Below are 108,454 nucleotides of genomic sequence, written 5' to 3'. Positions count from 1 at the left end.
CAGATCAGGAATTAAAAAAATACTATCAAAGAAAACTAGACGAAGGCAAACACAAAATGATAGCTTTAAACAACGTTAGAAATAAAATTTTAGCACGCAGTTTTGCAGTAATTAAAAGAGGTACACCCTTTGTAAATATAGCCACAACAAATTATTGAATTAAGGCTTGTTTTTTACCTTGGAATACGTATAACCGTCAGTTACGGGATTAAAGTTAATAATTTTCGGTTAAGCACTGACGTTAGCAATTCCGAGTGGATTCGGACGCAGTCGAATCCGCCGTAATTGCGGTTATACATTGTTGTGCATAGTTTTTTTATTTTCTAAAACTTTATTTGAAATCAAGGTTATAGATAATAAAATAATTGATGTTGTCCAAAGCCAATAACCTAATAGGTATTCAGTTATTTGTCCAGAAGATCCGCCTTCATTTTTTATTATCTCATCAATTCGCAAAAAAGAAAAAGCCAAAAAGGAAGCAATTAAGCTTGAAACTAAAGCTAAATTCAGTTTTTTTGAAAAAAAGAATTGAAATAAGCTTATTAAAAATAAAGGATTCGCCAACCAAATCAAACCAATTTGGTCAAAATTTAACCAACCTAATAGAAATGCAATTAATCCAAATGAGCCAATTGAAGCTACTCCGTCAACAAGGTAACATTCCATTGTAAGAGATGATAAAAACATTAAAGTGATTCCGATTCCAACTATTTTTTTGAATTTTTTATTCATTTAATTTTCAATTCTAATTAAGGCTGATAAATCAATTCGCTTAAAGGGTTTAGCGTAATTCTGTTAAATTATGCACAACATGTGGATAAACACACTAGTGTGTTTATTTTTATTATATATACACCTACAAATCTAACAGATTTTTTATAAAACAAAGCCACTTTTTGTCATATAAACATAAAATTTATACCTCCGTACCTCACACAAAAACAAACAATTAAAAATAACATAGTAAAGTAGGAGCGTGCAATCAATCTCTCACTACTCATATACAGTTATTGACCATGTTCTTTCAGTTATTGACCATGTTCTTTCAGTTATTGACCATGTTCTTTCAGTTATTGACCATGTTCTTTTAGTTATTGACCATGTTCTTTCAGTTATTGACCATGTTCTTTCAGTTATTGACCATGTTCTTTCAGTTATTGACCATGTTCTTTTAGTTATTGACCATGTTCTTTCAGTTATTGACCATGTTCTTTTAGTTATTGACCATGTTCTTTCAGTTATTGACCATGTTCTTTCAGTTATTGACCATGTTCTTTTAGTTATTGACCATGCTCTTTTAGTTATTGACCATGTTCTTTTAGTTATTGACCATGTTCTTTTAGTTATTGACCATGCACTCTCAATAATCAGACCTCTATGGTTAATAAACAATAGTATATAACAAAAAAAGCTACAAAGTATAAACCCTGTAGCCTTGATAAGTAAAGCATTACTGCTTGCAACTTAAAGCAGTTACTCCTTTATAAACTTAAATGTAGTGTTGTAATCAAGTTTTAATAAGTAAATACCATTATTCAAGTTTTGAATATTTAGTTTGTCATTATTAGCAATAACGCCGCTTTTAAGCTTAACACCAATAACGCTATATATACTATAATTGGTTGGTTTTAATAACCCAGATATTTCTATATGCGTATGAGAAGGGTTAGGGAATAAGCGTATTGTATCTTGCTTCTCAAAAGGTAGTGTGTTTAATGTATTTCCTGATAACGTTATAATACTATCAGGACAAACACCTTCATCACCTACCCATGTACCTGTACTTAAATCTGGAGGAAATGGCGCTGTAGCTGTAGTATTGTAGTATAATACATAATCATAGTTAGGTGCGTTCATTGGGCCATCATTGTCTAATTTAATTTCCCATCTGCTTAAAGTAATGTTCCAAATTATTTGAACCTCACATACACCAGCAGGACAACTTTGTGAAAAATCACTAGGAGTACTCTCAAAAGTTTGTCTTATTACACCGCCATCATCAGTAGTACCTGTGATGTTTAACACGTAATCTTGCGGTCCTAAAGCGTTTGAAGTACAACCTCTAAAGGTTATTTGACCATAGTTTACACTGTATATTAATACAGCAATAAGGAATAATAGGTAATGTTTTTTCATAAATAAGTAGTTTTAGGTTAGGGCTTTACTCATAAAAGTAAAGGCCGAAATTACAGTTTTATATTTTAAAACAAAATCTTTTATTCTTATTTTATATTAATAAAATAGAAGCCGTAATCTTTTTATTACATTTATAGTTCTTAATAAAACACATGGAAAAACTTAATCAACTTATAGCAGATTTTGCCTCAATGGCTTGGGGATTACCATTGCTTATCCTTTTAGTAGGTGGTGGCTTGTACTTGTTAGTACTGTCAAGATTTTTACCCTTTCGGTTTTTTGGGCATGCCATTCAGGTATTGCGTGGTAAGTATGACAATTCTGATGATCCTGGAGAGATAAGTCATTTTCAAGCTTTAACAACAGCACTCTCATCTACCATTGGTATGGGTAATATTGCTGGTGTTGCTGTTGCTATTGCTATTGGTGGACCTGGTGCTGTTTTCTGGATGTGGGTGAGTGCCATAATTGGTATGAGTACAAAATTCTTTACCTCTGCTTTAGCAATTATGTATCGCGGTAAAGACTCTAATGGTGAACTCCAAGGCGGCCCTATGTATTTCATTACCGAAGGATTAGGTAAATCATGGAAACCACTTGCTGCTTTTTTTAGTGTCTGTGGCCTTGTTGGTGCCTTACCAGTGTTTAATGTTAACCAGTTAACACAAGCTATTAATGATATTTTGTTGGTACCTAATGGTGTTACAGTTGGTTTTACTACAAACTTAACCATTGGCATTAGTTTAGTTATTATTACCAGCATTGTCATTTTGGGTGGTTTAAACCGAATTAGTAAAACGGCCTCAAAACTCGTTCCTAGTATGGTGCTTTTATACTTCGTTTTAGTAGTTATCATTCTTTTAGTAAACATACAGGAAGTGCCAAAATATTTTACACTTATTTTTACCGATGCTTTTGCTGCAAAAAACTATACTGGTGATGCATTTCTTGGGGGCATGGTTGGCGGATTAATATTATTAGGAATTCGTCGTGGAGCGTTTTCAAACGAAGCAGGCATTGGTACAGCGCCTATGGCACATGGTGCTGCAAAAACAACCGAGCCCGTTCGCGAAGGTCTCGTTGCTATGTTAGGACCTTTTATTGATACCATAGTTATTTGTACATTAACAGCTCTAGCTATTTTGGTTACAGGTGTTTGGCAAACTACAGACGCCAATGGCGTATCACTTACTGCATCGGCATTTGGTAGTGCTATGCCTGGATTTGGTAAGTATCTGTTACTTATTTGTATTGCGGTGTTTAGTATTTCTTCCTTATTCTCTTATTCCTACTACGGATCAAAATGTATGGCATTTCTCTTCGGTGTAAAAAATAAGGGCTATTATAATTATATATACATCATTAGTATCATACTAGGTGCTACAACCTCATTAAGTATGATGATTAATTTAATAGATGGCTTTTTTGCTTTTATGGCAATACCTACTATGGTAACAACTCTCCTTCTAGCGCCTAAAGTGGTAAAAGAAATAAAAGCATATAAAAATCGATGGCATCAAAATGAATTATAATAGTGATTCAAAAAATCAAAGAGTGTCTATATAATCAATGTATTACTTATTTTATTTACTTAAAATAAATAGCTAATTTTAGTCAGTCTTATACTAGGATGTATTTAGATTAAAAAACCAATAAAACTATGAGTAACTACCATATAAAACATTTAGAAGAATATTATCAGGTTTACAGAAAATCAATACGAGAACCAGAAAATTTTTGGGAAGAAATAGCAGGAGAACATTTTCTTTGGAGAAAAAAATGGGATAATGTTTTAAGTTGGGATTTTAAAAAACCAGAAGTAAAGTGGTTTGAAGGTGCCAAGCTTAATATTACTGAAAACTGTTTAGATAGACATTTAGCCACAAGAGGAGATAAAACAGCCATTATTTTTGAACCTAATAATCCAAACGAACCAGCAGAGCATATTACGTATTGGCAGTTGTATAAGCGTGTAAATAAGTTTGCAAACGTTCTTAAAAGTCAAGGAATAGAAAAAGGAGACCGTGTTTGTATTTACTTACCAATGATTCCTGAATTAGCAGTAGCTGTTTTAGCGTGTGCACGTATAGGTGCTATTCATTCTGTTGTTTTTGCAGGATTTTCTTCAACGGCATTAGCAACAAGAATTAATGATTCTAACTGTAAAATGGTGGTTACAAGTGATGGATCTTACCGTGGTGCTAAAACAATAGATTTAAAAGGTATTGTAGACGAAGCATTAGAGCAATGTGATTCGGTAAAAACGGTATTAGTTGCAAAGCGAATAAACTCTGAAATATCTATGAAATCAGGAAGAGATTATTGGTTGCAACCATTATTAGATGAAGCTTCAGATGAAGGAAAGGCAGAAGTCATGAATGCTGAAGATCCTTTATTTATACTTTATACTTCTGGTTCAACCGGTAAACCTAAAGGTATGGTGCATACAACCGGAGGTTATATGGTTTATTCGGCTTATACGTTTAAGAATGCATTTCAATACCGTGATGGTGATGTTTATTGGTGTACAGCTGATATAGGTTGGATAACGGGACATAGTTATATTGTTTACGGACCATTGGCAAATGGTGCTACAACCGTTATGTTTGAAGGTGTTCCAAGTTATCCGGATTTTGGACGTTTTTGGGAAATTATTCAAAAGCATAAAGTAACTCAATTTTATACAGCACCAACAGCAATAAGGGCTTTAGCTAAACATGGTGCTGAACTAATAGAGTCCTTTGATTTATCATCATTAAAAGTTTTAGGTAGTGTTGGAGAACCAATTAATGAGGAAGCATGGCATTGGTATAATGATAACGTAGGTAAACGAAAAAGTCCCATAGTAGATACATGGTGGCAAACAGAAACTGGAGGCATTATGATAACACCAATTCCGTATGTAACACCAACAAAACCAACATATGCAACCTTACCATTTATAGGAATTCAACCAGCATTAATGGATGAAAAAGGAGAAGAACTAAAAGGAAATCAAGTAGAAGGTAGGCTTTGCATAAAATTCCCATGGCCTGGAATGGCAAGAACTATTTGGGGTAATCATGACCGCTATAGAGACACTTATTTTTCTGCTTACGAAGACAAATATTTTACAGGAGATGGCGCTTTACGAGATGAGGTAGGTTATTATCGTATAACAGGAAGAGTAGATGATGTGATTATTGTTTCTGGACATAATTTAGGAACAGCACCAATAGAAGATGCTATTAACGAACATCCTGCGGTTGCTGAAAGTGCCATTGTAGGATTTCCTCATGATGTAAAAGGAAATGCACTTTATGGTTACATTACATTAAAAGATGAAGGTGAAAGCCGTGACCAAAATAACTTGCGTAAAGAAATAAATCATCTTATTTCAGAGCGTATAGGACCAATAGCAAAACTAGATAAAATTCAATTTACAACAGGTTTACCTAAAACACGAAGCGGAAAAATAATGCGTCGTATTTTAAGAAAAATTGCTGAAAAAAACACAGATAGTTTAGGCGATACCAGTACATTGTTAAATCCTGATTGTGTTCAGGAAATTATTGATAATGCACTTTAATTGTAACACAATTCATTTTTAGACGCCTAATAATTAGATTTAATAAATAAACACATGAAAAAAATCACATTATTGTTTGTTGCGCTTTTAGCATGCTTACAAGTAGTTTCACAATCCGAAAAAATTTCTGAAGAAGTAAAAACACATGCCCAAGCGCTTGTTGATACAGAGCACAATGTAGGTATTGTTATAGCATTTATTAATGGAGATACTGTAGATTTTTTCAGTGTTGGTACAACTGATTTGCAGAATAATATACCTGTAAATGAACAATCTGTTTTTGAAATTGGCTCCATATCAAAAGTGTTTACTACTACTTTGCTAGCCAATGAGATTGTAAATGGAACCATGAAACTAACAGATCCTATTTCTAAATATTTACCAAAAGAAGTTTCAATACCTTCCAGAAACGGAAGAGAAATCACCTTGTTAGATTTAGCAACTCATACATCTGGATTACCAAGAATGCCAAATAATTTCGAACCTAAAAACCCGAACAATCCCTATGTAGATTATACGCAAGAATTAATGTATGCCTTTTTATCAAGCTATGAATTGCCTAGAGATATTGGTTCAGAATATGAATATTCTAATTATGGCATGGGATTATTAGGACATATTTTAGAACGCCATACAGGTAAAAGCTATGAAGATTTAGTAATAGAAAAGATTGCCTTGCCATGCGAAATGCCCAATACAAAGTTGGTTTTTAATGATTATATGAAAAGCCACCTAGCAAAACCGCACGCACAAGGTGTTGAAGTGTCTAATTGGGATTTAACAAGCTTGGCAGGTGCTGGAGGAATTCGCGCTACTACTAAAGATATGGTACAGTTTATAAAGGCTAATATGGGTGTTTTTAAACCATCTATCTATGATGCAATGGCATTTAGTCAAAAGGTTGCCTATGAAAATAACGGAATGAAAATGGGGTTAGGTTGGAACTTTGCCCAAAACGGAAAAGATACAGTTGTTTGGCACAATGGTGCTACGGCTGGTTACAGGTCATTTACTGGGTTCATAAAAGGAACCCAAAAGGGCGTTGTTGTTTTAGGAAATTCTGATGGAGATATTGGGCGTTTAGGTATGAAGTTATTAGGCGATCCAAGACCTTTTTCAGCACCTAAAGTCTCAATTCAAACAGTTATAAATAAAGAGATTGAAACCAACGGAATCCAATCTGCGATAAAACTTTATAAAAAACTAAATGCTGAATCTTCAAATGATTACACCTTTAGTGAAGATGCGTTAAATACATTAGGCTATAAATATGCAGCCGAAAACAAAGATGAAATTGCATTAGAACTTTTTAAGCTTAATGTAGAAAGTTATCCTAATGCTTCAAACCCTTATGATTCTTTAGGAGAAATGTATTTAAAACTAGAAGACACAACCAATGCTATAAGCAATTATACAAAATCATTACAACTAAATCCTGCTAATGACAACGCACAAAGTGTGCTTACACAATTAGGTGTAGATACATCAAAACTTAAAGTTGATGTTACCATTCCAGAGGCAACATTAGAGTCTTATTGCGGTAAATATGAATTACAACCTGGGTTTGTAATAACGATAACCCGAAAGGACAAGCAGCTTTTTGCACAAGCAACCGGACAACCACAGTTTGAATTGTTTGCTTCAGATATAAATAAGTTTTACCTAAAAGTAGTTGAGGCTCAAGTGACTTTTAATACTAATGATAATGATGAAATTGGGAGTTTAACCTTACATCAAAACGGACAAAATATGCCCGCAAAAAGAATAAAATAGACAAAAATAACAACGCTTATTTTATTATTTTTGGCATACAATTACCAAAAACAGTAAATCATTCAACCGCTATTAAATTATATTGAGCAATATATTGAATTGACTTCAGAGGAAATCAATATACTATCTGCTAACGTAACCGAAAGGAAATACCTAAAAGGTCAATACATTCTTCAACAAGGTGATGTTTGTAAACACAGCAGCTTTATTTTAAAAGGATGTACTAAAATGTTTTATGTTGACCAAGCAGGCAATGAGCACATTATAATGTTAGGTGTAGAAGATTGGTGGGTTTCTGATATTGGTAGCTTTATAAATCAAACACCAGCCGAGTTTAATATACAATGCTTGGAGGATACAACATTAGCACAGTTTCATCACGCTACTATAGAAGATGTTTTTAAGCGTGTACCAAAATTAGAGCGGTTTTTTAGAAAAGTTACTGAACGCGGTTTGTCAGCAGCTTTAAATCGTATAATTAGAAACTTTAGCATGACAGCCAAAGAGCGTTATATTTTCTTTAAAGAAACTTATCCCAAGATAGAACAGCGTATTCCACAGTATTTGGTAGCATCTTATTTAGGCATAACCAAAGAGTTTTTAAGCAAAATAAAAAAGCAACTTTCCCAAGAAAGTTAAACTAGTTTAATATCATTTTATAAACTACTTCATTTTTATTCATCTAGTGTCTTAACATCTTTGCATTGTAATTAGTTATAACTATAAACAATATAAAAATGAAAAGAATAACATTAGCAATCATTGCATTTGCAACATTCACAACAACTATGAACGCACAAGAAAAAAATGTAAGTACAACAGAAAGTAAGATTAACTGGAAAGGTTATAAAGTAGGAGGTTCTCACGAAGGAACAATAGCTCTTAAATCGGGAGTATTAACGTTTGATAATGACGTACTAACAGGAGGAACTTTTACAATTGATATGACATCTATTAATACAACAGATTTAACAGGAGAATATAAAGACAAATTAGATGGTCACTTAAAATCTGATGATTTCTTTGGTGTAGCAACATATCCTTCTGCAAAAATTGTTTTTACTAGTGTAAAACCTACAGACAAAACCACTTATAAAGTTACAGGAGATTTAACAATAAAAGGTAATACAAACCCTGTTACTTTTGATTTATCTTTAGAAGGAGATAATGCAAAGGCAACGTTAAAAATAGACCGTAGTAAGTATAATGTAAGATATGGTTCTAAAAGCTTTTTTGATAATCTAAAAGACAACGTTATTTATGACGAGTTTGATATTATAGCAGATTTAAAACTTTAAGAAAAACTTTTAGATTTTAAGCCATCTTGATCAAGATGGCTTTTTTTATTTTCTTTTTTTACGTCTATTAAAGTTTTTGTCGCCTCTTGTTTTAGGCTTTTTATATTTTTTAGCGATTTCTCTTCTATAAGAACCACCTAGGTTTTCTTTTTTGTTTTTTTCTTTCTTCTCATGAAAGGCTGGTCCAGGAGCATCTTCGTCACGACGTTTTAAAGGATTGTTGCGCTCCTTTATTACTGGACGTTCTTCTTCAATAAGTTCAGTGGAAATAACCACATCATCAGGAATTGAAGCTTCGGTAATCTGCATTTGCATTAAATCTTCAATACATTTCAAAGCATCTTGCTCTTTGTCTGTACTGAAAATAAGAGCGTGTCCTTCACGTTCAGCACGTCCTGTTCTTCCTATACGATGCATATAGTTTTCAGGAAAGTTTGGTGTGTCAAAGTTTATAACATGAGAGACGTTATCAATATCTAAACCACGAGCCATAACGTCGGTTGCAATAAGAATACGGTTTTCACCAGCTCTAAACTGCTCAATACTTCGTAATCTATAATTTTGGGTTTTATTAGAGTGTATTACACAAACTTCATCATAAAACGTACTATTTAAGGCGTCATAAAGTCTATCAGCCATTTTTTTAAAAGCCACAAAAATTAATACCTTATTATAAGTGTCTTTATCTTCTAATAAATGTGTTGTTAAATTAAGCTTGGTGTAATAATTAGGTACTTGATATTTTACTTGAGATATGTTTTCTAAAGGCGTACCAGACACAGCAATAGAAACACGTTCAGGAGCTATAAAAAAGTCGGTAATTAAAGCGTCAACATCTTCGGTCATGGTTGCAGAAAACATAATGTTTTGTCTGCGTTCAGGAAGAATATCAAATAAATTAAGCAATTGATGTCTAAACCCTAAATCTAGCATCACATCAACTTCATCTATAACTATTTTTTGAATAGATTTTAATTGTAAAGCTCTACTTAATGCTAAATCATATAAACGTCCAGGTGTTGCTACAATTATATCAAGACCTTCTGCAACAGCACGTTTTTGAGTGTTGATGTTTGTACCTCCATAAACCCCTAAAACACGCACATTGATGTACTTTGCTAGTTTTTCTATTTCTTCAACAACCTGTACAACAAGTTCTCTTGTAGGCACTAGTACAAGAACTCTTGGGTTTAATTGTTCAGAATACTTTAAATGACGTAAAATAGGTAGCATATAGGCAAAGGTTTTTCCTGTACCTGTTTGTGCTATACCAACCAAATCCTTTCCAGAAGCAACCTTATTAAAGGCTTGTTCTTGAATTGGTGTTGGAGTTACAAAACCTAAGTCATCTAAAGCATTGTAAAGCGGTGTGTTTAAATTTAAATCTTGAAAAGTCACAATGTGTATTTTGATGCAAAGCTACTACTATTATTCTATTTATTCTAAATGCTTTTTGTTAATCTCTATGCCATATGAAGCCTGAAACTCATTGTTAGGTGCAAGTTTTATGATGCCTTCTTTCTCTGTAATGTTTTGATTACTATCTATATTATCAGCAATACCAAGCCATGGCTCTATACAAATGTAATTTGCTTGAGGTTTTGCCCAAAGGCCTAAATAAGGAAAATCTTGAAAATTCACTGTTAGTATTGGTCCTTTGTTTTTACTTGTAAGGGTAACACTTTTTGATGCTAAATCTTTAAAAATTAACGCATCATTATTAAACATTTGTTTATGTAGCTGTAGCGTTTTTGAGTTTTCTAAAATTGCTTGTGTTTCTAGGTTTAATAATCCAGAGTTATCTAATAAATGCGTTTTTGATGTTTCAGAATGCTCAAATTCTAAAATATAATCTTCATACGTTTCTCCGTCAAAAACAGGGCATTTAAATGCAGGATGTTCACCAAGTGAAAAATACATGGTTTTCGTATCTACGTTTTTAACTTTGTGAGTAATTAAAATATGATGTTCTTTAAGCTGATATGTGGTGTAAAACTCAAATACAAACGGATATATTTGATACAATTCATCGTTTGACTCAAGTTTAAAAGTAAGACTGTCAGCGCCTTGTTTATAGAGTTTAATGTCTTTGTTACGTCTATAAAAGCCATGTCTAGGCAACTTGTAGGCTTTGTCATTAAAATAATATGTGTCTTGTTTTAAACCACCAACAATAGGAAACAAGATAGGAGCAAAGCCACTCCAAATATCAGGGTTGCCGTCCCACATAAATTGCGTGTTATGCTTAACTGAAGTTATACGTTGTAGTTCAGATCCAGTAGGATTTATAGTAATTTGAAGTAATGAGTTTTCTAATGTATACATAGAAGCGATATTTAAAGACCTTTACAAAAATTGCAATATTTTATGGATTCTAATTAACTTTACCATCTAATTTTTTTGATTGAGAGCAATACAGCAACATACGTTTTCTAATATAGAAATTTTTAAAGAAAAACTTTTAACTTGGAGCACACAGTTTCATGAAGTTATTTGGTTAGATTCTAATTATTATACAGAGAAGCACTCTAGTTTTGATGCCGTTTTGGCCGTTGATGCTTTAACAAGTATTCAAACAGATTTTAAAGACGCTTTTAATAAACTAAAAGAATATCAAACAGCAACAAACGATTGGTTGTTTGGTTATCTAACCTACGATTTAAAAAATGATGTAGAGCAGCTAGAGTCTCAAAATTTTGATGGTTTAGCGTTTCCGGATTTATACTTTTTTCAACCTAAAAAACTGTTTTTTATCAATGGCAATAAGGTAACTATAAGTTACTTAAATATGGTTGATGATGAGTTTGAAGAAGATTTGGAAGCTATAAACAAACAAAGTGTTAGTGAGGCAGATACAAGTGTGTCAGAGGCTCCAGTAAAAATTAAATTACGAACACATAAAGATGCTTATTTAGAAAAAGTAGAAGCTGTTTTGGCACATATTCATCGTGGAGATATTTACGAAGCCAATTTTTGTCAAGAGTTTTATGCCGAAAACACACAAATAAATCCATTGGCAACTTATCAAAAACTTGACGCCATTTCAAAACCTCCTTTTGCTACCTTTCTAAAACTTCAGGATACATACTTGTTGTCAGCATCACCTGAACGGTATCTAAAAAAAGTAGGAACAACTGTAATTTCTCAACCTATAAAAGGAACTGCAAAACGCTCTGAAAATAACACAGAAGATCATGAACTAAAAACCCGTTTAGCAAGCGATGAAAAGGAACGTAGTGAGAATATTATGATTGTAGATTTGGTTCGTAATGACTTGTCAAAAACAGCCACAAAAGGCTCTGTAAAAGTAGAAGAGCTTTGTAAGGTTTACACATTTCCGCAAGTGCATCAAATGATTTCTACGGTAACATCAAAAGTAAAAGAAGATACACACCCAATAGATATTATTGCTTCCACATTTCCTATGGGAAGCATGACAGGCGCACCAAAAGTTTCAGCAATGAAAATTATTGAAAAGTTAGAAGACGCCAAACGAGGCTTGTATTCTGGTGCTGTTGGCTATTTTTCTCCCGAAGGAGATTTTGATTTTAACGTCATTATTAGAAGCATTTTATACAATCATACCAATAAGTATGTGTCTTACTCTGTTGGAGGAGCAATCACAGCAAAGAGTGACCCAATGAAAGAATATGAAGAATGTTTGGTAAAAGCTAAAGCGATGCGTCAGGTTTTAGAGAATTAACCTTATTTTTGAACATGCTCAAAGCCTTTAAAACACATATTAATAACAACCTTTCTTTTTTAAATAAAAGCAAACTTCTTATTACCGTTTCTGGAGGAATAGATAGTGTTGTGCTAACATATTTATGTCATAGCTTACAGCTTGATGTGAGTTTAGCGCATTGTAATTTTCATTTACGAGAAGAGGAAAGTGATGCTGATGAGACTTTTGTGATGCAACTAGCAGATAATTTACAACTAGAAGCATTTGTAGAGCATTTTAATACGAATGTCTATGCTAAAACCCAAAAGCTTTCAACACAAATGGCAGCAAGAGAATTGCGTTATGCTTGGTTTCAAGAATTAGCAGCACAATTAGGTTTTGATTATATTTTAACAGCGCATCATGCTGATGATAATTTAGAAACCTTTTTAATAAACCTTACGCGCGGAACCGGATTAGAAGGCTTAACAGGAATTCCAGAAATAAATAAAAATATTGTTCGTCCGTTATTACCGTTTTCTAGAACAGAAATAGAGGCGTATGCTCAAGAAAATAAAATTACTTGGCGTGATGATAGTAGCAATGCATCAACCAAATATTTGCGTAATAAATTACGTCATGATGTAATTCCTACGTTAAAAACAATCAATCCACAGTTATTAGAAAATTTTAGTAAAACCCAACAATATTTATCAGCATCAAAAACTATTATTCATGATGCTTTAAAACAGGTTTATAAACGTGTTGTTACTGAAAAAGAAGGCATGTTGATGTTTGATATTTTAGCATTAAAAAAATTATCTAATCCTAAAGCGTACTTATATGAGTTGCTTAATGACTACGGATTTACAGCTTGGGATGATATTACGAATTTACTAGATGCACAATCTGGAAAATCTGTTAGTTCGCAAACACATGTTTTACTTAAAGACCGAGATTTTTTAATACTTTCTGAAAATCTTAATTCAGAATCAACACCAATTTTGGTAAACCATTTAGAGCCTGTTAAAATTACTTCAGGTGTTTTATCATTTCAAAAGGTTAACGATTTTGTAGATAACGATTTAAATAATATTTACGTTGATAAAGATTTGTTAAAATTCCCATTAACTGTAAGAACGTGGAAAAAAGGCGACTATTTTTGTCCTTTTGGTATGAAAGGCTCAAAAAAAATTAGCAAATATTTTAAAGACGAAAAACTGTCACTTTTTGCTAAAGAGCAAGTCAGACTTTTGTGTTCAGAAGAACAAATTGTTTGGGTAATTGGCTACAGAATGGATAGCCGGTTTAAGATTACCAATAGCACAACAAATATTTTAAAAATAACACTAACTAAATGAAACTCAAACTAACATTATTTCTAACGGTATTCATACTTGCATTTGTATCTCATGCACAAATGTTAAATCCTGTAACATGGACAACCAAGGTAGAAAAACTATCAGACACAGAATATAATCTTGTTTTTGAAGCCGATATAGAAACACATTGGCATTTATACTCACAACATTTACCTGATGTAGGCGATAAAATAACACCAAACCCAACAGAGTTTCTTTTTGATTCTATTGATACAGTTGATAATATTAAACTTATAGGCGATGTTAAGGAGAGTCCATACATTACATCTTATGATAAAGTTTTTGAAGTAGATTTAAATTACTTTGATGAAGAAGCTACATTTATTCAAAAAGTAGAGCTTTTAAATCCAGATCTGAAAACTATTTCTGTAGAAATTTTGTATCAAGCATGTGATGATGCACGTTGTATTTATCCACAAAAAGTTGTTGAGTTTAATTTTGAAAACACCCAAGAAGCAACAACTTCTTTAGAGAATGCTTCAGATGATAAAACACAATCTACGACTGTTTCTGAAGACAATACAAATGAAACAACTTCTAAAAGTTTATTCTCTATCTTTTTCACATCATTCTTTTTAGGATTTTTGGTATTGCTAACACCTTGTGTATTCCCAATGATTCCTATGACGGTTAGTTTCTTTACCAAACAAAGTAAAACCAGAGCGTCAGGAATAAAAAATGCCTTATTATATGGCTTTTTCATTATTGTAATCTATACACTTCTAGGAACTGCTATTTCGGCTATTTTTGGTAGTAATGCCATGTATGAGTTTTCTACAGGTGTTGTTTTTAATGCGATTATGTTTGTTGCCTTGTTAATATTTGCATTTTCTTTTATGGGAGCTTTTGAAATAATGCTGCCAAACTCTTGGGTAAACAAAGTTGATAGTGGCGCAAATAAAGGTGGTATCATCGGAATTTTCTTTATGGCATTAGCGTTAGCAGTTGTTTCTTTTTCATGTACATTTCCTATAGCAGGAACCGCGTTGCTTGATGCTGCGACTAAAGGTGGTATTGCGCCTATAATTAGTATGTTAGGGTTCTCGTCAGCAATCGCGTTACCATTTGCATTGTTTGCATTTTTCCCAAGTTGGTTAAACTCATTACCTAAATCAGGAGGTTGGTTAAATACCGTGAAAGTAGTTTTAGGATTTTTAGAATTGGCGTTTGCATTCAAGTTTTTATCAATGATAGACTTGGTGTTAGAATGGCATTTTCTAGAGCGTGAAGTATTTTTAGCTATTTGGATTGCTATTTTCGGAACTTTAGGATTATATCTTTTAGGAAAAATAAAGCTTCCTCACGATTCTCCTTTAACGCATATTTCTGTAGGAAGACTATGTATGGCTTTAATTACATTAGCGTTTACAGTTTACATGATTCCAGGACTTTGGGGTGCACCATTAAAGCTTATCAGTGGATTTCCGCCGCCAATGAGTACAAATAGCGAGTCACCTTATGGTGTTGGTTATACAAAAAAACAAGTGAGTGCATCTGGAGGCATTGTTAAAAAAGATTTACCAGAGAACGCACATTATGGACCACATGATTTAATTGCATTTCATGACTATGATGAAGGTTTAGCGTATGCTAAAAAAGTAAATAAGCCAATTATGCTTGATTTTACAGGAATAACTTGTGTAAACTGTCGTAAAATGGAAGAACAAGTTTGGATTGAAGAACGAATTTTTCAACAGTTAAATGAAGAAGTTGTACTTATATCTTTATATGTTGATGATAGAAAAAAACTTCCTGAAAGTGAGCAATATGAATCTGAAATCACAGGGAATACTATAAAAACATATGGTCATAAATGGCTAGAATACCAGCAATTAAATTATAATACAAATGCACAGCCGCTATATGTTATTCAAAATACTGAAGGCGAAGATATCAGCGAGCCTGTTGGTTATACGCCAGATGTTAATGAATATCACGATTGGTTAGAAAAAGGTATCCAAGCCTTTAAAAAATAACAGACTTTTTGTTTACTTAAAAAGCGAGATTAGTTCTCGCTTTTTTTTATGTATTTATTGTAGCTTTACACAAATGAGATTATGAAAATTCAAGGACATATTGTAGATATTTTAAACAAACAAATTTTTAAAGGCGAGATAACTTTTAAGGACGGAAAAATTGCGTCTATAGCAGAAAAAGAACACCATGTAAATCAATACATTATTCCAGGTTTTGTTGATGCGCATATTCATATAGAAAGTTCTATGTTAGTCCCAAGTGAGTTTGCTAGGCTAGCAGTTTGTCATGGTACGGTTGCTACAGTTTCAGATCCGCATGAGATAGCTAATGTACTTGGTGTAGAAGGTGTTGAGTTTATGATTGAAAACGGCAAGCAAACGCCGTTTAAGTTTAATTTTGGTGCGCCATCATGTGTGCCTGCAACGCAATTTGAATCAGCAGGAGCTGTTATTGATTCAGAAGATATAAAGCAATTATTAGCAAATCCAGATATTGCATATTTGGCAGAAATGATGAATTATCCAGGTGTTATTCATAATGACCCTGAAGTGATAAAAAAGATAGCTTGGGCAAAACATTACAATAAGCCTGTAGACGGGCATGCACCTGGACTTCGAGGCGATGACTTATCTACCTATATTCAAGCGGGAATTTTTACGGATCATGAGTGTTTTACATATGACGAAGGATTAGAAAAGCTACAAAAAGGCATGAAAGTACTTATTAGAGAAGGTAGTGCAGCTAAAAATTTTGAAGCTTTAATTGATTTGTTACCAGAGCATTTTGAAAATATGATGTTTTGCAGTGATGATAAACATCCTGATGATTTACTAATTCATCATATTAATAAACTTTGCGCACGAGCTATTGCTAAAGGAATTGATATATTTAAAGTGTTGCAAGTTGCTTGCGTAAACCCAGTTAAGCATTACAATTTAGATGTAGGTTTACTTCAATTGGGCGATGCAGCTGATTGTGTAATAGTAGAAGACTTGAAAAACTTCAAAGCTTTACAAACATACATTAACGGTGAGTTGGTTTATGATCATGGCGAATCAAAAATTCAACAAACACCTTTCAGAATTCTTAATAATTTTAATACAGATAAAAAATCGTTATCAGATTTTAAAGTTGCTTCAAATGCATCTAAAATACGTGTTATAGAAGCGTTAGAAGGACAATTAGTAACCAATGAGTTAATTGAAGATGCCTTAATAGAAGAAGATAATATCATATCTAATGTTGAAAAGGATATTTTAAAAATGACCGTTGTCAATAGATATAATAACGATAAGCCAGCGATGGCTTTTATAAAGAATTTTGGATTAAATGAAGGCGCTATAGCGAGTTCAGTAGGCCATGATTCTCACAATATAATTGCAGTGGGAGCAAATGATGACATGATTTGTAAAGCTGTAAATTTAATTATAGAAAATAGAGGCGGTATTTGTGCCGTTTCAGAGACTGAGTCGCAAGTAGTGCCACTACCAGTAGCAGGAATTATGAGTGATCAAGATGGCAAAACTATTGGAAAACAATATGCTGAATTAGATAAGCTTGCCAAACAATTAGGTAGTACATTGCATGCACCATATATGACATTAAGTTTTATGGCGCTGTTGGTGATTCCTTCATTGAAATTAAGTGACAAAGGATTATTTAACGGTACAACATTTCAGTTTACAACATTACAAGTATAATATGCCCGTACTAGAGTCTACTTATAAAACACCGTATTTTTTTAGAAATGGTTTTGTGTCAACTGTGTATTCTGGATTGATAAGAAACGTAAGCGGATTGATACAAGAACGTGAACGTATCACGCTACCTGATGGCGATTTTTTAGATTTAGATTGGAGTCATTCCAAAACAAAGTCAAATAAGTTAATTATTCTATTACATGGGTTAGAAGGTAATGCACAACGTCCTTATATGACAGGAACAGCTAAACTTTTTAATCAAAACGGAATAGATGCTGTTTGTGTGAATTTTAGAGGTTGTAGCGGAGAAGATAATTTAAGTTTTAGATCATATCATTCAGGAGCAACCGAGGATTTAGATGCTGTTATTCAACATGTTTTAAATACAAAAGCTTACGATACCATTTTTTTGAAAGGGTTTAGTCTTGGAGGCAATCTTACATTAAAATATTTGGGCGAACGTGAACATTTACCAATCCAAATAAAAGCAGCTGTTGCCGTTTCTGTACCTTGTGATTTGTATGGTTCTTGTAAAGCACTTCATACGTTAAAAAACAAACCATATCATGATAAGTTTAAAACAGATTTAAAAAATAAATTACTAATAAAACAAAAAAATCATCCAGATAAGCTTTCGGTAAAGACAATAAAATCTATAAAAACTTTAAAAGACTTTGATGATGTTTACACCTCTAAAGCTCATGGATTTAATGACGCTTTAGATTATTATAAGCAGAGTAGTAGTTTGCAATTTCTTCCTCATATCAAAATACCTACACTTATTATAAACGCACTTAATGACTCATTTTTAGCACCAGAATGTTATCCTGTAAAAGAAGCGAAAAATAATGCTAATTTGCATTTAGAAATGCCTAAACATGGCGGTCATGTTGGTTTTCATTTATACAAAGGAGTTTATTATAATGAATCAAGAGCTTTTGCATTTATTCAAGATTTTTAATTTCACTTTTTTTACTATTTTTAAGCAAATCAATCACTTATGCTTAAAAAAGTTTTTGCCAGCGCTGTTTTTGGCGTTGAAGCCTCAACCGTTACTGTAGAAGTTAATGTAGATAAAGGTATCGGTTATCATCTTGTAGGCTTACCTGATAATGCTATAAAAGAAAGTAACTATCGTATTGCTGCGGCACTTCAAAATAATGGTTATAAAATACCAGGAAAGAAGCTTATAATAAATATGTCTCCTGCTGATTTACGAAAAGAAGGTAGCGCGTATGATTTAACGTTAGCTATTGGAATTCTTGCAGCTTCCAATCAAATTCAAGCAGATAATTTAGATCGCTATTTAATCATGGGTGAGTTATCTTTAGACGGCACATTACAGCCTATAAAAGGCGCTTTACCTATTGCTGTTAAAGCAAGAGAAGAAGGTTTTAAAGGCTTTATACTACCCAAACAGAATGCCAAAGAAGCAGCTATTGTCAATAACCTCGAAGTTTATGGCATAGAAACAATAGAACAGGTTATCAATTACTTTGATAAAAATGAACCATTAGAACAAACCATTATTAACACACGTCAAGAATTTGAAAAACAGTTAGATTTTCCAGAATTTGATTTTGCTGATGTAAAAGGTCAGGAAAGTATAAAACGATGTATGGAAATAGCGGCTGCTGGAGGACATAATATAATATTAATAGGCCCGCCGGGAGCAGGAAAAACAATGCTAGCAAAGCGCTTACCAAGTATTTTACCACCAATGACCTTAAGCGAGGCATTAGAAACAACAAAAATACATTCGGTTGTTGGTCGTGTAAAAGAACATACCGGATTAATGGCTCAACGCCCATTTAGAAGCCCGCATCATACTATTTCAAATGTAGCACTTGTTGGTGGTGGTAGTTATCCACAACCAGGTGAAATATCATTGTCACACAATGGTGTATTGTTTTTAGATGAATTACCAGAGTTTAAGCGAGAAGTTCTAGAAGTAATGAGGCAGCCGTTAGAAGATCGTGAGGTAACTATTTCTAGAGCAAAATTTACAGTAACTTATCCATCGTCATTTATGTTGGTAGCAAGTATGAATCCCAGTCCTAGTGGTTATTTTAACGATCCTGACGCGCCAGTAACATCAAGTCCAGCTGAAATGCAGCGTTATTTAAGTAAGGTTTCTGGGCCGTTATTAGATAGGATAGATATTCATATAGAAGTAACGCCTGTACCTTTTGAAAAACTTTCTGATGATAGAAAAGGGGAGTCTTCTGTAGATATTAGAAAGCGTGTAACTAAAGCAAGAATATATCAAACAACACGTTTTCAGTCGTATGAAAATATACACTACAACGCTCAAATGACCACAAAGCAAATAAGAAAATATTGTGCACTAGACGACGCATCAAAAGCTTTGTTAAAGAGTGCTATGGAGCGATTAAATTTATCTGCGCGTGCTTACGACAGAATTTTAAAAGTAGCAAGAACTATAGCAGATTTAGAAGGTTGTGATGATGTGCAAGGCAGCCATATTAGCGAAGCAATACAGTATAGAAGTTTAGATAGGGACGGTTGGTTAGGCTAATTTTTTTATTACCTTTAGCGGGTTATTAATCAACTTTTAATTAAAACTTATGAAAAATTTAGGAACACTTCTTTTGGGGATTATTTTGGGTGTTTTAGGGTATTACTTTTTTTGTGGTACTTGTTGTGGAGATGTTGGTTCTCCACCACCTATTACAAAACCGCAAGGACTCATTACATCAAGTCAAGCTCAAATATTGTCATCAGCATATAATATGCGTTATGAACTGGTAAGCGACTCTGTTTTTGGAGGTCCAAATTTAGATAACCGCTCATCTTGGTACTCTGTTGATGATATTAAAAACTATTTAATTTATGCTGATAGCCAGTCAACAGCTTTAGGGTATACTATGAATGGACTTCGTGTTTATTTAGGAGCTCAACAAGGAAGTAAAAAAATGCCAGGCTATACAACAATGTTTTTTGTGCCAACTGGTGAGTCTACTTCATCGTCTACAAAAGGAGGGAAAAATGATATTCCAGGAGGTGATGGTCTGGATTATGGAGGAGAAGGCCATCCACCAAGTGCAACATACCCACAATAAATTATTATGGAGGAATTTTTAAAACAGAATTATTTTGTTTTAACCTATTCCGTAGAAGGTTTAGCAGCCGTAATAGGATTATTTTGCTTAAAAAAATATAAACATACGGCTGTTAAATATTTTATATGTTTCTTGGTTTATAGTTTTTGTATTGATCTTTTAGGACGATACCCTACATATTTAAAGTCTTTTGGCTATTTTCAGTACATTGATGGTACCATTTTTGAAAAAAATTATTGGTGGTACGCATTGTTTGGAATCACGAGTATGTGCTTTTATTTTTATTACTTCTTTGCAATTTTGAATAATAAATTATTTAAAAAAGTATTTAGGTATGTTTCTATTTTTTTAATTGTATTATCAGTATTACATTTCATAATACATATAGATCAATTTTATAATAAAAACTCTTCTTTTATAAGAATAAATACATCAGTATTAATTATTTTCGGTGTTATTTTATATTTAGTTGAGGTTCTGCAAACAGAGAAAATACTCCTTTTTTTTAAATCTATTAATTTTTACATAAGCAGTGTATTGTTGATATGGTTATTAATTACTACACCACTTACATTTTATGAAATCTATTTTTCAACTGCCGATTGGAATTTTGTGTTCTTAAAAGGACATATTTACTTGTCAGCCAACATGTTTATGTATTTAATGTTTACTTTTGCTTTATTATGGTGCAATCCGGAGAACGATTAGTTAGTACAGCAGCAGAAAGATATCTATTAGTTTATATGATTGGCGTTTTGCTTATTGTATGTTCTCTTATTATCATAATCTTTATAGTTTTTCAAAAGCGAAAAAATAAATTATTATTAGATAAAATAAAGCAACAACAGGCTTTTGAAGAAGAACTTTCTAATACACAAATTGAGATTCAAGAGCAAACGCTCAAAAACATAGGGCAAGAACTACATGATAATATTGGTCAATTATTATCTGTTGCAAATATGCAGTTAAGCATTATGAGTATGCAGATTAATCAAGATATAAAAGACCAATTTACTGAAACAAAAAATGTGGTAAAAGATAGCTTGAGCGAGGTGAGAGCACTTTCAAAATCATTAAACAGTGACGTGATTGTTAATAGAGGTTTTCAACAATCTGTACAAAATGAAGTTGATCGTTTAAATAAATTAAACCTTTTAAAAACAGAGCTTCAAGTGTTAGGAGATAAAACTTTGTTTCCTAAAAATAAAGATAGTATCATTTTATTTAGAATTATACAAGAGTTTATTTCAAATACTATAAAATACGCAAAAGCAGGAACTTTAACTCTTGTTTTAAACTACAATGAAGATAGCTTACTTATTAAAGCTGTTGATGATGGCGTTGGTTTTGATATAAAAGCAGCTGAACTAGGTTCTGGATTGATTAATATGAAAAATAGGGCGAATTTAATAAACGCTACATTTCAAATTGATTCTGAAATAAATAAAGGAACAAAGCTAACGGTAAATTATCCTTATAAAAATTCAAGTATCTAGCTTTATAAACAAGCATCCCATACAGGATCATTTGGTAAAGGAGCAATTACCTTAATGGCTTCATTTTTAACAGGATGAGTGAACTCTAATTGTCTTGCATGTAGACTGATACTACCATCTTTGTTGCTTCTGTCAAAACCATATTTTAAATCACCTTTAATAGGACAACCTATGCTAGATAGTTGCACGCGTATTTGGTGATGTCTTCCTGTTTCAAGTGAAATTTCTAATAAATAATAATTGTCTAAAGCTTTGAGTGTTTTATAGTGTAGAATAGCTTTTTTACTATCAGAAGTTTCTTTTATATAAGCTGTAGATTTATTGTTTTTAGGGTTCTTTTTTAACCAATGTATTAGCGTGTCGTTTGCTTTTTTTGGTTTGTTTTTTACAAGTGCCCAATAGGTTTTTGTCGCCTTTTTTTCAGAAAATAATTTGTTTAGTCTAGGCAATGCTTTGCTTGTTTTTGCAAACATAACAATACCTGTTGTAGGTCTGTCAAGTCTATGCACAACACCTAGATATACGTTTCCGGGTTTTTTGTATTTTTCTTTAATATAACTTTTTACAACTTCAGATAGGGGTTTGTCTCCAGTTTTATCACCTTGAACAATATCACCAGCACGTTTGTTAACAATAATGATATGATTGTCTTCGTATAAAACTTGAAGATTATCTTTGTTAGAGCGTAGTTTCATTGTTTTTTTTAAGGGATTAAACTTTTTTAGAATGTCTTTTGATTCTAATTAGATAATCAAAAAAATATGAAATAATAATTTAATATTGTTCTGAATCACTAGGGAAATCAACAGCTTTAACATCATCAACGTATTGCGTGATAGCTGTAGTCATATCATCATATAAGTTCATGTAACGACGTAAAAATCTAGGTTGAAACTCATAAGTCATTCCTAGCATATCATGAACAACTAAAACTTGACCATCAACACCATTTCCAGCTCCAATGCCTATAACGGGAATACTCACGCTTTCTGCAACTTCTTTTGCTAATTTTGCAGGTATTTTTTCTAATACAATAGCAAAACATCCAGCTTTTTCAAGCATTAAAGCATCTTCTTTTAATTTTTTAGCTTCGGCTTCCTCTTTAGCTCTTACTGTGTAAGTTCCGAATTTATATATTGATTGCGGTGTTAAACCTAAATGTCCCATAACAGGAATTCCTGCATTCAGTATACGCTTTATAGATTCTTTAATCTCTTTACCTCCTTCTAATTTTACGGCATGACCTCCTGATTCTTTCATTATTCTAATAGCAGATCGCAACGCTTCTTTAGGATCACTTTGGTAACTACCAAAAGGTAAATCTACAACCACTAAAGCTCTATTTATAGCTCTAATAACTGAAGATGCATGATAAATCATTTGATCTAAAGTAATAGGTAATGTTGTTTCATGACCAGCCATAACATTACTAGCAGAATCACCAACCAAAATAACATCAACGCCAGCACCATCAACAATCTTTGCCATGGTATAATCATAAGCTGTAAGCATAGATATTTTCTCGCCTTTAGACTTCATGTCAACTAATGTCTTGACTGTGATTCTTTTATATTCTTTTTTTGCTACTGACATAATATATGTTTAAAATTGGTCTGTAAAATTAAGAAATTCAAAGCGTATAATGTTAAACTTTTCCTTATTTCAACTGAAAACAACTATTGATAATTTATTTTAGGTCTTCAAAAATTAAGATTATGACAAGAATAATACGTTTTATTGCTTTTTTGATAGTGACAACGGCTATTGGACAAAACTCTGTTGATGTTGAAACACAGGTAAAAAATTCCGTAGATACTTTTTTTGAAGGTTTTCATAAAGGCGATACACTACTTATGAAATCAGTATTAGCCAATAAGGTTGTTACTCAAACTGTTACCAAAAACAAAGAAGGAAAAACATTGTTAGGTACAGAAAGTATGCAAGATTTTTTGAAAGTAATAGGAGCTAGACCAGCAAATCAAAAATGGAAAGAAAAGTTATTGGATTATAAAATTCAGGTAGACGGCAATATGGCACATGTTTGGACGCCTTACGAGTTTTGGTTTAACGACAGTTTTAGTCATTGCGGTGTTAATTCGTTTCAACTATTTAATGATAACGGCACTTGGAAAATTATTTATTTAATAGACACACGAAGACGAGCAGGTTGTCAAGATTAATTTTAACAATCCACTAAATTTACACCAACAGCTAAACCGCCTTCACTGGTTTCTTTGTATTTGGAATTCATATCTTTTGCAGTTTCCCACATAGTATTTACCACTTTATCAAGCGGAACTTTTACATTATTAGGGTCAGTGTCTAAAGCTAATTCTGCAGCATTAATTGCTTTTATAGCTCCCATAGAGTTACGTTCTATGCATGGCACTTGTACCAAACCACCAATTGGGTCACAAGTTAGCCCTAAATGATGTTCCATAGCGATTTCGGCAGCAACTAGAACTTGTTCAGGAGTTCCTCCAAGTAATTCACACAAAGCTCCAGCAGCCATTGCAGATGATACTCCAATTTCAGCTTGACAACCGCCCATAGCCGCACTAATAGTAGCCCCTTTTTTAAAGATACTGCCAATTTCTCCAGCAACCATTAAAAAACGTTTTACATGTTCAAAATCAGCTTCATGGTTTTCAATAACCATATAGTACATTAATACCGAAGGTATCACACCAGCGCTACCATTAGTTGGAGCTGTAACAACACGACCTAATGAGGCATTTACCTCATTTACAGCAAGTGCAAAGCAGCTTACCCATTTTAATATTTGTCTAAACTTTACTTCTGTTTTCCTAATAACCTGCAACCACTCTTGAGGTGTTTCATAAGGTAAATCCCCTTTGAGCTTTTGGTGCATATCATAAGCGCGACGTCGCACATTTAATCCTCCAGGAAGATTTCCTTCTGTATGACAACCTACATACATGCATTCTAGCATGGTGTTCCAAATTCTTTCTAACTCAAAGTTTATAGAGTTTTCTTCTCTAATAGATTTTTCGTTTTCCCAAACAACACCAGATATTGGTAATTGCAGTTGGTTGCAGAAATCTAAAAGTTGAACACCATTTTCAGTAGGATAAGGAAATGTACAATAAAAGATGATTTTATTGGCTTTAGCAACTTTTCGTTCTTCTTGTACAACAAATCCGCCTCCAATGGAGTAGTATGTAGACTTATAATTTCTGCCATTTATGGTTGCTGTAAATGTTAAAGCATTGGCATGAAAAGGTAAAAACTTCTTATTGAAAGTTATATTTGTTTTTGTATCAAACGCTATAGGCTTTTCGTTATTAAATAAAAGCGTGTTTGTGTTTTTAATAGCTGCAATAATAACATCAATAGTATCAACAGGAATGCGTTCAGGATCAGCACCACTTAACCCTAGCATAACAGCATAATCTGTAGCATGACCTTTTCCTGTTAAGGATAAAGAACCATACAAGTCAACAGATATTTTTTCAACTTTATCAAATCTGTTTTTATCTTTTAATTCTTTAATCCAACGTTCAGCAGCGCGCCAAGGTCCTAATGTATGAGAACTAGAAGGCCCAACGCCTATTTTTAACATATCAAAAACGGAAATACACTCCATGTACGAAAACGTTTTAGGGTTTGCCGCAAATATACATTTTGTTCTTGAAGAATAGCAATAAAAAAGAGGTTTCTACCTTATGGTATAACATGTTTTTTTAGAGTTTTACAAACTCTTTGATGTCATAAGTGTTTATTACAGAGTTCAAATTGGATGTATTTGTTTTACTTAAAGCATCAGCAGGTAAAATAACAATTCTAAAAACTTGATTTTGTGTGTAAGATGCCGCTAATGTAGAAAGATCAAAGTTACCATCAATTAGTAATTGTACATCTGCGTAAGTGTGGTTAAATATATATTGAATTGTATCTGTATCACTTATAAAAAAGTTTTGAGGAAGTGGTGACCAAGTTTCAGTAGGTTGTCCATCAATATCAACAATACCTTCTAGTCTATAAACTAAAACTACATCACTATCTAATATATCATAAGGTAGTGGTATAATGGCTTCTTGTAAACCAGTATCATTAAAATATTCAAAATCAATATTATCAACCTCATAAGATAATGCAGCATATTCGTCAGCATTAATTCCAGGAAGTCCTTGTGGGCCTTGATCTCCTTCACAAGCAGTTAAGGTTACAGTCAGGCATAGTATTGCGATAAGTTTTTTCATGTGTAATCTGTTTTTTTAATTTTTTATAAAGTTACAAACCATACTTCTTTTATATGGTATAATTAGCGTTTTATTATGAAATATGACATCGTGTCATATTTTTTGTCATGGCACAATCATTGACTTATACAATCCGAATTAAAATTAGAACACAACATTTCTGCGAAAGCGGAAATCTTAAAAACAAATAAAAACAAATTATGAGTAAAATTATTGGAATCGATTTAGGTACAACAAACTCTTGTGTTTCTGTAATGGAAGGTAATGAGCCAGTTGTAATTCCTAACGCAGAAGGTAAGCGTACAACACCATCTGTAATCGCTTTCGTAGAAGGTGGTGAAATTAAAGTTGGTGACCCAGCAAAGCGTCAAGCAGTAACAAACCCAACAAAAACGGTTTATTCTATCAAGCGTTTTATGGGTAACAAATATTCTGAATCAAAAAATGAAGCAGAACGCGTACCTTATAAAGTAGTAAAAGGTGATAACGATACACCAAGAGTTGATATTGATGGTCGTTTATATACACCTCAAGAATTATCAGCAATGATTCTTCAAAAAATGAAGAAAACAGCTGAAGATTATTTAGGTCAAGATGTAAGTGAAGCTGTAATTACAGTTCCTGCATACTTTAATGACTCACAACGTCAAGCAACAAAAGAAGCTGGTGAAATCGCAGGATTAAAAGTTCGTAGAATTATAAACGAACCAACTGCAGCAGCTTTAGCTTACGGATTAGATAAAAAAGGACAAGACCAAAAAATTGTAGTATTTGACTTTGGTGGTGGTACACATGACGTGTCTATCCTAGAATTAGGAGATGGCGTTTTTGAAGTATTATCAACAGATGGAGATACGCATTTAGGTGGTGATGATGTTGATGAAAAAATCATTAACTGGTTAGCAGATGAGTTTCAGGCAGAAGAAAGTATGGACTTACGTAAAGACCCAATGGCTTTACAACGTCTTAAAGAAGCTGCTGAAAAAGCAAAGATTGAATTATCATCTTCTGCACAAACAGAAATCAACTTACCTTACGTAACAGCTACAGCTAGCGGACCAAAGCACTTGGTACGTACATTAACACGTTCTAAATTTGAGCAATTAATTGACGATTTAGTAAAACGTACTATTGAGCCATGTGAGTCTGCATTAAAATCAGCAGGTTTAAGTAAAAGTGATATTGACGAAGTTATTTTAGTTGGTGGTTCTACACGTATTCCTGCAGTACAAGAAGCTGTAGAAAAATTCTTTGGTAAAAAACCAAGTAAAGGTGTAAACCCAGACGAAGTTGTATCATTAGGAGCTGGAATCCAAGGTGGTGTATTAACAGGTGATGTAAAAGACGTACTTTTATTAGACGTAACACCATTATCTCTTGGTATTGAAACTATGGGTAACGTAATGACCAAGTTAATTGAAGCGAATACAACTATTCCAACAAAGAAAAGTCAAGTATTCTCAACAGCAGCAGACAATCAGCCATCAGTAGAAATTCACGTATTACAAGGTGAGCGTCCTATGGCAGCAGACAACAAAACAATTGGTCGTTTCCATTTAGATGGTATTCCACCAGCAAAACGTGGTACTCCACAAATTGAAGTAACGTTTGATATTGATGCTAATGGTATCATTAAAGTATCTGCGACTGATAAAGCAACTGGTAAATCTCAAGATATCAGAATTGAAGCGTCTTCAGGATTAACAGAAGATGAAATCCAAAAGATGAAGCAAGAAGCAGAAGCAAATGCTGAAGCTGATGCAAAAGCAAAAGAAACTGCTGATAAATTAAACAGTGCTGACGCTATGATTTTCCAAACTGAAAGTCAGCTAAAAGAATTTGGTGACAAATTATCTGATGATAAAAAGAAACCAATTGAAGAAGCACTTGAAGAATTGAAGAAAGCTTACGAAACAAAAGATATCGCAGTAATTGATCCAGCTTTAGAAAAAATAAATGAAGCTTGGAAAGTAGCTAGCGAAGAAATGTACAAAGCACAAGCTGAAGCACAACAAGGTGCAGCAGGAGCAGAGCAACCTCAAGGTGCAGCAGGAGCATCTAACGAAGGTAGCGATGTAGAAGATGTAGATTTCGAAGAAGTGAAATAAGCATAACTATCATAACATTTGAAAAAGCGCAATCAGTCATGGTTGCGCTTTTTTATCCCCAAAAAAATATGAAAAGACAAATTCCTTATTCTATATTAGAATTGGCTACTGTAGCAGAAAATACTACTATTCAAGATACTTTTGCTAACAGTTTAGATTTAGCTCAACAAGCTGAAAAAATGGGATATCATCGTTTTTGGCTTGCCGAACATCATAATATGAAAAGTATTGCAAGTTCAGCAACTTCAGTGTTAATTGGTCACATTGCTGGAGGTACAGAAAAAATACGTGTAGGTTCTGGTGGAATCATGTTGCCTAATCATTCGCCACTAATTGTTGCAGAACAGTTTGGTACTTTAGGTAACTTATATCCTAATCGAATTGATTTGGGTTTAGGTCGTGCTCCAGGAACCGATCAGGAAACAGCTCAAGCTATCAGGTCTGATAGAATGACAGCTGTATATCAATTTCCTGATGAAGTGAGTCGAATTCAGAATTTTTTCACAAGTTCTTACAGAGGTAAAGTTCGTTCATATGTTTCGGAAGGTGTACATGTGCCGTTATATATATTGGGTTCTAGTACAGATAGTGCTTATGTTGCTGCAAAAAAAGGACTGCCTTATGTGTTTGCTAGTCACTTTGCACCAGCACAGTTAAAAGAAGCTCTAAACATTTATCGTCAAAACTTTAAGCCTTCTGCATATTTAAAAACACCCTATACTATGGCAGGAATTGGTGTAATTGCAGCCGAAACTAATGAGATGGCAGATACGTTATCGTCATCAATGTATCAAATGATTTTGGGTGTACTTACAGGAAATATCGATTATGTAAAAGCTCCAAGTGTTATAACGCCAGAAATGCGAGATGTTATTAACCATCCTAAAGTACAGCAAATGACACATTATAGCTTTATAGGAGATAAGGCTACAGTAAAATCTAAAACAAAGCAATTTTTAGAAGATACCAAAGTAGATGAGTTAATTGCTGTTTCGCATATTTACGACCATCAAGATAGGGTTGCGTCATATCGTATTTTTTCTGAAATCATGCAGGAGTTATAAGGTTTTTATTTTCTGGGTTTATCTAGTGAATTTTACGAAACTCAACACATATTATGTAAAAAACAATCATCTGCTTGATTGTTTTTTTTATTTTCAAACACTTACTTTTATATAAAAATTATATATGCCATTTTCACCAAAAATTCAATCAACGTATCAACCTAAACGATTAGCTGTAAAACTCACGGCAAAAGGCGAGCAGTTTGTTTTAAACGTGCATCCTTGGGTCTTTTCTAACAGTATTGTTAAGATAAATGACGATGCAAAATCAGGTGATTTGGCAATTGTTTTCAATAAGAATAAAAATAAAGTTATAGGTTTAGGCTTATACGATGCGTCATCACCAATTCGTATTAAAATGCTACATAGTGGCATGGAAAAAGCTGAAATTAATACAGCGTTTTTTAAGCAAAAGATTGATACCGCTTTTGAAAAACGATTAGATTTATTACAAACCACAACCAATAGCTACCGTTTATTATTTGGAGAAAATGACGGTTTCCCAGGTTTGATTGCTGATGTGTATGCATCTGTTTTGGTCGTTAAGCTATATTCTGAAATTTGGTTACCCTATTTAGCAGCCATATTGCCAATGCTTCAAGAAACAGCACAAGCCAAAACGGTTGTCATTAGATTAAGTCGTGGATTACAAAACTCCAAAGCACATCAACTAAAAGATGGCGATGTAGTTTTTGGAACGTTAGAAAATGAAGTTGTTCAGTTTGTAGAGCATGGCGTAAATTTTTCGGCAAACGTTATTAAAGGTCATAAAACTGGTTATTTTTTAGATCATCGCGAAAACCGAAAACGCGTAGGAGCATTAAGTCAAGGTAAAACAGTGTTAGATGTATTTTCATATGCTGGCGGATTTTCGGTGCATGCTTTGGCTAATGATGCTACAGAAGTGACAAGTTTAGATATTAGTGAGCAAGCCCTAGAAATTGCTATTGAAAACGGCAAGCTAAACACCTATTCAGGGATTCATAAAACCATTGCTGGCGATGCTTTTGACGAAATGCAAAAACTGATTAATGTAGGTAAAACCTTTGATGTAGTAGTGATAGATCCTCCAAGTTTTGCCAAACAAGCATCTGAAATAGCATTAGCCAAGAAAAAGTATGCGCAATTAGCTGCTTTAGGAGAACAGTTAACAGCTAAAAAGGGTATGTTAGTATTGGCTTCGTGTTCGTCAAGAGTGCAATATCAAGCCTTTTTTGATATTAATTCGCAAGCTTTAAAACAAACTGGCAGACCATTTCAATTACAGTTAAAAACACAACACGATAGCGACCATCCAATTGGATTTCCAGAAGGTGCTTACTTAAAATGTGGTTACTATAAGCTTGGGTAGTTCATTATAGACTAACTAATTATTAGCATGTTTAAAATGTCAAATTGACAATATTTTTGTGTGTAAAGTTTTTTAAATCAGTTGGTTTAGCAAATGAAATGTTAAAATAAATGACAAATATTCATTTTGGTATTTTTTTTGAAATATAGCATCATGAAATCAGATTAGATTTCAAATTTGAAATAATGTTTAACTTAAATTTTTTAATTATGAGCAATTTAGTAACTGTTCCAAAAAATGGAAGTTTAGCAACTACAAATTCAAATTTAAACTTCCCAACATGGTCTAATTGGTTAGATGATTTATTTAATAGAGAATTACCTTCGGTTTTCACTTCCAACTTTAATACTGGAATTACCTTACCAAAGGTAAATATTAGAGAAACAGCAGACGCTTATTATGTTGAAATGGCTGTTCCTGGACTTAAAAAATCAGATTTCCAAATAGATTTAGACAATCAAGTTTTATCAATATCTACTGAAGTAAAGCAAGAAAATGAACAAAAAGAAGCGAATTACACGCGTAGAGAGTTTGGTTACTCATCATTTAAACGCACCTTCACATTACCTGAAACAGTAGATGAGGATAAAATCCAAGCAAGTTACACAGAAGGTATTTTAAATATTCTTTTACCTAAAAAAGAAGAAGCCAAACAAAAACCGGCTAGGACTATTAAAATATCTTAAGTGTTTTTTCTAGAGTTTTAATACTATATTCAAGAAGAGGTTCATAGACAATCTCTTCTTGAATTTAATACAGTTTTGTTTAACTTTTTAAGGCTTTTAGTTATGAAGAAGTATATGTTTTTACTCGTGTTATTTTCATGGTGTGTAAGTTGTAATGGACAAAATTCAGAAGAGAAAAAAGAGTTAAGCAACTTAAAAGAGCATGTTAATAATGATAAACCAAAAGGCAGCTGGAAGGTAGATAAAGAGTTTGATGAACACGGAAACTTAATTAAGTATGATAGCATTTATTCATGGTCTTCTAGTAGCCATTTAAATAATTTGTCTTCTTTAGACAGAGATAGTATAATAGAATCTTTTAAATCAAAATTTCATTCTAGCTTTTCAAAATTTAATGATGATAATTTTGGTGCTATTTTTTCTCAAGATTCACTTTTTAACCAACGTTTTTTCAACGATACTTTTTTTGATAGTAACTTTGGAAAGGATTTAATGGAGTTAGATAAGTTAAGGGAACAGATGATAGCTAGACAAAAAGAATTTCTTAAAAATTACTATCCACAGATTATCAGTCCAGAAAAATAAGAACTTAACCAATAGGGTGTTTTTTTTCTTTTGCTTGCTTTTAGATTTTACTTAAAATATTATGCATGCATAGTAAAAATATAGTATATTTGTTAGACAAAATATACAAATAATGAGCACAAAGCTAACAGAGTTATTAGATATAAAACACCCTATCATTATGGCGCCAATGTTTTTGGTGTCTAATGTAGCAATGGTTAAAGAAGCTATGAAATGTGGTATTGCAGGTTGCATTCCAGCATTAAACTACAGGACTTTAGAGGAGTTACGTGCTGCAATTAAAGAATTAAAAGCAGCAAAAGTAGAAGGCGGTTCGTTTGGGTTTAATTTGATAGTTAATAAATCTAATCCGAAAGCTAAAGACCAACTGCGTGTATTGTGCGAAGAAGGTTGCGATTTTATTTTAACCTCATTAGGAAGTCCTGAAGAAACCATCAATCAAGCACATGCTGTAGGAATTAAAGTTTTTTGTGATATAACCGATTTAAAATTCGGTCAAAAAGTGGAAAGTTTAGGTGCTGATGCTGTTGTGGCTGTAAATAATCAAGCAGGTGGACATCGCGGAAATATAGACCCACAAGTGCTTATAAAAACGCTAAACGATAATTTATCTATTCCTGTTATTTCAGCAGGTGGAGTAGGAACTAAAGCCGATGTTGATACTATGTTAGCTTATGGAGCTGCAGGTGTTTCAGTTGGTAGTCCGTTTATTGCTTCAGAAGAAGCAGGAGTTACTAATGAGTACAAACAAGCTTGTGTAGATTATGGTGCTGATGATATTGTTATGACCGAACGTATTTCAGGAACACCTTGTACAGTAATCAATACACCTTATGTAAAAAAGATAGGCACCAAATCACCTTGGTTAGAACGTATGCTTAACAAAAACCGAAAGCTTAAAAAATGGGTGAAAATGGTCCGTTTTTATATGGGTATGAAAGCCACAGAAAAAGCAGCACAACAAGCCACTTATAAAACGGTTTGGGTTGCAGGACCAAGTATAGAACATACCAACGCTATTTTACCTGTTAAAGACATTGTAAGTAAATTAATTTAGAAGTATTGAAACGGTTAAGCTTTCTAGTTCTCATTTTAAGTGTTGTTTATGCGTGTAGTGATTCAAACAAAATACAATCAGGAGATATTATTTTTAGAAGCGCAACAAGCAGTTCGCTCTCTGAAGCAATTAATAATGTAACACAAACTCAAAAAGCAACAAACTATAGCCACATTGGTGTTTGTGATGTGGTTGATGGTACAGTTTACATCTATCATTCCGATTTAGGTAAAGGTGTCGTTCACGAACCTCTTGAAGCCTTTATGAAAGCAACTGATACTGTAAAATATGTTGCTGATTTTTACAGAATTAAAAACATAACTTCAAATCAGGTTGAAAATGCGCTCAATCGTGCCAAAACATTTTTGGGTCAACCTTATAACACCACATATATTTTAGAAGACAACGGACTCTATTGTTCAGAATATATCTACGAAGTGTTTAAAGAAGATGCTATTTTTGAGCTAGAGCCTATGACTTTTAAAAACCCTGAAACCAAAGTATTTCACAAAGGTTGGATTAAGCATTATAAAGAACTAGGTATTGAAATCCCTGAAGGAAAACTAGGTTGTAATCCTAATGGAATGGCAAACAGCAAACATTTAGAGTTTGTAAAAAGTTTAACAACCAATTAATAACAAAAGTTTTGTAGCTTTAAAGTATGAAAATCACTCTAGAGCATACAGACGCTTCACATTCAGACTTTATAACATTAGTCAGTCATTTAGATGCTGATTTAAAAATTCGTGATGGCGACGACCACGAGTTTTACCATCAGTTTAATGGTATTGAAGCCTTAAAACATTGCATTGTAGCTTATCATGGTAATCATGCAGTAGGTTGTGGCGCCATAAAACCTTTAGACGATACCTCAATGGAAGTAAAACGAATGTTTGTATTTTCTGAACAACGTGGTAAAGGGATTGCTACTACAATTTTAAAAGCTCTAGAACAATGGACCAAAACATTGGGTTATACCTCTTGTAAGCTAGAAACAGGAATTAAACAACCAGAGGCCATTGCACTCTACAAACGCAACGGTTATAACATCATTTCTAATTACGGTCAATACGCAGGAGTAGAAAATAGCGTGTGTTTTGAGAAAACACTGTTATGATCAGAATAAGTTTATCCATAATAATAAAGCTTAAATACTAAATAAAAGTTAATGTGTTTTTTTAATTCTAACCGATTGTTTAGTTTTGTATGGTAATTTAGATGTTTATTTAGTTACATGGCAAGAAAAAAAGAATATAACGAAGATGTAGTCGTTGAAAAAGCTATGAATGTGTTTTGGCGCAATGGCTATGAAGCTACATCTATGCAAATGCTAGAAAAAGAAATGGGAATTAACAAATTTTCTATTTACTCTAGCTTTGGCAATAAACACGGTCTTTTCTTAAAAAGTTTACAATGCTATAAAAACAAGGTAAGTGTCATTTTTGAGAAGTTTAAAAACGCTACCAATGGTGTAGATGATATTAAACAGTTTTTTTATGATTCAGTTGATTTGGAGATTAAGGATACGACTCAAAAAGGCTGTTTAGTAACAAATACGTATAATGAGTTTTGTAATAGTGAAGATGCATTGATAAAATCACAAATGGATGATTTTATGTCTAACCTCAAAGCTATTATCATTGAAAAGTTAGAAACAGACACTAGCAAGTCTGAAGACACTATTTTAAAACAAGCTAATTACTTGTTATTAGCAAAACATGGACTTGCAGCAGCAACAAGAGTAAACACAAATCAAGAGATAAAAGATTATATAGAAATGACCTTTAGCAATCTATAATCCTTTTTTTTGGACTAAAACTAAACGAACGTTTAGAAATAATTAACATAAAAATTAAAATCTATTATTATGACAACATTAAAAATTCATAACATTGAAACTGCTCCAGAAGCGAGTAAAGCATTATTAGAAAATTCACAAAAAGCTTACGGAATGATTCCTGGTTTACATGGTGTATTGGCAGCAGCTCCTCAAGCTTTAGAGGCGTATCAAAAAATACACGAATTGTTTACACAAACGTCGTTTAATGAGGAAGAGTTAACTGTGGTATGGCAAACTATAAATGTAGAGCACGAATGTCATTACTGTGTGCCAGCACATACAGGAATTGCAAAAATGATGAAAGTAGACGATGCTATTACTGAAGCTTTACGTAACGAAACACCTTTGGCTGATTCAAAACTAGAAGCCTTACGTACTATGACACTAACCATTGTTAGAAATAGAGGTAATGTTACTCAAGCAGATTTAGATGCGTTTTATGCAGCAGGTTATGGTGAAACACAAGTACTAGAAATTATTTTAGGACTGTCGCAAAAAACCATAAGTAACTATGTAAACCATATTGCAAACACACCAGTTGATGCAGGTTTTAAAAAGTATGAATGGACTAAAGAAACTGTAAATTCATAATTAGCAAAACCAGTAACAACTGTATGAAAAAGAATAGGAGAGACTTTATTAAAAATATGGGTTTAATGGGAACAACAGGTCTTTTAATGCCCAATATAGTATTAGCAAACACAAAAGAGAACACACAAAGTATGATACAAAAAGAGCGACCAAAAGTTTTGTTTTTTGATGTAAATGAAACGCTTTTAGATTTAACCGATATGAAAATGCAAGTAGGAGACGCTTTAAACGGTCGCGAAGATTTATTATCGCTTTGGTTTACAACAATGCTTCAATATTCATTGGTGACAACAGCATCCAATCAATATGAGCATTTTGGATACATTGGAGCAGCAGCATTACAAATGGTTGCTGCAAATAATAATATTAGTATGTCGCAAGATGAAGCTAGAAACATTATTGTAAAGTCATTACGTGGTTTGCCAGCGCATCCTGAAGTAAAAGAGAGTTTAGCGCAACTAAAAGAAGCGGGTTATAAATTGGTGTCGTTTACAAATTCTTCAAACGAAGGTGTTAAAAAGCAATTTGAAAGTGCAGGATTAACTCATTTTTTTGATGAACGATTGAGTGTGGAAGACATCGGGAAGTTTAAACCGTTTGCTGACACCTATACTTGGGGAGCACGTAAAATGGGCATTAAACCAGAAGAATGTATGCTGGTAGCAGCTCATGGTTGGGATGTTGCTGGAGCACTTTGGGCAGGTTGGAGAGCAGCTTTTATTAGCAGACCAGGACAACAACTGTTTCCGTTGGCACCTAAAACAGAAATCTCTGAACCTGATTTAAAAAAGATTGCTGATATTTTAGTGACTTACAAGTAATTCTCTATTCTTTAATATAAAAAAAGACCACCATTACAGTTGGTCTTTTTTTATGCTAATTTATTTATCAGATCAACATTTACAACATGTTTGCCATCAAACGGAATAATGGTAACCTTATTGTTAAAAAGCTCATTAGCTCGTGTTGTTTCTATAGTTATACGTTCAGCATTTAGGTATTCGTCATCAGTGCCATAAATCATAGTTGTTTTACCTGTGTAGAAACTAAAATCACTTGAGGTCAGCTCTTTAGGGATTCCGCCAGAATGCAAAACAAGTTGTTGGCATTGTAGTTTGCGTTTTGCAACATAGCGCATCGCCACACTAACACCTTGCGAGTAACCTAAAACAACAAAATTGAGGTTGTTGGGTATATTTTCAGCTTCAAAAATAGCATCAAAATAGCGCATGACATTTTCGGTTTCTTTCACGGTATTTTCTTTTGTTAACCAACTAGCACCAACGTGTCTAAATTTTGGAGGGATATAGTATTTACTTTGTGCTTGTGGCGCAATAATATAGTTTTCTTCTTTGTTTAAGCCCTCAAAATATCTTAAAAAGTACCTGCTTAAATAACCCATGCCGTGACATACAAACCAAACATTTTTAGTAGTGCTACTCAAATGGTTTAATGTGGCATAAGAATTTGATGTTTTATAGGTGATTTCCTTTTCTGTTGAATTCATTTTTGTAAAGGGTTTTGTATTTTTACCTGAAAATCAAAATTAAGGTTTTTAAAGAACCTTCACGAGCAAAACCAATAAAAGATATTGTTGTGAAAACTACTGATGAAAATATTATTGTTTCTCAAATGTTTAGCGTTTCAAAAAGTGAACTTTGGAGCGTAATTACTTCACATGAGCATATGATACATTGGTTTTTTGAAGACATGCCAAGTTTTAAAGCAGAAATAGGTTTTAAAACAAAATTTAACGTAAAAGCACCAAGCCAAGATTTTATGCACTTATGGGAAATTACACAACTAATTCCTGAAAATGAAATTGTATACAATTGGCGCTATGAAGGTTTAAAAGGAAATGCATTTGTAACGTTTCAGTTAGAGTCAATAAAAAAAGAAACACAACTTATCGTTACCGTAAATACCGTTGAAGATTTTGATACATCAATACCTGAATTTAAAAGAGAAAGTTGCCAGCAAGGTTGGGAGTATTTTATACAACAACGCTTGGTAACGTACATTAACAATATTTAATAAAAAACACTTATGCCACTAACTAAAGAAGACGTTTTAGCACAAGCAAATGCTGCAAGTAAAAATACACTCATGGAGACATTACATATTGAAATGGTTGATTTTGGAAAAGACTTTTTAATAGCCAGAATGCCAGTAAATTCAAGAGTTTATCAACCAGATGGTGTTTTGCATGGTGGAGCCACAGCAGCTTTAGCAGAAAGTGTAGGTAGTTTTGCATCTCATATTTTTTCAAATTTAGATGATGTATTTATTCGTGGTATAGAGATTACAGCCAATCATTTAAAAAGTGTAACAGAAGGTTTTGTTTATGCTAAAGCAACTTTTTTACATAAAGGAAGAACAACACAGTTATTAGATATTCGTGTTACTGATGATCATGACAACTTAATATCAGTTTGTAGACTATCTACTATTTCGCTACCAAAAAAGAAATCATGATTATATCCGATTTTTTTGATCAGTTAGCAACACATTTTAATAGTGAATTACCTTTTGTAGGTTACCGAAAGCCTAACGAGAAAAAGCTTCAGGCATTCTTACAAACATCAGATGAACTTAATACTATTTCTGATTATACAGAAAAAGGTTTTGTTATGGCTCCTTTTAATGATGAAGAGCCAAGTGTTTTAATTCCGTTAGAACAATCTAAAAGTATTTCTACACTATACAGTTTTGATTCGTCAAATGAGTTACCAGAAAAAACGCATAATAGTGATTTATCTGCCAGTGAGCATATAGCACTTGTAGCGAAAGGTGTAAACATAATTAATAAAGGAAGTTTGGATAAAGTTGTAATATCTAGAAAGGAAGTTGTTTCAATAACAGAAACAAATCCTATTACAATTTTTAAGCGCTTGTTACAAAGCTATCCAACGGCATTTGTATATTGTTGGTACCACCCAAAAGTAGGATTATGGCTGGGAGCAACACCAGAAACATTACTGTCAGTAGCAAATAACAGACTTTCTACAATGTCACTTGCAGGAACTCAAGAATACAAAGATTCTCTAGATGTTGTTTGGGGAAATAAGGAACAAGTTGAGCAACAGTTTGTAACAGACTATATTGTTGAAAACCTTCAAGATTCGTTATCTAATATTTCAGTTTCAGAGCCAGAAACAATTAAGGCTGGTAATTTATTACATCTTAAATCTACAATTACCGGTAAAATTAATGAAACCGGATTAAAAGATATTATAAAAAAGTTACATCCAACTCCAGCTGTTTGCGGAGTTCCTAAACAAGAGGCAAAAGCTTTTCTTCTTCAAAACGAACCATATAACAGAGCGTTTTATACAGGCTTTTTAGGAGAATTAAACATGACACAAAAGTCTACGAGAAATACAAATAGGCGAAATGTAGAGAATAATGCTTATGCAACTGTAAAAACAACTACAAAGCTATTTGTAAACCTTCGTTGCATGCAATGGTTTAATAATGATACTGTGCACTTATATCTTGGAGGTGGTATCACCAAAGATTCTAACCCAGAAGCTGAATGGTTAGAAACAGTAGCAAAAGCAAGAGTTATGAAAAAGGTATTACAATAATTTTATATCGTAAGTCTATTTCATACTTTTACCTATTGATTTAACTATTTCATGAAGTACCCTAAAATACCTCTTGCACAAACTGTTGTTCAGTTATGTAAAGCAAAAAACATAAAACATATTGTGTTGTCACCAGGAAGTAGAAATGCACCGTTGACAATTGGTTTTACTCACGATGATTTTTTTACATGCTATAGCATTGTAGATGAACGATGTGCTGCTTTTTTTGCATTAGGAATCGCTCAAAATATACAGCATCCTGTAGCGTTGGTATGTAGTTCAGGAAGCGCGTTGTTAAATTATTATCCAGCAATAGCAGAAGCTTTTTACAGTGATATTCCGTTAGTTGTTTTATCTGCTGATAGACCAAAATATTTAATAGGAATAGGAGATGGGCAAACCATAAACCAAGAAGATGTTTATAAAAACCATATACTGTATTCTGCCAATTTAAAATTAGATATAAAAAATCTACTAAAAACAAATGAAGACGAACCTGCAATAATAAAAAGTATTGAAAATAAATTAGAGCGCTTTTTAGGTATAAAACAAGAAATTCAAGATGCTAACGAAACCGAAATTAATACCGCATTAAATAAAGCAATAATTAAAAAAGGACCAGTACATATTAATGTACCTTTTGAAGAACCTTTATACGAAACCGTTGATAATTTATCAGTAGATGTCACGATAGATGATATTGAAAAAAAGATAAAAAAAGTTGATGAGTTTATTATTCAAGAGTGTTTTGAAGACTGGAATAATGCACCAAAAAAAATGGTGCTTGTAGGTGTAAATCAACCTAATGCTATAGAGCAACAATGGCTTGATGAGTTAGCAAAAGATGATAGCGTTGTTGTTTTTACCGAAACAACATCAAACTTACACCATGAAGCCTTTTTTCCAAGTATAGACAAGATTATAGCACCTTTAAGCGATGATGAATTTAAAGCATTACAACCTGATATTCTAATAACTTTTGGAGGTTTAATTGTTTCAAAAAAAATAAAAGCTTTTTTAAGAACATATAAACCAAAACATCATTGGCATATAGATGAGAAAAAAGCTAACGATACCTTCTTCTGTTTAGAAAAACATATAAAGCAAGAACCAAACCAGTTTTTTGAGACATTTTTATCTCGAATAACACATTTTGTAAAAAGTGATTATAAACCTTTATGGAGAAGTGTTAAGCAGCATAGACAAGAAGCCCATGAAGCCTATATAAAGAATATGCCATTTTCAGACTTTAAAGTTTTCAATACTGTATTTAAAAGTTTGCCTAATGATTCTGTTTTACAATTAGGAAATAGCTCAACCATAAGATATGCACAACTATTTGATTTAAATAAAACGCTACAGGTATTTTGTAACCGTGGTACAAGTGGGATAGATGGTAGCACAAGTACAGCCATAGGTTATGCCGTAGGAAGTAAGAAGCAAACCACCTTTATAACAGGAGATTTAAGCTTCTTTTATGATAGTAACGCTTTATGGAATAATTACATTCCTAAAAACTTTAGAATAATTGTAATTAATAATCAAGGAGGTGGTATTTTTAGAATTCTTCCAGGTCATAAAAACACAGACAATTTTGATAATTTCTTTGAGACAAAACACGATTTAACGGCCAAGCAATTATGTGCTATGTATCATTTTGATTACCATACAGCAACAAATGAGCTACAAGTAAAAAACAAGCTTAAAACATTTTTTGATACATCAGATAAACCAAAACTATTAGAAGTTTTTACACCTAGAACAATAAATGATGAGGTGCTAATTAACTATTTTAAATACATTAAGTAATTGTTAAAGTGACTTTTATTTTTTTTGAGTGTCTTAAATATTAGCTATATTTATGTGAAAACAATACGAATAACTTAAAATAAATATCAAAATGAGTAAAAGAGACGAATTAATCGCAAAATACGCAGCAGACTTAAAAGACAAAATAGGAGTAACACCAGATATGGACTTATTAACAAAAGTAACTATAGGTTGCGGACCTGCTATTTATAATGCTGATGCTGCAACGGTTTCAGGGTCTGATGAATCAGAGTTAGCAACAGTAAAAAATAATTTTTTAATTAAAAAACTAGGGTTAGCCGATAGTCCAGAGCTTGATAAAGGTATTGCAAAAGTTATGGAGCAATACGGACAATCTAACAGAAACAAATATAGAGCAGTTGTATACTACTTATTGACTAAACATTTCAAAAAAGAATCTGTTTATTAAAAACACATTCATAATCATAAAAGCACTACAAACTTGTGGTGCTTTTTTTATTTCCATAATGTAATATGATTACCTTTGCGGTATGATAAAAATAGGAGAATATAATACGTTAGAAATACTTCGAGAAACAGATCCAGGATTGTTTTTGGCTGATGATGAAGGCAATGAGGTTTTACTACCAAATAGATATGTGCCAGAAACATTTAAAATTTGGGATAAAATTGAAGTTTTTGTTTATCTAGATAATGAAGAGCGTTTAGTAGCTGTTACAGACAGACCTTACATAAAAAAAGGCGATTTTGCTTTATTACGATGTAATCAAGTAAATAAACATGGTGCTTTTTTAGATTGGGGAATGGTTAAAGAATTATTTTGTCCGTTTAAAGAGCAAGCTTTCAAAATGAAACCTGGCGGTTGGTATTTGGTATATTGCTATATTGATGAAAAAACAGATAGATTAGTAGCTTCAAGTAAAACCAATCAGTTTTTAGACAATAGCGTACTAACAGTTGAAAAATTTGATGAAGTAGATATTATTGTATCTCACCCTTCAGAAATAGGAATGAATGTTATTGTAAACAAAAAGCATTTAGGGCTTATTTTTAAAGACGAAATTTTTAAAGATATCAGTATAGGTGATAGGTTAAAAGGGTATGTGAAAAAAATTCGTCACGATAATAAAATTGATATTGTTTTAGGACAAATAGGTTATCGTAATATAGAGCCTAATGCAGAGCTTATTATGAGAGAACTTGAAGATAATTCAGGCTACTTAAACCTTACAGATAAATCTGACCCAGATGCGATTAAAGAACAGTTACAAATGAGTAAAAAAAGCTTTAAAAAAGCAATAGGCTCACTGTATAAGCAAAAGTTGATAGAATTAAAGGAAGACGGTATTTATCTTAAATAACTTCTTCTAGAATATTTAACTCATTTGTTATCCACTTTTCACTTTCTAATAAGCATTTAAACTCTTTTCTTTTTACATCACAAAAGTGACTTTCTAATTGAAATAACTTTGTTGTTTGTTCAGAATAAGAAACCACAGCTTTTGCTATGGCATTGGGATATCTTTCTCTAAATTTTTCTGAATCTAAAAGGTTTATAGAAAAAGAGTTTATTCTGTTTGATATAATACCAAAAGGTTTATCGGTTCCAAAATGAAGATCTACGAGCGGAATTAAATCTTTAGTGTTTTCAAAGTCTTGAACAACACCTTCGTTAATTTCGGTAACAAAGAAATTTTCAAAAAAATAAACAACGCCATTTTTTATCGTATAACTGTTTTTAATTTTTGAAAATAAATCAGAGTTAATTAACTGCATAAATGTCCTTTTGTTTAAAACGGCCGGCAAATATACATCCTTATTAGGTTTGTAGATACATATTTAAAACAGTTTAACAATTTTATTGTAAATTGACTAATCTTTATATGCTGTTGGTTATCAATAATTAAGATTATTATAGGTAATAGTGATAAATATAAAATACTTTGATTATTAGGTTTTTAATAGGAAAACGTTTTCGTAAATTAAAAATGGTAAATTTTACTCTAAAAGCATGCTTAATACCCATTTTTCAGCTTCTTCAAGAGAGGGAAACAACTTTCGGTTTATAGCTTTAAAAAAATGATTCTCTAAATCAAAATTCACAACCGATGATAAATTGTAGTTTACCACAGCTGTGCATACCAAATTTTTAAGCTCGCTTTCTAGTTTCATAGCATCGCTAGGAATGGTTGAGTAGTTATTTACCTTATTTACTATTAACCCAAATTGTTTTTCTGTGCCATAAAATACTTTACTTTTAGAAATCATATTACTTATGACATCCATAGATACAACAACATTTTCAGCATATTCAACTACAGCAAATTTTTCAAAAAAGTAGAAGTCGCCAATTTTTGTATGGAAATGTTGTTGTACGTCATTTAGTAATTTGGAGCTGCTTATTTTCATTAAAAAAGTTTATTTAATATTTAAGTTCTTTTTTAAAACTTTAGAAAGTGCATCTTTATGAACCATAACAGAGATGGTTTTTAATCTTAAATAAGCTTCACTCATATACACATATCCTCCATTCGCAACACGAGACTCATCAGTTCCCCAAGAGTTTTTTACCTTATAATACGTTGTACCATTTTGATCTTTTAGCATTCCAGTAATATGCATTAAGTGATCATCTGTAGTTTGGTAATTTTCAAATTCTTGTTGTCTGTATTGTGGCGTTATTGTTTTTTCAGGTCTTACACTTATAATAGCTTCTGCAGCAGTCTCATCATTTTCAGGAATTACAGCAATACCATGTTTTGCAGAAAATGTGTTTTCACTTACATCACAATCTAGCTCTACAGTAAATCCGTTTTCTAAAGCTGTATTTACAGTAGTTACCATTTCGTCTAGAGAGACATTATAAAAACTCCCATTAGAAAAATTATCAGGAATATTTAGAATAAATTTAGAGTATAGCGGCTGGTGTGTAAATGAGGTAATACTTATATAATCATCTGGATTTATTTTGGTCATTTTCAAGAATGATTCTGGAGTATATTGCACACCATCATAATTAAAAGTTGATGTTTTCTTTCCTAAATAGGTATCTAAAACACTCTCTGTTACAGTTTTCCATTTAGGAGATAACTTTCTTGCAGGATTATCAATATAAACATCTAAAACACCTTTTAATACTGCAACCATTTCAGCATGATTATGAGTGTCATCACCTTCATAAAGTCCAGAAAAAGCAGATTGAGGCACTAAACCATGATCAGCAATACTATTCATAACATCATGAGCAAGACCACCTTCGCTAAATTGTGCTTTTCCTTGACGCATAATGTAATTCCAAGCTTTTTTAGGATACGTTTGCCTTACGGTATACATTTCAGAAATATCTATTTGTTTACCTGTTAAGCGAATAATCTCACTTTCAATAAACGATGAGGTTGAAAAACTCCAACACGTTCCTGTGCGTCCTTGACTAATAACATCTGTCGTTTCTAAATCTACCACTGTTTTAAAATGATAAGTTTGAGAAAATAGAGAAGTAGAAATTAAAAACAGGCTATAAAAGATGATATTATTTTTCATTGAGAAGTGATGTTTATTTAAAATAATTTATTTTTGACAAAATTAAAAAAAATGAGTGTAGCAAACTGGAAAACTGCCAAAGAATACGAAGATATTACTTATAAAAAATGCAATGGTGTTGCCAGAATAGCATTTAATAGACCTAATGTACGAAACGCCTTTCGTCCTAAAACAACTAGCGAACTTTATGATGCTTTTTATGATGCCAATGAAGATGTAAATATTGGTGTTGTTTTATTATCAGCTGAAGGTCCTTCAACAAAAGATGGAGTTTGGAGTTTTTGCTCTGGAGGCGATCAAAAAGCACGTGGACATCAAGGTTATGTAGGTGACGATGGTTACCACAGACTTAATATTCTTGAAGTACAACGATTAATACGCTTTATGCCAAAAGCTGTAATTGCTGTTGTTCCAGGTTGGACTGTTGGTGGCGGTCATAGTTTACATGTAGTTTGCGATTTAACACTAGCAAGTAAAGAACATGCTATTTTTAAGCAAACAGATGCCGATGTTACAAGTTTTGATGGTGGTTATGGTTCTGCGTATTTAGCAAAAATGGTAGGTCAAAAAAAGGCTCGTGAAATTTTCTTTTTAGGTAGAAATTATTCTGCTCAAGAAGCTTATGAAATGGGTATGGTAAACGCTGTAATTCCTCATGATGAATTAGAATCTACGGCATTTGAGTGGGCTCAAGAAATATTGGCTAAATCTCCAACATCAATAAAAATGTTAAAGTTTGCTATGAACCTTACAGATGATGGAATGGTAGGGCAACAAGTATTTGCTGGAGAAGCAACAAGATTAGCTTACATGACAGATGAAGCAAAAGAAGGTCGTGATGCTTTTTTAGAAAAGCGTAAGCCTAACTTTCCTAAAAAATGGATTCCATAAGCCTAGATTTATTTTATGAATAATTTAAAAAACTGGTTGTCTGCATTTAGGTTACGCACATTGCCATTATCTCTTTCTGGAATTATTTTAGCCGCATTTTTAGCCATACAAAACAATGTGTTTGATTCGGCAATTTTAATATTAGCCATTTTTACAACCTTAAGTTTACAAATACTATCTAATCTAGCAAATGATTATGGTGATGGCATAAAAGGCACTGATAATGAGGATAGAATAGGACCAAAGCGAGCTATACAAAGTGGTCATATTTCACCAAGTAGCATGTTTAAAGCCATAAAAATTAATGTAGTTATTACTATTGTTTTTGCAGCTTTACTTATTTACGCGGCATTCGGATTATCATACGTTGTTTATTCAATTATATTTTTTGTTTTAGGTGGTTTAGCAATTTATGCAGCCATAAGATATACAGTAGGTGATAATGCCTACGGATATAAAGGATTAGGTGATGTTTTTGTATTTCTGTTTTTTGGACTAGCAAGCATTATAGGAAGCTATGTATTGTTTGCTAAACAAATTGATCCCGTTGTTTTTTTACCAGCTTGTACGATTGGGTTTTTGAGTACAGCAGTTCTTAATTTAAACAATTTAAGAGACTACGAATCTGATAAAAAATCAAATAAAAATACACTTATTGTTAAGATAGGAGTTAAAAATGGAAAAATTTACCATTATTTTCTAATCATCGCAGCTATAGTGTTATCTGCTTCATTTGGTATATTATATTACAGTTCGCCGTATAATTTTATTTACGTTATTGCTTATATTCCGTTATTAATACACTTAAAAACAGTTTATAAAACAAAAGATACAAAGCAGTTAGATCCTGAATTAAAAAAAGTAGCATTAACAACATTTGTATTAAGTATCCTTTTAGGAATAGGGCATATTTTATAGGGAATTATTAAGACTGTTTCTTTAAGTTTTTTGTAAATTCAAAACTCAAAAAAATCATAATTATGAAAATCACATTTTATGGACATGCTTGTTTAGGTATTGAAGTTAATGATATAAATATTTTAGTAGATCCGTTTATTTCAGCAAACAAGAATGCATCGCATATCAATATAGATACACTTAAAGCAGATTATATTTTATTAACACATGCGCACCAAGATCATATTCTTGATGCCGAAGCTATCGCAAAACGAACAAATGCTGTTATAGTATCTAATTTTGAAGTAGCTAATTTTTACGAAACAAAAGGACTTGAAGTACACCCAATGAACCATGGTGGTAGTTGGGATTTTGAATTTGGTACTGTAAAATACGTTAACGCTATTCATACATCATCGTTTCCTGATGGTAGCTATGGTGGACAACCAGGAGGTTTTGTTATTGAAGGCGAACACAAAAACATTTATATAGCTGGCGATACTGCCTTAACAATGGACATGAAACTGATACCATTGCGCACTAAACTAGATTTAGCCATTTTACCAATGGGAGACAATTTTACCATGGGCATTGATGATGCTATTACAGCGAGCGATTTTGTAGAGTGCGATAAAGTATTGGGTTATCATTTTGACACCTTTGGTTATATAGAAATTGACCACGAAGAAGCTAAACGCAAGTTTTTTGACAAAAACAAAGACTTAATGCTACTAGAAATTGGTGAGAGTATTGAGCTTTAGCGTATTGATAAAATATTATTAATTAACCTTAAAAAAAAATCTACTAGCAACTAGTAGATTTTTTTGTTTTAAAACGACGCTTCATTAAAAATAATGAGAGGTACTTTAGCGTGGTGACTTATAGATTTACTCTGGCTTTTATTAAATAACTTTTCAAAGAAATTGTGTTTTTTAGCAATGACACACATCATATCTAACTTTCTACTTTCACTAAAAATACGAGTTCCTTTTGCTACTGAGACATCAGTTAATTGATAAAAATGAGTTGGTACTGGTTTTAAATACGCGATAAGTTTCTCTTTACTAGACGCTTTTTCAGGTGTTAAAGCTTTATCTTTTAAAATATGAACCACAGAAACTTGTGCTTCAAAATGTTCAGCTAGCGCTTTTAATAGGTTTAAACCATTGGTATAAGAATTTATAGAGTAGTCTACAGCAAAACCAATTTCATTAATGTCATTAAATACCACATTAGAAGGTACAGCAATAATTGGGCAGGTTAACTTACCAATTAAACCTGCAGTGTTGCTACCTAAAGTCACTTCTTTTAGGCCGCTAGCACCTTTTGTTCCTAAAATTACAGCATCAATACTGTGCTCTTTTACTTTAGTTTTTACAGCACTTGTAAAGTAGTCATTAACTATAGAGGTTTTAAACGTATGATTCTCATTTTTAGGTAAGGCATCTATTTGTTTTTTTAATTTATTTAGTCCAGAAACAGCTTCACTTTTCATAGACTCCATAATTATAGAGTTTGCGCGTTTAGAAGTAACCGCTGTTGATGGAGCAGCAACTTGAGGCTCATATGAATGCATTAAATAAAATGTACATTCAGCATCTTTTAGCAGTTCTAAAGCGTATGAAATCGCTTTCCATGAATTGTCAGAAAAATCGGTAGGTAATAGTATATTCTTCATTTTTTTTCTTTGAAATGATTATACTATAAAATTAAAGGTTTTTTAGGAAACTGTATATGATAATTGTCAGTAGTTTTTATCTATTGGGTTAGATTTTAACCATTCTTTACGAAGGTCATCACTTAATTTTCCAGTACCATCATGAGTCCAACCAGGAGGTTTCAATAAATATAAAATTCTGTTTTTAAGCGATTTTTTACCCGAAAAAGCATCCTTGAACATATTAATCCATTCTATAAAGGCTATCTTTATTGGGTTGAAAGTATTTATGTTTTTTACTAAACCGTAGGTAACTTTTTCTTCTTCTAGTTCTGGCTGAAATGTGCCAAATAGTTTATCCCAAATTATTAAAATACCTGCATGATTTCTATCTAAATAAATAGGATTGCTACCATGATGCACTCTGTGGTGCGAAGGTGTATTCATAACAACTTCAAACCATTTAGGGAGTTTGTTTATCGCTTCGGTATGAATCCAAAATTGGTATAATAAACTTATAGACATTTGTAATAAAATCATACCTGGATGAAAACCAATAAGCGGCATCCATAACCAGAATATAAAAGAATAAAATCCGCCAGACCATGTTTGCCTTAAAGCAGTGCTTAAATTATAATGTTCAGAAGAATGATGCACCACATGAGATGCCCAAAAAAGTCTGCTTTCGTGAGAAACTCTATGAAACCAGTAATAAGAAAAATCATCAGCAAAGAATATTAGTATAAAACTCCACCAAGTTACCGGAATTGTAAAAAGTCTATAATTTTCATAAATCCAAAAAAATGCTAGGAGTACAATAGCTTTACTAAAAAAGCCTAAAAAAACATTTCCTAAACCCATAGCAATAGAGGCAAAAGCATCCTTAAGCTCGTAACCTTTAGTTTCCTTATAAGCTTCGCGAGTAGTCACATAAAGCTCAAGAAGCATGGATATTACAAAAAACGGAATAGCAAAATGAATAATATTAGGAAACTCTGGCATAGTAATCAAATTATGTAGCCTAAAGTACAAAATAATTTAAGTATTTTTGATGCAGACTATGACAGCAACCTACCACAAGCATATTTTAGAGTTTAAGCAACCTAGCGGAACATCTAGAGGAATTTTGAAAACCAAGGAAACTTGGTTTTTGATTTTAGAGCATCAAAACCAAAAGGGTATTGGCGAATGCGGTATTTTACGAGGTTTGAGCGCTGATGATAGACCTGATTATGAACAGCAGCTAAACTGGACATGCCAAAATATTCATTTAGGTTTGCAGGAGCTTTATACTGCTAATAGAGAGTTTCCTAGTATTCAATTTGGATTAGAAATGGCTTTTAAATCTCTTAAAAGTGTTAATGATTTTAATTTATTTCCTTCAAAATTTACTAGAGGAGAAGCTTTTATTTCCATAAATGGTTTAATATGGATGGGCGATGAAGCCTTTATGAAACGTCAAATTACTGATAAAATAGAAGCGGGTTTTAGTTGTATTAAAATGAAGATTGGTGCTATTGATTTTCTAACGGAATACAATTTGCTTAAGTCTATTAGAAAAGAGTTTTCAAAAGCTGACATAGAATTGCGAGTTGATGCTAATGGTGCTTTTTCAGAAGAAGAAGCATTAGAAAAATTAAAGCGCTTATCAGAATTAGATTTACATTCTATTGAGCAACCAATCAAGCAAGGTAATATTGATTGTATGGCAAAATTATGTAGCCAGACACCTTTACCAATAGCATTAGATGAAGAATTAATAGGGATTTTTGATGTAACAAAAAAGCAAGAACTGCTACAAACTATTCAACCGCAATATATTATTTTAAAACCTAGTTTTGTTGGTGGTTGGAAAGGTAGTCAAGAATGGATTACGTTTGCTGAAACTCAAAATATAGGTTGGTGGATAACTAGCGCATTAGAAAGTAATGTAGGGCTAAATGCCATTGCACAATGGACCTACACTTTAAACAGTCATATGCCGCAAGGGTTGGGAACAGGTAGTCTATTTACCAATAATTTTGAAAGCCCACTAGTTGTAAAACAAGGTGAATTGCAGTATGATAAAAATTTGAATTGGAACTTTAACTTATAAACATGTATATAGCACAAGCATATAAGGGACTACACGATTGGTGGCGATATTTAATTGGTACACTAATCATAATTTTTGCAGTAATAATAGGTCAGATACCATTCACTATAGCAGCCGTTTTAAAAGCGATGCAAGAGGGTGAATCTATTATGGGCATGGATGAACAAAAACTTATGACGGTTTTAGAACCTAACTTAAACCTGTTTTTAATGTTACTGTCTTTTGCTGCAGGTTTGTTGGGTGTCATTTTGGTTGCGAAATTTTTACATAAACAGTCCTTAAGAGCCCTAACAACAGCAAGGTCTAAAATAGACTGGAAACGCTTTTGGTTTGCATTTTTACTTTGGGGTGTAGTTAGTTCTGGCTTTGTTTTTCTAGATTATTTTTCATCACCAGAGAATTATGTTCTCAATTTTAAATTAGTACCTTTTTTAATTCTTTGTGTTATAGCCATACTATTAATCCCGCTTCAAACTAGTTTTGAAGAGTATCTTTTTAGAGGATATTTCATGCAAGGTATAGGAGTACTTACCAATTCAAAATGGATTCCATTATTAACAACTTCTGTGGTTTTTGGACTTATGCATATTGCAAATCCAGAAGTAAGTCAACTAGGTTATACTGTAATGATTTACTACATAGGTACAGGTTTGTTTTTAGGAATTATCACACTAATGGATGAAGGCCTAGAACTCGCTTTAGGGTTTCACGCAGCAAATAATTTATTTACAGCCTTGTTAGTTACTGCAGATTGGACTGCACTGCAAACACATTCTGTATTTAAAGATATATCAAGTCCTACAGCAGCTGGTTTTATAGATATATTTATGCCAGTTTTTGTAGTGTTTCCTTTACTGTTATTTGTATTTTCAAAGGTTTATAAATGGACAAATTGGAAAGACAAACTACTGGGCACTGTAGAAAAACAAAAAAATGAAGATTATAAAACTTTAGAATAAAATTGTGATACCTACATATAATAACATACATAACAGGTTTAAACTAAACGGACGTTACTATTCTTTATCTGACTTATCAGAAGTTGCTTATAGTTTTATAAAAGAAGGAGATGATTTTGAACAAAAAATAGGTGTTTTTCTAAATGATTGGTTAGACGAAAAGCCTTATATAATTACAAAAACATCAGGATCAACAGCAGCTCCTAAATTAATTGAAATATCTAAACAAGCCATGGTAAATTCAGCCATTGCTACAGGTGATTTTTTTAATTTAAAACCAGGAGATACAGCCTTACATTGTTTACCAGCAAACTTTATTGCAGGCCGAATGATGTTAGTAAGAGCAATGATTTTAGGTTTAGAAATTGATATTGTAAAACCTGCGACACATTTAGAGTTTAGTACAAAAAAGCACTATGATTTTTGTGCCATGGTACCAATGCAACTTCAAAAAAACATGAGTAACCTTCAGCATATAAAAACAATAATAGTTGGTGGAGCAGCTATTTCTGATGCGTTACTACTACAAATTCAAAGTATAAAGCCTTATGTATATCAAACTTATGGTATGACAGAAACTGTCACGCATATTGCACTAAAAAAAATCAATCATATAAAAAAAACAACACCTTATAAAGTGTTGCCTGGAATAAAAATATCTCAAGATGATAGAGAGTGTCTGGTAATATCAGCACCAAAATTGCAAGAAGAAAGCATTGTAACAAATGATGTTGTAATACTACACTCTAAAACAACTTTTGACTGGTTAGGACGTATTGATAATGTGATTAATTCTGGAGGTGTTAAATTGTTTCCAGAACAAATAGAAACAAAGCTTCAAAAGCATATTAGTAACCGATTTTTTGTAAGCTCAATATTAGATGAAACATTAGGAAATAAACTTATACTAATCATAGAAGGCGAAGAAAAAAACTTAAAACCTGAAGTGTTTAAAAGTTTAAATGCTTATGAAAAGCCAAAGCAAATTTTTTATACATCTAAATTTGAAGAAACTAAAACAGGTAAAATCCATCGTAAAAAAACATTAGAAAAAATAGACTTATAAAATAAAGTATATGAACTTTTTAAAACGCGTATTATCAACCGTAGTAGGTATTATTGTATTTTTAATTATTAGCTTCTTCGGACTCATATTTTTAGGAGCACTATTCGGTTCAGCTGATAATAATATTGTACAAGTAAGAACAAATTCTGTTTTAGAATTACAATTAGATTTCCCAATTAATGATTATGCCGGAAAAACTAATTTTAAGGAATACACTTTTTTAAATGAGAATGAAAAAAACGGCTTGTTTAATCTTATAGATGCTATAAACTATGCTGCAACTGATAGTAATATACAAGGTATTTCTATAACAAATAACATGGTAGATGCAGGAATTTCTCAAGTAAGTGCATTAAGAAAAGCACTGTTAAATTTTAAAAAATCAGGAAAGTTTATTGTAGCCTACGCAGATATATATTCACAAAAAGATTACTATTTAAGCTCTGTTGCTGATACTATATATTTAAATCCAGCAGGGATGATGGAGTTTAAGGGTTTATATTCAGAGCAGCTATATTTTAAAGATTTTCAAGAAAAAACAGGAGTGCGAATGGAAGTTGTTCGTTTAGGAAAGTATAAAAGTGCTGTAGAGCCATTTTTAGAAAGTGAGATGAGCGAAAACAACCGAGAGCAAATTTATTCGTACTTAAATTCATTATGGAGTACGTTAAAATCTGATATATCAGAAAGTAGAGATATTCCTGTAGAATCATTACACCAAATAGCAGATAGTTTATTAGCAAGAACTCCTAAACTAGCATTAAAATCAGGGTTAATTGATAGAATAGGATATTATGACGAGTATTTAAATGGTATAAAAAATGCCGTAGGTATTTCAAGTAGTGACAATTTAAGGTTTATAACAATTGAAGATTATGCTGAACATGCAGCTACAAAGCTAGGTTCTAAATACAGCAAAAATAAAATAGCAGTTATTTATGCTCAAGGTGAAATTATTTATGGCGAAGGCGATCAAACTACAGTTGGTCAAGGTGCAGTAAATAGAGCTTTAGAAAGCGCTAGAAATGATGATAGAGTGAAAGCGGTAGTACTTCGTGTAAATTCACCAGGTGGAAGTGCGTTAGCTAGTGAACTTATTTGGCGAGAAATAGAATTAACAAAGCAAGTAAAACCTGTAATAGTAAGTATGGGAGATTTAGCAGCATCAGGCGGCTATTACATAGCTTCAAATGCTAATGAAATTATAGCAGAACCTACAACCATAACAGGAAGTATTGGTGTTTTTGGTGTGTTGCCAAACGGAAAAGAGTTAGCAGATAATTTAGGAATTAACGCAGAACAAGTAGTTACCAATAAAAACGCGGTAACCTATAGCTTTTTTGAGCGTTTAGATGATAACCAAAGAGCTTATATTAAAGAAGGCGTTTTGGATATCTACGAATTATTTTCAACACGTGTTTCTCAAGGAAGAAATCTTACTAGAGAACAGGTTGAAACCATAGCTCAAGGGCGTGTTTGGACTGGACAAGAAGCGTTAAATATTGGACTGGTTGATCAGTTAGGAGGTTTAGATTTAGCCATACAACGAGCTTCTGAATATGCGCAAATTGAAGATTTTACTATTAAGGAATTACCAGTTTTTGAAAAAGATTTAGATAAAATGCTACAAGACTTTGGGTTGGTTAAAGCCAAAGAAACCATTTTAAAAGAAGAAATGGGAGCTGAAAATTATGAAACTTACAAGAGAATAAAAGCATTAACACAAAAAAAGGGCATTCAATTATTATTTCCTTATAGCACAAATATTAATTAAGCACATCAGTGTTTTATTAACGTTTATGTTTTTTTAATGTGTGTTTACTCAACCAAGCAGTGTTGTTACTCATTAGTGCTTTTTAAGTAGGTTGTGAGGTTTTAGTTTTATGAAAACTTAAAATCACATAACCATGAAAACTATTATCCAATTTGTATTTCTATGTACTTTAGTACTACAAGTAAAAGCTCAAGAAACCTTAATTACAGGAAAAGTCTCTGATAAAAACGGATTGCCATTGCCAGGTGTTAACATTCTAGTAAAAGGTACAACCATTGGTACACAAACAAATTTTAATGGCTTTTATAGCTTAAATGCTAAAAAAGGAGATACACTAGCGTATTCATTTGTTGGTTATATGCCTGAAAATAGAGTTGTAAAAACTTCTAATGTCATAAACATCACTATGCAATTAGATGATAATTCTTTAGAAGAAGTTGTTATTACTGCATTGGGCGTTAAACGATACCAAAAAGAGGTAACAGCTTCAAGTAATCTTATAAAAAAAGAATACCTTAATCATTCAAGCAATCCTAATGTTGTTCAGGGTTTGTCTGGTAAAGTATCAGGATTACAAATTAATTCTAAAAATAAGAATTCAAATCAGTCAACTAAAATTGTTTTACGAGGAAATCGATCTATAAAGGGAACAAATGAAGCGCTGATTGTTATAGATGGAAAAATTTCTAATGCAGAAACATTAGCAAATTTATCTCCCAAAAAAATAAAAGAAACACAGGTAATCAAAGGAGCTGGCGGATATGCTTTATATGGATCTCAAGGTGCTTATGGAGTTATTATTGTCTCAACAAAAAATAGTGGTTATGAAATACCAAAAGAACTAAAAGAGAGTATTCTTAAAAAAAGTGTGCAACAATCAGAGTTAGAAACTTATGATGACATTGTAGAGAATGATTTTGAGACCGTAAAGCAAAACCCTTTATCAACGTTTTCAATTGATGTTGATAGAGCGTCTTATAGCAATGTAAGACGTATGATTAATAATGGAGAAAAAATCAATCCTAATGCGGTAAAAATAGAGGAGATGATAAATTATTTTAAGTATAATTACGCACAGCCTAAAGGCAATCATCCATTTTCAATTCATACTGAAGCAGCAGTAACTCCTTGGAATAGCGATACCAGAATTGTTAAAATAGGATTACAAGGCAAAACTTATACAAATGAACAATTACCGGCTTCAAATCTTACATTTTTAATAGATGTTTCAGGTTCTATGAATTCTCAAAACAAATTGCCATTATTAAAATCAGCGTTTAAGCTTTTAGTAAGTCAGTTACGAGAAAAAGACAAAGTTTCAATTGTTGTTTATGCAGGAGCAGCAGGAGTTGTACTTGAACCAACATCAGGTAAAGACAAAGAAACAATAATGAATGCCATAGATAAACTAAAATCTGGAGGCTCAACAGCTGGAGGCGAAGGCATTGAATTAGCTTATAAATTAGCAGTAGAAAACTTTATAAAAGATGGTAATAACAGAGTGATTATTGCTACCGATGGCGACTTTAATGTTGGAGCATCGAGTGACAAGGCAATGGAGAAGCTTATTGAAGAAAAAAGAAAATCAGGAGTGTTTTTGTCGGTTTTAGGGTTTGGTTATGGTAATTATAAAGATTCAAAGCTTGAAATTTTAGCCGATAAAGGTAATGGTAATCATGCTTATATTGATAATATGCAAGAGGCTCAAAAAGTCTTTGGAAAAGAGTTTGGAGGTACACTTTATACGATTGCAAAAGATGTAAAAATTCAAGTAGAATTCAATCCTAAAAAAGTACAAGCCTATAGATTGATTGGTTATGAAAACAGAATGTTGGCAGACGAAGATTTTATTGATGATACTAAAGATGCTGGAGAATTAGGAAGTGGACATACTGTTACAGCACTTTATGAGTTGATTCCTGTTGGTGTTGAGAGTAGTTACTTAAAAGAAGTCAACGACTTAAAATACACTACAACCAATTCGGTTGAAGGGTTTTCAGATGAATTATTCACTGTAAAATTCAGATATAAAAAACCTGATGGAGAAAAAAGTATTGAAATGGTACATGTTCAAAAAGATGCACTTTCCGAAGGTTCAGAAGACTTAAATTTTGCATCGGCAGTAGCTTTGTTCGGTATGCAATTAAGGCAATCAAAATACTATAATAATGCTAGTATGGATGATGTAGTTGCATTGGCAAAAAAAGGTAGAGGAGATGATGATGATGGTTTTAGAGCAGAGTTTATTCGTTTGGTAAAAGCTTCACAAAACAGTATTAATTAAAAAAAGCGACCAATTTGGTCGCTTTTTTTATCAAAACTCATGAAAGAACCGCATTTTGCTGTTTTCATTTTTAAGAGATTTTTTAGCACGCTCGTGTTGTTTTTCAAACGCTTCTAAATTTGAACCTTTACAAATTCCATATGAATAATGGTATTTTATAATCTCCATATCCAAAGGTGTTAATTTTTTGTTTTTAGAATAGCAATTAGATAAATAACTATCACAACTAAAATCATTTGATAAATAAAAATGACCAAGTGTTCCTATAAACAGTTCTCTCAACTTGTATTGTATTAAAGATTCATTAAAAAGCGCTTTGGTATCTATTCTTAGACCACATTTATATATTTGTTGTTTTTTGTTCCAGCTTAAATAATAATCGTTTTGATTTGTTAGTCTTGGTTCATAATCATAATCGCCTAAATAGTAAATAACATAATTAGATTCTTCTACTTTTTTTACTTCAGATATGCTTAATGAATCAACCTTATTTGCTATAGTTTCAGCAAAAGACATAAAACTCTTTTTAGTTTTTTTTGAAACACTATTAGAGAAATAAATTTTTATAGGTTCTTTCCAATAGCGCATTGTTTGTTTTTTATCTGTTGAATCTACTCCATTTGTTCTGAAGGCTACTTTTTTATATAAGCTAAGAAATGTTGAATCTTTGTATTCGTAAGGAACACTTACTCCTTTAGGTAATTCATAGTTTGTTACTAATACCAAGGTGTCATTGTTGTGAAAGCGAAAGTTTAAAGAGTCTGTTTTTGTTAAAGGCTTGTCCTTATATTTTAACTTATAGCTTTTTAGAGACATATAAGTTTTAGTAACTTGTTTTGTAATTGTGTGTTGCGCTTGTGTTTGAATTGCAAATACTAAAAACGTAATAAATAATGCTAGTTTTTTCATTTGTTTGAGTTTGCTAGTTTGACAAGAGATCTAAATTTACTACCGTTAATTATTTGCTCGTAAATAATTCCGTAATGAATTTTTAGTATGTTCATATCAAATTCAGAAATAGTATCAGAGTTTATGTAAGCCTTGTGTAACAGGCTATCAGTATCTTTATAATTGTCAGCTACAAAGTTACCTAGGCTTTTAAAGAAAAGCTGTTTTAATTGTTTTAGAAACTGATCATCTGTTTTTTTTAGTTTAAAACTCATTTCAAGTACTGCGCTATAAAATTTATTGTTTTGATCGGTTGATAATTCATAAGTGCCTCCTGTTAAAAAGCTATTTTTTCTTTCTTCTTCAGAGTCAAATTCAAAATCTTTATCATAGCCATTAACCATTTTGGGAGTCATTTTAATTATATAATTAGCTTCGCTTACTTTTTTTGTAAAGCTAATGTTTAAATTATTTACACTATTTATATTAGATTTTGATATAAAATCATAAAAACCGTTAGCAACACTTTTAGGTAAGTTTTTATCTAGGTATATAACAATATCAGTACTCCATTGCATGAGTTTATAGTTATAAAGTGTATCATCATAAATAGTACAAAAAACAATACGTTGATAATATTTTATCATGTTTTCGTATTCGTAATTTGAAGCATTTAAGTAATCCAAATCTGGATTTAAAGTACGACTTTCATCAATAAAACTGAATCTAGGTTTAACTATAGAGCTGTATGTTTGGCTATAACTCACATAAGAGAAAAAAAATATGCTAAAAAGCAACAGTTGAATTTTATTCATAAGATTTTAATTCATTTGTAAAAGCATTTGCTACATCTGTATAAAAATGACTTGTTTTAAATAAATAGACTCCATCGCTATTTATTGTTAGCATAAAATCACATGATTCTTTGCCCTTATCAAATAACGTTGATATAATTTTACTTTTATCATAATGGCTATAAAATGACGTATAACCATAGTCATAATGAGCCATTAATAAATCAGAATTCATTTCTGATTTATATTTATTTATACGCTTTATGTTAGATTTTTTTTCTATTCCGCTATAATTATCATACCAACACTTGTTCTTAGACTTTAAATACGATATGGTTAAATATTTTAAACTATCTAAATCTTTATTGAAAGTCTCTTTTAAATACTTTTTAAAAGTAGCAAGTTCGTGTTTTTTTAATTCGCCCACTTGTATTAGTGATGAGCTGTTTTTAATATCAGCTAGCGTATAATCTTTGGTGTTCTTTTTTGTATTACTTTTAGTAGACTTACATGAAAAGGCAAATAAAACGAACAAAATCAAAAATAAATTTTTCATAAGAAAGCAAAGTACATTAAATTAAACCTGCAACACACCCAAATTAAAAGGTTTTTCAATAGGAGCGTGGTTAGCGGCTTCAATACCCATACTAATCCAGGTTCTGGTGTCTAACGGATCAATAACTGCATCGGTCCATAATCTGGCAGCAGCATAGTAAGGCGATACTTGGTTGTCGTAACGCGCTTTTATTTTGTTGTAAAGTTCGTCTTCTTTCTCTTTGGTGAATTTTTCACCTTGTTTCTCTAATGAGGCTTTTTCTATTTGCAGTAATACTTTAGCAGCACTATTTCCACTCATTACAGCTAGTTCAGCACTAGGCCATGCAAAAATAAGTCTTGGGTCGTAAGCCTTACCACACATAGCATAATTACCAGCACCATAACTATTACCAACTACAACGGTAAATTTTGGCACCACACTATTACTCACAGCGTTTACCATTTTAGCGCCATCTTTTATAATTCCAGAATGCTCACTCTTACTACCTACCATAAAACCGGTAACATCTTGTAAAAATACTAATGGAATCTTCTTCTGGTTACAATTGGCAATAAAACGCGTGGCTTTGTCTGCAGAATCATTGTAAATCACACCACCAAACTGCATTTCGGCAGGTTTGGTTTTAGCACCTGTGGTTTTTACTATATGACGCTGATTAGCAACAATACCAACTGCCCAACCATCAATTCTGGCATAACACGTAATAATGGTTTGTCCGTAACCCGCTTTATATTCTTCAAACTCACTATTATCTACAAGACGTTTTATAATCTCGTACATATCGTATTGATCGGCACGACTTTTTGGTAAAATACCATAAATATCTTGAGGATTTTCTTTAGGTTTTTTCGCAGCAGTTCGATTAAAACCAGCCTTGTCAAAATCACCTATCTTATCAACAATATTTTTTATTTTATCCAACGCATCTTTATCATCTTTAGCCTTGTAATCTGTCACACCACTAATTTCACTATGTGTTGTTGCGCCACCAAGCGTTTCGTTGTCAATACTTTCTCCAATAGCCGCTTTTACCAAATAACTACCAGCAAGAAAGATACTTCCAGTTTTGTCCACAATAAGCGCTTCGTCACTCATAATAGGTAAGTAAGCACCACCAGCAACACAACTACCCATTACAGCAGCAATTTGTGTAATGCCCATACTACTCATTACAGCATTGTTTCTAAAAATGCGACCAAAATGCTCCTTATCAGGGAAAATCTCGTCTTGCATTGGCAAATACACACCAGCCGAATCCACAAGGTAAATAATTGGTAATTTGTTTTCAATCGCAAGCTCTTGTGCGCGCAAATTCTTTTTTCCAGTTATAGGAAACCACGCACCAGCTTTTACAGTCGCATCATTTGCCACTACAATACATTGTTTCCCTTTTATGTAGCCAATTTTTACCACAACACCACCAGACGGACAACCACCATGTTCTTTATACATGTCATCACCTGCAAAAGCGCCAATTTCAATACTTTTGGCTTTATCATCAAGTAAATAATCAATACGTTCTCTAGCAGTCATTTTTCCTTTAGCGTGATGTTTTTCAATACGTTTTTCGCCACCGCCAAGTTTTACTTTTGCAAGTCGTTTCTTAAGTTCAGAAACTAATAATTTATTATGATCTTCGTTTTTGTTGAAGTTTAAGTCCATCAGATGTTTATAGTTAATTAGGGCGTTACCACGCAATAGCGTGGTCGGGTTTTTCGCTATATCTCCCTAAAAAAAAGGGAGGATGCCGCTGCAACCCCTAACGCAAGTTGTTAATGCAGGCTAAAAATACAAAACTTAACCTTGCTACGAAAACGTTGTAATGTAAAAGCTATGTTAAAAATATTACCATGTAAATAGTTTCCTTGGAAAATAAAATATTTTATCATATATTTGCCATGGAAAATAAAAACAATCACACATGAAACATATTATAGCATTCGCAGGAAGTAACAGTACAACATCAATCAACAAACAATTGGCAACATATGCTTCAGGGTTAGTAGAAGGAGCCAAAGCAGAAGTATTAGATTTAAATGATTTTGATGTGCCGCTATTCAGTACAGATTTAGAAAAAAGCATGGGCGGACAACCAGAAAACGCTCACAAGCTATTCAATAAAATAAAGGAAGCTGATGGTATGGTTGTTTCATTAGCAGAACACAATGGCGCTTATGCTTCAGTTTTTAAAAACCTATTTGATTGGATATCGCGTATAGAAGCCAAAACATTTTTAGGAAAACCTATGTTACTTATGGCAACATCACCAGGAGCAAGAGGCGGACAATCGGTATTAACCATTGCACAAGACCGTTTTCCAAGACATGAAGCAGATATTGTAGGCGTGTTTTCTTTACCACAATTCGGAAATAATTTTTCTGAAGGACAGATTACTAATAAGGAATTAAACGACCAATTATTAGTTGAAGTAGATAAATTTCAAAACGCAATATAGTTATGAACATCCAGCAAGAAGACGATACTAAAAAAGGTGCTTTTTACATAGAGCAAGATGCGAAACGAATAGCTGAAATGACTTACGTTTATGCAGAAGAAAAAAAGATTATTATAGAGCATACCGAAGTAGACGCAAGCTTAAAAGGTCAAGGCGTTGGTTACAAACTAGTAGATGAAGCTGTAGCATTTGCAAGAAAAAAATCATTAAAAATTTTACCGCTTTGTTCATATGTAGCAGCTGTTTTTAAAAAGAAAGCGGATGATTATAATGATGTAAAAGCCTAACAACTATGGGAGATATTTCAAAAGACGTTAATTCCTCGTTTAAGGATAACCGTACAAAAGCGCTGATTAATATTTTGTATACAGCCAATTGGATTACTGGAAAACAAAATACATTTTTTGCAAAGTTTGGGTTGTCACCACAACAATACAATATTTTACGCATTTTACGTGGTGCAGATAAACCATTGACAATGCAAGATGTAAAATCAAGAATGATAGACAGAGCGCCAAATGCCACACGATTGGCAGATAAGCTTTGTGCAAAACAACTCATTGAGCGCATTCCTTCTGAAACAGATAGACGCGTGGTACAAGTTGCCATCACCAGCGAAGGATTAAAACTTTTAGAAGATATATCAGACAATTTTAATGATGATTGGCTTAAAAATATCACAGAAAAAGAAGCATCACAATTAAGTGATTTATTAGATAAATTAAGATAAAAGGGGAAACCCAGAAAGGATAATAAAATGAAAACAATAGTTCATAAAGCGGGTACAAGAGGATTTGCAAATCACGGATGGTTACAAGCCAATCATTCATTTAGCTTTGCAGGTTGGTTTAATCCAGAGCGCATTCATTTTGGAGCGTTACGCGTATTAAATGATGATGTTATTGCACCAAAAATGGGTTTTGGAACACATCCGCACGATAATATGGAAATTATCACCATTCCTTTAAGTGGCGAGCTTAAACATCGCGATTCTATGCATAACGAATGGCAATCTGTATTACCAGGTGAAGTGCAAGTAATGAGTGCAGGAACTGGTGTGCAACATTCCGAAATTAATGGTTCGGTTGATTCGCATTTAAGTTTGTTTCAAATATGGGTAATACCTAACAAACAAGGTGTTTCACCACGTTATGACCAAAAAACATTTAGTGATTCTGAAAGGAAAAATAAACTACAAACCTTGGTGACATCTATTGATGATAATCATGACGGAAGTTTAAAAATGCATCAAGATGCTAAACTATCTCGCATTGATTTAAGTCAAGGTGAAACGTTTACCTATAACCTAAAAAGTAGTAATCATGGTGTTTACGTAATGACTATTTATGGAGACATTATTATAGGTGATCAAAACCTTGAAACAAGAGACGCTATAGGTGTTTCAGAAACCGAAAGCTTTTCAATAGAAACAAAACAAGATTCTGAATTGTTATTTATTGAAGTTCCTATGATTACTCTATAGTCGTTTAAAACATGATTAAGCTAAAGCATCACATTTGTGATGCTTTTTTGTTTTAAAAACACGATATTTGTATTTGCTAACTAAAAATAAAGATTAAGAAATGGCAATGAATAAAAATACAGTGTTGGCTTGGGCCACATGGATTATGATTTTTGTAGGATTAGGTTTAATAGGACTAGGAGCTTTTCGCTATGACGATGTTGCAGGTTGGGGATTTGCTGCTGTTGGTTTTGGCTTTTTCTGTATTGCTTGGGTGTTTAATGCATTAAAAGGAAGAGTATAATTATGAGCGACGATAAAAAAGTAATTTTTTCAATGTCTGGTGTTACCAAGACATTTCAATCGGCTAATACGCCAGTGCTTAAAAACATTTATTTAAGCTTCTTTTACGGAGCTAAAATTGGTATTTTAGGTCTTAACGGTTCTGGTAAATCTACATTATTAAAGATTATTGCAGGCGTTGATAAAAACTATCAAGGCGATGTGGTTTTTTCACCAGGATATTCTGTTGGTTATCTAGAGCAAGAACCACAACTAGATGATGAAAAAACAGTGATGGAAGTAGTGCGAGAAGGTGCTGCCGAAACTGTAGCTATTCTAGATGAATACAACAAAATAAACGATATGTTTGGTTTGGAAGAAGTGTATAGCAATCCTGAAAAAATGGAAAAGCTTATGAACCGTCAAGCCGAATTACAAGATCAAATAGATGCTTCCAATGCTTGGGAATTGGATACCAAATTAGAAATTGCCATGGATGCGTTGCGTACTCCTGATGGCGATAAAAAAATAGGTGTACTTTCTGGTGGTGAGCGTCGTCGTGTAGCTTTATGTCGTTTATTACTACAAGAACCAGATGTATTACTTCTTGATGAGCCTACCAACCACCTGGATGCAGAATCGGTACATTGGTTAGAGCATCATTTAGCGCAGTATAAAGGAACCGTTATCGCTGTAACGCACGATAGATATTTCTTGGATAACGTTGCAGGTTGGATTTTAGAACTCGATAGAGGTGAAGGTATTCCTTGGAAAGGGAATTATTCATCATGGTTAGACCAAAAGTCTAAACGTATGGCTCAAGAAGGAAAAGCAGCTTCAAAACGTCAAAAAACATTAGAACGCGAATTAGAATGGGTGCGTCAAGGTGCAAAAGGACGTCAAACCAAGCAAAAGGCGCGTTTAAAGAACTACGATAAATTAATGAGTCAAGACCAAAAACAACTTGACGAAAAGCTTGAAATTTACATACCAAATGGACCACGTTTAGGAACCAATGTTATTGAAGCAAAAGGTGTAAGTAAAGGTTATGGCGATAAGTTATTATACGAAGATTTAAACTTCAATCTACCTCAAGCAGGAATTGTAGGTGTTATAGGGCCAAATGGTGCAGGTAAAACCACAATTTTCAGAATGATAATGGGTGAAGAAACACCAGACAAAGGTGAGTTTGTAGTAGGTGATACTTCAAAAATTGCTTATGTAGACCAAAGTCATTCTAATATAGATCCTGAAAAAACCATTTGGCAAAACTTTAGTGATGAGCAAGAATTGGTGATGATGGGAGGAAAGCAAGTCAATTCTCGTGCGTATTTAAGTCGTTTTAATTTCTCTGGAAGTGAACAAAACAAAAAAGTGAAATTACTATCTGGAGGAGAGCGTAACCGCTTACATTTAGCAATGACACTAAAAGAAGAAGGAAACGTACTACTTTTAGATGAGCCTACAAACGACCTTGATGTAAACACGTTACGTGCACTAGAAGAAGGTTTAGAAAACTTTGCTGGTTGTGCTGTGGTTATTTCTCACGACCGTTGGTTTTTAGATCGTATTTGTACGCACATATTAGCTTTTGAAGGTGATAGCCAAGTCTACTTCTTTGAAGGTAGTTTTAGTGATTACGAAGAGAACAAGAAAAAACGTTTGGGTGGCGACTTAATGCCGAAACGAATTAAGTATAAAAAATTAGTTAGATAGATAAAAAAGCCTGCAAAATGCAGGCTTTTTTTAACGATTCTCATAAAGATGACCTTCGGTAAAGTCTTTATATTTTTTATTTTCATCATCAAGCTCAATTGATGTACTTAAACTGTTTAAGCGGTCATTTTCTTGTTTTAATTTATAAGATTTTCGAACTCCTAAAACTAATAAAATCAAGAAAAAAAATATGGTGATTGATAATGCAGTTATAATACCATATCCTTTAATTATAAGAAATTGTTTTACTGAAAATAATTGATGAAATAAATACATCGCAGGATTTAGATTGGGTTAATAGCAGATCAAATATAGGGATTATTTTCAATTAAACAACAGATTGTTGTTTTTTACCATTCTGTATACCAGGTTTGTAGGCTTGTTTTGTTATCAGGATATTTATGACAAAATCATTAATTGAGGTTGAGATTTAACTTATAAATTAGCTTTAATAAAATCTGTAATTAAATACGTAATTAGTTTACCAACTTGGTTTTCAGTTTCAGGCGTTGGTGCAGCTTCGCAAATATGTAAATAAGCTGCTTTTTTTTGATTTCCAAAGAAGTGAACAAATCTTCTAGCTTTATTAACACTAAACCCAGAAGGTGTCATTGCGCTACTAGGTGTATTTTGTATAGCATCACAGTCTATTTCTATACCAAAACTAGAATCTGATATATGGTTTAATCCGCGTTCCATTTCAGTTTTGAATTTTAATTCTTTTCTTACAGATATAGCTTCAAAAGTGTTATAAGCAATAGTTTCTGTATTGTTTAATGTTTTAAAAATCTCTTTTGAAGTGTAATTTTCATGAAGTCCAAAAATGAAATAGTTTTTCAAAAAGCCATCAGCATTTGCGTAAGAAAACCCGTTACCACTATGTCTACCTTCTTGACTTCTATAATCAGTGTGGGCATCAAAATTTATCACATTTATAGGTTTTTTTAAAGCAAGAGCAGTTCCTTTTATATTGCCATAAGCATTATTATGACCACCGCCAATAACAATAGGTATTTTGCCGGCCAAAACAATTTGTTCTACAGTATAAGCAACATGTTTGTCTATACTAGACACAAGCTTTCTGGATTTCATAATGTCTTTCTTACTGTTTTGCCGTAATTCTGATAGTTTTTTTAACTCTTTTTCAAAATTTAAATAACCCAAAATCAAAACCTTATCAGCATGATTTGTATGATTACTTTGTATGTTTAACAAAACTTTAAGTGTCGCTTCCCAAGCTCTTGAAGTCCCTTGTTTTCCGTAGTTTCCAAAAACACCAACATCTTCAGGAATACCTAAAATCACATATTTGACGTCTAAATTTGTAAGCTGTTCGTATATATTGGAAATGGCAGGTAACAAGTGTATGTTATCTCCAAATTTGGATTCGCCTGGTCGTTTGTTTACAAGCGTTTTTTTTGTAGTATTGTTAAATAAGACTAGTTTATCCATATGTAGATTTTAATTGTATATAAAATTACAGTTAATTTAGTTAAACAATAAAAAAACAACATTAAAAATTAAGATTATTGGTCAGAAAAAATACACTTGACAATAAATTTTTTAAAAACAAGTAATTATGGAAAATAACAAAAGTAATTTAGGTTTAAAAGTCGCTTTAGGTATCGCTTTAGCACTTTTTTTAGGTGCAGCTTTTTACTCTTTTGATTTAGTGAAAGAAAAGAAAGAAACCGTAGCTCAGTTGACAAAAGAAAAGCAACTAGTAATGAAAGACTTAAGCAATATGGCAAAACAGTATGATATTGCTATTGGAGACAATGAAGTTGCAAATGCCAAGTTGGTAGAAGCAAAAGATCGTATTAATGGATTGATAGATTCATTAAAAATATCTGAAACTAACGTACAAAGTTTATGGAGATATAAATCAAAATATTTATCTCTTCAAAAAGAAATGGACGTTTTACTAACTGAAAATGATAAACTAAAAATTGAAAATGAGTTATTAGCTACGTCTTTAGATAGTACAAAAGTACGTCTAGAAGAGCGAACAATGTTTACAGATTCATTATTAGTTCAAAATACTGAATTAGCTACTGTAGTAGAAAATGCAGCAGTTTTAAACACAGTAGGATTAAAAGGTTTTGGTGTCATAGAAAGAACTTCAGGAAAACTAATTCCAACTGAAAGAGCTAGACGATCAGATAAAATTAGAGTTTGCTTTACGGTTGCTAAAAACAGTTTAGTACAAGCTGGAGATCAAGAGCTTTATGTACAGGTTATAGACCCAAATAACAATACATTAGGTGCTAACGAACAAATAGCTTTTGACGATGATAAAACCTTAAATTATAGTTTAGTAAGTAAATTCAATTACGAAAATAGTAGTTTAAATGTTTGCGAGTTTGTAGCTCCTAGAACAGATGACGGATTTGCTGAAGGTAGATATGTTGTAAACGTTTTTAATAATAAAGGATTAGTTTCTGCTACAGAGTTTACTCTTAAATAAGAAATGTTTGATTAGTCATTTGAATTTTTTGAAAATATATCCATAGAACATTTCAATTATATAATTTTAATGACAAAAACCCGAAAGTAAAGCTTTCGGGTTTTTTTATTTGTAATTATGATATTTCTACGCCATTAATGATCACCGTTTCTATATGATTATTTCCAAAAGCATATGGTAAAAAGTGATAGCTAGGTATTTCTTTTGTGATGATAACATTAGCTTTTTTTCCTCTACAAATACTTCCATACATATTACTAACTCCCATTGCATAAGCACCATTAATTGTTGCTGCATTTATAGCTTCTTCTGGTGTCATTTTCATTTTTATACAAGCAGTACTTACTACAAAATTCATATTTCCACTTGGTGTAGAACCAGGGTTATAATCGGTTGCTAAAGCAACAGGCAAGCCAGCTTTCATTAATTTTCTTACTGGCGAATAAGGAATGCTTAAAAAGTAGGAGCAAGAAGGTAAAGCTACAGGCATAGTGTTACTGCCTTTTAAAGCTTTAACATCATCGTCTGATAGCTCTTCTAAATGATCTACAGATAAAGCATTGTATTTAACACCAAGCGCAACACCACCAAAAGCATTGAATTGGTTTACATGAATTTTTGGTGTAAGTCCGTGAGCTAAACCAGCTTTTAAAATACGTTCGGTGTCTTCAAGTGTAAAATAGCCTTTCTCGCAAAATACATCAATGTAATGAGCAAGCTCCTCTTCGGCTACTTTAGGAATCATTGAATTAACTACCAAGTCTACATATGCTTTTTGATTGTCTTTATAAGCTTTAGGAATAGCATGTGCACCAAGAAGCGTGGCTTTTACTTTTACTGGAAACTCTTTTTTAAGACGTTTTATAACACGTAGCATTTTAAGCTCGGCATCAACAGTAAGCCCGTATCCAGATTTTATTTCAATGGCTCCAGTGCCTAACTTTATAACTTCTTTTAGTCTTTTTACAGATTGGTTATAAAGTTCTTCTTCGCTTGTGTTCTGTAGTTTTTCGGCAGAGTTAAGAATTCCACCACCACGATTGGCTATGTCTTCATAACTTAAACCGTTGATTCTATCTACAAATTCTTGTTCTCTATTACCAGCATAAACAATGTGTGTGTGCGAATCGCACCAGGTAGGTAATACTACTTTTCCTGTAGCATCAATTGTTTTATCTGCTTGAATGTTTTCACAATCTTCCATTTTACCATATTCTACAATGGTATCATGCTCTATAAGTAGGTAAGCATTTTTTATGGTTGGAAGTTCTTTCATGTCAGCACCACTTACTTTTAGTACATTGGTTTCTCTGACTTGAATTAGCTCTTTTATATTTTTGATTAAAATTGACACAGGTTGTTTTTTTAATGGGTTAATTGTAATAAAAAACGCCAACAGAGATTGTTAGCGTTTTAAATATACTATTATTTTTAATTTACTCTTTTATGAATTTAAAAGCTTTATCACTATTACTAAATTTCAGGATATAAATTCCATGAGATAATTTAGATATATCAATAGACTTGTTTTCAGATAGGTGAGTGTTTAATACTTTTTTTCCTAATACGTTATAAACAGTAGCGATACCTATATTAGATAAATTTGTTTTAATATGTAAAATGTTTTTTGCTGGATTAGGATATATACTTAACCCCTTGTTTTTTAAATCTTCATTTATAGAAAGTGATTCTAATTGGTTTTTAATCCAATAGACACCATCTCCAGCGCTGTTATAACCAGCCGAAGCAATATCTAAATCACCATCATTATCGAAATCATTTATAGTCATAGAAAACACTTGAGATTGTGTTCCAGATCCATCAACTGTTCCTTCAGCTTCAAAAGTAGTTGGGCTAGTGCCATCACTTTCAAACCAAACAATATCATTAGTGCCTGTAGCACTTCCGTTACTAACTACGAGGTCATTATCACCATCATTGTCTAAATCTACAGATTCAACTATAGCAGAACTTGGTAAGGAAACTGGAATAACTATTTTTGTATAAGAACCATCTCCTTCTTTTTTATACCAAGCAAGATCACTATAACTATCAGTCGCTAGAATATCTATAGAGCCATCGTTATCAATATCTGCAAAATTAACATCAAGTAAATATTGGCCTGAATTTGTTACGTTATTACTGTCAATAATAAATGTTGGAAAACCGCTTTCTGTTAGTTGGTTATAGAATACCTCAATGACACCAGGAGGAGAATAAGGAGCTGTAGATATAACAACATCTAAATCATTATCACCATCAAAATCCTTTATATCAAAATCACCAGCTCCAGACAGCCCTGACGCAATAGTTTGTTCTGTACCAAAGTTGCCAGAACCATCATTTGAAAACCAAACAAATTTATTATCGTTAAAACCAGCAACAATAACATCTAAACCAATATTGCCATCAATATTTGCAGCGTATACGGCTCCAGCTCCATTTATATTATTAGAAATGACGTTTTCAGACCCAAAATTTCCAGAGCCATCATTAGCATACCAAACCAGTTTGTTTCCATCAAAAGAGGTAGCTAGTATGTCATCACCATTAATGCCGTCAATATCAGCCAAAAATAATCCAGAAACTTGAGTTAAGGAAGAGACTTCAACAGCTGATGCGAAAGTGCCGTTACCATTATTTTTGTAATGTAATACTTTGTTTCCATATAATAGCCCAACAACAAGGTCGGGAAAAGAGTCACCATCTAAATTTCCAGATGCTATAGCATAAGGAGTGGATCCTGGAGATGCATCTATAGTTATTATAGGAGAAAATGTTGTAGAATCTGATTGAGATTGTATAGTTAGTATACTAATTATAAATAATAAAATAGTCAGTAGTTTTTTTTTCATAATTTGAATTTATATATGGATTTGAATTATTTTAAACTACCTACCATGTCTTCTGGTTTTACCCAAGCATCATATTCTTCAGCAGTTACATAGCCTAAATTAATAGCTTCTTCTTTTAATGTTGTTCCGTTTTTATGAGCAGTATTAGCTATTTCTGCAGCTTTATAATATCCTATTTTGGTATTTAAAGCAGTAACAAGCATTAATGAGTTGTTTAGTAATTGTTTTATCACACTGTGGTTTGGTTCAATTCCAGAAGCACAATGATCATCAAAACTAGCACAAGCATCTCCAATTAATTGAGCAGACTGTAGTAAGTTGGCTGCCATCATAGGTTTAAATACGTTAAGCTCATAATGTCCTTGTGTACCACCTACGGTTACAGCTACATCATTACCCATAACTTGTGCACAAACCATTGTTAAAGCTTCACATTGTGTAGGGTTTACTTTCCCTGGCATAATAGAACTTCCAGGCTCGTTAGCAGGAATAATAATTTCTCCAATTCCAGAGCGTGGCCCTGAAGCCATCATTCTAATATCATTGGCTATTTTATTTAGAGATACAGCCAATTGTTTTAAAGCGCCATGTGTTTCAACTAATGCATCATGAGCAGCAAGCGCTTCAAATTTATTTCCAGCAGAAACAAAAGGAAGGTTAGTAAATTTAGCTATGTATTCAGCAACTAATTCTGCATAACCTTCAGGCGTGTTAAGTCCTGTTCCAACAGCTGTGCCACCTAGAGCTAATTCAGCAAGGTGTGGTAAAGTGTTTTCTAAAGCTTTTAATCCGTGATCTAATTGCGACACATAACCAGAAAACTCTTGTCCAAGGGTTAGTGGTGTTGCATCCATAAGATGCGTACGACCTATTTTTACAACATCTTTAAAAGCGATAGATTTTTCATGTAATGTATTTCGTAGTTTAATAACACCTGGAATGGTTGTTTCAACTACTTTTTTATAAATTGCAATATGCATTCCTGTAGGAAATGTGTCATTTGATGATTGTGATTTATTTACATCATCATTAGGTTGAATAGTTTTTTCGCCTTCACCAATAACTTTACCAGCTATTTGATGTGCTCTATTTGCAATAACTTCATTAAGGTTCATATTACTTTGCGTACCAGAACCAGTTTGCCAGATTACTAAAGGAAATTGATTATCATGTTTTCCTTCTAAAATTTCATCACATACTTGAGCAATTAAATCACGCTTTTCTGAAGAAAGGACTTCTAGTTCACAGTTAGTATACGCTGCTGCTTTTTTTAAGTAAGCAAAACCGTATACAATTTCTAAAGGCATAGAAGCTGCATTTCCAATTTTAAAGTTGTTTCTAGAACGTTCTGTTTGTGCTCCCCAAAGTTTATCAGCAGGTACTTTAACCTCGCCCATTGTGTCTTTTTCTATTCTGTATGTCATAATATGTTTTGTTTTGTTTTAACAAGCGCTAAAGTTACAATTTTTGATTGTTTTAATAGCTTGGTTTTTTATAGAAAAAATAGTTTGCAGCTCATAATTTCTTTAGTAAATACTGCATAATATGAAAAATCATCTATAACTGAATAGTTGTAATGCTTTAATCATAAAAAAATCACAAAAAAGTTAATTCCTACTAATTTAGTAGATTATTGCTTATTTTTACAGTCCAATAAAAAATAAACATTATGTCTACAATACGATTAGGTGATGTTGCGCCAAATTTTACAGCACAAACATCACAAGGAGAATTAGTCTTTCATGACTGGTTAGGAGAAAGCTGGGGAATATTATTTTCTCACCCAGCAGATTATACTCCGGTATGTACAACTGAATTAGGAACAGTTGCAAAATATAAACCAGAGTTTGATAAACGAAACGTTAAGGTTGCAGCATTAAGTGTTGATGGATTAGAATCTCACAAAGGCTGGATTAGTGATATTAACGAAACTCAAAATACTACTGTGAATTTTCCCATTATAGCAGATGAGAATAGGGAAGTATCAGCACTGTATGATATGATTCACCCAAATTCTGATGCTAATGCTACAGTAAGATCAGTTTTTGTTATTGCTCCAGATAAAACAGTAAAGCTAATTATAACATATCCAGCATCAACTGGTAGAAATTTTGATGAGCTTTTAAGAGTTATCGACTCACTGCAGCTTACAGCTTATCATAAAGTAGCAACTCCTGCCAATTGGAAAAATGGCGATGACTGTGTTGTTGTACCAGCAATAGCTACTAGTGATATTCCAAAACATTTTCCTAAAGGATACACAGTAGTAAAACCTTACTTACGTTTAACACCACAACCTAATTTGGATTAGGAAATTCAATAAAAAAGCATCATAGTGTTTATTATGGTGCTTTTTTTTGTTTGAATAATAAATTAATGGCTTGAGTAATAAAAACACTTATCTATTAATAATGTGTTAGTTAATTATCGAAACACTATAATTAATGTATTTACAACGACACTATTTCTAAAAAATGTTGATTATCCTGTTAATAATTTTGAAATTGCTGTTGTAAAAGAAAACACTTTATCTTATCTTTGCAGTAAATTAATAATACAGCCAATTATGTTCGATTTTGATCAATATTTAGGATTTTTAGCATTTTTAACCATTTTAACCATTGGTTTTTGGGTCATGATATTTTTATTAACCTTTGTTATTCCTTACTGGATTGGCGGAGCATTAATTGAGCGTCTTAAAGAGATAAAAGAAGAAAGAAAAGCTAAACGTGCTGCGCACTAAAGATTTTCTTTATAAATATAAAATATAAAAGGAAACCGTAGAGGTTTCCTTTTTTTATGCGCTTTATTAAAGTTTATAAAATAAAAAACGCTCTAAAAATTTAGAGCGTTTTTTATTTTTATGATGAGAATATATATTATCCTTCAAACTGCATATCATCACCACCATCACTATTTCTTTCACGGTCTTGACGATTTTTTTGTTGATTAAATCTATAAGTAAATGATAGGTTAAAGCTACGTTTTCTCCATTGAAATTCGCTTTCACGATTAAACGTTTCTGTAAAAGAATCTGTTTGTCGTTTTCTGCTATTAAATAAGTCATTAACACTTAACGCAATTGAGGCATTGTTGTTAAATAAATCTTTGCTAAACGCCATATCTGTAGAGAACATACCTTTAGATTTGTTTTGAGCATCTTCACGAGGACCTCTATAAAACAAACGTGTTTGCCAATCTATATTTCCTGGTAAGGTATATTTGTTATTAAAGCGTACAAACCAGCTTAAGTTTTCATTGTCATAAACTACATTGTTATAAGTTCCTTCTGTAGAAGATTGGAATAAGTTAAAGTTACCATTCATATTCCAGTTTTTTGTAGGTCTATAAGTTAAAGTAAACTCAAAACCGTAACGGTCTTCACTTGATAGGTTTACCGGTGTACTTAAAACAACAGGAACAGGAACACCATCAACGATAGTTGTAGTACCAGAATCTATAGTTATGAAAGTAAACACATCTGTTGCATGTTGAAAATATATTGAAGAGTTTAAGGTTAATTTTCCAAATTTATTAAGGTAACCAAAATCAAAAGAATTAGAGTAGGTAGGGTCTAAATCTGGGTTTCCTTGAAATAGGTTAGTGGCACTACTTCTTGAAGGAAAAGGATTGATAAATCTAGAACGAGGTCTTCTAATTCGTCTGTTGTATCCTAAAGTTAAACTTTGGTTTTCAGTTAACTCATAACCTAAATTAATGGTAGGAAAGAAACCAGTGTAATTTTTCTTCTCTAAATCATTAGATGTTAATTGCTCTACTGTAACACGCGTATCTTCCATTCGTAACCCCAATAGGTAAGAGAATTTGTCTTTTATTTTATTACCATATTGCGCATAAACAGCATTTACGTATTCCTTATAAATAAGGTTGTTACTTGTTTTTCTGTCTAAAACAAAACCACTTCCGTTATTTAACTCTAATGCATAATCTGTATCAGATGTATTAAAGTTACCACGGTAACCTAATTCAAATTGACTAGATTCATTTAGTGGGTGAACATAATCTGCTTGTAATAAAACACGGTCTTCAGACTGGTATGTGGTTACTCTTTCAGAATCTATATAGTTTTGTTGAATAGAGGCAAACTCATTTTCATTAGAATTTTCATATTGAAAATCTGCAGTTAGTTTATGCTGACTGTTTCCATTAAATTGTTTATCAAAGTTTAATGAATATTGTATTGTTTTATCATCTTCTGTTTCAAACTCTAAACGTGTTGAATTACTAGCTTCACCAAGCCCGTTAATTAGGTGACTTTGATTTGTAGTCAAATCATCATCGTCACTTTTTCTGTAAAAAACAGCTCCTGTTAATGAAGCAGAGTCTGTAATGTACCACTCTACACCAAAGTTTGTATTGATACCCTTTCTTTCTCTATCAAAATCACGGTATTCATTTAGAAAACTATTTGGGTCATCACCATTGAAGTATTCTGTTTCAGTAGTTGATTCTCCTGGAGATTCTCTATAGCTAACACCAGTTGTATTAAAAAAGTTGAAATCTCCTGTTCTATAATTAATATTACCAGAAAGCCCTGCTTGATTTGGATACCCAGCATTGGCAGTTATGGCACCGTTTAAACCTTGAAGTTTACTACGACGTAAAATAATATTTAAAATACCAGCAGTACCTTCAGCATCATAACGAGCCGATGGCGATGTGATAACTTCAACACGCTCTATTGATTCAGCAGGTAGCTGACGCAAAGCATCGGTAGAATTTAATCCAACTAAACCAGATGGTTTACCGTTAATAAGTATTCTAACGTTATCTTGTCCTCTTAAGGCTACATTTCCTTCAACATCAACAGAAACAGAAGGAACGTTATCTAAAACATCACTTACTGTGCCACCACGAACGGTAAGGTCTTTACCTACGTTATAAATCTTTTTATCAAGTTTTATATCTACGGTTGTAGTTTCGGCAATAATTTCTACTTCGTCTAAAGCTTCAGAACCAGCTGAAAGCCCTATGCTTCCAAGGTTTTTATCTGTGGTAAGGTTTTGATTATTAAGTGTTATTTTTTCAAAACCAATAAATTCTACAGAAACATTATAAGTACCACTAGCAACAGAAATATTAAATTTTCCATTTTCGTCAGTGATGCCACCTGTAGCAATACGATTTTCGGCTTTATTAAAAAAAGAAACAGTAGCATACTCTAGCGGTTGCTTGGTTTCTTTATCGTAGACTATTCCTGAAATAGTTACATCATTTTGTGCGGTTACAAAAGATAAGGATAATGCAAATAATGCAAATAAAAATTTGGTCATGGTTTGTTTTTTGCTTTAAGACTGCAAAAATAGACCTAGGTTTAGTCGGCTTTGGTTAAAAGTTTGTTAAATAAAAAACCTTGGCTGTTAAACCAAGGTTTTGAATTTTTATATAATGTTTTTTATAGTTTCTGGTGGGCGTCCTATTACAGCTTTGCTATTGTTTGTAACTATTGGACGTTCAATAAGTTTTGGGTTTTTTATCATGGCAGAGATAATTTCGCTATCTGATAAATCTTTTCCTTTATAGTCAGATTTCCATATGGCTTCATTTTTTCTAACAAGTTCTATAGGTTTAATATCTAAAAGGGTGATTAAACGTTTTAGTTCTTCTTCTGAAGGTACATTATCAAGGTATTTTATAATTTTAAATTCTTTTCCGGAATTTTCTAAAATTTCTAGCCCTTGTCTAGATTTACTGCATCTTGGGTTGTGGTATATGTTAATCATATATGTATATTATAAGGTTTGAGATGAATCTTCTTTTTGTCCCATCATCATTAAATAAGCTTTTAAAAACGGTTGAATGTTTCCGTCCATAACAGCATCTACATTTCCGGTTTCTTGTCCAGATCTAACATCTTTTACCAATTTGTAAGGATGCATCACGTAGTTACGAATTTGACTTCCCCATTCAATTTTCATTTTTTCAGCTTCTATATCATCACGTTGTGCTAATTGCTTTTGCAACTCAATTTCATAAAGCTGTGATTTAAGCATTTGCATAGCTCTAGCTCTGTTATCATGTTGAGATCGTGTTTCTGAACATGAAATTTGGATGCCTGTGGGTTTGTGTGTAAGCTGAACTTTAGTTTCTACTTTGTTGACATTTTGTCCACCAGCACCACTAGATCGGGCTGTGGTAATTTCAATATCAGCAGGGTTAATTTCAATTTCAATTGTATCGTCAACAAGCGGATATACATATACTGAAGCAAAGCTTGTATGTCGTTTCGCATTACTATCAAAAGGAGAAATACGAACCAAACGGTGTACACCATTTTCTCCTTTTAGCCATCCAAAAGCAAACTCTCCTTCAATCTCTAAAGTAACCGTTTTAATACCAGCAACATCACCTTCTTGATGGTTAAGTTCTTTTACTTTAAAACCATTTTTTTCTGCATACATTAAATACATGCGCATAAGCATACTTGCCCAATCACAAGATTCTGTGCCACCAGCGCCAGCGGTAATTTGTAAAACGGCGCTTAAGCTATCACCTTCTTCAGAAAGCATGTTTTTAAACTCTAAATCTTCAATAAGATTTTTAGCTTTTTCAAATCTACTTTCAACATCCTCTGCAGTTGCTTCTTCTTCTTTGTAGAATTCGTATATAACTTCTAAATCTTCTACAAGTGTTTTTGATGTATTATAATCTTCTACCCATTTCTTTTTTGAACGTAGAGATTGCATAACAATTTCGGCAGCTTTAGAGTCGTTCCAGAAATTAGGGTCAAATGTTTGTTCTTCTTCGTTTTGAATTTCGATGAGCTTGGCATCTATGTCAAAGATAGTGCCTTAGTTTGTCAAGGCGGGTGTTAAGATCTTTTATTTGATCTGAAGTAATCATACAATAATATTTATGTGAAAGACAAAAATAAAATTAAAAAAGAGTCTTATAAAATTTAACTTGAATTAATTTTATAGTTTTATGCTTTAAAATAAACTCATGATAATAGATTTAAGAAGCGATACAGTAACAAAACCAACAAAAGGCATGTTAACAGCAATGATGCAAGCCAAAGTAGGAGACGATGTTTACAAGGAAGATGAAACCGTTAATTTGCTTGAGAAACGTATTGCTGATATGTTTGACAAACCCATGGCACTATTTTTTCCTAGTGGTACTATGGCAAATCAAACAGCTATTAAGTTACATACACAGCCTGGAGAACAAGTAATATGTGATAAATATGCACATATTTTTAATTACGAAGGTGGCGGCGCTTCTTTTAATAGTGGTGTATCATGCAAGCTTATTAATGGTGATAGAGGTATGTTTACTGCTAGTGATGTTGAAAAATCTATTAATCCGCCAGATTTTTATCATAGTCCATTAACATCATTAGTTGCAATAGAAAATACAACCAATAAAGGTGGAGGCGCTTGTTGGGATTTTGATGAGTTAAAAAAAATAAAAGCTGTTTGTAATGCACATAATTTAGGATATCATTTAGATGGAGCAAGATTATGGAACGCGTTAGTTTATAAAGGGGAAACAGCAAAACAATATGGCGATTTGTTTAATACTATTTCGGTGTGTTTGAGTAAGGGTTTGGGTTGTCCTATGGGATCTGTATTGGTAGGCGATGAGCCCTTTATGAAACATGCTATTAGAGTACGTAAAATTTTAGGTGGCGGAATGAGGCAAATGGGATTTGCGGCTGCAGCAGGACTTTATGCATTAGATAATCATTTAGACAGATTGCAAGAAGATCATGAAAAAGCAAAAGAATTAGAAACTGTTTTAACTACGCTATCTTACATACAAAAAGTAGAACCTGTAGAAACTAATATTGTTATTTTTGAGTTGTCTGATACTGTAGATGCAGCTTTATTCAATAAAAAAATGCATGATAATGGTATTTTAATAAGTGACATGGGAGAAGGTAAAATGCGCCTTGTTACCCATTTAGATTATACCAATATCATGCATAATAAAATGCTAGATGTATTAAAAACACTTACATTTTAGTGTATATTATTTAAACATATCCATTCCTGGAATATTAGGCATGCCATCTTTTGCTACAGCAGCAATTTCTGTTTCATTTACTTGTGTAGCTCTAGCTATAGCTTTGTTAAGTGTTAATACAAGATAGTCTTCAAGTTGTTCTTTATCTTCAAGAAGTTCGTTGTCTATTTCAATGTTTTTTATGGCTCTGTTTGCTGTAAGGGTTATTTTTAATTTTCCGTCATTACTAGCTTCATCAATTAGTACGGTGTCTAAACGTTTTTTAGTTTCTTCAACTTTTTTCTGGGTTTCTTTAAGTTTGCCCATCATTCCCATAAGATCTCCAAACATGATTTTATTTTTTTAATTATTCACAGCAAAGCTATTTAATTTTATATTTTTGATAGCTATAATTAATAATAAAAAATATCCCTTTTTTTGAAAAACTTAAAGCAAGCTCCAGTCGCAAAAAAGATACCACACGAATTAAAAATACATAATGATGTTCGTGTGGATAACTACTTTTGGTTGAATGATAGAGAAAACCCTGATGTTATAGCATATTTACAAGCAGAAAACGCTTATACAAAAGATGTCATGGCTCACACAGAAGACTTTCAAAAAAGCCTTTTTGAAGAGATGAAAGCTAGAATTAAAGAGGATGATAGCTCTGTGCCTTATAAGCTAAATGGTTATTGGTACATGACACGTTTTGAAAAAGGTAAAGACTATCCAATATATACAAGAAAAAAAGAATCTCTCGATGCTGAAGAAGAAGTTTTGTTTGATTGTAATGAAATGGCAAAAACACATGCGTATTTCAAATTAGGAGGTATTTCTGTTAGTCCAGATAATACCATGGCAGCTTTTTCTACAGATATTGTGAGTAGACGTCAATATAGTATTCAAATTAAAAATTTAGTAACAGGAGAAATTTATTCAGATAAAATTGAAAACACTACAGGCTCTTGTACTTGGGGAAATGATAATAAAACACTGTTTTATTCAAGAAAAGATGATGTAACCTTACGATCACATAAAATATATAGGCACATCATACATACAAATATGGCCGATGACGTAGAAGTGTTTCATGAAGAAGATGACACATTTAATACATACATATATAAAACTAAATCACGAAAATATTTAGTAATAGGTTCTTCCAGTACATTAACAACGGAATACAGGATTTTAAATGCTGATACACCTCAAGCAGATTTTAAGCTATTTCAAAAGCGTGAACGAGGTTTAGAATATGCGATATCTCATTATGATGATGCGTTCTACATTATAACTAATAAGGATGAAGCTGTTAATTTCAAGCTGCAAAAAACAAGTGAGAAAACTACAGAAAAAGAACATTGGGTTGACGTTTTACCTCACAGAAATAACGTTCTCCTAGAAGATATAGATATATTTAAAGATTATTACGTGGTAAGTGAACGTGAAAATGGTTTAAATAGACTTCGAATTATAAGTTGGAGTGGAGATGAAGATTACTATCTACCTTTTGATAGTGAGACTTATACAGCTTATACAGGTAGTAACCCAGAATTTAATACCGATGTACTTCGTTATAGTTATAATGCACTTACAACACCAAGTTCAGTAATTGATTATAATTTCAAGACTAAACAAAAAACAGTATTAAAAGAGCAAGAAGTTCTTGGTGGAACTTTTAATAAAGAAAATTATAAATCAGAACGTGTTTGGGCTACAGCTAGAGACGGCGTAAAAGTACCAATATCATTAGTTTATAATAAGAATACAAAGTTAGACGGTAATGCACCATTATTATTATATGCCTACGGTTCTTATGGCTCTACTATAGATCCCTATTTTTCAAGTATCAGATTAAGCTTATTAGATCGAGGTTTTATTTATGCCATAGCGCATATTAGAGGCGGAGAATATTTAGGTCGCGATTGGTATGAAACTGGAAAGCTATTACAAAAGAAAAATACGTTTTATGATTTTATAGACTGCTCAAAATATCTTATTCAACAGCAGTATACTTCAAGTAGTCATTTATATGCATATGGAGGTTCAGCAGGAGGATTGTTAATGGGAGCTATTATAAACTTAAACCCCGAACTATATAAAGGTGTTATAGCAGCAGTACCTTTTGTAGATGTTGTAACAACCATGTTAGATGATTCTATACCATTAACAACAGGAGAATATGATGAATGGGGAAATCCTAATGATGAAACATATTATAATTATATTAAATCATACTCACCTTATGATAATGTTGAGAAAAAAGCATACCCTAATATGTTAGTAACTACAGGACTACATGATTCTCAAGTGCAATACTGGGAACCTGCAAAGTGGGTAGCTAAATTACGAGACCTAAAAACCGATAAAAATAAGTTGCTTTTTCATATAGATATGAATTCAGGTCATGGTGGAGCCTCTGGGCGTTTTGAAAGCTTAAAAGAGGTAGCTTTAGAGTATGCATTTATATTAGATTTAGAAGGAATTTATGTGTAGTCAAAAAAAAAAATGTATTTTTGCGAGGTTTTAGGCTACAAATAGGATAATTATTGTAGCTATCTAAAAAGCATTTATGGGACAAGACAAACAAGTTTTTGATAATGTATTGGATTTAGTGGGAAACACACCACTAATTAAGTTAAATAACATAACAGCTTCTTTAAAAGGAAATTACTACGCAAAAGTAGAAGCTTTTAATCCAGGGCACTCTTCAAAAGATAGAATCGCTCTTTACATTATTGAACAAGCCGAAAAAAAAGGTATTTTAAAACCTGGAGATACAATTATAGAAACAACTTCAGGTAATACCGGTTTTAGTATAGCAATGGTTAGTATTATCAAAGGATATCAGTGTATTTTAGCTGTTAGCTCAAAATCTTCACCAGATAAAATAGATATGCTAAAAACTATGGGAGCAAAGGTATATGTATGTCCAGCTCACGTAAGTGCCGATGACCCTCGCTCTTACTACCAAGTAGCAAAACGTTTACACGAAGAAACAAAAGGATCAGTTTATATAAACCAGTATTTTAATGAGCTTAATACAGATGCACATTATCATAGTACTGGACCAGAAATATGGAATCAAACAGATGGGAAAATCACGCATTTAATTGCGTGTAGTGGAACAGGAGGAACTATTTCAGGAACTGCAAAATATCTTAAAGAGCAAAACCCAAATATCAAAGTAATAGGCGTAGATGCTTACGGTTCTGTTATTAAGAAATATCATGAAACCCAAGAGTTTGATGAAAAAGAAATATACCCTTACCGTATTGAAGGTCTAGGGAAAAACCTTATCCCAACAGCTACAGATTTTGATGTGATAGACGAGTTTGTAAAAGTAACAGATGAGGAAAGCGCACATACTGCAAGAGAAATAGCAAAAACTGAAGGCCTTTTTGTAGGTTATACTTCAGGAGCAGCTATGCAAGCAATAAAACAACTTAATGAAGAAGAAACCTTTAACGACAATGATAAAATTGTTGTTATCTTCCCAGATCATGGATCACGTTATATGAGTAAAATATACAGTGATAAGTGGATGAATGAACAAGGGTTCTTTGATAGCGTTAACGCTGAAAAAGCAGAAACAATAGAATTCGTTAAATAATAACTGTAAATACATGTGTAGCTAGCTTTATCATTGTAAAGTTAGCTATACTTTTTTGTTAATAATAGAGCATTAAATTATTATGTTCTGAATATTAAAATATCTAATTTTGTATCCTACTAACTAGATTAATGGCTATATGAAAGATTTATTTGATAAAATATATAGAGATAAAGGACCTTTAGGAAAATGGGCTTCTCAAGCAGAAGGCTATTTTGTATTCCCAAAACTAGAGGGAGAAATATCTAATAGAATGAAATTTCAAGGTAAAGAAGTAATTACTTGGAGTATCAATGACTATTTAGGATTAGCAAATCACCCCGAAGTACGTAAAGTAGATGCTGAAGCTGGAGCTGCTTATGGTTCGGCTTACCCTATGGGAGCTAGAATGATGTCAGGTCACACAGAGTTGCATGAGCAACTTCAAAATGAACTAGCTTCGTTTGTAAATAAAGAAGCTGCTTATTTGCTTAACTTTGGTTATCAAGGAATGGTATCAACAATAGATGCTTTAGTATCTAAAGATGATATTATTGTTTATGACGTTGATGCACATGCGTGTATTATTGACGGTGTGCGTTTACATATGGGAAAACGCTTTACTTACAAGCATAATGATGTTGAAAGTTTAGAAAAAAACCTTGAGAGAGCTACCAAAATGGCTGAACAAACCGGAGGAGGAATTTTAGTGATTTCTGAAGGTGTATTTGGAATGCGTGGTGAGCAAGGTCGTTTAAAAGAAATTGTAGCCTTAAAAGAAAAGTATAATTTCAGGTTTTTTGTTGATGACGCTCATGGTTTTGGGACATTAGGAAAAACAGGAGCAGGAGCAGGAGAAGAGCAAGGAGTTCAAGATGGTATAGATGTTTATTTTGCAACTTTTGCAAAGTCTATGGCAAGTACAGGAGCTTTTATTGCTGCAGATCAAGAAATCATAGATTATTTAAAATACAACTTACGTTCTCAAATGTTTGCAAAATCACTACAAATGCAACTTGTAGTTGGAGCCTTAAAGCGTTTAGAGATGTTAAGAACAATGCCAGAGCTTAAAGCGAAGCTTTGGGAAAACGTTAACGCATTACAATCTGGACTAAAAGAACGTGGCTTTGATATAGGAACAACTCAAAGTTGTGTAACACCTGTATATTTAAAAGGAAGTATTCCTGAAGCTATGGCTTTAGTAAAAGATTTACGTGAAAATTATGGAATTTTCTGTTCTATTGTTGTGTATCCAGTAATACCTAAAGGGTTAATACTTTTACGTATGATTCCTACTGCTACGCACACTTTAGATGATGTAGAGGAAACACTTAATGCGTTTTCAGCAATTAGAGATCGTTTAGAAAACGGTACTTACAAAAGATTATCAGCAGCTGTTGCGGCAGCTATGGGACAATAATAAATAAACAAATTTTTTGAGGTATTATTTATAAATAAAAAATCCGATGATTTCTCATCGGATTTTTTTATATCGTTTTCTTAAAAGTTTTCCTTCGTTTTATAATCTCACAATTAAAATCTTTCCATATTTGATGAGAAGCATAATTATCAGCCAATTCAGGTAGTCTTATGCATGTGTGAATACCGTTTTTAGATAAAGATTTATGGAATTCTTCAAAAATGATTGCTGTAACACCTTTGTTTTGGTAATGAGGCTCAACACCTATTAAGTAAAATAAAGCCGTTTTACTATTTTTCTTTGCTTTTAAAAGTTTCAAAAAACCAAAAGGGAATAGTTTTCCTTTCGTTTCTTGTAAAGCTTTAGAAAACGAAGGCAGTACAATGGCAAAAGCAATCATCTTGTTGTTTTCATCAAACACAAATTTGATGTATTCTGGGTTTACAAAACTTATAAACTTCTTTTTTAAATATTCTTGTTGCTTATTTGATATAGGAACAAAAGTAGATAGTTTAGAGTATGAGTTGTTAAATAACTCAAACATGGCGTCTAGATGCGGTATAATGTCTTTAGAGTTTGTAAAGCTCAACGGTTTAAGGTTGTATCGCTTTGTAATTAAGCTGTTAACGCGCTTAAAGCGTTCAACAGGAACTGTTCTAAAGTCAAATTTGCTTTCTATGTATTCTTTTTCGGTTTCTAGTCCAAATTTTTCAAAATGTGCTATATAATAAGGATGATTATACCAAGTGGCCATAGTTCCAATATGGTTAAATCCTTCGGTTAGAGCACCATTTTTATCTAGATTAGAAAAACCAACAGGGCCTTCTATGTATTCTAAATTATGAGATTTACCAATTTCTATAACTTTGTTTAGCAGCATTTCAGAAACAGCATAATCATCAATAACATCAAACCAGCCAAAGCGCATTTTTTTAATTTGTTGCTCATTAACTTCTGTCCAGTTTACTACAGCAGCAACACGACCAACAACAGTTTTGTTTTTGTAAGCTAAAAAAAGTTGTGCATCTGCATGTTCTAGAGCAGGGTTTTTTCCTTTTGTAAGTGTAGCCATTTCATCAGATATAATAGGAGGTACCCAATATTCTGAATCTTTATATAATGTAAAGGGAAATGTTACAAATGTTTTTAAGTCCTTTTTGGTTTGAACCTTTTTTAATGTAATCATAAACAGATTGGCAAATAATTAATTTTCGTCGTTAAAGTCTACGTCTAAATTTTCTTTTTTGCGTTTATTTTTGTTTTTACCGCGTGCTTTATTTTCACGTCTTTCTAATTCGTCTTTGGCAGATGTACCGTCGTCTTCTTCTTTGTCTTTATGGAAATCTAGCCTGTATGAAGCTCCTAGAGTGACACCAAACACTGAAGGTGTGTCTTTTGCATTAAAAGTAAGTGCTGTATCAAGCTGAAAATTTCTACTCCATAAATAAGCGCCACCAAATCTAAATAAATTATCGGCATAGTAATCACCGCTTATTCCTTGAGTTTCTCCAAATAGCACCCATTGATCTGTAATTGATTTGGTAAGTGTAATTAAAAAAGAAAAATCAGATCTGTCAGTGCCTATTCTATCTAAAATAAAATTAGTAACCAATACCCAACCACTAGCAAAATTGTTTTGAGTAGCAACCATTACTTTAGGGCTAAAGCCTTCTACATAGCCTCCATTTACCTCTAAAAAAGGGTTGTCTTTTGTGTCAAAATTAGCACCAGCATAAACAGCTACGGCAGGAATTAGTTGATTCCATTTAAAACTGTGATTGGCTTTCCAGCTGTAAATATCTGGTTTTTCTTCTTCAGCATTTTTATAAGGGTCATAAACTAAATATTTTGCCCCAATAGTTAATGTTTTAAAATTACTGTATTTATCCTCATTAATTCCACTAGAATATGTGCGTTTAGTAGATTGAAACGTGCCTTCAACATTTATCTCTAATTGTGGCCATAATAAGCCGTATCTAGCTGCAAAATCAACACCAAAGCTATTGTCTTTTGTGTCTTGTAATTGATGCTTTTCATTAAGAATATAAGGCCCTACTTCAAACTGTACAACATTAGTACCTACAGAAAAAGCACTTTTTGAAACTCCAGGTCTGTTAGAATTTATGACCTCTGTATATTGCGAATAGGCGCTAAAAGCCATAAAGGTAAATGCTAGGAACAGATAGTTTTTTAAGGATTTCATACGGTTTAGTTTGAATTCAAATATATAGATTTTATATTTTTTTTAAGTATTAATAACGGAATTTAAGTAATGAGAATTGTATTTTTGTTAAAAAAAGAGAATATGCTTCAGTATGCATCTGTAACAGGCGTGTTAAAAACGATATTAATTATATTATTAATCTACTACGGATTAAAAATTCTTTCTAGATTATTTGCTCCGTTATTGGTGAAATATGTTGCAAAAAAAGCTGAAGAGCGCTTTGGTGGTCAGTTTGGGCAATATCAAAATCAACCACAACAAAAGCGAGAAGGCGAAGTGACCATAGATAAGGCTCCTCAAAACAAAAAAACTTCAAATAAAACTGTTGGAGAATACGTAGATTACGAAGAAATTGATTAATTTTCGCAATCATTGTTTAATATATTTTCATGCAATTTTCTTTTAAAAAATTTCTTCCGCATATACTTGTTTTAGTAGGATTTGTAATTATTTCATTAGCATATTTTAGTCCTGTTTTGCAAGGAAAACAAATTTTTCAAAGCGATATTAAACAATACATCGGTATGTCTAAACAGCAAACCGACTTTAGAGAGGCTACTGGAGAAGAAACTTATTGGACAAATAGTGCTTTTGGAGGAATGCCAACCTATCAATTAGGAGCCAAATACCCGAACAATTTTATAAAAGAGTTAGATTTATCGCTTCGGTTTTTACCACGACCTGCAGATTATTTATTTCTCTATTTTATAGGGTTTTATATACTGCTACTTGTATTAAAGGTTGATTTTAAATTAGCCGCTTTAGGAGCTTTGACATTTGGTTTTTCAACCTATTTAATAATTATTTTAGGTGTTGGTCATAATGCTAAAGCTCATGCAATAGCATACATGCCTTTGGTTTTAAGTGGTATTATTCTCACGTTTAGGCAATATTATGTTTTTGGCTTTTTGCTTACAGCAGTAGCAATGGGATTAGAGCTTGTAGCAAATCACTTTCAAATGACTTATTACTTAATGTTTTTAGTTGTTATTTTAGGTATTGCTTATTTTATTGATGCGTATAAAAAAGCGTTGCTGCCACATTATTTTAAATCGGTAGGCTTATTGGTTTTAGCAGTTGTTCTAGCTATAGGACTTAATGCTACTAATATTATGGCAACTCAAGAGTATGCCAAAGAGAGTACTAGAAGTAAGAGTGAACTAACTATTAATGCCGAAGGCGCACCTGTTGAAGTTACTAGCGGTTTAAGTAAAGAGTATATTACCGAGTACAGTTACGGGATTTTAGAATCACTAAACTTATTTGTTCCTAGAATTTTAGGAGGTGGTAGCTATGAAGATGTTGGTAAAAACTCGGCGTCTTATGACTTTTTTATAAGGTTAGGAGCTACACCATTACAAGCACTTGAACAAACTAAACAAATACCAACATATTGGGGAGACCAAACAATTGTTGAAGCGCCTGCGTATGTTGGAGCTGTTATTATTTTCTTGTTCGTTTTTGCTTTGTTTTTGGTAAAAGGTCGTTTAAAATGGTGGTTAGTTGGTGGTACTTTGTTGTCATTGTTGCTATCATACGGTAAGAATTTCTTTCTAACAGACCTTTTTATAGACTATGTCCCTTTGTATAATAAATTTAGGGCAGTAAGTTCAATTCAGGTTATTTTAGAGTTGTGTATCCCTATTTTAGGAATTTTTGGTTTATCTCGATTATTCAATGAATTTGAAGATGATGATCAAAAATTAAAAGCTTTAAAGTATTCAGCGGCTATCACAGCAGGGTTAGCGGTTTTATTGTTATTGTTTAAATCTACATTTGATTTTGCTGGAGCGCACGATGGTATGTATCGTCAAAATTACGGACAACAATTTATTGATGCTATTAGAACTGATAGAAAAATGCTATTCAGCAAAGATGTATGGCGTACCCTTATTTTGGTAGTGCTTTCTGCAGGTGTAATTTTTATGTATTTAAAAAAGAAATTATCACAAACACTTGCAGTAGTTGCTTTTGCAGGATTGCTTTTATTTGATTTGATCAGTGTTGATAAACGCTATGTAAACAATAGTGATTTCATACCATCTATTCAAGTAAATAAGCCATATCAAAAAAGTGCAGCTGATAAAGAAATTTTAAAAGACACAACCCATTTTAGAGTGTTTGATGTGACTTCTGGTGGCGCTAGAGCTTCATACTTTCATAACTCATTGTCAGGTTATCACGCAGCCAAATTAAAACGTTATGATGAGTTGTTTGATTTTCATATTGCTAAAAATAATTTAGATGTGCTTAACATGCTCAATACTAAATATGTGATTATTGAAGATGAGCAAGGTAGACCACTAGCAGAAACAAGATATACACAACCTAACGGAAACGCATGGTTTATAGAAAAGTTTAAACCAGTAGAAACTGCTAATGATGAGATTTTAGCTCTAGATAGTTTAGATACAAAACGTATTGCTGTACTTAATGTAAAAAATGATGCTAATGACTTAAATGTATCATCAACTTATAAGCTTGATGGAACTGAAAGTATTAAAGTATTAACGTATAAGCCTAACTATATAAAATATCAATCAAACAATAATAAAGATGGTTTTGCTGTATTTTCAGAGATTTTTTACTCAAATGGTTGGCAAGCCTATATAGATGGTGAAAAAACGGATTATACCCGTGTAAATTATGTGTTACGAGGCATGCAAATTCCATCAGGTAAGCACATTATTGAATTTAAGTTTGAGCCTAAAGTGATAAAAACAGGTAGCAGTATAGCTTTAGCAAGCTCTATTGTGTTTGTATTGTTATTGCTTGGCGGATTATTTTATCAATTTAAAAACTCTTCTAAACTTGGTGCGTAAAAAAGCGCTTATAATTACGTATTATTGGCCGCCAGCTGGAGGACCTGGCGTACAACGCTGGTTAAAATTTGTAAAATATCTTCCGGATTTTAATATTGATCCTATTGTTTACATTCCATCTAACCCTAGTTATCCATTAGTAGATGATACTTTGTTAGATGATGTGCCTGAACATGTAACAATTATTAAGCAGGCTATAAATGAACCTTATAAGTTTGCGAGTTTACTGTCTAAAAAACGCTCAAAAACAGTAAGTAAGGGTATTATTTCAGAAGAAAAAAAACAAAGTCTTATTGAGCGTTTGTTGCTGTTTGTAAGAGGTAATTTTTTTATACCAGATGCTAGAGTAGGTTGGGTAAAACCATCGGTTCAATATTTACAGACCTATATATCAGATTATAATATTGAGACTGTAATAACAACAGGTCCGCCGCATAGTTTACATTTAATAGGTTTGCATTTGCAAAAACAACTGCATGTCAATTGGATTGCAGATTTTCGAGATCCGTGGACTACAATAGGTTACCATAAACAATTAAAACTCACAAAAAAGGCTTCGTTAAAGCATAAAACACTAGAAAAGCAAGTGTTGCAAGCTGCCAATCAAATTATTGTTACTAGTGATGTTACCAAGCAGGAGTTTCAACTTATAACAGATAAACCAATATCTGTAATAACAAATGGTTATGATGTAAATCATGTGCAATCACCTGATTTAGATAGCAAGTTTACAATGGCGCATATTGGTTCATTATTATCTAAAAGAAACCCTGAAGTTTTATGGCAAGTTTTAAAAGAGTTAATTACAGAGCATAGTGATTTTGCAACTGATTTTGAACTCCATTTTGTTGGTGCTGTAAGCGAAAATGTTTTAAAATCTATATATAATTTAGGTTTGAGTGATTATGTAAATGAGCACGGTTATGTTTCACATAATGAGGCTGTTGTTTTTCAAAAAAAATCACAATTACTAATTCTTATTGAAATAGATTCTGACGAAACAAGATGTATTATTCCAGGTAAGTTATTTGAATATATGGTCTCTGAACGACCTATTCTAGCTTTAGGACCAAAAGCTTCAGATGTTGAGCAAATTATTAAAGAGACTAATACAGGACGTTATTTTTATTATAATGATCACGAATCATTAAAAAGTACTATTTTAGAGTACTATAATCAATACAAAACTGGAGTTTTAAAGTCGCATGCTATTGGCTTACAAAAATACAGTCGTAAATCATTGACAAAGAAATTGTCAGAGCTTATTTAGTTTATGGGAGTTGTAGCAATTCAATCAATAAAAAATACCTTGATTACCTATTTAGGGTTTGTTGTTGGTGCTATAAATGTTTTCTTTTTATATACAGCATTTTTAAGCGATGAATACTTTGGGCTAATTACTTATATACTTTCTACAGCAAATGTCATGATGCCGCTTATGGCTTTTGGTGTTCATAACACGATAATCAAGTTTTATTCATCTTATAAATCTAAAAGCAATCAAAATAGTTTTTTAACCCTCATGCTTTTTCTGCCTTTATTAATAATAATACCTTCTGGTTTAATAGGGGTTTTTGCTTTTGAAGTAATAAGCGATTGGTTTATAGGGAATAACCCATTAGTAAAAGATTATGTATGGTTAATTTACGCTGCAGCAGTTAGTTTTGCCTATTTTGAGATTTTTTATGCTTGGTCTAAAGTACAAATGCAAACAGTTTTTGGGAATTTTATGAAAGAAGTTTTTCATAGGGTTTGTATTGCTATTTTATTGCTTTGCTTGCATTTTAACGTTATATCTGTTCAGGAGTTAATTTATAGCATTTTAGGTGTTTATGTACTGCGTTTAATCATCATGAAGTTGTATGCATTTAGCTTACGATTTCCAACATTATCTTTTTCTAAAGTAAATGATATTTCTAAAGTGTTAAAATACACATCTTTAATTATCGTTGCAGGTTCTGTAGCAAACATAATTTTAGAGATAGACAAGTTTATGCTAAATCGTTATGTAAATTTAGAATATGTTGCATACTACGGAGTTGCTATTTATATAGCGACCGTAATAGGTGTTCCTTATAGAGCAATGCATCAAATTGTAAACCCGATTACAGCTAAATATTTAAATGAAAAAAATAAACTTGAATTAAAAAATTTATACAAGAAAAGTTCATTAAACCTATTCATTATAAGTGGTTTTATTTTCTTGCTTATAATTTTGAATATAAATCAGTTATACAAACTCATTGATCCAGTTTACGCAGATGGATTAGTTGTCGTGTTTGTTATTAGTTTTTCAAAGTTACTAGAAACCCTATTAGGTAATAATAATGCCATTTTATTTAATAGTGATTATTATAGGATGGTATTGTTGCTAGGCGTGTTTTTAGCTATTCTAACTATAATTTTAAACATGTACTTCATTCCAAAATTTGGTATAAATGGCGCAGCATTTGCAACGTTTATAGCTATGTTTTTGTATAATGTTGCAAAGATTTGGTTTGTGTATTTTAAGTTTAAAATAAATCCTTTTAGTATAAATACCTCTAAAGTGTTTGTTTTGATACTTGTGTCTTTAGGTGTTTTTTACTTTTGGGATTTTGGTTTTCATCCGGTAGTTGGTATTGCTTTAAAAACACTTTTAATAACTTTGTTTTATGGCTTTTTTGTTTACTGGCTTAACTTTTCAGAGAATATTAATAATTTTCTACATAAACTTATAAACCGTTAAAAAGGAAAATCCCACAAGGTGCTTTGAGGCATACTACATGTGGGACATTCCAACTAACCAACCAAAAAATTTTATCTTCCTCGACCTCTTGTGTTAGAAGAAGTCTGTCTATTATTTTTATTTACTGTACTATATTTACGAGAATAATTGCTGTTTGGTTTTTGTGATACTCTAGAATTTTTTCTCTGTATATTTTTAGATACATTTCTCGCTGATTTTGTTACCCTTCTAGAGGTTGTATTTGTAACTTTAGTGCGTGATCTATTTTGATTTTTTATAGCATTTGTTCTAGTTCTACTAGGTGCTGTTATTGTATTACTTCTTGTGTTATTAGATCTTTTTATTTGAGTATTTGCTCTAGGAGAAACCGCTTTTATACGTTGATTTCTAGTTGTATTATTGCTTCTTACTTGAGATCTATTGTTTCTAGTAACAGCTGTTCTTCTAGGTGTATCAACAGTTCTAGTAGCAAGTGCTCTATTTCTTGTTATGGTATTACCTCGTCTGCTAGCCACAGCTGTTGTTCGTCTATAGTTGTTTGTGTAAGGTCTGTAATACACATGGCGAACAGGTTTGTAATATTGTCTGTAAGGTCTGTTATATACTACACAATGTGTTGATGCAGGAATTCTATAATATGCATGCCATGGTCTATAAACATAATGTCTATTATAAACGTTTATAAAACCCGTGTAATGCGAAAACACACGACCATTATAAAATATATTTAAACCACCAACACGAGACACATACCCAAAGCTATTGTAGTTAATAAAAATATTACCTACTTGAGAAACTCGACCATAATAGTCATAGTATATTGGTGTATTTTCAATTTGTATAATTGCTCCAAACTCGTCGTATTGTACATAAGGGTTATAATTATATCCAGAATTAAAACTGATACTTACTCCAGGCGCATTTACAGCAACATTTACATTTGGACCATAATTAGGCATGTAAAAATCAAATTGTCCGTCTGGAAATACAGAAAATTCAATATTATTTTCTACAAAAATGAAAGACTTACCATAACCTCTCATTGTTAATGTATTTTCACTCTCACTTATTGTGTTGGTTATAGTTGCGTTAGCAGTGAAGCCACTAAAAAGAATGACTGCTAGTATTAATAATGTATTTTTCATATTCGTAAGGTATTTGTTTACACTTCTATGTAAAACAAACAGCGTGCCAAAAATTAAAACAGCTTTATAATGTGTTGTTAGTTAGTGTGTTATTGTTTTTTTTAAGACTGAAGAGATAGATGTTTTTAGTTAATTGAACACTCTGTTCTTGTAATTTATCAAGCTAATAAATTGTTAAAATGGTAATTATTTAAATACTGTTATATTTTATAAATTACATTTGCCTCGTGAATTACACCAAAAAACATATAGGCGCATTACTGCTTGCATTAGTATATAGTTTTACTATTGCAGCAACAAATCATGTGCCTTATGAATACGTTAAAAATGCTTCAGATTCTGTAAAAGAAGAAGCATATTCTGCGTATGTATCAAATGTAAATTATACTCATACGGTTCAAGGAGAGTTTTCTGTAGACACGCCCGAACCTTTATCGCTATTCAATACTGATAACTTTATAGCTATTCATTGTGTTGTAAATAATCAATATAATGACTTACAAGACATTAAGTATAAGCAATATGCCAATAGCGGCAAGAGTTTTTTTATCCATCAAAGAAAAGCGACTCTAATCTTTCCGTTTCATTATCACTGGTAAACATTTTAATTTTTTTAGTTATACAAACCAAAATGGTTTGTGTGTAAGCTTTTATGGTAAAAGTTTTATTTACAATTAAATAATATTAAAAAACTTAAGATGAATACAGGAAGTGCCACAATAGGGGCTATAATTACTATTATATGTGTTTTACCATTTTTATTTATGTATATGAGTAAAACAAAAAAGAAAAAAACAGCATTACAAACTTTACAGCAGTTAGCTAGTAAGCATGATTGTAAAATATCGCAATATGATTTTTTAGACCACATGGTTATTGGGATTGATACAGATAAAAAGTGTTTGTTTTTTACAAAAAAGGAAAATGATGAAAACACAAATCAGTTTATAGATTTACAAACAGTATCAATGTGTTATCCTAATAAAGCATTGCGAACTATCATAGTTTCAGATAAGAAAAAAAATAGTGTTATAGAACGTGTTGAATTATGTTTTGAATCTAAAACAAATAACGTTTTACCAACAACTTTTGAGCTTTATAATGAAAAAGATAATGTGCAATTACGTACAGAAATTTTATTAAGTGATAAATGGGCTAATCTTATTAATGCGCAATTAGCTTAAAACATATAATTGTTTGACTTATTTAAAAGTTAAATACAAATAACGGTTTAGACATTTGTTTAAACCGTTATTTTGTGTATTTTGTTTTTTTAAGTTTACAAGCTTGTATTATATGAATGATATACTCACAACGTTATTTTTTCTAATTGCAGTTATTGATCCTTTAGGTTCTGTTCCAGTTTATTTAGAAGCAACAAAGCAATTTGATATAAAACATAGAAGACGTGTAGCTATAAGAGCTTCTGGTATTGCTTTTATTATACTTTTGTCTTTCATTATAATAGGTCAAATTATTTTAGAGGGAATGAATGTTTCTCTAGATGCCTTTCAAATTTCTGGTGGTGTAATTCTATTTTTATTTGCGCTAACTATGATTTTTGGTGATGGTAAACCTACTACTGAAAAAGACCTTATAAAAGATTATAAACACGTAACTATTTTTCCTGTTGCTATTCCTTCTATTGCTTCACCTGGAGCTATTATGGCTGTTGTGCTAATGACAGATAATCATATATATAGTATACAACAACAAGCTTTTACAACACTTATGGTGTTTGTAGTTATATTAATTACTTGTTTCTTATTGCTTATGGCAAACAAAGTAAAAGAACGTGTTGGAGAATACGGTATTACAGTAATAAGTAAAGTAATGGGACTTATTTTGGCAGCTTATGCCGTGCAGAGTATTTTAAGTGGCTTAAAAGACTTTTTTGTGGTTCTAAAATAAATGCGTCTTTATTGTTTTGTTGATTTTAAAATAAAACCATCTTTCAGATTTGAACTTTTCTGTTCAGGTAAAACATTATAATACGTTTTAAAATAATCTAACTGTTGCTCATTTAATGCGGGAATAGGCGTGTTGCCAGTTCCCCAAAAAAAGTCGATACCAACAGGAATATTTAGTGTAGCGTTATTTGTTGTTATTGTTTTATATTCTAAAGGATATTTGCTATTACTATAAGGTTCTATAATGTTTTTTAAGTGAAATGAAGAAGTTTTGGTTTTTCCAGGTAAAGAAGGAATAAAAACAAAGCCAAAGCATAGTAAAATAGAGCATATTAGCATAAATTTTATTACAGATTTCTTCCAAAACACTCTAGATAATACTAATAAAACCAATACAATAAAAAATGGTAAGTAAAAACGAAACTGTGGCGATGTATAAAAAAGTAATACCAATTGTATTATAGTAACTCCATATATAATTCTAAAGGGTTTGTGCTTTAAAAAGAAAGCAAAGACCAACAATAAAACTACCATGCACTTATTTATAAAACCATCAATCCCAGTATAATTTATCCAGTATTTTAATAACGCAACAACCGAGCTCGTTTCGTATACTGTTGTTGGTATACCATATCCATAAGCATTACCATAAGAAGAAAAATAGCTTGATATGTTTTTAGGAAGGCTCCAAGAAGTTTTAAAAGTATCAAAATCAAAAAGTGGATACAATGCATTTCCTGTAATAATGATGTTTTTTGTAATCATTAATAGCAATACAGTTGTGTAAATACTTCCTATGATAATAGAATGTTTTTTATTGGCTTTATAGTGCTTTATAAAAAGAACAAAAGGAAAAACAAGACAAACAATAGCGGTTACTTTTATAAAAATTAAAAAAGCAGTAAGGATAACGACCGATAATAACTCATCTTTAGTACATGCTTTATAATTGGTAATAAACTTAAAAACGACTATTGCTAACAATATAATTACTGCAAGGTCAGGAGATGGGCTGCTTATAAAAGGAAATAAAAAGCAGTTAAAAACAGGAAGTAATCCTATGTATAGTAATGTTTTGTTACGATTATGATTTTTTATAAATTTTTGTAACGCTATTACAGCAAAAACATTACCTAAAAGGAGACATAACCCGCTTATATCATTAAAATTGGGATAAATAAAACTAAAGCTTAAAGCACTTTGTAGAATATGCCATCCAGAGGTTTGACCTAAAAACAAATGCAGATTTGTTAAACCTTTAACAAAGCCAAATTCATTAAGCCATAAAATGGTTTGTATATAATATGATTCATTATCTGGTAAAGTAGGAGCAGAAGCACATTGAGCTAAAATAAGTATAGAAACACCTATTAATATTAGTTTAAAGAAACTATCTAGTTTTACGATGCCTTCTTTAAATCGTAAAAAATAGCTCAAGCATTCTTTTCTATTTAGGTAAAAAAGAAAAGCTGTTGATAAAGAAAGAACTATACAAAAAATAACATTTAAGCCAGAAAAAATAGCCCAAATACTAGCAAATATTGTAATACTAAAAAAACCGTGAAATATTGTTGTTAGATCATCCGTTTTTGTAATTCCTAAATACTTGTTAAGGCTAATGCCAGCAACAGATGCCAAGATTATTATGTAAATCCAAGACAGTAATATTAAAAGCATTATTCAGGATATAAGTATTGATCTTTACTAATTTAATAAATTAGATTTTAGTAAGCTTTAAGGTGTTTACTTAAATCACCATTTTTCCATCTACCATAGTAAGTTTTCTATCAGCCATATTAGCAAGTTCTTCGTTGTGAGTTACAATCACAAAAGTTTGTCCAAACTCATCACGTAGTTTAAAAAACAAGTTATGTAAATTCTCTGCAGATTCACTATCTAAATTTCCAGAAGGTTCATCAGCAAAAATCAATTCAGGGTTATTTACTAAAGCTCTCGCAACAGCAACACGTTGTTGTTCACCTCCCGATAATTCGTTGGGCTTGTGATTATACCTATGGCTTAATCCTAAAAAATCTAATAACTCTTTAGCGCGTTTTTCTGCTTCAGATTTTGAAGTTTTTTTAATAAAAGCAGGTATACAAACATTTTCAAGAGCAGTAAACTCTGGTAGTAGCTGATGAAACTGAAAAATAAAACCAATATGCTCGTTTCTAAATTTAGCTAAAGCCTTATCATTAAGCTGGCTTATGTTGGTGTCATTTATAGATAGCTCACTATCACTATTTGTTGAAATTCTATCTAATGTGCCTAATATTTGTAATAAGGTGGTTTTACCAGCCCCAGAGGCACCAACTATAGATACAATTTCTCCTTTGCGTATCTCTAGATTCACACCTTTTAAAACGTGTAAATCACCATAATATTTATGAATGTTATTTGCTTTTATCATACATCAAAAATGAAGCAACAATTTACAGTTTTAAGATGTTCTGTACAATGATTAGCTATTATTCTTGCTAAATATATTTTTAACATTATTATAGTCAATAAAATAAACAACTTTTAAAGAAAATGTATGCTTAATGTTTTGATTGAATAAATCCTCCAAGCTATTAAAGTAATCTTTACTAGATTCAGATGAATTATTAAACAATTGATTTCTATAAAGCGCTGTTAACTGACTTCCTGGTGCAAATTGCCAAGAGTACCCAAAATCTAAATTCCATGTGTTAAAGTTTACATCAGGATTTGAAGTATCAGTTTTTGTGTAGCCAGACTCTTGGGTTAATCTACCATTGTTTTGTAGTTCATACAGGTCATTTTCATAGGTAACAGTACTCCAATAGTTTCTAAATGTTAGTGTTAGTCCATGATAAGAGTTGAAATTATAACTTCCTGACAGACTATTTTCTATAGTAGTTTGGTCTCTTTGTCCATACAAGATAACATCATCAGGAACAGCACCACCATAACTATTGTGAATATAACCACGCTCTTTTTCTTCTAAATCATAATCAAAGCTATAAACGACAAGAAATTTCTCATTAAATTTAATTCGCGGACTTAAACCATACCAATAACTTGTGTAGTCTCTACCTGGTTCAAAAAGTGTTTCGTAACCTATATTTGCATCAATAGCAAAGGTGCTATTATAATTTGACGAAATCCATGCAGATGTACTTAACCAATCTTCAGATATAAAATACCTACCGTCAACTCTAGGACCAAAAAAATCAAGTTGTTTACCAGGCTGAAGATTAATGTTGGCACCAAATCCATGAAGTTTTTTTGTTGTAGCATTAAATTCAACGCCTACATTTTTTCCAGCATAAACATTGGGCTTGTATCTCATATTATAATTTCCGTAAATACCAACATACATGTTGTTAAACAATTTTGTTGGTTCAAAAATTCTATAAGAAGCATTAGCAGAAAAGTTACTGTAATTATTTTGAAAAATTATTCCCATATCATTGATATCATAATTCTCATCTGCAAAATTATGTCCTACAGAGTAGCGGTAATTTCCGCCTATTTTCCCAATACTAAACTGCGTACTATAACCAGTTAGTGTTCCTGTAACTAGATTTAAAGAACTCATTTTTCCAGAAGCGTCTATGCCATATGTGTTACTTTTATTGTTCAGGTTTAAAAGTAATCCGGTAACATTAGCATCTCTAAAATGGCCATTCCTAGTTACATTAGTATTAATAAGGCTTACAGAGGAGTTTTTATTGAATTGCTGATCTACAACAAGAATATTGTAATTAGATAATGGCTCAACAACTTCTTTTCTAACAAGCCCAGTTAAAGTATCTCTAACTGTTGCTGAAGTTTTTTCAGTAATAGCATTAAAAATGCCAATACCTAATCCTTTTTTTGTTCGACCCGAAATTTTAATAGCATTAAGCATGCTTACTGTTTTTGGAAATTCATCAACCACTTCATTGTCATTTTTAGAAACACTTCCGGTAGGAGCACTACCTATACGTCTAGAATAAAAGAGGTTTCCTTTTGTAAATAAATCAACTCCTTCAGTAAAAAACTGTCGCTGCTCTGCAAATTGTTGCTCAAAAGGACCTAGATTTAATTGAACATCATCAAAACCAGCTTGGCTAAAATCTGGTATTAATGTCGCATCTAGAGTAAAGTTTTCACTGATACCATATTTTATATCTAAACCTATATTATAGCTGTCTTCTGTAACACCATTTTGTGTCTCAACAATAGCCGATGCAAAAGGGTAAAAGCTCAACCTAGTTGGAGGCTCAATATTTTTTATACCACGAAGTTCTCCGTGATAAAGCCCAATATTACCTTTTGTAGGATCTAAAGGATTCCAGGTATATTGAGAGCGTTTTGATCTAAAATGGCGGTGAAACTGTAAGCCCCAAGTCTGAACGTCTTGGTTAGAAAATCGTAGCGTAGAATAGGGGATTTTTGCTTCAATAATCCAGCCGTCTTCAACAATTTTTACAGCACTAACCCAAACAGCATTCCAGCCAAAATCTTCTCCTATGCTAGGCGATGCAATAGCATCAGCTTGATTTCCTGACGGGAATAAAAAGAATTCTGTGTCGTTTTGTGCATCATTATTAGGATTGATAATAATGCCAAAAAAATCTTGTTGCCCAAAATTATCACGGCTATTAAATTGTTTCATTATTTCTTCAGGCTTATCATATAAATATGCCGAAAAATATATAGCTTCATTATCATAAGTAGCTTTTACAATAGTTTTTTGGTAGTCGTTTTCTGCTGTGCCAACTTCAGGTTTAAATTGTGTAAAGCCTTTGGCTTCATTGGCATTTTGCCACACAGCATCATCTAGAACACCATCTATTTTAGGTGGTGTGTTTGTACGTGATATTTCTAACACTTTTTTGTCTTGAGCAGTAAGTTGGGTTACACACAAGAATACGAGTGCTAATGTTAAAATGCGGAACATGTATTAGTTTAGTTTTTTTTGATTGATACTATAAAGACACTCAAATTATAAAAGTGTTACAGTAAACCATTACAAAACTAATAGGGTTCTTGTATTAGAGTCTTAAGTAAACGTTAAAAAAAGAAATAAACACTAACAACGTACTTGTTGTTAGTGTTTTATAGTTGTTTTGTTAAAAGAGTTTTGTTTGACCTTCTCCATCATTTGAAGATTGCGTAGAGTCTTCATCTTTAGAGTTACTTTCGGTTTCATTTTTTGTGCCATTTACGTCATCATTATCAATAGTTGTTTCGTCTACAACCTCAATATCTTGTGCGGGTGTATCTTCTGGTGCTTCGTAAGGTAGCGAATCCAGTAAGTTTATTTGGTTAATCTTATCTTTTGTCAATTGATTCCCCAAAGCAGAAATTCCTTTTATGGCAATAAATTCTTCTAGGTTTACTTCCATATTATCTTTACGGTCTTTACCACGTTCTTTAGTAAACTCAACTTCTGCCATAGGTCTCCAGTCTGTAGATACTATTTCTAGTTGCGAATCAGGATGATCAGATATAAAACTTTCTTCTTTACCTTCATTTTCAATAAGAAAACGCTTTACGTAGTATAACTGTTTTTCGCCATTGTAATATATGGCTGAAATAGGTTTTTTAGGAATCCACTTTTCCATAACAATCATATCATCATCAAAATGAGTTGTTAATTCTGGAATAATGGTTTTTATAATTCCGGATTGTTTTATAATAAGAATTCTGTCTTCTCCTCTAAACTCTCCAACTAGCTCGCCACGACCATCAACATTAAGTCTCTGAACGGTATCGTCAAACCATATTTTACGAGGTTTTAACGTAGAAACACCTTTCTCTTTAAGTTCTATTTTTTTAACAGCATACTTGGTTACTAGGTTGCCTTTTGATGCACGTCCTTTTATTAGGATATCGGCAAAATCAATATCCCATTTTAGTTTTTTTATGCTTCCCACTTGACGTAGAAGTACGCTTACAACTTCAGCCTCACCATTTGGATTTGCAGAGAAGTACCAAAGCATAGAGTTTTTATTACCATTGGTAAGATCGTATTCTTTATCACGAGTTATAGAGGTAACAGCAAAGCGTTTTACATACGTAGGACCGCTTTTTCCGTCGCGATAAATCATGTTATAAATAGTACGCTTATCTTTTTTCTTGAATACAGCAACATGAATAATGTCTTTGCCTATAAAGGTTTTGGTGTCAACTTTTGTCACCATCATTTTACCTTCTTTGGTAAACACAATAATGTCGTCTATATCGCTACAATCACAAATGTATTCATCACGGCGTAATGACGTTCCTATAAAACCTTCGGCACGATTTACATAGAGTTTGGTGTTTCTTATTACAACCTTTGTAACATCTACATCGTCAAAAATGCGTATTTCAGTTTTACGCTCTTTGCCTTCGCCATAATCTTTTTTAAGGCGCTCAAAATATGCTATAGCATATTCTATAAGGTTTGCTAAATGATGTTTTATTTCTGCAATTTGATCTTCTAATGCATCAATTTTTTGTTGTGCTTTGTCTATATCAAATTTTGATATACGCTTAATTCGTATTTCTGTTAATCTTACAATATCGTCTTCAGTAACAGGACGTTTTAAATGAGTTATGTGAGGTTGTAAACCTTTGTCAATAGCTTTTATAACGCCTTCCCAAGTTTCTTCTTCTTCAATATCGCGATAAATTCTATTTTCAATAAATATACGTTCTAAAGAGGCAAAATGCCATTGCTCTTCAAACTCTCCAAGTTTTATTTCTAATTCACTTTTTAATAGCTGAACGGTATTGTCGGTAGAGCGGCGTAGCATTTCTGATACACCTATAAAAAGAGGTTTGTTGTCTTCAATAACACAGCCTAATGGTGATATTGATATTTCACAGTTTGTAAAAGCATAAAGTGCATCTATGGTTTTGTCTGGAGAGATACCAGACGGTAGATGTACTAATATTTCAACATCGGCCGCGGTATTATCTTCTATCTTTTTAATTTTTATTTTGCCTTTATCATTGGCTTTTAAGATAGAATCTATTAATGATGATGTGTTTGTGCTGTATGGTATTTCTGTGATAACAAGTGTGTTCTTGTCTAGTTGCGATATTTTTGCGCGTACACGTACTTTTCCGCCTCGTAAACCATCTTTATAATCTGTAAAATCAGCAATTCCAGCAGTAGGAAAATCTGGGTAAATTGTAAAACGTTTTCCTTTTAAGTGCTTTACAGAGGCATCAATAAGTTCTATAAAGTTGTGAGGTAATATTTTTGTTGATAAACCTACAGCAATTCCTTCGCCACCTTGTGCTAATAGCAACGGAAACATTACAGGAAGATTGATGGGTTCTTTACGGCGCCCATCATATGATGCTTGCCATTCGGTTATCTTTGGGTTGTAAACAACGTCTAACGCAAATTTTGACAAACGTGCTTCTATATAACGTGATGCAGCAGCGCTATCTCCTGTTAGGATGTTTCCCCAGTTTCCTTGGGTGTCAATTAGCAAATCTTTTTGGCCTATTTGTACCATAGCATCTGCAATACTTGCATCTCCGTGCGGATGATACTGCATGGTATGACCAACGATATTAGCTACTTTGTTGTAGCGCCCATCGTCTAGGTCTTTCATTGAGTGCATAATGCGTCGCTGTACAGGCTTAAAACCATCTTCTATAGCAGGTACTGCACGTTCTAGAATTACATATGAGGCGTAATCTAAAAACCAATCCTTATACATTCCTGTAACCTTGGTTATGGTTTCATGATTTTCCTCATTTTCATTCATCAAATCATTGTTTTCTTCACTCATTGATTTAGGCTATTTGTTTTTGTTTCTATTTAAATTCCGCTTTGTAGGTTTGTTATTCTTCAACAATATCCATTTCAACTTTTAGGTTGTCTATGATAAATTCTTGCCTTTTTGGTGTGTTTTTTCCCATGTAGAATGATAACAATTCTTCTATAGACATATCTTTATCTAGCATAACAGGGTCTAAACGAATGTCTTCTCCTATAAAGTGAACAAATTCATCAGGAGAAATCTCACCAAGACCTTTAAATCGGGTTATCTCCGGTTTCGGTTTTAATTCTTCAATAGCATTTCGTCGTTCTTCTTCAGAGTAGCAGTATATAGTTTTCTTTTTATTACGTACTCTAAATAGTGGTGTTTGTAAAATATATAAATGCCCTTCTTTTATTACTTCAGGAAAAAATTGTAAAAAGAAAGTAATAAGTAAAAGCCTAATATGCATACCATCTACATCGGCATCGGTTGCTATTACAATGTTGTTATATCGTAAATCTTCTAGTGATTCTTCTATGTTTAAAGCGGCTTGTAGTAAATTGAACTCTTCGTTTTCGTAAACAATTTTTTTACTTAAGCCATAGCAGTTTAAAGGTTTTCCTTTTAAGCTAAAAACAGCTTGTGTGTTTACATCTCTAGACTTTGTAATACTACCAGATGCAGAATCTCCCTCGGTTATAAATAGGGTTGTTTCAAGGTTACGCTCGTTTTTTGTATCACCAAAATGAATACGACAATCACGTAACTTTTTATTGTGAAGACTTGCTTTTTTTGCACGGTCTTTAGCTAATTTTCTTATGCCTGATAACTCTTTTCTTTCACGCTCTGCTTGTAGTATTTTACGTTGAATACTTTCAGCTGCATTAGGATTTTTGTGTAAGTAGTTATCAAGATAGGTTTTTATAAAGTCGTTTACATAAGTTCTTACCGTAGGTAAATCGCCACCCATATCAGTTGAACCTAACTTTGTTTTGGTTTGACTTTCAAAAACAGGTTCCATAACTTTTATAGAAATGGCTGATACTACAGATTTTCTTATATCTGAAGCATCATAATTTTTACCGTAAAACTCACGTAGTGTTTTTACCAAGGCTTCTCTAAAAGCAGCTAAATGTGTTCCTCCTTGAGTTGTGTTTTGTCCGTTTACAAACGAGTGGTATTGTTCGCTGTATTGGGTTTTACTATGTGTTAAGGCAACTTCAATATCATCGCCTTTTAAGTGAATAATAGGGTAGGCAAGGTCAGAATCGTTTATGTTTTCTGCTAGTAAATCTTTTAATCCGTTTTCACTGTAATATTTTTCTCCGTTAAAAACAATGGTCAAACCTGGGTTTAGGTACACATAGTTTTTAAGCATTTTTTCTACATACTCATTGCGGTATTTGTAGTTTTTAAAAATAGTTTCGTCAGGAACAAAAGACACTTTAGTTCCTTTTCTACGTGATGTTTCGTCTAGCTGTTCTTGGTTGGTAAGATTTCCTTTTTCAAATTCAGCTGAAGCAGATTTTCCATCTCTGGTAGATTCAACTCTAAAATAGTTTGATAAGGCATTTACGGCTTTGGTACCAACACCATTTAGTCCAACCGATTTTTTAAAGGCGCGCGAATCATACTTACCACCAGTATTCATTTTTGATACCACATCAACCACTTTACCTAATGGAATACCACGACCATAATCACGCACAATAACTTTATTACCCTGAATAGAGATTTCAATGGTTTTTCCAGCGCCCATAACATACTCGTCTATAGAGTTGTCTAAAACTTCTTTTAGCAGTATGTATATACCGTCGTCTGGAGAAGAACCATCACCAAGTTTCCCAATATACATTCCTGGACGCATACGGATATGTTCTTTCCAATCGAGTGAGCGTATATTATCTTCGGTGTAATTAGATTGTTCAGACATAAAAAGGTGTGATTTGTTGGATATGTTGCTAATATAATATATCGGTTTAAAAAATGAAACCCCATTTATGTAAAGTAATTAACAATAAAAAGCCCAACGTTGTTCAGAACATTGGGCTTTTTTTATTTAAATAAAACATATTGGTTACACATTGAATAAAAAATGCATAATATCACCGTCTTTTACAATGTAGTTTTTTCCTTCAACACGCATTTTTCCAGCTTCTTTTACTTTGGCTTCGCTGCCATAGGTTACATAATCGTCATAACCTATAACTTCAGCACGAATAAAGCCTTTTTCAAAATCGGTATGAATAACGCCTGCTGCTTGTGGCGCAGTAGCACCAATACCTACAGTCCAAGCACGTACTTCTTTTACACCAGCAGTAAAGTAGGTTTGTTGATTTAATAATTTATAAGCAGAACGTATAAGTTTTGATGAGCCTGGTTCGTCTAGTCCTATGTCAGATAAAAACATTTGGCGTTCTTCGTAATCGTCTAACTCGTTTATATCAGCTTCGGTACCTACAGCTAGCACTAAAACTTCAGCATTTTCGTCTTTTACAGCCTCACGTACTTGTTCTACATAACTATTTCCAGATACGGCAGCACTTTCGTCTACATTACAAACATACATTACAGGCTTGTCTGTTATAAATTGAGATGGTTTTACAAAATCATCATAATCATCTTCGCTAAACTCTAATGCTCTTACTGATGTTCCTGCTTCTAATCCTGCTTTTATCTGTAATAATATAGCTTCTTCTTTTTGCGCATCTTTATTTCCAGTTTTTGCTGCACGTTTTACTTTGTCCAACTTTTTCTCAACAGTTTCAAGGTCTTTAAGTTGCAATTCCATATCTATGGTTTCCTTGTCGCGTAGCGGATTTATATTGCCATCTACATGTACAATATTATCGTTGTCAAAGCATCTTAAAACATGTAAAATAGCATCGGTTTCACGAATATTAGCCAAAAATTGGTTTCCTAATCCTTCACCTTTACTAGCACCTTTTACAAGTCCAGCAATATCTACAATCTCTACAGTAGCAGGAATAACACGTTCAGGATTTACAAGGCTTTCTAATTTTTGAAGTCTTGGGTCTGGTACGTTTACGACACCTATATTAGGCTCTATGGTACAAAACGGAAAGTTTGCACTTTGCGCCTTGGCATTAGATAGACAATTAAATAAGGTTGATTTTCCTACGTTTGGTAATCCTACAATTCCTGCTTTCATGTAAATTATTTTAAGGTTGCAAATATAATTATAGTTCCCTTTTGTGGAAACAAAAATGTGTAAATAATAATACCAAGTGTATTAAGTGTTAACTAGAGTAGTAGGTGTAGAGTTTGTAGGTTCTTGTATCGTGCTACTTTTTTAAGTAAATAGGTTTTTTTTAAGAAATATACCCAAAAAACACATAGTTTTTTACTTTTAGTTAACGTAACAGATTAAAAACCAAGCATAGCCACCTATGAACTCCTTTTTTTTAATAAATGCCTTAATACATTACGGTTATGTGCTGTTGTGGTTAGTTTTTATTAATTTATCAATTCAATTACAAAGTCGATTCCGAAAATCATTATTGACATTCCAATTATAGAAAAGGCGAAATCTGTTCCGCGTAATCTTCTGTTTTCTACTATTTCACCTGTTTTAAAATTCAAAGCAGTAATTACTAATTCTTGTTTGTAAATTAACCAATACAAATACCTTAATAAAGAAAAGATAATGATTGAAATCGGTAGCATAATCAGATATTCCAAATAGGAACTTCCAATTACGCTTATGAAATCCGATTTTTGTTTAAATTTCAGATAAATACCAATTTGGAATAATGCTATTAATGTCCAAATAGTAATAACTTTTACATTTCTAAACCTTTTATAATAAAGTCCGTAGAGTAAGAAAGGGCAACCAAATCCGAAAGCTAGTATACTTTCATTAATTGTCTTTTGTGGGATAATATTTTGATAATAGAAAATGAAAATCAGAAATCCAATTATTAAATATAACCCAAGAACTATATAGTCTATTTTCTTTAAATCAGTTCTTTTCATTCCGTTTTCTCAAATTAACCATAACAGCCTCATATAAGATTAGTGGCGTGATTTAAGCACCTAATTTAGCAAATATAAACCGAATAGACACTGTCACAAAGCGCAAACTGTACGTTAGTAAATTTTGCTTCGCCAGTTCGCACTTTGCACTTTGTATCATAAGTAGGCGCGACCAGATCCATTACTTATAGCCGTTGTTGTATGCCGTTTTTCTATTCTTTTATAAATTTAATTGTATTTCCATTTTTAAATTTCAAGAAGTACATTCCGTTTGTAAAATTGCTAATATCAATTTGTTCATTGTTAGCAATAATTCCTTTTTTAATTTGATTTCCAAGAATTCCAAAAATGGTATATGGTTCTTTTGAATTTAAATTTGAAATTTGAATAAATTCTTTTGATGGGTTTGGAAATACTTTAATTTTAGTATCATAATGAAGATCATTTAATCCTAATACATTTAATGCGCTAACTTTTATATCATCAAATAGCATTTCTTCTTGAGAACCTAGAGAATTAAAAAGAACTCTAACAAACATAGTATTACCTGTATTTGGAATAGAGGTTGAAATTATTTGAGAATTTTGGTCAACTATTATATCATTACCATCAATGTTAATACCATCTAAAGCTGAATCGTAATAAAAACGGGTGTCTAATCCACCACCACAACTTATTATTGTTTGATATGCTCCTCCGTCAATAGATATTTGTACTTGCAATATATCATTGGTTTCATACCTATTTCCATCGTTTCCTCTAGGTGCAGCTAGACGAAATTCAAAAGCTAAACCAATGGCTCCAGTAATATCTATTGCATTTGTTTGAATATAATGATCTTCAGGTAAATAGCCAGCTCCGTCGTAATCCTCTAATGCAATCACATTTCCAGAAAACCCTGAAGTGGTGTTTCCAAGAGATAAGCTAGAAGGTATAGCCCTAGTTATATAATCTGCTGATGCAGTCATAAAGTTAACTGAACTCCCTGATGCATTGTATAGTTGATATGTGTCAAAATCAGTTCCCTCAAAATCATTGAAATATAAAGTGGTTTGTGCATTAGAAATTGATGGAATAAAAAGCATTAAAGCTGCTAAATTCAAAAAAGTGTAAAATTGTTTCATTTGTTAATTTTTCTGGTTAATATTTGGTTAATGTTTGCTAACAATTAAAACACACTAGTGTGTTTATATATGTAATATTTAAACTTCTAAAATAGTTAAAATTCTTACAAACTGATCTGGTTTTATGATTATTTGTGGGTTATTATTTAGGAGAGATTGCCTAGATACTGAAACAATACTGAATCAAGTTCATCACAAGGTTGTGCATGACAAGTTTGTGGTGGTCAATCACAGAATTGGAATGGCTGATTAGAAGTAAGCGAGAACAACGCCATTACTTATAGCCGTTGTTTTATGCTGCTTTATTCAATCGGTCTTATAAATAGCGATTTATAATTTTTAATATGCCATACAATTAAGAGTAAGTTTCCTAAAACCATAGCAGATGTAATTATAGGGGTTCCTCTCATATTTAAAGCTATTGATACAAAAAAAATATTTATGACTACAGGTAACATAAATAAACTTGATATAACAACAAATCTGTTCAAGAATACCAAAATCCCAATTAGAATTTGAAAATATCCAATAAAATTCCAATAAAAACCTGTAGAATACATTGCTTCAAAATAAAACCCAACAGGATGGTCAATGGGTAAAGTTGTGAATTTAACTCCTGGTAATTTTCGTATACCCGATAATATAAACGTTAATCCCATTCCAACTCTAGCACACCAATATAAAAATACTAAAAGCTTATTTTTTTTTAATTCGTCTATTTTTTCCATAAAATTTGATTTATTATTCAGACGATTAAGCTTTCTAATTGTTACGTCATAATTGAGCATAGCGGTTTTGTATAAGAATAGTTGCACGATTTAGCAATAAAACCCGAATAGAAAATCCGCGAGACACAAGCACGAAGTGCGAACTTTACGTTAGTGAATTTTGCTTCGCCAGTTCGCACTTTGTGCTCGTGTCAGAAGTAGGCGAGAACAAGCAATTACTTATAGCCAATGTTGTGGCACGTTTTTTATTCATTATGGTAATATTTTTGGTCCGATTATATTCATCCACAATATAAATCCTGTTATTCCTCCAATAAATCCACTTAAAATAAAAGTCAGACGTATTTTTTTAGGCAATATTCTAAATATTACATAAAGCGAGATAGCGAATCCAATAGTTGCTAACATTATAGGAATTGTTCCATTCCACAAATTTAATCCTTGTGAAATATGTAATTCATCTCCACCGAACCAATTTCCATTTGGTGAAATTAATTCTCCACCAATAGAAGTTACAAGATTAAATACTTCTCGTAACCAAAAAAGTGATAGAAAAATAGCGAGCCAATCAAGAGGTTTCATTCCGTTTTTAGAAATTAAAACTCTACGCCATAATAAAATCAATAGTCCAAGAGTTCCTGTTAACATAGTTTGTAGAGGACCACCAATTGTAACAAGTAAACCTTTGTTTGAGCTATCATTCCAATATCGTTTTTGCAAAATTTTGTTGTATTCTTCAGTTTTTTCTTTTACATCTTTTGGCCAAGAGTCATACTCTATTCCAACAAAATCTTTTGTCAAACTTTTAATTGCTATGACATCTTTGTCTTCTAAATATCCTTTAGGATAATAATTCATACTTCCATAATGTAGTTTAGTTTCATAGTCAAATGATTTGGCTACAATTATATGTCCATATTCGTGGCTTATAGTTCCGATTACTGTGAAACTAATAAATCCGATTATCAGAATTAAGAGTGATTTTATGTTAATTGTAAGGTTCATTCAAATGTGCCACAACGGTCTCCTTTACTTTGATGTTATTAAATTTATCAAGAGAAGAGAGGAGAACTATAACGGTCTCTAGGGATTACCTCTTACACGTGTTAGTCCTCTCTGTCTCTTGTACGATGTTTTGTTGAACTACTTGGAATACCTAGCCCATAAGGCTCATTAAAGGATATAGTTGCAAACCATCAATAAACATTAATTTTTTAAATATATGAAAAAAGTAAAAGAAGTAATAGGTATTGATGTATCAAAAAACACCCTAGATGCAACTATCTATCACAGTAAGCAACATGCAGTGTTCTCTAATGATGAAATCGGTTATCACGAGCTTATTAAGTGGAGTAAAACCCATTTAGAAACAGCAGACTATTTTTACTGTTTTGAAAACACAGGTAATTACTCTCTAAAACTTTCGGTTTTCCTGTCAAGAGAATCGCATAATTATGTAGAAGAAAGCCCAATGC

General features: G+C 32.4%; 100 protein-coding genes and 1 pseudogene. 61 read left to right on the top strand and 40 right to left on the bottom strand.

Annotation, left to right across the window (positions count from 1 at the left end; translation table 11 throughout):
* Positions 1–291: 291 nt before the first annotated feature.
* The gene (locus ABD690_RS12545; RefSeq protein ID WP_344730934.1) at positions 292–732 is read right to left on the bottom strand and encodes a hypothetical protein; all 441 of its coding nucleotides are present in this window, start codon (positions 730–732) and stop codon (positions 292–294) included.
* Positions 733–976: 244 nt separating this feature from the next.
* Between ABD690_RS12545 and ABD690_RS12540 the strand changes: the two genes are divergently transcribed.
* A complete protein-coding gene (locus ABD690_RS12540; protein WP_344730933.1) occupies positions 977–1,402 on the top strand; it encodes a hypothetical protein in 426 nt (141 codons plus the stop codon).
* A gap of 71 nt (positions 1,403–1,473) precedes the next feature.
* Here the strand turns inward: ABD690_RS12540 and ABD690_RS12535 are convergent, their stop codons facing one another.
* Complete coding sequence (locus ABD690_RS12535; protein WP_344730932.1) at positions 1,474–2,136, bottom strand: T9SS type A sorting domain-containing protein; 663 nt, start codon at positions 2,134–2,136, stop codon at positions 1,474–1,476.
* Between the two features lie 152 nt (positions 2,137–2,288).
* Here ABD690_RS12535 and ABD690_RS12530 point away from each other — a divergent pair, with 152 nt between their 5' ends.
* The 5 genes from ABD690_RS12530 (at position 2,289) to ABD690_RS12510 (ending at position 8,775) form a co-directional block, all read left to right on the top strand.
* A complete protein-coding gene (locus tag ABD690_RS12530) occupies positions 2,289–3,668 on the top strand; it encodes an alanine/glycine:cation symporter family protein (RefSeq protein WP_344730931.1) in 1,380 nt (459 codons plus the stop codon).
* A gap of 128 nt (positions 3,669–3,796) precedes the next feature.
* Complete coding sequence (acs, locus tag ABD690_RS12525) at positions 3,797–5,704, top strand: acetate--CoA ligase (RefSeq protein WP_344730930.1); 1,908 nt, start codon at positions 3,797–3,799, stop codon at positions 5,702–5,704.
* Positions 5,705–5,758: 54 nt separating this feature from the next.
* Positions 5,759–7,477 carry a serine hydrolase gene (locus ABD690_RS12520; protein ID WP_344730929.1) on the top strand — a complete coding sequence of 573 codons (1,719 nt, stop codon included), beginning with the start codon at positions 5,759–5,761 and terminating at the stop codon, positions 7,475–7,477.
* Positions 7,478–7,576: 99 nt separating this feature from the next.
* Entirely contained in the window at positions 7,577–8,116 is a 540-nt protein-coding gene (locus tag ABD690_RS12515) for a Crp/Fnr family transcriptional regulator (protein ID WP_344730928.1), read from the top strand.
* A 98-nt stretch (positions 8,117–8,214) separates the two neighbouring features.
* Positions 8,215–8,775, top strand: coding sequence for a YceI family protein (locus ABD690_RS12510; protein WP_344730927.1), 561 nt, complete (start codon positions 8,215–8,217; stop codon positions 8,773–8,775).
* A 45-nt stretch (positions 8,776–8,820) separates the two neighbouring features.
* On the opposite strand, the gene ABD690_RS12505 is transcribed toward ABD690_RS12510, so the two are convergent.
* Both ABD690_RS12505 and ABD690_RS12500 read right to left on the bottom strand, forming a co-directional pair.
* Positions 8,821–10,173 (bottom strand): DEAD/DEAH box helicase, encoded by a 1,353-nt coding sequence (locus ABD690_RS12505; RefSeq protein WP_344730926.1) that lies wholly within the window; start codon positions 10,171–10,173, stop codon positions 8,821–8,823.
* 39 nt (positions 10,174–10,212) lie between these two features.
* A complete protein-coding gene (locus ABD690_RS12500; protein ID WP_344730925.1) occupies positions 10,213–11,100 on the bottom strand; it encodes an aldose 1-epimerase family protein in 888 nt (295 codons plus the stop codon).
* A 79-nt stretch (positions 11,101–11,179) separates the two neighbouring features.
* On the opposite strand from ABD690_RS12500, the gene pabB reads away from it, so the two are divergent.
* The 8 genes from pabB to ABD690_RS12460 all read left to right on the top strand — a co-directional run bounded on the left by pabB (position 11,180) and on the right by ABD690_RS12460 (position 22,077).
* A complete protein-coding gene (gene pabB, locus ABD690_RS12495; RefSeq protein ID WP_344730924.1) occupies positions 11,180–12,478 on the top strand; it encodes an aminodeoxychorismate synthase component I in 1,299 nt (432 codons plus the stop codon).
* Between the two features lie 14 nt (positions 12,479–12,492).
* Positions 12,493–13,800, top strand: a complete 1,308-nt coding sequence (gene tilS / locus ABD690_RS12490) for a tRNA lysidine(34) synthetase TilS (protein ID WP_344730923.1) — start codon at positions 12,493–12,495, stop codon at positions 13,798–13,800.
* Positions 13,797–15,797, top strand: a complete 2,001-nt coding sequence (locus ABD690_RS12485) for a protein-disulfide reductase DsbD family protein (protein WP_344730922.1) — start codon at positions 13,797–13,799, stop codon at positions 15,795–15,797. The genes tilS and ABD690_RS12485 overlap by 4 nt, the downstream gene beginning before the upstream one ends.
* Positions 15,798–15,878: 81 nt before the next feature.
* On the top strand, positions 15,879–17,498 hold the full coding sequence (gene ade / locus ABD690_RS12480; RefSeq protein WP_344730921.1) for an adenine deaminase: 1,620 nt from the start codon (positions 15,879–15,881) through the stop codon (positions 17,496–17,498).
* A 1-nt stretch (position 17,499) separates the two neighbouring features.
* Positions 17,500–18,459, top strand: coding sequence for a YheT family hydrolase (locus ABD690_RS12475; protein WP_344730920.1), 960 nt, complete (start codon positions 17,500–17,502; stop codon positions 18,457–18,459).
* 39 nt (positions 18,460–18,498) lie between these two features.
* Complete coding sequence (locus ABD690_RS12470; protein ID WP_344730919.1) at positions 18,499–20,037, top strand: YifB family Mg chelatase-like AAA ATPase; 1,539 nt, start codon at positions 18,499–18,501, stop codon at positions 20,035–20,037.
* Positions 20,038–20,086: 49 nt separating this feature from the next.
* Entirely contained in the window at positions 20,087–20,581 is a 495-nt protein-coding gene (locus tag ABD690_RS12465) for a hypothetical protein (protein ID WP_344730918.1), read from the top strand.
* A 683-nt stretch (positions 20,582–21,264) separates the two neighbouring features.
* A complete protein-coding gene (locus tag ABD690_RS12460) occupies positions 21,265–22,077 on the top strand; it encodes a sensor histidine kinase (RefSeq protein WP_344730917.1) in 813 nt (270 codons plus the stop codon).
* 2 nt (positions 22,078–22,079) lie between these two features.
* On the opposite strand, the gene ABD690_RS12455 is transcribed toward ABD690_RS12460, so the two are convergent.
* Together ABD690_RS12455 and panB are read right to left on the bottom strand one after the other, a co-directional pair.
* On the bottom strand, positions 22,080–22,772 hold the full coding sequence (locus tag ABD690_RS12455; protein ID WP_344730916.1) for an RluA family pseudouridine synthase: 693 nt from the start codon (positions 22,770–22,772) through the stop codon (positions 22,080–22,082).
* Positions 22,773–22,851: 79 nt separating this feature from the next.
* Positions 22,852–23,670, bottom strand: a complete 819-nt coding sequence (gene panB / locus ABD690_RS12450) for a 3-methyl-2-oxobutanoate hydroxymethyltransferase (RefSeq protein ID WP_344730915.1) — start codon at positions 23,668–23,670, stop codon at positions 22,852–22,854.
* A gap of 122 nt (positions 23,671–23,792) precedes the next feature.
* On the opposite strand from panB, the gene ABD690_RS12445 reads away from it, so the two are divergent.
* Complete coding sequence (locus tag ABD690_RS12445; RefSeq protein WP_344730914.1) at positions 23,793–24,257, top strand: nuclear transport factor 2 family protein; 465 nt, start codon at positions 23,793–23,795, stop codon at positions 24,255–24,257.
* Positions 24,258–24,259: 2 nt separating this feature from the next.
* Here the strand turns inward: ABD690_RS12445 and ABD690_RS12440 are convergent, their stop codons facing one another.
* Together ABD690_RS12440 and ABD690_RS12435 are read right to left on the bottom strand one after the other, a co-directional pair.
* Entirely contained in the window at positions 24,260–25,684 is a 1,425-nt protein-coding gene (locus ABD690_RS12440) for an L-serine ammonia-lyase (RefSeq protein WP_344730913.1), read from the bottom strand.
* A 97-nt stretch (positions 25,685–25,781) separates the two neighbouring features.
* Positions 25,782–26,300: a collagen-like protein gene (locus ABD690_RS12435; RefSeq protein WP_344730912.1), complete on the bottom strand. Its 519-nt coding sequence runs from the start codon at positions 26,298–26,300 to the stop codon at positions 25,782–25,784.
* A 200-nt stretch (positions 26,301–26,500) separates the two neighbouring features.
* On the opposite strand from ABD690_RS12435, the gene dnaK reads away from it, so the two are divergent.
* From dnaK to ABD690_RS12380, 11 genes are all read left to right on the top strand, one after another.
* Positions 26,501–28,408, top strand: coding sequence for a molecular chaperone DnaK (gene dnaK / locus ABD690_RS12430; protein ID WP_344730911.1), 1,908 nt, complete (start codon positions 26,501–26,503; stop codon positions 28,406–28,408).
* A 68-nt stretch (positions 28,409–28,476) separates the two neighbouring features.
* Complete coding sequence (locus tag ABD690_RS12425; protein WP_344730910.1) at positions 28,477–29,472, top strand: LLM class flavin-dependent oxidoreductase; 996 nt, start codon at positions 28,477–28,479, stop codon at positions 29,470–29,472.
* Positions 29,473–29,596: 124 nt separating this feature from the next.
* On the top strand, positions 29,597–30,823 hold the full coding sequence (locus tag ABD690_RS12420; protein ID WP_344730909.1) for a class I SAM-dependent rRNA methyltransferase: 1,227 nt from the start codon (positions 29,597–29,599) through the stop codon (positions 30,821–30,823).
* A gap of 209 nt (positions 30,824–31,032) precedes the next feature.
* On the top strand, positions 31,033–31,509 hold the full coding sequence (locus ABD690_RS12415) for an Hsp20/alpha crystallin family protein (RefSeq protein WP_134199166.1): 477 nt from the start codon (positions 31,033–31,035) through the stop codon (positions 31,507–31,509).
* Between the two features lie 102 nt (positions 31,510–31,611).
* Positions 31,612–32,094 carry a hypothetical protein gene (locus ABD690_RS12410; RefSeq protein WP_343798331.1) on the top strand — a complete coding sequence of 161 codons (483 nt, stop codon included), beginning with the start codon at positions 31,612–31,614 and terminating at the stop codon, positions 32,092–32,094.
* Between the two features lie 85 nt (positions 32,095–32,179).
* Positions 32,180–33,151, top strand: a complete 972-nt coding sequence (locus tag ABD690_RS12405) for an NAD(P)H-dependent flavin oxidoreductase (protein ID WP_425554976.1) — start codon at positions 32,180–32,182, stop codon at positions 33,149–33,151.
* Positions 33,152–33,156: 5 nt separating this feature from the next.
* Entirely contained in the window at positions 33,157–33,786 is a 630-nt protein-coding gene (locus ABD690_RS12400) for a YiiX/YebB-like N1pC/P60 family cysteine hydrolase (protein ID WP_344730907.1), read from the top strand.
* A gap of 26 nt (positions 33,787–33,812) precedes the next feature.
* Complete coding sequence (locus ABD690_RS12395; RefSeq protein WP_344730906.1) at positions 33,813–34,268, top strand: GNAT family N-acetyltransferase; 456 nt, start codon at positions 33,813–33,815, stop codon at positions 34,266–34,268.
* A gap of 117 nt (positions 34,269–34,385) precedes the next feature.
* Complete coding sequence (locus ABD690_RS12390) at positions 34,386–34,949, top strand: TetR/AcrR family transcriptional regulator (RefSeq protein WP_344730905.1); 564 nt, start codon at positions 34,386–34,388, stop codon at positions 34,947–34,949.
* Positions 34,950–35,018: 69 nt separating this feature from the next.
* Positions 35,019–35,582: a carboxymuconolactone decarboxylase family protein gene (locus tag ABD690_RS12385; protein ID WP_131506952.1), complete on the top strand. Its 564-nt coding sequence runs from the start codon at positions 35,019–35,021 to the stop codon at positions 35,580–35,582.
* Between the two features lie 23 nt (positions 35,583–35,605).
* Entirely contained in the window at positions 35,606–36,403 is a 798-nt protein-coding gene (locus ABD690_RS12380; protein WP_344730903.1) for a haloacid dehalogenase type II, read from the top strand.
* Between the two features lie 50 nt (positions 36,404–36,453).
* Here the strand turns inward: ABD690_RS12380 and ABD690_RS12375 are convergent, their stop codons facing one another.
* Positions 36,454–37,089, bottom strand: coding sequence for an alpha/beta hydrolase (locus ABD690_RS12375; protein WP_344730902.1), 636 nt, complete (start codon positions 37,087–37,089; stop codon positions 36,454–36,456).
* 89 nt (positions 37,090–37,178) lie between these two features.
* Between ABD690_RS12375 and ABD690_RS12370 the strand changes: the two genes are divergently transcribed.
* The 6 genes from ABD690_RS12370 to ABD690_RS12345 all read left to right on the top strand — a co-directional run bounded on the left by ABD690_RS12370 (position 37,179) and on the right by ABD690_RS12345 (position 42,321).
* Positions 37,179–37,616 (top strand): SRPBCC family protein, encoded by a 438-nt coding sequence (locus ABD690_RS12370; protein WP_344730901.1) that lies wholly within the window; start codon positions 37,179–37,181, stop codon positions 37,614–37,616.
* A 12-nt stretch (positions 37,617–37,628) separates the two neighbouring features.
* The gene (locus tag ABD690_RS12365) at positions 37,629–38,057 is read left to right on the top strand and encodes a PaaI family thioesterase (protein ID WP_344730899.1); all 429 of its coding nucleotides are present in this window, start codon (positions 37,629–37,631) and stop codon (positions 38,055–38,057) included.
* Complete coding sequence (locus tag ABD690_RS12360; RefSeq protein ID WP_344730897.1) at positions 38,054–39,169, top strand: chorismate-binding protein; 1,116 nt, start codon at positions 38,054–38,056, stop codon at positions 39,167–39,169. The genes ABD690_RS12365 and ABD690_RS12360 overlap by 4 nt, the downstream gene beginning before the upstream one ends.
* A 51-nt stretch (positions 39,170–39,220) precedes the next feature.
* Complete coding sequence (gene menD, locus ABD690_RS12355) at positions 39,221–40,978, top strand: 2-succinyl-5-enolpyruvyl-6-hydroxy-3-cyclohexene-1-carboxylic-acid synthase (protein ID WP_344730896.1); 1,758 nt, start codon at positions 39,221–39,223, stop codon at positions 40,976–40,978.
* A gap of 91 nt (positions 40,979–41,069) precedes the next feature.
* Positions 41,070–41,408, top strand: coding sequence for a DUF2853 family protein (locus ABD690_RS12350; protein ID WP_344730895.1), 339 nt, complete (start codon positions 41,070–41,072; stop codon positions 41,406–41,408).
* Between the two features lie 82 nt (positions 41,409–41,490).
* On the top strand, positions 41,491–42,321 hold the full coding sequence (locus tag ABD690_RS12345; protein WP_344730894.1) for a CvfB family protein: 831 nt from the start codon (positions 41,491–41,493) through the stop codon (positions 42,319–42,321).
* On the opposite strand, the gene ABD690_RS12340 is transcribed toward ABD690_RS12345, so the two are convergent.
* The 3 genes from ABD690_RS12340 to ABD690_RS12330 all read right to left on the bottom strand — a co-directional run bounded on the left by ABD690_RS12340 (position 42,314) and on the right by ABD690_RS12330 (position 44,500).
* Positions 42,314–42,736 (bottom strand): hypothetical protein, encoded by a 423-nt coding sequence (locus tag ABD690_RS12340; RefSeq protein WP_344730893.1) that lies wholly within the window; start codon positions 42,734–42,736, stop codon positions 42,314–42,316. The two genes, ABD690_RS12345 and ABD690_RS12340, sit on opposite strands and share 8 nt — an antisense overlap.
* A gap of 222 nt (positions 42,737–42,958) precedes the next feature.
* Positions 42,959–43,369 carry a hypothetical protein gene (locus tag ABD690_RS12335; protein ID WP_344730892.1) on the bottom strand — a complete coding sequence of 137 codons (411 nt, stop codon included), beginning with the start codon at positions 43,367–43,369 and terminating at the stop codon, positions 42,959–42,961.
* Between the two features lie 9 nt (positions 43,370–43,378).
* Positions 43,379–44,500: a C1 family peptidase gene (locus ABD690_RS12330; protein ID WP_344730890.1), complete on the bottom strand. Its 1,122-nt coding sequence runs from the start codon at positions 44,498–44,500 to the stop codon at positions 43,379–43,381.
* Positions 44,501–44,551: 51 nt separating this feature from the next.
* Between ABD690_RS12330 and ABD690_RS12325 the strand changes: the two genes are divergently transcribed.
* From ABD690_RS12325 to ABD690_RS12315, 3 genes are all read left to right on the top strand, one after another.
* Positions 44,552–45,391 (top strand): 1,4-dihydroxy-2-naphthoyl-CoA synthase, encoded by an 840-nt coding sequence (locus ABD690_RS12325; protein ID WP_344730888.1) that lies wholly within the window; start codon positions 44,552–44,554, stop codon positions 45,389–45,391.
* Positions 45,392–45,406: 15 nt separating this feature from the next.
* Entirely contained in the window at positions 45,407–46,309 is a 903-nt protein-coding gene (menA, locus tag ABD690_RS12320) for a 1,4-dihydroxy-2-naphthoate octaprenyltransferase (RefSeq protein ID WP_344730887.1), read from the top strand.
* 62 nt (positions 46,310–46,371) lie between these two features.
* Positions 46,372–47,049 carry a metal-dependent hydrolase gene (locus ABD690_RS12315; protein ID WP_344730886.1) on the top strand — a complete coding sequence of 226 codons (678 nt, stop codon included), beginning with the start codon at positions 46,372–46,374 and terminating at the stop codon, positions 47,047–47,049.
* A gap of 68 nt (positions 47,050–47,117) precedes the next feature.
* Here the strand turns inward: ABD690_RS12315 and ABD690_RS12310 are convergent, their stop codons facing one another.
* Together ABD690_RS12310 and ABD690_RS12305 are read right to left on the bottom strand one after the other, a co-directional pair.
* Positions 47,118–47,966: a universal stress protein gene (locus tag ABD690_RS12310; RefSeq protein WP_344730885.1), complete on the bottom strand. Its 849-nt coding sequence runs from the start codon at positions 47,964–47,966 to the stop codon at positions 47,118–47,120.
* A 66-nt stretch (positions 47,967–48,032) separates the two neighbouring features.
* Positions 48,033–48,947 (bottom strand): sterol desaturase family protein, encoded by a 915-nt coding sequence (locus tag ABD690_RS12305; protein ID WP_344730884.1) that lies wholly within the window; start codon positions 48,945–48,947, stop codon positions 48,033–48,035.
* A gap of 58 nt (positions 48,948–49,005) precedes the next feature.
* Here ABD690_RS12305 and ABD690_RS12300 point away from each other — a divergent pair, with 58 nt between their 5' ends.
* The 5 genes from ABD690_RS12300 (at position 49,006) to ABD690_RS12280 (ending at position 56,123) form a co-directional block, all read left to right on the top strand.
* On the top strand, positions 49,006–50,040 hold the full coding sequence (locus ABD690_RS12300) for an o-succinylbenzoate synthase (protein WP_344730883.1): 1,035 nt from the start codon (positions 49,006–49,008) through the stop codon (positions 50,038–50,040).
* 2 nt (positions 50,041–50,042) lie between these two features.
* Entirely contained in the window at positions 50,043–50,999 is a 957-nt protein-coding gene (locus tag ABD690_RS12295; RefSeq protein ID WP_344730882.1) for a CPBP family intramembrane glutamic endopeptidase, read from the top strand.
* A gap of 4 nt (positions 51,000–51,003) precedes the next feature.
* Positions 51,004–52,065, top strand: coding sequence for an AMP-binding protein (locus tag ABD690_RS12290; protein ID WP_344730881.1), 1,062 nt, complete (start codon positions 51,004–51,006; stop codon positions 52,063–52,065).
* A gap of 10 nt (positions 52,066–52,075) precedes the next feature.
* Positions 52,076–53,839, top strand: a complete 1,764-nt coding sequence (gene sppA, locus ABD690_RS12285; RefSeq protein ID WP_344730880.1) for a signal peptide peptidase SppA — start codon at positions 52,076–52,078, stop codon at positions 53,837–53,839.
* A gap of 133 nt (positions 53,840–53,972) precedes the next feature.
* A complete protein-coding gene (locus ABD690_RS12280; protein ID WP_344730879.1) occupies positions 53,973–56,123 on the top strand; it encodes a YfbK domain-containing protein in 2,151 nt (716 codons plus the stop codon).
* A 30-nt stretch (positions 56,124–56,153) separates the two neighbouring features.
* Here the strand turns inward: ABD690_RS12280 and ABD690_RS12275 are convergent, their stop codons facing one another.
* Genes ABD690_RS12275 through ABD690_RS12260 form a run of 4 tightly spaced genes read right to left on the bottom strand, consistent with a single transcriptional unit; the run spans position 56,154 to position 60,026 of the window.
* Positions 56,154–57,032, bottom strand: a complete 879-nt coding sequence (locus ABD690_RS12275; protein ID WP_344730877.1) for a hypothetical protein — start codon at positions 57,030–57,032, stop codon at positions 56,154–56,156.
* On the bottom strand, positions 57,029–57,826 hold the full coding sequence (locus ABD690_RS12270; RefSeq protein ID WP_344730876.1) for a hypothetical protein: 798 nt from the start codon (positions 57,824–57,826) through the stop codon (positions 57,029–57,031). The genes ABD690_RS12275 and ABD690_RS12270 overlap by 4 nt, the downstream gene beginning before the upstream one ends.
* Positions 57,819–58,361, bottom strand: coding sequence for a hypothetical protein (locus tag ABD690_RS12265; RefSeq protein WP_344730875.1), 543 nt, complete (start codon positions 58,359–58,361; stop codon positions 57,819–57,821). The genes ABD690_RS12270 and ABD690_RS12265 overlap by 8 nt, the downstream gene beginning before the upstream one ends.
* Positions 58,362–58,382: 21 nt before the next feature.
* Positions 58,383–60,026 carry an acyl-CoA carboxylase subunit beta gene (locus tag ABD690_RS12260; protein ID WP_344730874.1) on the bottom strand — a complete coding sequence of 548 codons (1,644 nt, stop codon included), beginning with the start codon at positions 60,024–60,026 and terminating at the stop codon, positions 58,383–58,385.
* 259 nt (positions 60,027–60,285) lie between these two features.
* Here ABD690_RS12260 and ABD690_RS12255 point away from each other — a divergent pair, with 259 nt between their 5' ends.
* From ABD690_RS12255 to ettA, 6 genes are all read left to right on the top strand, one after another.
* On the top strand, positions 60,286–60,819 hold the full coding sequence (locus ABD690_RS12255; RefSeq protein WP_344730873.1) for an NADPH-dependent FMN reductase: 534 nt from the start codon (positions 60,286–60,288) through the stop codon (positions 60,817–60,819).
* Positions 60,820–60,821: 2 nt separating this feature from the next.
* The gene (locus ABD690_RS12250) at positions 60,822–61,106 is read left to right on the top strand and encodes a GNAT family N-acetyltransferase (protein WP_344730872.1); all 285 of its coding nucleotides are present in this window, start codon (positions 60,822–60,824) and stop codon (positions 61,104–61,106) included.
* A 5-nt stretch (positions 61,107–61,111) separates the two neighbouring features.
* On the top strand, positions 61,112–61,549 hold the full coding sequence (locus tag ABD690_RS12245; protein WP_129760218.1) for a MarR family winged helix-turn-helix transcriptional regulator: 438 nt from the start codon (positions 61,112–61,114) through the stop codon (positions 61,547–61,549).
* Positions 61,550–61,576: 27 nt separating this feature from the next.
* Positions 61,577–62,302, top strand: a complete 726-nt coding sequence (locus ABD690_RS12240) for a pirin family protein (protein ID WP_344730871.1) — start codon at positions 61,577–61,579, stop codon at positions 62,300–62,302.
* A 100-nt stretch (positions 62,303–62,402) separates the two neighbouring features.
* Positions 62,403–62,585, top strand: coding sequence for a CAL67264 family membrane protein (locus ABD690_RS12235; RefSeq protein WP_103052245.1), 183 nt, complete (start codon positions 62,403–62,405; stop codon positions 62,583–62,585).
* Positions 62,586–62,587: 2 nt separating this feature from the next.
* A complete protein-coding gene (gene ettA, locus ABD690_RS12230) occupies positions 62,588–64,279 on the top strand; it encodes an energy-dependent translational throttle protein EttA (protein ID WP_129760209.1) in 1,692 nt (563 codons plus the stop codon).
* 30 nt (positions 64,280–64,309) lie between these two features.
* Here ettA and ABD690_RS12225 read toward each other — a convergent pair whose 3' ends face one another.
* Positions 64,310–64,555: a hypothetical protein gene (locus ABD690_RS12225; RefSeq protein ID WP_344730870.1), complete on the bottom strand. Its 246-nt coding sequence runs from the start codon at positions 64,553–64,555 to the stop codon at positions 64,310–64,312.
* A gap of 159 nt (positions 64,556–64,714) precedes the next feature.
* A complete protein-coding gene (locus tag ABD690_RS12220) occupies positions 64,715–65,731 on the bottom strand; it encodes a formimidoylglutamase (RefSeq protein ID WP_344730868.1) in 1,017 nt (338 codons plus the stop codon).
* A 127-nt stretch (positions 65,732–65,858) separates the two neighbouring features.
* Between ABD690_RS12220 and ABD690_RS12215 the strand changes: the two genes are divergently transcribed.
* Entirely contained in the window at positions 65,859–66,746 is an 888-nt protein-coding gene (locus ABD690_RS12215; RefSeq protein WP_344730867.1) for a chromosome partitioning protein ParA, read from the top strand.
* A 115-nt stretch (positions 66,747–66,861) separates the two neighbouring features.
* Here ABD690_RS12215 and hutI read toward each other — a convergent pair whose 3' ends face one another.
* The 3 genes from hutI to fumC form a co-directional block, all read right to left on the bottom strand.
* On the bottom strand, positions 66,862–68,100 hold the full coding sequence (gene hutI / locus ABD690_RS12210) for an imidazolonepropionase (RefSeq protein ID WP_344730866.1): 1,239 nt from the start codon (positions 68,098–68,100) through the stop codon (positions 66,862–66,864).
* An 82-nt stretch (positions 68,101–68,182) separates the two neighbouring features.
* Positions 68,183–69,601, bottom strand: coding sequence for a T9SS type A sorting domain-containing protein (locus ABD690_RS12205; RefSeq protein WP_344730865.1), 1,419 nt, complete (start codon positions 69,599–69,601; stop codon positions 68,183–68,185).
* A gap of 26 nt (positions 69,602–69,627) precedes the next feature.
* Complete coding sequence (gene fumC / locus ABD690_RS12200; protein WP_344730864.1) at positions 69,628–71,025, bottom strand: class II fumarate hydratase; 1,398 nt, start codon at positions 71,023–71,025, stop codon at positions 69,628–69,630.
* Between the two features lie 245 nt (positions 71,026–71,270).
* On the opposite strand from fumC, the gene ABD690_RS12195 reads away from it, so the two are divergent.
* Together ABD690_RS12195 and ABD690_RS12190 are read left to right on the top strand one after the other, a co-directional pair.
* Positions 71,271–71,912: a peroxiredoxin gene (locus ABD690_RS12195; protein ID WP_344730863.1), complete on the top strand. Its 642-nt coding sequence runs from the start codon at positions 71,271–71,273 to the stop codon at positions 71,910–71,912.
* Positions 71,913–72,014: 102 nt separating this feature from the next.
* Entirely contained in the window at positions 72,015–72,344 is a 330-nt protein-coding gene (locus ABD690_RS12190; protein ID WP_344730936.1) for a hypothetical protein, read from the top strand.
* Positions 72,345–72,480: 136 nt separating this feature from the next.
* Here ABD690_RS12190 and ABD690_RS12185 read toward each other — a convergent pair whose 3' ends face one another.
* The 3 genes from ABD690_RS12185 to prfB form a co-directional block, all read right to left on the bottom strand.
* Positions 72,481–74,895, bottom strand: coding sequence for a TonB-dependent receptor (locus tag ABD690_RS12185; protein ID WP_344730862.1), 2,415 nt, complete (start codon positions 74,893–74,895; stop codon positions 72,481–72,483).
* 108 nt (positions 74,896–75,003) lie between these two features.
* The gene (gene arsC, locus ABD690_RS12180) at positions 75,004–75,345 is read right to left on the bottom strand and encodes an arsenate reductase (glutaredoxin) (protein ID WP_344730861.1); all 342 of its coding nucleotides are present in this window, start codon (positions 75,343–75,345) and stop codon (positions 75,004–75,006) included.
* A 9-nt stretch (positions 75,346–75,354) separates the two neighbouring features.
* A protein-coding gene (prfB, locus tag ABD690_RS12175; RefSeq protein ID WP_344730860.1) for a peptide chain release factor 2 occupies positions 75,355–76,465 on the bottom strand; the annotation gives its coding sequence in 2 pieces (ribosomal slippage) (positions 75,355–76,401 and positions 76,403–76,465; 1,110 coding nt in all).
* Positions 76,466–76,564: 99 nt separating this feature from the next.
* Between prfB and ABD690_RS12170 the strand changes: the two genes are divergently transcribed.
* Complete coding sequence (locus ABD690_RS12170) at positions 76,565–77,590, top strand: threonine aldolase family protein (protein ID WP_344730859.1); 1,026 nt, start codon at positions 76,565–76,567, stop codon at positions 77,588–77,590.
* Between the two features lie 6 nt (positions 77,591–77,596).
* Here ABD690_RS12170 and ABD690_RS12165 read toward each other — a convergent pair whose 3' ends face one another.
* Entirely contained in the window at positions 77,597–77,920 is a 324-nt protein-coding gene (locus ABD690_RS12165) for a YbaB/EbfC family nucleoid-associated protein (protein WP_344730858.1), read from the bottom strand.
* Between the two features lie 87 nt (positions 77,921–78,007).
* On the opposite strand from ABD690_RS12165, the gene ABD690_RS12160 reads away from it, so the two are divergent.
* From ABD690_RS12160 to capB, 3 genes are all read left to right on the top strand, one after another.
* Complete coding sequence (locus tag ABD690_RS12160; protein WP_344730857.1) at positions 78,008–80,068, top strand: S9 family peptidase; 2,061 nt, start codon at positions 78,008–78,010, stop codon at positions 80,066–80,068.
* Positions 80,069–80,144: 76 nt separating this feature from the next.
* Positions 80,145–81,185 (top strand): cysteate synthase, encoded by a 1,041-nt coding sequence (gene capA, locus ABD690_RS12155; RefSeq protein ID WP_344730856.1) that lies wholly within the window; start codon positions 80,145–80,147, stop codon positions 81,183–81,185.
* 139 nt (positions 81,186–81,324) lie between these two features.
* Positions 81,325–82,584, top strand: a complete 1,260-nt coding sequence (capB, locus tag ABD690_RS12150) for a cysteate-C-fatty acyltransferase (RefSeq protein ID WP_344730855.1) — start codon at positions 81,325–81,327, stop codon at positions 82,582–82,584.
* Positions 82,585–82,651: 67 nt separating this feature from the next.
* Here the strand turns inward: capB and ABD690_RS12145 are convergent, their stop codons facing one another.
* Both ABD690_RS12145 and ABD690_RS12140 read right to left on the bottom strand, forming a co-directional pair.
* A complete protein-coding gene (locus ABD690_RS12145; protein WP_344730854.1) occupies positions 82,652–83,770 on the bottom strand; it encodes a GTP cyclohydrolase in 1,119 nt (372 codons plus the stop codon).
* Positions 83,771–83,788: 18 nt separating this feature from the next.
* Positions 83,789–84,787, bottom strand: coding sequence for a transporter (locus ABD690_RS12140; protein WP_344730853.1), 999 nt, complete (start codon positions 84,785–84,787; stop codon positions 83,789–83,791).
* Positions 84,788–84,889: 102 nt separating this feature from the next.
* On the opposite strand from ABD690_RS12140, the gene ABD690_RS12135 reads away from it, so the two are divergent.
* Genes ABD690_RS12135 through ABD690_RS12120 form a run of 4 tightly spaced genes read left to right on the top strand, consistent with a single transcriptional unit; the run spans position 84,890 to position 90,358 of the window.
* Positions 84,890–85,168 carry a DUF4834 family protein gene (locus ABD690_RS12135; RefSeq protein WP_344730935.1) on the top strand — a complete coding sequence of 93 codons (279 nt, stop codon included), beginning with the start codon at positions 84,890–84,892 and terminating at the stop codon, positions 85,166–85,168.
* A gap of 29 nt (positions 85,169–85,197) precedes the next feature.
* Positions 85,198–87,630, top strand: coding sequence for a YfhO family protein (locus ABD690_RS12130; protein WP_344730852.1), 2,433 nt, complete (start codon positions 85,198–85,200; stop codon positions 87,628–87,630).
* Positions 87,623–88,900, top strand: coding sequence for a glycosyltransferase family 4 protein (locus tag ABD690_RS12125; RefSeq protein WP_425554975.1), 1,278 nt, complete (start codon positions 87,623–87,625; stop codon positions 88,898–88,900). Before ABD690_RS12130 ends, ABD690_RS12125 begins: the two co-directional genes overlap by 8 nt.
* Positions 88,901–88,903: 3 nt before the next feature.
* Positions 88,904–90,358: a lipopolysaccharide biosynthesis protein gene (locus tag ABD690_RS12120; protein WP_344730850.1), complete on the top strand. Its 1,455-nt coding sequence runs from the start codon at positions 88,904–88,906 to the stop codon at positions 90,356–90,358.
* Between the two features lie 71 nt (positions 90,359–90,429).
* Here ABD690_RS12120 and ABD690_RS12115 read toward each other — a convergent pair whose 3' ends face one another.
* On the bottom strand, positions 90,430–91,503 hold the full coding sequence (locus tag ABD690_RS12115) for a hypothetical protein (RefSeq protein WP_344730849.1): 1,074 nt from the start codon (positions 91,501–91,503) through the stop codon (positions 90,430–90,432).
* 227 nt (positions 91,504–91,730) lie between these two features.
* Here ABD690_RS12115 and ABD690_RS12110 point away from each other — a divergent pair, with 227 nt between their 5' ends.
* From ABD690_RS12110 to ABD690_RS12100, 3 genes are all read left to right on the top strand, one after another.
* Entirely contained in the window at positions 91,731–92,102 is a 372-nt protein-coding gene (locus ABD690_RS12110; RefSeq protein ID WP_344730848.1) for a hypothetical protein, read from the top strand.
* Positions 92,103–92,201: 99 nt separating this feature from the next.
* Positions 92,202–92,687 (top strand): hypothetical protein, encoded by a 486-nt coding sequence (locus ABD690_RS12105; protein ID WP_344730847.1) that lies wholly within the window; start codon positions 92,202–92,204, stop codon positions 92,685–92,687.
* Positions 92,688–92,799: 112 nt separating this feature from the next.
* Positions 92,800–93,414 (top strand): MarC family protein, encoded by a 615-nt coding sequence (locus tag ABD690_RS12100; RefSeq protein ID WP_344730846.1) that lies wholly within the window; start codon positions 92,800–92,802, stop codon positions 93,412–93,414.
* An 8-nt stretch (positions 93,415–93,422) separates the two neighbouring features.
* Here ABD690_RS12100 and ABD690_RS12095 read toward each other — a convergent pair whose 3' ends face one another.
* From ABD690_RS12095 to ABD690_RS12050, 10 genes are all read right to left on the bottom strand, one after another.
* Positions 93,423–95,090, bottom strand: coding sequence for a DUF8201 family protein (locus ABD690_RS12095; protein ID WP_344730845.1), 1,668 nt, complete (start codon positions 95,088–95,090; stop codon positions 93,423–93,425).
* 70 nt (positions 95,091–95,160) lie between these two features.
* Positions 95,161–95,823, bottom strand: coding sequence for an ABC transporter ATP-binding protein (locus tag ABD690_RS12090; RefSeq protein ID WP_344730844.1), 663 nt, complete (start codon positions 95,821–95,823; stop codon positions 95,161–95,163).
* A gap of 51 nt (positions 95,824–95,874) precedes the next feature.
* Positions 95,875–98,322, bottom strand: coding sequence for a DUF5916 domain-containing protein (locus tag ABD690_RS12085; protein WP_344730843.1), 2,448 nt, complete (start codon positions 98,320–98,322; stop codon positions 95,875–95,877).
* Between the two features lie 172 nt (positions 98,323–98,494).
* Positions 98,495–101,158 carry a DNA gyrase/topoisomerase IV subunit A gene (locus ABD690_RS12080; protein ID WP_344730842.1) on the bottom strand — a complete coding sequence of 888 codons (2,664 nt, stop codon included), beginning with the start codon at positions 101,156–101,158 and terminating at the stop codon, positions 98,495–98,497.
* A gap of 52 nt (positions 101,159–101,210) precedes the next feature.
* A complete protein-coding gene (locus ABD690_RS12075; RefSeq protein ID WP_344730841.1) occupies positions 101,211–103,064 on the bottom strand; it encodes a DNA topoisomerase IV subunit B in 1,854 nt (617 codons plus the stop codon).
* A gap of 144 nt (positions 103,065–103,208) precedes the next feature.
* Entirely contained in the window at positions 103,209–104,303 is a 1,095-nt protein-coding gene (gene ychF / locus ABD690_RS12070; RefSeq protein ID WP_344730840.1) for a redox-regulated ATPase YchF, read from the bottom strand.
* Positions 104,304–104,608: 305 nt separating this feature from the next.
* The gene (locus tag ABD690_RS12065; RefSeq protein WP_344730839.1) at positions 104,609–105,127 is read right to left on the bottom strand and encodes a hypothetical protein; all 519 of its coding nucleotides are present in this window, start codon (positions 105,125–105,127) and stop codon (positions 104,609–104,611) included.
* Positions 105,128–105,339: 212 nt separating this feature from the next.
* Positions 105,340–106,251, bottom strand: a complete 912-nt coding sequence (locus ABD690_RS12060) for a T9SS type A sorting domain-containing protein (RefSeq protein WP_344730838.1) — start codon at positions 106,249–106,251, stop codon at positions 105,340–105,342.
* Between the two features lie 302 nt (positions 106,252–106,553).
* Positions 106,554–106,979 carry a DoxX family membrane protein gene (locus ABD690_RS12055; RefSeq protein WP_344730837.1) on the bottom strand — a complete coding sequence of 142 codons (426 nt, stop codon included), beginning with the start codon at positions 106,977–106,979 and terminating at the stop codon, positions 106,554–106,556.
* Between the two features lie 252 nt (positions 106,980–107,231).
* Positions 107,232–107,837: a hypothetical protein gene (locus ABD690_RS12050; protein ID WP_344730836.1), complete on the bottom strand. Its 606-nt coding sequence runs from the start codon at positions 107,835–107,837 to the stop codon at positions 107,232–107,234.
* A gap of 364 nt (positions 107,838–108,201) precedes the next feature.
* Between ABD690_RS12050 and ABD690_RS12045 the strand changes: the two are divergent.
* Positions 108,202–108,454, top strand: a pseudogene (locus ABD690_RS12045) (IS110 family transposase); the annotation flags it as partial.

The sequence above is a fragment of the Corallibacter vietnamensis genome (assembly GCF_039537875.1).
In the GTDB taxonomy this organism is placed as follows: Bacteria; Bacteroidota; Bacteroidia; order Flavobacteriales; family Flavobacteriaceae; genus Corallibacter; species Corallibacter vietnamensis.
Note: the sequence above shows the minus strand (reverse complement) of the source record. Positions and strands in the feature narration are given on the sequence as shown.

Coding starts and splice junctions, on each gene's coding strand:
- sppA (WP_344730880.1), top strand. CDS start 52,076: ATGAACTTTTTAAAACGCGTATTATCAACCGTAGTAGGTATTATTGTA.
- ABD690_RS12145 (WP_344730854.1), bottom strand. CDS start 83,770: ATGATTACATTAAAAAAGGTTCAAACCAAAAAGGACTTAAAAACATTT.
- ettA (WP_129760209.1), top strand. CDS start 62,588: ATGAGCGACGATAAAAAAGTAATTTTTTCAATGTCTGGTGTTACCAAG.
- fumC (WP_344730864.1), bottom strand. CDS start 71,025: ATGACATACAGAATAGAAAAAGACACAATGGGCGAGGTTAAAGTACCT.
- ABD690_RS12055 (WP_344730837.1), bottom strand. CDS start 106,979: ATGGAAAAAATAGACGAATTAAAAAAAAATAAGCTTTTAGTATTTTTA.
- ABD690_RS12075 (WP_344730841.1), bottom strand. CDS start 103,064: ATGTCTGAACAATCTAATTACACCGAAGATAATATACGCTCACTCGAT.
- ABD690_RS12225 (WP_344730870.1), bottom strand. CDS start 64,555: ATGTATTTATTTCATCAATTATTTTCAGTAAAACAATTTCTTATAATT.
- ABD690_RS12300 (WP_344730883.1), top strand. CDS start 49,006: ATGACAGCAACCTACCACAAGCATATTTTAGAGTTTAAGCAACCTAGC.
- ABD690_RS12220 (WP_344730868.1), bottom strand. CDS start 65,731: ATGGATAAACTAGTCTTATTTAACAATACTACAAAAAAAACGCTTGTA.
- ABD690_RS12340 (WP_344730893.1), bottom strand. CDS start 42,736: ATGCAGTTAATTAACTCTGATTTATTTTCAAAAATTAAAAACAGTTAT.
- ABD690_RS12245 (WP_129760218.1), top strand. CDS start 61,112: ATGGGAGATATTTCAAAAGACGTTAATTCCTCGTTTAAGGATAACCGT.
- ABD690_RS12310 (WP_344730885.1), bottom strand. CDS start 47,966: ATGAAGAATATACTATTACCTACCGATTTTTCTGACAATTCATGGAAA.
- ABD690_RS12265 (WP_344730875.1), bottom strand. CDS start 58,361: ATGAAAAATTTATTTTTGATTTTGTTCGTTTTATTTGCCTTTTCATGT.
- ABD690_RS12100 (WP_344730846.1), top strand. CDS start 92,800: ATGAATGATATACTCACAACGTTATTTTTTCTAATTGCAGTTATTGAT.
- ABD690_RS12410 (WP_343798331.1), top strand. CDS start 31,612: ATGAAGAAGTATATGTTTTTACTCGTGTTATTTTCATGGTGTGTAAGT.
- ABD690_RS12060 (WP_344730838.1), bottom strand. CDS start 106,251: ATGAAACAATTTTACACTTTTTTGAATTTAGCAGCTTTAATGCTTTTT.
- ABD690_RS12250 (WP_344730872.1), top strand. CDS start 60,822: ATGAACATCCAGCAAGAAGACGATACTAAAAAAGGTGCTTTTTACATA.
- acs (WP_344730930.1), top strand. CDS start 3,797: ATGAGTAACTACCATATAAAACATTTAGAAGAATATTATCAGGTTTAC.
- ABD690_RS12275 (WP_344730877.1), bottom strand. CDS start 57,032: ATGAAAAAACTAGCATTATTTATTACGTTTTTAGTATTTGCAATTCAA.
- ABD690_RS12260 (WP_344730874.1), bottom strand. CDS start 60,026: ATGGACTTAAACTTCAACAAAAACGAAGATCATAATAAATTATTAGTT.
- ABD690_RS12365 (WP_344730899.1), top strand. CDS start 37,629: ATGCCACTAACTAAAGAAGACGTTTTAGCACAAGCAAATGCTGCAAGT.
- ABD690_RS12455 (WP_344730916.1), bottom strand. CDS start 22,772: ATGAAACTACGCTCTAACAAAGATAATCTTCAAGTTTTATACGAAGAC.
- ABD690_RS12350 (WP_344730895.1), top strand. CDS start 41,070: ATGAGTAAAAGAGACGAATTAATCGCAAAATACGCAGCAGACTTAAAA.
- ABD690_RS12205 (WP_344730865.1), bottom strand. CDS start 69,601: ATGAAAAAAAAACTACTGACTATTTTATTATTTATAATTAGTATACTA.
- ABD690_RS12485 (WP_344730922.1), top strand. CDS start 13,797: ATGAAACTCAAACTAACATTATTTCTAACGGTATTCATACTTGCATTT.
- ABD690_RS12130 (WP_344730852.1), top strand. CDS start 85,198: ATGCAATTTTCTTTTAAAAAATTTCTTCCGCATATACTTGTTTTAGTA.
- ABD690_RS12460 (WP_344730917.1), top strand. CDS start 21,265: ATGGTGCAATCCGGAGAACGATTAGTTAGTACAGCAGCAGAAAGATAT.
- ABD690_RS12425 (WP_344730910.1), top strand. CDS start 28,477: ATGAAAAGACAAATTCCTTATTCTATATTAGAATTGGCTACTGTAGCA.
- ABD690_RS12280 (WP_344730879.1), top strand. CDS start 53,973: ATGAAAACTATTATCCAATTTGTATTTCTATGTACTTTAGTACTACAA.
- ABD690_RS12440 (WP_344730913.1), bottom strand. CDS start 25,684: ATGGAGTGTATTTCCGTTTTTGATATGTTAAAAATAGGCGTTGGGCCT.
- capB (WP_344730855.1), top strand. CDS start 81,325: ATGAAAGATTTATTTGATAAAATATATAGAGATAAAGGACCTTTAGGA.
- ABD690_RS12085 (WP_344730843.1), bottom strand. CDS start 98,322: ATGTTCCGCATTTTAACATTAGCACTCGTATTCTTGTGTGTAACCCAA.
- arsC (WP_344730861.1), bottom strand. CDS start 75,345: ATGATTAACATATACCACAACCCAAGATGCAGTAAATCTAGACAAGGG.
- ABD690_RS12500 (WP_344730925.1), bottom strand. CDS start 11,100: ATGTATACATTAGAAAACTCATTACTTCAAATTACTATAAATCCTACT.
- ade (WP_344730921.1), top strand. CDS start 15,879: ATGAAAATTCAAGGACATATTGTAGATATTTTAAACAAACAAATTTTT.
- ABD690_RS12170 (WP_344730859.1), top strand. CDS start 76,565: ATGATAATAGATTTAAGAAGCGATACAGTAACAAAACCAACAAAAGGC.
- ABD690_RS12215 (WP_344730867.1), top strand. CDS start 65,859: ATGGAAAATAACAAAAGTAATTTAGGTTTAAAAGTCGCTTTAGGTATC.
- ABD690_RS12115 (WP_344730849.1), bottom strand. CDS start 91,503: ATGAAAAATACATTATTAATACTAGCAGTCATTCTTTTTAGTGGCTTC.
- ABD690_RS12435 (WP_344730912.1), bottom strand. CDS start 26,300: ATGAAAAAACTTATCGCAATACTATGCCTGACTGTAACCTTAACTGCT.
- ABD690_RS12120 (WP_344730850.1), top strand. CDS start 88,904: ATGGGAGTTGTAGCAATTCAATCAATAAAAAATACCTTGATTACCTAT.
- ABD690_RS12535 (WP_344730932.1), bottom strand. CDS start 2,136: ATGAAAAAACATTACCTATTATTCCTTATTGCTGTATTAATATACAGT.
- tilS (WP_344730923.1), top strand. CDS start 12,493: ATGCTCAAAGCCTTTAAAACACATATTAATAACAACCTTTCTTTTTTA.
- menA (WP_344730887.1), top strand. CDS start 45,407: ATGAATAATTTAAAAAACTGGTTGTCTGCATTTAGGTTACGCACATTG.
- ABD690_RS12475 (WP_344730920.1), top strand. CDS start 17,500: ATGCCCGTACTAGAGTCTACTTATAAAACACCGTATTTTTTTAGAAAT.
- ABD690_RS12470 (WP_344730919.1), top strand. CDS start 18,499: ATGCTTAAAAAAGTTTTTGCCAGCGCTGTTTTTGGCGTTGAAGCCTCA.
- ABD690_RS12385 (WP_131506952.1), top strand. CDS start 35,019: ATGACAACATTAAAAATTCATAACATTGAAACTGCTCCAGAAGCGAGT.
- ABD690_RS12510 (WP_344730927.1), top strand. CDS start 8,215: ATGAAAAGAATAACATTAGCAATCATTGCATTTGCAACATTCACAACA.
- ABD690_RS12305 (WP_344730884.1), bottom strand. CDS start 48,947: ATGCCAGAGTTTCCTAATATTATTCATTTTGCTATTCCGTTTTTTGTA.
- ABD690_RS12545 (WP_344730934.1), bottom strand. CDS start 732: ATGAATAAAAAATTCAAAAAAATAGTTGGAATCGGAATCACTTTAATG.
- ABD690_RS12185 (WP_344730862.1), bottom strand. CDS start 74,895: ATGACCAAATTTTTATTTGCATTATTTGCATTATCCTTATCTTTTGTA.
- ABD690_RS12335 (WP_344730892.1), bottom strand. CDS start 43,369: ATGAAAATAAGCAGCTCCAAATTACTAAATGACGTACAACAACATTTC.
- ABD690_RS12360 (WP_344730897.1), top strand. CDS start 38,054: ATGATTATATCCGATTTTTTTGATCAGTTAGCAACACATTTTAATAGT.
- ABD690_RS12255 (WP_344730873.1), top strand. CDS start 60,286: ATGAAACATATTATAGCATTCGCAGGAAGTAACAGTACAACATCAATC.
- ABD690_RS12375 (WP_344730902.1), bottom strand. CDS start 37,089: ATGAATTCAACAGAAAAGGAAATCACCTATAAAACATCAAATTCTTAT.
- ABD690_RS12415 (WP_134199166.1), top strand. CDS start 31,033: ATGAGCAATTTAGTAACTGTTCCAAAAAATGGAAGTTTAGCAACTACA.
- ABD690_RS12325 (WP_344730888.1), top strand. CDS start 44,552: ATGAGTGTAGCAAACTGGAAAACTGCCAAAGAATACGAAGATATTACT.
- ABD690_RS12380 (WP_344730903.1), top strand. CDS start 35,606: ATGAAAAAGAATAGGAGAGACTTTATTAAAAATATGGGTTTAATGGGA.
- ABD690_RS12140 (WP_344730853.1), bottom strand. CDS start 84,787: ATGAAATCCTTAAAAAACTATCTGTTCCTAGCATTTACCTTTATGGCT.
- ABD690_RS12090 (WP_344730844.1), bottom strand. CDS start 95,823: ATGATAAAAGCAAATAACATTCATAAATATTATGGTGATTTACACGTT.
- ABD690_RS12235 (WP_103052245.1), top strand. CDS start 62,403: ATGGCAATGAATAAAAATACAGTGTTGGCTTGGGCCACATGGATTATG.
- ABD690_RS12270 (WP_344730876.1), bottom strand. CDS start 57,826: ATGAATAAAATTCAACTGTTGCTTTTTAGCATATTTTTTTTCTCTTAT.
- menD (WP_344730896.1), top strand. CDS start 39,221: ATGAAGTACCCTAAAATACCTCTTGCACAAACTGTTGTTCAGTTATGT.
- ABD690_RS12420 (WP_344730909.1), top strand. CDS start 29,597: ATGCCATTTTCACCAAAAATTCAATCAACGTATCAACCTAAACGATTA.
- ABD690_RS12530 (WP_344730931.1), top strand. CDS start 2,289: ATGGAAAAACTTAATCAACTTATAGCAGATTTTGCCTCAATGGCTTGG.
- ABD690_RS12345 (WP_344730894.1), top strand. CDS start 41,491: ATGATAAAAATAGGAGAATATAATACGTTAGAAATACTTCGAGAAACA.
- ABD690_RS12095 (WP_344730845.1), bottom strand. CDS start 95,090: ATGCTTTTAATATTACTGTCTTGGATTTACATAATAATCTTGGCATCT.
- ABD690_RS12105 (WP_344730847.1), top strand. CDS start 92,202: ATGAATACAGGAAGTGCCACAATAGGGGCTATAATTACTATTATATGT.
- dnaK (WP_344730911.1), top strand. CDS start 26,501: ATGAGTAAAATTATTGGAATCGATTTAGGTACAACAAACTCTTGTGTT.
- ABD690_RS12135 (WP_344730935.1), top strand. CDS start 84,890: ATGCTTCAGTATGCATCTGTAACAGGCGTGTTAAAAACGATATTAATT.
- ABD690_RS12315 (WP_344730886.1), top strand. CDS start 46,372: ATGAAAATCACATTTTATGGACATGCTTGTTTAGGTATTGAAGTTAAT.
- panB (WP_344730915.1), bottom strand. CDS start 23,670: ATGTCAGTAGCAAAAAAAGAATATAAAAGAATCACAGTCAAGACATTA.
- ABD690_RS12195 (WP_344730863.1), top strand. CDS start 71,271: ATGTCTACAATACGATTAGGTGATGTTGCGCCAAATTTTACAGCACAA.
- ABD690_RS12465 (WP_344730918.1), top strand. CDS start 20,087: ATGAAAAATTTAGGAACACTTCTTTTGGGGATTATTTTGGGTGTTTTA.
- ABD690_RS12065 (WP_344730839.1), bottom strand. CDS start 105,127: ATGAAAAGAACTGATTTAAAGAAAATAGACTATATAGTTCTTGGGTTA.
- ABD690_RS12395 (WP_344730906.1), top strand. CDS start 33,813: ATGAAAATCACTCTAGAGCATACAGACGCTTCACATTCAGACTTTATA.
- ABD690_RS12165 (WP_344730858.1), bottom strand. CDS start 77,920: ATGTTTGGAGATCTTATGGGAATGATGGGCAAACTTAAAGAAACCCAG.
- ABD690_RS12240 (WP_344730871.1), top strand. CDS start 61,577: ATGAAAACAATAGTTCATAAAGCGGGTACAAGAGGATTTGCAAATCAC.
- ychF (WP_344730840.1), bottom strand. CDS start 104,303: ATGAAAGCAGGAATTGTAGGATTACCAAACGTAGGAAAATCAACCTTA.
- ABD690_RS12330 (WP_344730890.1), bottom strand. CDS start 44,500: ATGAAAAATAATATCATCTTTTATAGCCTGTTTTTAATTTCTACTTCT.
- ABD690_RS12445 (WP_344730914.1), top strand. CDS start 23,793: ATGACAAGAATAATACGTTTTATTGCTTTTTTGATAGTGACAACGGCT.
- ABD690_RS12520 (WP_344730929.1), top strand. CDS start 5,759: ATGAAAAAAATCACATTATTGTTTGTTGCGCTTTTAGCATGCTTACAA.
- capA (WP_344730856.1), top strand. CDS start 80,145: ATGGGACAAGACAAACAAGTTTTTGATAATGTATTGGATTTAGTGGGA.
- ABD690_RS12080 (WP_344730842.1), bottom strand. CDS start 101,158: ATGAGTGAAGAAAACAATGATTTGATGAATGAAAATGAGGAAAATCAT.
- ABD690_RS12390 (WP_344730905.1), top strand. CDS start 34,386: ATGGCAAGAAAAAAAGAATATAACGAAGATGTAGTCGTTGAAAAAGCT.
- ABD690_RS12050 (WP_344730836.1), bottom strand. CDS start 107,837: ATGAATTATTATCCTAAAGGATATTTAGAAGACAAAGATGTCATAGCA.
- ABD690_RS12295 (WP_344730882.1), top strand. CDS start 50,043: ATGTATATAGCACAAGCATATAAGGGACTACACGATTGGTGGCGATAT.